96 protein-coding genes, 1 tRNA gene and 1 pseudogene (1 of these 98 only partly in view) are annotated in these 92,203 nt (G+C 65.1%); 60 read left to right on the forward strand and 38 right to left on the reverse strand.

All coding sequences use genetic code 11. The annotated features are described in order from the left end of the window. The 5 genes from aspS to ACUCV3_RS07545 form a co-directional block, all read left to right on the forward strand. Window positions 1–1,629 carry the 3' portion of an aspartate--tRNA ligase gene (gene aspS / locus ACUCV3_RS07525; protein ID WP_010337306.1) on the forward strand. It extends 156 nt beyond the left edge of the window, so the window shows 1,629 of its 1,785 coding nt (coding positions 157–1,785); its start codon lies off the left edge, out of view; the stop codon is at window positions 1,627–1,629. Window positions 1,630–1,747: 118 nt separating this feature from the next. Continuing rightward, a complete protein-coding gene (locus ACUCV3_RS07530) occupies window positions 1,748–2,824 on the forward strand; it encodes a DUF5694 domain-containing protein (protein WP_010337307.1) in 1,077 nt (358 codons plus the stop codon). A 65-nt stretch (window positions 2,825–2,889) separates the two neighbouring features. Then, window positions 2,890–3,675: a polyphosphate kinase 2 family protein gene (locus tag ACUCV3_RS07535; RefSeq protein WP_010337308.1), complete on the forward strand. Its 786-nt coding sequence runs from the start codon at window positions 2,890–2,892 to the stop codon at window positions 3,673–3,675. An 81-nt stretch (window positions 3,676–3,756) separates the two neighbouring features. After that, a complete protein-coding gene (locus ACUCV3_RS07540) occupies window positions 3,757–5,085 on the forward strand; it encodes a methyl-accepting chemotaxis protein (protein WP_010337309.1) in 1,329 nt (442 codons plus the stop codon). An 88-nt stretch (window positions 5,086–5,173) separates the two neighbouring features. Next, complete coding sequence (locus ACUCV3_RS07545) at window positions 5,174–5,359, forward strand: hypothetical protein (RefSeq protein WP_004208680.1); 186 nt, start codon at window positions 5,174–5,176, stop codon at window positions 5,357–5,359. Window positions 5,360–5,536: 177 nt separating this feature from the next. On the opposite strand, the gene recA is transcribed toward ACUCV3_RS07545, so the two are convergent. From recA to dapA, 6 genes are all read right to left on the reverse strand, one after another. Further along, a complete protein-coding gene (recA, locus tag ACUCV3_RS07550) occupies window positions 5,537–6,607 on the reverse strand; it encodes a recombinase RecA (RefSeq protein WP_004208679.1) in 1,071 nt (356 codons plus the stop codon). A gap of 112 nt (window positions 6,608–6,719) precedes the next feature. Continuing rightward, complete coding sequence (locus ACUCV3_RS07555) at window positions 6,720–7,076, reverse strand: response regulator (protein WP_004208678.1); 357 nt, start codon at window positions 7,074–7,076, stop codon at window positions 6,720–6,722. A gap of 84 nt (window positions 7,077–7,160) precedes the next feature. Then, entirely contained in the window at window positions 7,161–9,545 is a 2,385-nt protein-coding gene (locus ACUCV3_RS07560) for a hybrid sensor histidine kinase/response regulator (protein ID WP_048938081.1), read from the reverse strand. A gap of 83 nt (window positions 9,546–9,628) precedes the next feature. Further along, complete coding sequence (locus ACUCV3_RS07565; protein WP_010337313.1) at window positions 9,629–10,222, reverse strand: DUF2062 domain-containing protein; 594 nt, start codon at window positions 10,220–10,222, stop codon at window positions 9,629–9,631. Between the two features lie 3 nt (window positions 10,223–10,225). Further along, on the reverse strand, window positions 10,226–10,708 hold the full coding sequence (smpB, locus tag ACUCV3_RS07570; protein WP_010337314.1) for an SsrA-binding protein SmpB: 483 nt from the start codon (window positions 10,706–10,708) through the stop codon (window positions 10,226–10,228). Between the two features lie 44 nt (window positions 10,709–10,752). After that, on the reverse strand, window positions 10,753–11,631 hold the full coding sequence (gene dapA, locus ACUCV3_RS07575) for a 4-hydroxy-tetrahydrodipicolinate synthase (RefSeq protein WP_010337316.1): 879 nt from the start codon (window positions 11,629–11,631) through the stop codon (window positions 10,753–10,755). Between the two features lie 99 nt (window positions 11,632–11,730). Between dapA and ACUCV3_RS07580 the strand changes: the two genes are divergently transcribed. Then, window positions 11,731–13,803 (forward strand): lytic transglycosylase domain-containing protein, encoded by a 2,073-nt coding sequence (locus ACUCV3_RS07580; protein ID WP_010337317.1) that lies wholly within the window; start codon window positions 11,731–11,733, stop codon window positions 13,801–13,803. A 45-nt stretch (window positions 13,804–13,848) separates the two neighbouring features. Continuing rightward, window positions 13,849–14,334, forward strand: coding sequence for a transcription elongation factor GreB (gene greB / locus ACUCV3_RS07585; RefSeq protein ID WP_010337318.1), 486 nt, complete (start codon window positions 13,849–13,851; stop codon window positions 14,332–14,334). A 100-nt stretch (window positions 14,335–14,434) separates the two neighbouring features. Here greB and ACUCV3_RS07590 read toward each other — a convergent pair whose 3' ends face one another. After that, on the reverse strand, window positions 14,435–15,307 hold the full coding sequence (locus ACUCV3_RS07590; protein WP_010337319.1) for a LysR family transcriptional regulator: 873 nt from the start codon (window positions 15,305–15,307) through the stop codon (window positions 14,435–14,437). A 107-nt stretch (window positions 15,308–15,414) separates the two neighbouring features. Between ACUCV3_RS07590 and bla the strand changes: the two genes are divergently transcribed. Both bla and ACUCV3_RS07600 read left to right on the forward strand, forming a co-directional pair. Next, window positions 15,415–16,341 (forward strand): subclass B3 metallo-beta-lactamase, encoded by a 927-nt coding sequence (bla, locus tag ACUCV3_RS07595; protein ID WP_010337320.1) that lies wholly within the window; start codon window positions 15,415–15,417, stop codon window positions 16,339–16,341. Between the two features lie 60 nt (window positions 16,342–16,401). Then, window positions 16,402–17,223: an SDR family oxidoreductase gene (locus ACUCV3_RS07600; RefSeq protein ID WP_048938079.1), complete on the forward strand. Its 822-nt coding sequence runs from the start codon at window positions 16,402–16,404 to the stop codon at window positions 17,221–17,223. Between the two features lie 43 nt (window positions 17,224–17,266). Here the strand turns inward: ACUCV3_RS07600 and ACUCV3_RS07605 are convergent, their stop codons facing one another. Next, on the reverse strand, window positions 17,267–18,877 hold the full coding sequence (locus ACUCV3_RS07605; RefSeq protein WP_482240472.1) for a GMC family oxidoreductase: 1,611 nt from the start codon (window positions 18,875–18,877) through the stop codon (window positions 17,267–17,269). A gap of 165 nt (window positions 18,878–19,042) precedes the next feature. On the opposite strand from ACUCV3_RS07605, the gene ACUCV3_RS07610 reads away from it, so the two are divergent. After that, window positions 19,043–19,654, forward strand: coding sequence for a DJ-1/PfpI family protein (locus ACUCV3_RS07610; protein WP_010337323.1), 612 nt, complete (start codon window positions 19,043–19,045; stop codon window positions 19,652–19,654). Between the two features lie 7 nt (window positions 19,655–19,661). Here ACUCV3_RS07610 and metW read toward each other — a convergent pair whose 3' ends face one another. Both metW and metX read right to left on the reverse strand, forming a co-directional pair. Further along, the gene (gene metW / locus ACUCV3_RS07615) at window positions 19,662–20,255 is read right to left on the reverse strand and encodes a methionine biosynthesis protein MetW (RefSeq protein ID WP_010337324.1); all 594 of its coding nucleotides are present in this window, start codon (window positions 20,253–20,255) and stop codon (window positions 19,662–19,664) included. Beyond that, window positions 20,252–21,382, reverse strand: coding sequence for a homoserine O-acetyltransferase MetX (gene metX, locus ACUCV3_RS07620; RefSeq protein WP_010337325.1), 1,131 nt, complete (start codon window positions 21,380–21,382; stop codon window positions 20,252–20,254). Before metX ends, metW begins: the two co-directional genes overlap by 4 nt. A gap of 75 nt (window positions 21,383–21,457) precedes the next feature. Between metX and ACUCV3_RS07625 the strand changes: the two genes are divergently transcribed. After that, a complete protein-coding gene (locus ACUCV3_RS07625) occupies window positions 21,458–22,417 on the forward strand; it encodes a 2-hydroxyacid dehydrogenase (RefSeq protein WP_010337326.1) in 960 nt (319 codons plus the stop codon). Between the two features lie 196 nt (window positions 22,418–22,613). On the opposite strand, the gene ACUCV3_RS07630 is transcribed toward ACUCV3_RS07625, so the two are convergent. From ACUCV3_RS07630 to ACUCV3_RS07640, 3 genes are read right to left on the reverse strand one after another with little or no spacing between them, the layout of a single operon-like run. Continuing rightward, window positions 22,614–26,186, reverse strand: coding sequence for an error-prone DNA polymerase (locus tag ACUCV3_RS07630; protein ID WP_048938077.1), 3,573 nt, complete (start codon window positions 26,184–26,186; stop codon window positions 22,614–22,616). Next, window positions 26,183–27,778, reverse strand: coding sequence for a Y-family DNA polymerase (locus ACUCV3_RS07635; protein ID WP_170319006.1), 1,596 nt, complete (start codon window positions 27,776–27,778; stop codon window positions 26,183–26,185). Before ACUCV3_RS07635 ends, ACUCV3_RS07630 begins: the two co-directional genes overlap by 4 nt. Continuing rightward, window positions 27,672–28,490: an ImuA family protein gene (locus ACUCV3_RS07640; protein WP_010335713.1), complete on the reverse strand. Its 819-nt coding sequence runs from the start codon at window positions 28,488–28,490 to the stop codon at window positions 27,672–27,674. Before ACUCV3_RS07640 ends, ACUCV3_RS07635 begins: the two co-directional genes overlap by 107 nt. 90 nt (window positions 28,491–28,580) lie before the next feature. Here ACUCV3_RS07640 and ACUCV3_RS07645 point away from each other — a divergent pair, with 90 nt between their 5' ends. Further along, window positions 28,581–29,333 (forward strand): isocitrate lyase/PEP mutase family protein, encoded by a 753-nt coding sequence (locus tag ACUCV3_RS07645; protein ID WP_010335714.1) that lies wholly within the window; start codon window positions 28,581–28,583, stop codon window positions 29,331–29,333. A 101-nt stretch (window positions 29,334–29,434) separates the two neighbouring features. Here ACUCV3_RS07645 and ACUCV3_RS07650 read toward each other — a convergent pair whose 3' ends face one another. From ACUCV3_RS07650 to ACUCV3_RS07670, 5 genes are all read right to left on the reverse strand, one after another. Then, window positions 29,435–31,072: an alpha-N-arabinofuranosidase gene (locus tag ACUCV3_RS07650; protein ID WP_048938076.1), complete on the reverse strand. Its 1,638-nt coding sequence runs from the start codon at window positions 31,070–31,072 to the stop codon at window positions 29,435–29,437. A 56-nt stretch (window positions 31,073–31,128) separates the two neighbouring features. Continuing rightward, a complete protein-coding gene (locus tag ACUCV3_RS07655) occupies window positions 31,129–31,935 on the reverse strand; it encodes a transglutaminase-like domain-containing protein (RefSeq protein ID WP_010335716.1) in 807 nt (268 codons plus the stop codon). A 63-nt stretch (window positions 31,936–31,998) separates the two neighbouring features. Beyond that, window positions 31,999–32,694 (reverse strand): hypothetical protein, encoded by a 696-nt coding sequence (locus ACUCV3_RS07660; protein ID WP_010335717.1) that lies wholly within the window; start codon window positions 32,692–32,694, stop codon window positions 31,999–32,001. A gap of 38 nt (window positions 32,695–32,732) precedes the next feature. After that, window positions 32,733–36,953 carry a translocation/assembly module TamB domain-containing protein gene (locus ACUCV3_RS07665; protein WP_048938075.1) on the reverse strand — a complete coding sequence of 1,407 codons (4,221 nt, stop codon included), beginning with the start codon at window positions 36,951–36,953 and terminating at the stop codon, window positions 32,733–32,735. Beyond that, the gene (locus tag ACUCV3_RS07670) at window positions 36,953–39,136 is read right to left on the reverse strand and encodes an autotransporter assembly complex protein TamA (protein WP_048938074.1); all 2,184 of its coding nucleotides are present in this window, start codon (window positions 39,134–39,136) and stop codon (window positions 36,953–36,955) included. Before ACUCV3_RS07670 ends, ACUCV3_RS07665 begins: the two co-directional genes overlap by 1 nt. A 150-nt stretch (window positions 39,137–39,286) precedes the next feature. Here ACUCV3_RS07670 and recJ point away from each other — a divergent pair, with 150 nt between their 5' ends. Next, a complete protein-coding gene (gene recJ, locus ACUCV3_RS07675) occupies window positions 39,287–41,053 on the forward strand; it encodes a single-stranded-DNA-specific exonuclease RecJ (RefSeq protein ID WP_048938073.1) in 1,767 nt (588 codons plus the stop codon). Between the two features lie 101 nt (window positions 41,054–41,154). Continuing rightward, a tRNA-Glu gene (locus ACUCV3_RS07680) sits at window positions 41,155–41,229 on the forward strand. 79 nt (window positions 41,230–41,308) lie between these two features. Here ACUCV3_RS07680 and ACUCV3_RS07685 read toward each other — a convergent pair. From ACUCV3_RS07685 to ACUCV3_RS07730, 10 genes are all read right to left on the reverse strand, one after another. Continuing rightward, entirely contained in the window at window positions 41,309–42,445 is a 1,137-nt protein-coding gene (locus tag ACUCV3_RS07685; protein WP_482240473.1) for a tyrosine-type recombinase/integrase, read from the reverse strand. A 224-nt stretch (window positions 42,446–42,669) separates the two neighbouring features. Next, complete coding sequence (locus ACUCV3_RS07690) at window positions 42,670–43,077, reverse strand: hypothetical protein (protein ID WP_482240474.1); 408 nt, start codon at window positions 43,075–43,077, stop codon at window positions 42,670–42,672. Continuing rightward, window positions 43,074–43,358: a hypothetical protein gene (locus ACUCV3_RS07695; RefSeq protein ID WP_482240475.1), complete on the reverse strand. Its 285-nt coding sequence runs from the start codon at window positions 43,356–43,358 to the stop codon at window positions 43,074–43,076. Before ACUCV3_RS07695 ends, ACUCV3_RS07690 begins: the two co-directional genes overlap by 4 nt. Further along, window positions 43,355–43,828, reverse strand: a complete 474-nt coding sequence (locus ACUCV3_RS07700; RefSeq protein WP_482240476.1) for a hypothetical protein — start codon at window positions 43,826–43,828, stop codon at window positions 43,355–43,357. Before ACUCV3_RS07700 ends, ACUCV3_RS07695 begins: the two co-directional genes overlap by 4 nt. Further along, complete coding sequence (locus ACUCV3_RS07705) at window positions 43,825–44,742, reverse strand: phage Gp37/Gp68 family protein (protein WP_482240477.1); 918 nt, start codon at window positions 44,740–44,742, stop codon at window positions 43,825–43,827. Before ACUCV3_RS07705 ends, ACUCV3_RS07700 begins: the two co-directional genes overlap by 4 nt. Then, window positions 44,735–45,460: a hypothetical protein gene (locus ACUCV3_RS07710; protein ID WP_482240478.1), complete on the reverse strand. Its 726-nt coding sequence runs from the start codon at window positions 45,458–45,460 to the stop codon at window positions 44,735–44,737. Before ACUCV3_RS07710 ends, ACUCV3_RS07705 begins: the two co-directional genes overlap by 8 nt. Then, window positions 45,457–47,223, reverse strand: coding sequence for a DNA cytosine methyltransferase (locus ACUCV3_RS07715; protein ID WP_482240479.1), 1,767 nt, complete (start codon window positions 47,221–47,223; stop codon window positions 45,457–45,459). Before ACUCV3_RS07715 ends, ACUCV3_RS07710 begins: the two co-directional genes overlap by 4 nt. Before the next feature lie 19 nt (window positions 47,224–47,242). Beyond that, window positions 47,243–47,383 carry a hypothetical protein gene (locus ACUCV3_RS07720; protein ID WP_482240480.1) on the reverse strand — a complete coding sequence of 47 codons (141 nt, stop codon included), beginning with the start codon at window positions 47,381–47,383 and terminating at the stop codon, window positions 47,243–47,245. 3 nt (window positions 47,384–47,386) lie between these two features. Beyond that, window positions 47,387–47,845 (reverse strand): hypothetical protein, encoded by a 459-nt coding sequence (locus tag ACUCV3_RS07725; RefSeq protein WP_482240481.1) that lies wholly within the window; start codon window positions 47,843–47,845, stop codon window positions 47,387–47,389. An 84-nt stretch (window positions 47,846–47,929) separates the two neighbouring features. Then, window positions 47,930–48,766, reverse strand: a complete 837-nt coding sequence (locus tag ACUCV3_RS07730) for a S24 family peptidase (protein ID WP_482240482.1) — start codon at window positions 48,764–48,766, stop codon at window positions 47,930–47,932. On the opposite strand from ACUCV3_RS07730, the gene ACUCV3_RS07735 reads away from it, so the two are divergent. Then, window positions 48,765–49,010, forward strand: a complete 246-nt coding sequence (locus ACUCV3_RS07735; RefSeq protein WP_482240483.1) for a hypothetical protein — start codon at window positions 48,765–48,767, stop codon at window positions 49,008–49,010. The two genes, ACUCV3_RS07730 and ACUCV3_RS07735, sit on opposite strands and share 2 nt — an antisense overlap. Before the next feature lie 41 nt (window positions 49,011–49,051). Here ACUCV3_RS07735 and ACUCV3_RS07740 read toward each other — a convergent pair whose 3' ends face one another. After that, on the reverse strand, window positions 49,052–49,276 hold the full coding sequence (locus ACUCV3_RS07740) for a hypothetical protein (protein WP_482240484.1): 225 nt from the start codon (window positions 49,274–49,276) through the stop codon (window positions 49,052–49,054). A gap of 107 nt (window positions 49,277–49,383) precedes the next feature. Here ACUCV3_RS07740 and ACUCV3_RS07745 point away from each other — a divergent pair, with 107 nt between their 5' ends. The 35 genes from ACUCV3_RS07745 (at window position 49,384) to ACUCV3_RS07915 (ending at window position 77,852) form a co-directional block, all read left to right on the forward strand. Further along, window positions 49,384–49,875, forward strand: coding sequence for a hypothetical protein (locus tag ACUCV3_RS07745; RefSeq protein ID WP_482240485.1), 492 nt, complete (start codon window positions 49,384–49,386; stop codon window positions 49,873–49,875). Then, window positions 49,875–50,378, forward strand: a complete 504-nt coding sequence (locus tag ACUCV3_RS07750) for a hypothetical protein (protein ID WP_482240486.1) — start codon at window positions 49,875–49,877, stop codon at window positions 50,376–50,378. Before ACUCV3_RS07745 ends, ACUCV3_RS07750 begins: the two co-directional genes overlap by 1 nt. Continuing rightward, window positions 50,375–50,776 carry a hypothetical protein gene (locus tag ACUCV3_RS07755; protein ID WP_482240487.1) on the forward strand — a complete coding sequence of 134 codons (402 nt, stop codon included), beginning with the start codon at window positions 50,375–50,377 and terminating at the stop codon, window positions 50,774–50,776. Before ACUCV3_RS07750 ends, ACUCV3_RS07755 begins: the two co-directional genes overlap by 4 nt. Further along, window positions 50,776–50,898, forward strand: coding sequence for a hypothetical protein (locus ACUCV3_RS07760; protein WP_482240488.1), 123 nt, complete (start codon window positions 50,776–50,778; stop codon window positions 50,896–50,898). Before ACUCV3_RS07755 ends, ACUCV3_RS07760 begins: the two co-directional genes overlap by 1 nt. Further along, a complete protein-coding gene (locus tag ACUCV3_RS07765; protein ID WP_482240489.1) occupies window positions 50,895–51,158 on the forward strand; it encodes a hypothetical protein in 264 nt (87 codons plus the stop codon). Before ACUCV3_RS07760 ends, ACUCV3_RS07765 begins: the two co-directional genes overlap by 4 nt. A gap of 5 nt (window positions 51,159–51,163) precedes the next feature. After that, the gene (gene dnaN / locus ACUCV3_RS07770) at window positions 51,164–52,285 is read left to right on the forward strand and encodes a DNA polymerase III subunit beta (RefSeq protein ID WP_482240531.1); all 1,122 of its coding nucleotides are present in this window, start codon (window positions 51,164–51,166) and stop codon (window positions 52,283–52,285) included. 2 nt (window positions 52,286–52,287) lie between these two features. After that, window positions 52,288–52,554, forward strand: a complete 267-nt coding sequence (locus ACUCV3_RS07775; protein WP_482240490.1) for a hypothetical protein — start codon at window positions 52,288–52,290, stop codon at window positions 52,552–52,554. Beyond that, entirely contained in the window at window positions 52,551–53,201 is a 651-nt protein-coding gene (locus tag ACUCV3_RS07780) for a hypothetical protein (protein WP_482240491.1), read from the forward strand. The genes ACUCV3_RS07775 and ACUCV3_RS07780 overlap by 4 nt, the downstream gene beginning before the upstream one ends. Beyond that, window positions 53,201–53,641: a hypothetical protein gene (locus ACUCV3_RS07785; protein ID WP_482240492.1), complete on the forward strand. Its 441-nt coding sequence runs from the start codon at window positions 53,201–53,203 to the stop codon at window positions 53,639–53,641. The genes ACUCV3_RS07780 and ACUCV3_RS07785 overlap by 1 nt, the downstream gene beginning before the upstream one ends. Window positions 53,642–53,644: 3 nt before the next feature. After that, window positions 53,645–54,118 carry a single-stranded DNA-binding protein gene (gene ssb, locus ACUCV3_RS07790; protein ID WP_482240493.1) on the forward strand — a complete coding sequence of 158 codons (474 nt, stop codon included), beginning with the start codon at window positions 53,645–53,647 and terminating at the stop codon, window positions 54,116–54,118. 59 nt (window positions 54,119–54,177) lie between these two features. Beyond that, entirely contained in the window at window positions 54,178–56,940 is a 2,763-nt protein-coding gene (locus ACUCV3_RS07795) for a phage/plasmid primase, P4 family (RefSeq protein WP_482240494.1), read from the forward strand. Window positions 56,941–57,186: 246 nt separating this feature from the next. Beyond that, window positions 57,187–57,675 carry a hypothetical protein gene (locus tag ACUCV3_RS07800; RefSeq protein WP_482240495.1) on the forward strand — a complete coding sequence of 163 codons (489 nt, stop codon included), beginning with the start codon at window positions 57,187–57,189 and terminating at the stop codon, window positions 57,673–57,675. A gap of 187 nt (window positions 57,676–57,862) precedes the next feature. Next, window positions 57,863–58,201 (forward strand): HNH endonuclease signature motif containing protein, encoded by a 339-nt coding sequence (locus tag ACUCV3_RS07805; protein ID WP_482240496.1) that lies wholly within the window; start codon window positions 57,863–57,865, stop codon window positions 58,199–58,201. A 74-nt stretch (window positions 58,202–58,275) separates the two neighbouring features. Then, the gene (locus ACUCV3_RS07810) at window positions 58,276–58,731 is read left to right on the forward strand and encodes a hypothetical protein (RefSeq protein WP_062793068.1); all 456 of its coding nucleotides are present in this window, start codon (window positions 58,276–58,278) and stop codon (window positions 58,729–58,731) included. 7 nt (window positions 58,732–58,738) lie between these two features. Continuing rightward, window positions 58,739–60,511, forward strand: coding sequence for a terminase large subunit (locus ACUCV3_RS07815; protein WP_482240497.1), 1,773 nt, complete (start codon window positions 58,739–58,741; stop codon window positions 60,509–60,511). Beyond that, window positions 60,511–61,875, forward strand: coding sequence for a phage portal protein (locus ACUCV3_RS07820; protein WP_482240498.1), 1,365 nt, complete (start codon window positions 60,511–60,513; stop codon window positions 61,873–61,875). The genes ACUCV3_RS07815 and ACUCV3_RS07820 overlap by 1 nt, the downstream gene beginning before the upstream one ends. Before the next feature lie 2 nt (window positions 61,876–61,877). Continuing rightward, a complete protein-coding gene (locus ACUCV3_RS07825) occupies window positions 61,878–62,591 on the forward strand; it encodes an HK97 family phage prohead protease (RefSeq protein WP_482240499.1) in 714 nt (237 codons plus the stop codon). Between the two features lie 13 nt (window positions 62,592–62,604). After that, a complete protein-coding gene (locus ACUCV3_RS07830; protein WP_482240500.1) occupies window positions 62,605–63,972 on the forward strand; it encodes a phage major capsid protein in 1,368 nt (455 codons plus the stop codon). A gap of 83 nt (window positions 63,973–64,055) precedes the next feature. Then, window positions 64,056–64,460 carry a hypothetical protein gene (locus ACUCV3_RS07835; protein ID WP_482240501.1) on the forward strand — a complete coding sequence of 135 codons (405 nt, stop codon included), beginning with the start codon at window positions 64,056–64,058 and terminating at the stop codon, window positions 64,458–64,460. A gap of 3 nt (window positions 64,461–64,463) precedes the next feature. Beyond that, on the forward strand, window positions 64,464–64,778 hold the full coding sequence (locus ACUCV3_RS07840; protein WP_482240502.1) for a hypothetical protein: 315 nt from the start codon (window positions 64,464–64,466) through the stop codon (window positions 64,776–64,778). After that, window positions 64,778–65,350, forward strand: coding sequence for a head-tail connector protein (locus ACUCV3_RS07845; protein ID WP_482240503.1), 573 nt, complete (start codon window positions 64,778–64,780; stop codon window positions 65,348–65,350). Before ACUCV3_RS07840 ends, ACUCV3_RS07845 begins: the two co-directional genes overlap by 1 nt. Then, a complete protein-coding gene (locus tag ACUCV3_RS07850; protein WP_482240504.1) occupies window positions 65,350–65,685 on the forward strand; it encodes a phage head closure protein in 336 nt (111 codons plus the stop codon). The genes ACUCV3_RS07845 and ACUCV3_RS07850 overlap by 1 nt, the downstream gene beginning before the upstream one ends. Continuing rightward, window positions 65,685–66,101 carry an HK97-gp10 family putative phage morphogenesis protein gene (locus ACUCV3_RS07855; protein WP_482240505.1) on the forward strand — a complete coding sequence of 139 codons (417 nt, stop codon included), beginning with the start codon at window positions 65,685–65,687 and terminating at the stop codon, window positions 66,099–66,101. The genes ACUCV3_RS07850 and ACUCV3_RS07855 overlap by 1 nt, the downstream gene beginning before the upstream one ends. Window positions 66,102–66,103: 2 nt before the next feature. Further along, on the forward strand, window positions 66,104–66,502 hold the full coding sequence (gene gp17, locus ACUCV3_RS07860) for a tail completion protein gp17 (RefSeq protein ID WP_482240506.1): 399 nt from the start codon (window positions 66,104–66,106) through the stop codon (window positions 66,500–66,502). Between the two features lies 1 nt (window position 66,503). Then, entirely contained in the window at window positions 66,504–66,959 is a 456-nt protein-coding gene (locus tag ACUCV3_RS07865; RefSeq protein ID WP_482240507.1) for a phage tail protein, read from the forward strand. Then, on the forward strand, window positions 66,959–67,369 hold the full coding sequence (locus ACUCV3_RS07870; RefSeq protein WP_482240508.1) for a hypothetical protein: 411 nt from the start codon (window positions 66,959–66,961) through the stop codon (window positions 67,367–67,369). The genes ACUCV3_RS07865 and ACUCV3_RS07870 overlap by 1 nt, the downstream gene beginning before the upstream one ends. A gap of 47 nt (window positions 67,370–67,416) precedes the next feature. Further along, window positions 67,417–67,614: a hypothetical protein gene (locus tag ACUCV3_RS07875; protein ID WP_482240509.1), complete on the forward strand. Its 198-nt coding sequence runs from the start codon at window positions 67,417–67,419 to the stop codon at window positions 67,612–67,614. A 39-nt stretch (window positions 67,615–67,653) separates the two neighbouring features. Continuing rightward, entirely contained in the window at window positions 67,654–69,786 is a 2,133-nt protein-coding gene (locus tag ACUCV3_RS07880) for a phage tail length tape measure family protein (RefSeq protein WP_482240510.1), read from the forward strand. Further along, window positions 69,783–70,376 (forward strand): hypothetical protein, encoded by a 594-nt coding sequence (locus tag ACUCV3_RS07885; protein ID WP_482240511.1) that lies wholly within the window; start codon window positions 69,783–69,785, stop codon window positions 70,374–70,376. Before ACUCV3_RS07880 ends, ACUCV3_RS07885 begins: the two co-directional genes overlap by 4 nt. Beyond that, complete coding sequence (locus ACUCV3_RS07890) at window positions 70,376–70,930, forward strand: hypothetical protein (RefSeq protein WP_482240512.1); 555 nt, start codon at window positions 70,376–70,378, stop codon at window positions 70,928–70,930. Before ACUCV3_RS07885 ends, ACUCV3_RS07890 begins: the two co-directional genes overlap by 1 nt. Next, window positions 70,927–71,325: a DUF6950 family protein gene (locus tag ACUCV3_RS07895; RefSeq protein WP_482240513.1), complete on the forward strand. Its 399-nt coding sequence runs from the start codon at window positions 70,927–70,929 to the stop codon at window positions 71,323–71,325. Before ACUCV3_RS07890 ends, ACUCV3_RS07895 begins: the two co-directional genes overlap by 4 nt. After that, window positions 71,325–73,682, forward strand: coding sequence for a phage head spike fiber domain-containing protein (locus ACUCV3_RS07900; protein ID WP_482240514.1), 2,358 nt, complete (start codon window positions 71,325–71,327; stop codon window positions 73,680–73,682). Before ACUCV3_RS07895 ends, ACUCV3_RS07900 begins: the two co-directional genes overlap by 1 nt. A 58-nt stretch (window positions 73,683–73,740) precedes the next feature. Beyond that, entirely contained in the window at window positions 73,741–74,139 is a 399-nt protein-coding gene (locus tag ACUCV3_RS07905) for a hypothetical protein (protein WP_482240515.1), read from the forward strand. Next, on the forward strand, window positions 74,129–75,817 hold the full coding sequence (locus ACUCV3_RS07910; RefSeq protein ID WP_482240516.1) for a hypothetical protein: 1,689 nt from the start codon (window positions 74,129–74,131) through the stop codon (window positions 75,815–75,817). The genes ACUCV3_RS07905 and ACUCV3_RS07910 overlap by 11 nt, the downstream gene beginning before the upstream one ends. 52 nt (window positions 75,818–75,869) lie before the next feature. Beyond that, the gene (locus ACUCV3_RS07915; RefSeq protein ID WP_482240517.1) at window positions 75,870–77,852 is read left to right on the forward strand and encodes a GSCFA domain-containing protein; all 1,983 of its coding nucleotides are present in this window, start codon (window positions 75,870–75,872) and stop codon (window positions 77,850–77,852) included. A gap of 113 nt (window positions 77,853–77,965) precedes the next feature. On the opposite strand, the gene ACUCV3_RS07920 is transcribed toward ACUCV3_RS07915, so the two are convergent. Further along, window positions 77,966–78,157, reverse strand: a complete 192-nt coding sequence (locus ACUCV3_RS07920) for a hypothetical protein (RefSeq protein ID WP_482240518.1) — start codon at window positions 78,155–78,157, stop codon at window positions 77,966–77,968. A 227-nt stretch (window positions 78,158–78,384) separates the two neighbouring features. On the opposite strand from ACUCV3_RS07920, the gene ACUCV3_RS07925 reads away from it, so the two are divergent. The 3 genes from ACUCV3_RS07925 (at window position 78,385) to ACUCV3_RS07935 (ending at window position 80,109) form a co-directional block, all read left to right on the forward strand. After that, window positions 78,385–78,801 (forward strand): hypothetical protein, encoded by a 417-nt coding sequence (locus tag ACUCV3_RS07925; protein ID WP_482240519.1) that lies wholly within the window; start codon window positions 78,385–78,387, stop codon window positions 78,799–78,801. A gap of 73 nt (window positions 78,802–78,874) precedes the next feature. Further along, window positions 78,875–79,564, forward strand: coding sequence for an N-acetylmuramidase domain-containing protein (locus ACUCV3_RS07930; RefSeq protein WP_482240520.1), 690 nt, complete (start codon window positions 78,875–78,877; stop codon window positions 79,562–79,564). Further along, window positions 79,561–80,109 carry a hypothetical protein gene (locus tag ACUCV3_RS07935; RefSeq protein ID WP_482240521.1) on the forward strand — a complete coding sequence of 183 codons (549 nt, stop codon included), beginning with the start codon at window positions 79,561–79,563 and terminating at the stop codon, window positions 80,107–80,109. Before ACUCV3_RS07930 ends, ACUCV3_RS07935 begins: the two co-directional genes overlap by 4 nt. Here the strand turns inward: ACUCV3_RS07935 and ACUCV3_RS07940 are convergent. Continuing rightward, on the reverse strand, window positions 80,090–80,413 hold the full coding sequence (locus tag ACUCV3_RS07940; RefSeq protein WP_482240522.1) for a hypothetical protein: 324 nt from the start codon (window positions 80,411–80,413) through the stop codon (window positions 80,090–80,092). The genes ACUCV3_RS07935 and ACUCV3_RS07940 overlap by 20 nt on opposite strands. Beyond that, window positions 80,400–80,594 carry a hypothetical protein gene (locus ACUCV3_RS07945; protein ID WP_482240523.1) on the reverse strand — a complete coding sequence of 65 codons (195 nt, stop codon included), beginning with the start codon at window positions 80,592–80,594 and terminating at the stop codon, window positions 80,400–80,402. The genes ACUCV3_RS07940 and ACUCV3_RS07945 overlap by 14 nt, the downstream gene beginning before the upstream one ends. Window positions 80,595–80,759: 165 nt before the next feature. Here ACUCV3_RS07945 and ACUCV3_RS07950 point away from each other — a divergent pair, with 165 nt between their 5' ends. The 3 genes and pseudogenes from ACUCV3_RS07950 to ACUCV3_RS07960 all read left to right on the forward strand — a co-directional run bounded on the left by ACUCV3_RS07950 (window position 80,760) and on the right by ACUCV3_RS07960 (window position 82,766). Further along, complete coding sequence (locus tag ACUCV3_RS07950) at window positions 80,760–81,602, forward strand: DNA adenine methylase (RefSeq protein ID WP_482240524.1); 843 nt, start codon at window positions 80,760–80,762, stop codon at window positions 81,600–81,602. Window positions 81,603–81,650: 48 nt separating this feature from the next. Continuing rightward, window positions 81,651–81,739: pseudogene (locus ACUCV3_RS07955) on the forward strand. A gap of 373 nt (window positions 81,740–82,112) precedes the next feature. Beyond that, on the forward strand, window positions 82,113–82,766 hold the full coding sequence (locus ACUCV3_RS07960; RefSeq protein WP_004208652.1) for a Crp/Fnr family transcriptional regulator: 654 nt from the start codon (window positions 82,113–82,115) through the stop codon (window positions 82,764–82,766). 12 nt (window positions 82,767–82,778) lie between these two features. Here the strand turns inward: ACUCV3_RS07960 and ACUCV3_RS07965 are convergent, their stop codons facing one another. The 4 genes from ACUCV3_RS07965 to ACUCV3_RS07980 form a co-directional block, all read right to left on the reverse strand. After that, the gene (locus tag ACUCV3_RS07965; protein WP_482240525.1) at window positions 82,779–84,230 is read right to left on the reverse strand and encodes a TRAFs-binding domain-containing protein; all 1,452 of its coding nucleotides are present in this window, start codon (window positions 84,228–84,230) and stop codon (window positions 82,779–82,781) included. Window positions 84,231–84,254: 24 nt separating this feature from the next. Continuing rightward, entirely contained in the window at window positions 84,255–84,737 is a 483-nt protein-coding gene (locus ACUCV3_RS07970) for a nucleotide synthetase (protein WP_037510897.1), read from the reverse strand. Window position 84,738: 1 nt separating this feature from the next. Next, entirely contained in the window at window positions 84,739–86,334 is a 1,596-nt protein-coding gene (locus ACUCV3_RS07975; RefSeq protein ID WP_048938071.1) for a toll/interleukin-1 receptor domain-containing protein, read from the reverse strand. Window positions 86,335–86,513: 179 nt separating this feature from the next. Next, a complete protein-coding gene (locus tag ACUCV3_RS07980) occupies window positions 86,514–87,443 on the reverse strand; it encodes a LysR family transcriptional regulator (RefSeq protein ID WP_004208648.1) in 930 nt (309 codons plus the stop codon). Between the two features lie 122 nt (window positions 87,444–87,565). On the opposite strand from ACUCV3_RS07980, the gene ACUCV3_RS07985 reads away from it, so the two are divergent. The 4 genes from ACUCV3_RS07985 (at window position 87,566) to ACUCV3_RS08000 (ending at window position 90,049) form a co-directional block, all read left to right on the forward strand. Then, window positions 87,566–88,264 (forward strand): pirin family protein, encoded by a 699-nt coding sequence (locus ACUCV3_RS07985; protein ID WP_004208647.1) that lies wholly within the window; start codon window positions 87,566–87,568, stop codon window positions 88,262–88,264. A gap of 146 nt (window positions 88,265–88,410) precedes the next feature. Next, entirely contained in the window at window positions 88,411–88,731 is a 321-nt protein-coding gene (locus ACUCV3_RS07990; protein ID WP_048938070.1) for a hypothetical protein, read from the forward strand. 29 nt (window positions 88,732–88,760) lie between these two features. Further along, the gene (locus ACUCV3_RS07995; RefSeq protein ID WP_048938069.1) at window positions 88,761–89,657 is read left to right on the forward strand and encodes a pirin family protein; all 897 of its coding nucleotides are present in this window, start codon (window positions 88,761–88,763) and stop codon (window positions 89,655–89,657) included. An 11-nt stretch (window positions 89,658–89,668) separates the two neighbouring features. Continuing rightward, the gene (locus ACUCV3_RS08000; RefSeq protein WP_048938068.1) at window positions 89,669–90,049 is read left to right on the forward strand and encodes an OsmC family protein; all 381 of its coding nucleotides are present in this window, start codon (window positions 89,669–89,671) and stop codon (window positions 90,047–90,049) included. A 79-nt stretch (window positions 90,050–90,128) separates the two neighbouring features. Here ACUCV3_RS08000 and ACUCV3_RS08005 read toward each other — a convergent pair whose 3' ends face one another. Next, on the reverse strand, window positions 90,129–90,599 hold the full coding sequence (locus ACUCV3_RS08005) for a low molecular weight protein-tyrosine-phosphatase (protein ID WP_048938067.1): 471 nt from the start codon (window positions 90,597–90,599) through the stop codon (window positions 90,129–90,131). Then, window positions 90,596–92,044 carry a helicase HerA domain-containing protein gene (locus ACUCV3_RS08010; RefSeq protein WP_004208642.1) on the reverse strand — a complete coding sequence of 483 codons (1,449 nt, stop codon included), beginning with the start codon at window positions 92,042–92,044 and terminating at the stop codon, window positions 90,596–90,598. Before ACUCV3_RS08010 ends, ACUCV3_RS08005 begins: the two co-directional genes overlap by 4 nt. Between the last annotated feature and the right edge of the window lie 159 nt (window positions 92,045–92,203).

Here is a 92,203-nt window from a genome sequence, read left to right on the forward strand (position 1 = left end):
AAGGCGGACAGCGAGCCGCTGCGCATCCTGGACGGCCTGCGTGCGGAATCGGTCGTGACGATCGACGGCACCGTCGTCGCGCGCGGCCCGGAAGCGACCAACCCGAAGATGGCGACCGGCACGATCGAAGTCGTGGCCGACAAGGTCACCGTGCTGTCGACCGCGGCTGAACTGCCGCTGCCGGTGGCGGGCGAGCAGGAATATCCCGAGGATATCCGCCTGCGCTATCGCTTCCTGGACCTGCGCCGCGAAACGCTGCACGCCAATATAGTCACCCGCACCAAGATCATCCGCGACATGCGTCGCCGCATGGAAGATGCCGGCTTCACCGAATATTCGACGCCGATCCTGACCGCGTCCTCGCCCGAAGGTGCGCGCGACTTCCTGGTGCCCAGCCGCATCCATGCGGGCAAGTTCTACGCTCTGCCGCAGGCGCCCCAGCAATATAAGCAGCTGCTGATGGTCGCCGGTTTCGACCGCTATTTCCAGATCGCCCCCTGTTTCCGCGACGAAGATCCGCGCGCCGATCGCCTGCCGGGCGAATTCTACCAGCTCGACCTGGAAATGAGCTTCGTCACCCAGGAAGATGTCTGGAACACGATGGAGCCGGTCATCGCATCGGTGTTCGAGGAATTTGCCCAGGGCAAGCCGGTCACCCCGGCCGGCAGCTTCCCGCGCATCCCGCATGCCGAAGCCATGCTCAAGTATGGCAGCGACAAGCCGGACCTGCGCAACCCGATCATCATCCAGGACGTGACCGAGCATTTCCACGGCTCGGGCTTCGGCATCTTCGCCAGCCTGGTCGAAAGCGGCAATGTCATCCGCGCGATCCCGGCGCCGGGCGCGGGCGCGGGCAGCCGCAAATTCTTCGACGACATGAACAACTGGGCGCGCGGCGAAGGCTATTCGGGCCTTGGCTATATCAACATCAAGGATGGCGTCCCCGGCGGCCCGATCGCCAAGAATCATGGCGAGGAAGCGACCGCCAAGCTGATCGCGGCGCTGGGCCTTGGCCCGAACGACGGCGTGTTCTTCGCCGCCGGCAAGGAAGGCCAGGCGGCGAAGCTGGCGGGCCTGGCGCGCATCCGCGTCGGCGAGACGCTCGACCTGATCGACAAGGACCGGTTCGACCTGTGCTGGATCGTCGACTTCCCCTTCTATGAATATGACGAGGACGAGAAGAAGGTCGACTTCGCCCACAATCCCTTCTCGATGCCGCAGGGCGGGCTGGACGCGCTCAACAATCAGGATCCGCTGAGCCTCAAGGCCTATCAGTATGACATGGTCTGCAACGGCTATGAGATCGCGTCGGGTTCGATCCGTAACCAGTCGCCCGAGGCGATGGTCAAGGCGTTCGAACTGGTGGGCCTCAGCCAGGCGGACGTGGAAGAGCGGTTCGGTGGTCTCTATCGCGCGTTCCAGTACGGTGCGCCGCCCCATGGTGGCATGGCCGCCGGTGTCGACCGCATCGTGATGCTGCTGTGCGGCGCGCAGAATCTGCGCGAGATCACGCTGTTCCCGATGAACCAGCGCGCCGAAGACCTGCTGATGGGGGCGCCCAGCGCCGCCGAGTTCAAGCAGCTGCGCGAACTGCATGTTCGTGTCGTGGAGCCGCAGGCGAAGGCATAAGCCTTTCCATCGGCTGGGAAGAACAGGGCTCCCGCCATCTGGCGGGGGCCTTTTTCTTTGCCGTCTTGCCTTGCTGTATTGTTATGATAACACACGTGGCGGCAAGGGAGCGTGGCGGATGATGCGGACGATCATGGCGATAGTGGCGGCGGGGCTTGCGGCGGTGTCTGTGCAGGCGACTGGTCCCGGTTTCGATCCGCGCGCTTTGAAGGCGGTTGCCGGGCCGCCCAATGAGGTGATGGTGCTGGGCACGCCCCATCTGTCGGGCTGGCCAAAGGATTTCGATGCGCAGGCGCTGGGGCCGTTGATCGACCGACTGGCGGCGTGGAAGCCGCAATCGATCGCGGTCGAAACCCTATCTGGTCTGCAGTGCGATGCGTTGCGCCGCGCGCCGTTCCGCTATGCCGAGACGGTGGAAACCTATTGCTGGGACGCGACGCCGGCGCGCCAGGCGACCGGGCTGGACGTTCCGGCTGCCACGGCCGAGGTCGAGCGGCGTCTGACCGCCTGGCCGGAGCGACCGACGGCATCGGACCGGCGCCATCTGGCGGCCTTGTTCCTGGCGGCGGCGGATCAGGGATCGGCGCTGGTGCAATGGCTGCGGCTGGACGGCGCGGACCGTCATGTGGGGGATGGGCTGGACGCCATATTGGTGGCGCGGCTGGAAACGCTGCGCCAGCGTCGCAACGAGGAGTTCCTGATTGCCGCGCCGCTGGCTGCCAGGCTGGGGCTGGAGCGGCTGGAACCGATGGACGACCACAGCGCCGACCGGCCCTATCGCAATGCCGAGGAGGAGAAGGCAGCGGGCGCGGCGATCATGAAGGCGTGGGACAATGAAGCGACGGCGCGGCGCAAGGCGGCCGATGCGGCGCTGCAGCCCGGCATCCGGACGGGGGCCGGCGTGCTGGCGCTCTATCGCGCCTATAATGCGCCGGATCAGGCGCAGACCATCTATGACAGCGATTTCGGCGCGGCGCTCAAGGAGCCTTCGCCCGAGCGTTTCGGGCGCGGCTATGCCGGCTATTGGGAGGTGCGCAACCTGCGCATGGCGGCCAATATTCGCGACGTGTTCGCCGCCGCGCCGGGCCAGCGCATGCTGGTGATCGTCGGCGCCTCGCACAAATTCTATCTCCAGGCCTATCTCGACATGATGCACGATGTGCGGCTGGTCGATACCGACGCCATACTGCACTGAGGCCGCGCTTGCTCTTGGCGGCGCGGTTCGATCTAATCAGCCGTCCCCTTGCAGGAGAGCGGCGCATGACGATCAATCTGTCGGACTATGAAACCGGGGCGAAGTATAAAGGCGATTATGATGCGGCGCTGCTGGCGCTGCAGCGTCGCCTGTCGAAGATTCAGGTCGCCCATATCCTGCATCGCCGCCGGACCGTCATCATGCTGGAAGGCTGGGATGGCGCGGGCAAGGGCGGCATCATCAAGCGGATGACCGCGGACTGGGACCCGCGTTACTATCAGGTCCACCCGATTGCCGCGCCGACGCGCGAGGAACTGGACCATCATTTCCTCTGGCGCTTCTGGACCCGGCTGCCCGCCAGCCAGAATATCGGCCTGTTCGACCGCAGCTGGTATGGCCGGGTGCTGGTCGAGCGGGTGGAGAAATATGCCACCAAGGCGGAATGGAAGCGCGGCTACAAGGATATCAATGCGTTCGAGGCGCAGCAGGTCGATACCGGCACCAACATCATCAAGCTGTTCGTCCACATCACCCAGGAGACGCAGGATGAGCAACTGGCGCAGCGGCTGGATACGCCGTGGAAACGGTGGAAGACCGGCGCCGACGATTATCGCAACCGGGCCAGGCGGGCCGAATATTGGGATGCGATGCACGACATGTTCGAGAAGACCGACACCAAGCAGGCGCCCTGGAAGGTGATCGACAATAATAACCGCAAGGCCGGACGAATCGCGGCGCTGACCTATGTCGCGGAGCGGCTGGAGAAACTGGTGCCGATGGATTTCCCGGCGGCCGATCCCGAGGTGGTCAAGCTGGCACGCGAGGCATTTGGCTATAAGCCGGCCAAATAATTCCGTAAAAACAACGATCTGTAACAAAAGCGTCATCAAATACTAAGCGGTCATTTACCCTTTTCTTCTAGGCCGGGCGCCATGTACGCGCCCCAGATGCTCGATCGGCCCGACCCGGAGCCGCATGTTGCCGCCGGCACCGCCTTGCCCTTTGCGCAGGGCTGCACTGCGGTCCGGCTGGGCCAGCCGCTCAGCCAGGCCGTCGACCGCTTCCAGGACGATGCGGCGCTGCGGCTGCTGCCGGTAGTGGACGCCGCCGATCGGCCGGTGGGGGCCATTTATGAGCGCGACATGCGGCGCATCCTGTTCAACCCCTTCGGCCATGCGCTGCTGCGCAATCCCAGTTTCGGCGGGCGGCTGGACGAACATGTGCGGCCGTGCGCGACGGTCGAACAGAGCGCCAGCGTCGAACGGCTGATCGACCTTTATGCGGCGCAGGGGAGTGATTGCGAGGGGCTGATCGTGACGCAGGGCGGCCATTATGCCGGCGTGGTCGGCGGCCTGCTGCTGCTGCGGCTGGCGGCGGAGCGGGATACGCGCGATGCGCTGGCCCGCACCCGGCGGCTGGAACATGTGACGCGCGAGAGCGGCGCATTTCGCGCGGATGTCGAGGCGCTGATCGCGGATCTGGTCGGCATGGCCGACATGCTGTCGGCGCGCGCTGAACAGGCGGTGGAGCGGGCGTCGGGCAATGGCGAGGCGGCGGCCGGCATGGCGGTCGCGGCGGAGCAGACTGCCGACAGCCTGCACGGCATCGCCAGCGGCGGGCAGGAACTGGGCGGGCTGTTCCAGGCGATGGAAAGCCAGGTGCGCGCGGCGGGCGAGGCGATCCGCGCGGCGGTGGCGCAGACGCAGGTCGGGGCCGAGCAGACGGCGGCGCTGCGCGTCGAGGCGGACGGGATCGGCGCGGTCATCACCCTGATCGACGATATTGCGCGGGCGACCAGCATGCTGGCGCTCAATGCCAGCATCGAGGCGGCACGGGCCGGCGAGGCGGGGCAGGGCTTTGCCGTGGTGGCGCGCGAGGTGAAGACGCTGGCGAGCCAGACGCGCGAGGCGGCGGCCGAGATCGGCCAGCGCATCGGCCATGTCCGGCTGGCGGTGGAGACGGTGGCGCAGGGCCATCTGCACATGGACGCGGCGATGGCGACCGCGAATGAGGTGTCGGCATCGGTCTTTTCGGCGGTGGCGCGCCATGGCGCCTTCAGCCGGTCGATCGCCGCCAGCCTGTCGGAAGCCGGATCGTCGAGCGACCATATCCGCCAGAGTGCGCGCCAGATCAGCGACAATGCAAGCGCGGCGGCGGCGGGCGCCCATGATATCGGCGTTGCGGCGGGGCAACTGGCGACGGTCGCGCACCGGCTGGATGATCGGGCGAGCCGGTTCCTACAGGCGATCCAGGCAGGCTGAACCGCACAAAGCCTCTGGTAACGGCGCAAAAAGCAGCTAGTCTTGCACCCAATGGGTCCGGCACGGGCCGAAAATGGGAGAGAAGATCATGCTTGTCATGTTCGTCGGCGTCGATCGCACCGAAACCGCGGTCAACCCTACCCAGGTGACCTTCGTCTCATCCGTGACCGACGGCACCCGCATCCGCTTTGGCGAAGGCCGCAGCGTCACCGTGACCGAACCGATCGCCGAGGTGCTGGATTCGCTCAACCGCGCCCTGCGGCCGCACGAATAGCGGTCTTTTCCCTCTTCCCCTCCGTTGCGCCTGCATGGCGACAGCCCTGTCGCGCGCCCGGCAGGTAAAAGGCCCGCCGCGCCATCGCGCGACGGGCCTTTTCAGAGCGTGAAGCCAGAGGTGGACGAAAGGCAGGATCAAGCGCCCGGTTGATCCGGTCGGGCGCGGTCGTCCTGCTTAGTCGTCATCCCCCGCTTCGGGTCCGGCCATCATCCCTTCGGCGACTTCCTCGGTCTTGCCGCGGATCGCCTTTTCCAGGCGGTCTGCCATTTCGGGATTTTCCTTGAGGAAGGTCTTGGCGTTTTCGCGACCTTGGCCGATGCGGACCGAGTCATAGGAGAACCAGGAGCCCGACTTCTCGACCAGCCCGGCCTTGACGCCGATGTCGAGCATCTCGCCGATCTTGGAAATGCCCTCGCCATACATGATGTCGAACTCGACCTGCTTGAAGGGCGGGGCGACCTTGTTCTTCACCACCTTCACGCGGGTCGCGTTGCCGACGATATCGTCGCGATCCTTGATCTGGCCGGTGCGACGGATGTCGAGACGGACCGAGGCGTAGAATTTGAGCGCGTTGCCGCCGGTGGTGGTTTCCGGATTGCCGTACATCACGCCGATCTTCATGCGCACCTGGTTGATGAAGATCACCATGCACTTGGAGCGGGCGATCGACCCGGTCAGCTTGCGCAGCGCCTGGCTCATGAGACGCGCCTGCAGGCCGACATGGCTGTCGCCCATCTCGCCCTCGATCTCGGCACGCGGCACCAGCGCGGCGACCGAGTCGACGACGAGGATGTCGATGGCGTTGGAGCGGACCAGCGTGTCGACGATTTCCAGCGCCTGTTCGCCGGTGTCGGGCTGCGACACGATCAGTTCGTCAATGTCGACGCCCAGCTTCTTGGCATAGATGGGGTCGAGCGCATGTTCCGCGTCGACGAAGGCAGCGGTGCCGCCGGCCTTCTGGGCTTCGGCGATCGCATGCAGCGTCAGTGTGGTCTTGCCCGAGCTTTCCGGGCCATAAATCTCGATGATGCGGCCCTTGGGCAGGCCGCCGATGCCGAGCGCGATGTCGAGGCCGAGCGAGCCGGTCGAGATCGATTCAATCTCGATCTTCTCGCGGCTGCCGAGCTTCATCGCGCTGCCCTTGCCGAAGGCGCGATCAATCTGGGCGAGCGCCGCCTCCAATGCTTTCTGTCTGTCCATTGTGCCTGTCTTCTTGGAATCGATGAGTGAGAGCATAGCGGTCATCGGCCTATCCCCTGTCAAGCGGATCGCGTCGAGTCACTCGGCGCCTGCCAATGATGTATCCTGTTTGTTCCTGTGGAACAAGAGGGGAACGGAAATTTCCTATCCTGCCTATTCAGTCGGCGAGAATCTTCTCCAGCGCGCGTTCCACGGCACCGATGGTGAAGGGCTTGGCGAGCGTCGGGCGATCGGCATGGCCCTGCGGCAGATCATCCGCCATGCCGCCGGTGGCGAACAGGAAGGGGATCGACTGCTGCGCCAATATGTCGGCGACCGGCCAGCTTTTTTCACCCTGGAGATTGCAGTCGAGCAGGGCGGCGTCGAACCCGCCCTCGCGCGCCAGGGCGCACGCCTCGTCCACCGACGCGGCGGTCGCGTGGAGGCGATAACCGAGCGCGTCGAGATAATCTTCCAGCATCATGCCGATCATCGCTTCATCCTCGACGATGAGGATGGACTTGCCGTCAGCCATGCGCCCTTGTCCCTTGTGCTTGCTTCCCATCGCTAGCCAAAGGGGCAGGCGATGCCCAGCATAATCGTTTGCCGGCGGCCAAGTTCATTCCGCCGCCGGTCGCATCGCCAGCGCGTCGCGCGCCGCTTCGGCCAACTGATTGACGGAAAAGGGCTTGGGCAGGAAGGCGACATTGGCGATGTCGATCGACTTGCGCAGTTGCTCCTCGGCATAGCCGGACATGAACAGCACGGGGAGGTCGGGGAAACTGCGTCGCGCCTGCGCCACCATGGCCGGGCCATCCATATTGGGCATCACCACGTCGGAGATCAGCAGGTCGATCTTCTCGCCGCCGCCCAGCACTTCCAACCCCTGTTCGCCGTCGCTGGCGGTCAGCACCTTGTAGCCCTGGCGGGTGAGGGCGCGTTCGGCCACGGCGCGGACCATATCCTCATCCTCGACCAGCAGAACCGTGCCGGTGCCCCAGGTTTCGCTGCGCTTGATCGGCGTCTTGGGCTTGGCCTGCTCGATGTCGCCGCCGGCATAGACCGGCAGATAGATGACGAAGCTGGCGCCCCGGCCCAGCTCGGATTCGGCGAAGATATAGCCGCCCGACTGCTTGACGATGCCATAGACGGTGGAAAGGCCAAGGCCCGTGCCCTTGCCCAGTTCCTTGGTGGTGAAGAAGGGCTCGAAGATCTTGGACAAGATGTCGGGCGGGATGCCCAGCCCCGTGTCGGACACGCGCAACGCGGTATAGTCGCTGATCGGCAGAATTTGCTGCCGCATCTCGCGCACGCGGTTCGCCGGCACGCCATAGGTCTGGATATTGAGCGTGCCGCCTTCGGGCATGGCATCGCGGGCATTGACCGCCAGGTTGATGATGACCTGTTCCAGCTGGCCGGGGTCGGCACGCACTGCGCCGAGGTTGCGGCCATGGCTGACGTCGAGCTTCACATTCTCGCCGAGCAGCCGCTTCAGCAGGTTGGAGACGTCGGCGACGATGTCGGGCAGCTGCAATATCTGGGGGCGCAGCGTCTGCTGGCGCGAGAAGGCGAGGAGCTGGCGGGTGAGGCCCGCCGCGCGATTGCTGTTCGACTTGATCTGGGTGATGTCGTCATAGTCGCTGTCGCCCGGCGTATGGCGCATCAGCATCAGGTCGCAATGGCCGATGATGGCGGTCAGGATATTGTTGAAGTCATGGGCGACGCCGCCGGCCAGCTGGCCGATCGCCTGCATCTTGGTCGCCTGCGCGACCTGACGCTTGAGCTTCGATTCCTCGCTATTATCCTTGAGGCTGAGCAGCACGGCGGCCTCGCCCAGGCCGCGCACGCCGGCAAGGCTGAGCGCGATCGGTTCCTCGGGCTGTTCGCGCATGCGCACGGCGATGTCGCCCGACATTTGCGGGCCGACGGCAAAGCGGCGTACTGCATCGGCCACCGCCGCCTGATCCTCGCGCACGACAAGGTCGCCGGGATAGCTGGGCGTTTCGGCATCCTTGATGCCGGCGGCGCGGGCGAACGCCTTGTTGACGAACAGCACCCGGCCGTCGCGGTCGGCCATGGCGAGGCCGAAGGGCAGCAGCGAGAGCAGGGTTTCGATATAGGAAAGGGCGGAGGTGCCGCCGCCGCCGGCCGGCTCGTCGATCAGCAGCAGCAGCATCGGGCCGTCCTGCGCGCCATTCTGGACGCCGCCCGGCTGCGACGCACGGCGCAGCGGCACCTGGAGCAGGCGCAGCGGCAGGCCGCCGCTTTCCTCGCGCGCCAGGAACAGCCGGCCCTTGTCATCGACCCGCATATGGGCGGCGAAATCGCGGCCGGTGATGTTGGCGTCGATCCGTCCGGCGGCGCGCAGCAGGAAGGCACCGTTGGCGGCGCGGATGCGGCCCTCGCCGCCGATCATCACCGCCATGATGCCGGCTTCGCCCAGTTGCCGTCCGGCTTCGCCCGTCAGCACGCGATGGACATCGTCGAGCGCGCTGGGCTGGCGCATCGGGGTGAAGCGCCAGAGCAGATAATCTTCGGAGCGACCGGTGCGGGTGATGTCGACGTCGAGGCGCAGGGTCGCATGGGCGATCGCCTCCACCTTGGCCTCGCCATCGCGCCAAGCGGCGCGGGCGGCGGCGGTCAAGCTCTCGATCAGCGAGGCATCGGCATTGACGGCCGGGGGCGAGGGGTAGCCGGGGAACCATTCGCCGAACAGGTCGCTCGCGCAGACCAGCCGGCCGGCGCGGTCGGTGACGGCGATCGCCATGCTGGAGGCGTCGGCGGCGGCGCGCGCCACGGTCCAGTCGGGCACGGCATCACTGGCGGACAGCGGCGGGGGGTAGAGGCGGCGATACCAGGCGAGCAGCGCGGCGATGGTGATGACCGTGGCGGCAAAGCCGGCGGCCAGCGCCCAGTCGCCAATGGCATAGAGGACGATCGCGGCGGAGGCGGCCGCGGCGAGCGCGAGCAGGGGCACGAAGCTGCGCGACGGGGCCTGCCCCATCCACGCCTCATCATCCCTATTTACCCGCGCGACCATCGGCGCCGTCCCCTTAAGCCCTTACAATGGAACCATGACGCCACGGATCAGATCCGGGCGATCTCTTCCAATGCGCTGCTTTCGGTGCGCTTGCCAATCCTCAATTTGCGCGCCTGCCACTTGCGCCCCATGCGTCGGCGCCAGAACCAGTCGGCGCCGACATAGCCGAGCACCGCGCTGGCGAGCGAGATGAGGAACAGGCCGAGCAGCATGGCCGGGGCGGCTTCGGAAAAGAGCCAGGCGCACCATTGGCCGATCGAGGCATGGCCATCGACCAGCGCCATGAAGCCCGAGGTGTCGGCGCTGCGGCCGAGCATCCAGTTGCCGAGCCACACCGACGCCATCAGGATCAGCGGCGTGGTGGCCGGGTTGGACAGGAAGGTCATTGCCGCCGCCACCGGAATATTGGCGCGGAAGGGCAGGGCGAAGATCGCGGCGCCGGCGATCTGGACGCCGGGGATCAGCAGGAAGATGCCGACGAACAGGCCGAGCGCGACGCCGCGCGGCACCGACCGACGGGTGAAGCGCCACAGCGAAGGTTCCAGCACGCGATGGGCGACGGGGGCAAGGACGCGGCTCTTCTCCAGCGATTCACGGGTCGGCGCGTTGGCGTGCCACCAGCGGGAGAAGCGATTGTCCATGGATCAGCTATGCGCCTTCATGATGCGCTGCTGATCGCGCTTCCAGTCGCGTTCCTTGATCGTGTCGCGCTTGTCGTGATTCTGCTTGCCTTTGGCCAGCGCCAGTTCGACCTTGGCCCGGCCCTGGCTGTTGAAATAGACCATCAGCGGCACCAGCGTCATGCCCTTGCGCGACACCGCGCTGTGCATCTTCTCGATCTCGCGCTCGTGCAGCAGCAGCTTGCGCACCCGCTTGGGCTCGTGATTTTCGCGGTTGCCATGGCTATATTCGGGGATGTTGCTGTTCACCAGGAAGACCTGGTTGCCCTTCACCTCGGCATAGCTTTCGGCGATATTGCCCTCGCCGCCGCGCAAGGCCTTCACCTCGGTGCCCTGCAGCGCGATGCCGGCCTCGAACACGTCCTCGATGAAATAATCGAAACGGGCGCGCCGGTTCTCGGCGACGATCTTCTTCTTGTCGAAGGTTGCGGGGCGGGGGCGGGCCATAGTCTGCTGCTTAACTCAATTCATCATATAGGGACGCCGGCGCGTCAAACCAGACCGGCGATCTCTAGCGCGCGATCGACCGCGGCGCGGCTCGATTCCGACGGCCAGGTAATCGGCAGCCGAAGCTCGCCGGGCATGTCGGGCCGCACGCGGGTAAGCGCATATTTGACAGGGCCGGGTGAAGAATCGCTGAACAGGGCATCATGCAGGGGATAGAGACGATCCTGCAGCGCCAGGGCACCATCCCAATCCTGCGCGGCGCAGGCCGCCTGGAAATCGGCGACCAGGCGCGGGGCGACATTGGCGGTGACCGAAATACAGCCCCGGCCGCCCATCGCGTTGAAGCCGAGTGCGGTTTCGTCATTCCCCGAAAGCTGGCAGAAGTCCGGGCCGCAGGCGAGGCGCTGCGCGGTGACCCGCCCCAGATTCCCGGTGGCGTCCTTCACCCCGACGATCGACTGATATTCCTGGCTCAGCCGGTGCATCACCGGCACGCCGATGTCGGTGATGGTGCGGGTGGGGACGTTGTAGAGGACGATCGGCAGGTCGCAGCGCTGCGCAAGATAGGCGAAATGCTGGTAGACGCCTTCCTGATTCGGCTTGTTGTAATAGGGCGCGACGACCAGCGCCGCGTCGGCGCCGGCGGCCTGCGCCGCATACATATGCTCCAGCGCGATGCGGGTGTCGTTCGATCCGCAGCCGGCGATCACCGGCACGCGGCCGGCCGCCTGGTCGACGCAGATGGCGATGACGCGATTATGCTCTTCGACCGTCATGGTCGCGCTTTCGCCGGTGGTGCCGCAGGGGACCAGCGCGCTCGACCCTTCCTCGATCTGCCAGTCGACCAGGGCGCGGAAGGCGGCCTCGTCCACCGCTCCGTCGCGGAAAGTGGTCACCAGGGCTGGAATCGACCCGGAAAACATCATTAAACTCCTTCAATTCTCCGGGCGACCGGGGCATGATCGGGCAAGCGGCGCGCTATAGCGCGTCATTCAGGGCCTGATAAGGATGCAATAGCGATTATGTCCAGCATGCCGAAGCCCGGAACTGTCGAAAGTTACCTGATCCGCATGCCTGTCATTGCTTTATTGCTCGCAACCGCCGGTGCCGGCGCCCAGACCGAAACCCCCACCGTCTATGCCCAGGCGATGGTGCAGCCTTTGCCGGGCCAGCCGGGCTCGACTCAGCCCAGCGCCTGGAACCAGGCGGCGAGCCGCGTCGGCATGCCGTCCGATCCCTCGATCGCCGGCACGATCAGCCAGTGGCGCGCCTTGCAGCAGAGCGATGGCCTCGGCTTTTCCACCTATGCCAGCTTCATCATGGCCAATCCCGGCTGGCCGGGCGAGGACCGGATGCGGCGGCTGGCCGAGACCGGGATCAATCCCGACAGCTTTGATCCGCGCCAGGTGATCGCCTTCTTCGCCCGCTTCCCGGCGCGCACCGCGACCGGCCATGCCCGCAATGCCGTGGCGCTGATGCAGGCCGGGCGGATGGATGAGGCGCGGGTGGCCGCGCGCACCGCCTGGATCACCGGCACGCTGAGCCCGACCGACGAGGCGAGGCTTTTGTCGCTGTTCGGATCGGGCTTTACCGTGGCCGACCATGACCAGCGCGCCGATGTGCTGTTGTGGAGCAATGATACGATCGGCGCGATGCGAATGCTGGCCTATGTCAGCCCGGCGCGGCGGGCGATCTATGATGCGCGTATCGCCTTTCGCCAGAAGTCGCCGGACGCCGCGATCAAGATGCAGACGGCCGAGCCGGCCGGCGGCGCGAGCGATGCGGGCTTCATTGCCGACAAGGCGACCTGGCTGCTCAACAGCGGCAACTGGATCGCCGGGCGCCAATATCTGGCCAATCGCCAGCCGCTGACCTTCCGCCCCGGCAATGCCGAAAAATGGTATGAGACGCTGCTGACCCAGGCGCGGTCGTCGGCGAACGACAGCCAGTGGAGCTTTGCCTATGGCATCGCAAGCCAGCTGGACGACGCCTATGCGCCGGGCACGGATGTGTCGACCCGGCCGATCGGCGAGCGCGACGATTATACCAGCCTTGCCTGGCTGGCGGGCACGACCGCCTTCTACAATCTCAACCGGCCGACCGATGCGGTGGCGATGTTCCGCCGCTATGCGACCGGCGGCAAGTCGCCCCAGGTCCAGGCCAAGGGCTATTATTGGGCCGGGCGCGCGGCGCTGCAGGCGGGCGATGCCGCCAGCGCCAACAGCTATTTCAACCAGTCGGCACAATTCCCCGATCAATATTATGGCCAGCTGGCGCTGGAACGGCTGGGCCGGCCGGTGCCGCCGCCGCCCGAACGGGCGGTGGCGATCTCGGCCGCCGAGCGCAGCGAGTTCAACAACCGTTCGGTGGTGCGCGCCGCCAGGGCGCTGGGCCAGATGGGCTATTGGGAAGACCAGAGCAAGTTCGTGCGCGCCATTGCCAATGGTGCGGACAGCGATGGCGATCATTTCTTGGCCGCAGAGCTGGCGCAGAATCTGGGCCGCCCCGACATGGGCGTGATGGTCGGACGTCGCGCCGTGTCCAACGGCCTGACCGGCTATGGCGCCAGCGCTTTCCCGCGCGTGCCGGTGCCGCCGACGGCGCAATATAACTGGACCATGGTCCATGCGATCGCGCGGCAGGAAAGCCAGTTCGACAAGCAGATCGTCAGCCATGCCGGCGCGCGCGGCCTGATGCAGCTGATGCCGGGCACGGCGCGCGAGCAGGCGGGCAAGCTGGGCCTGAGCTATGATGCCGGTTCGCTCAATGATCCCAGCTACAACATCATGCTGGGGTCGGGCTATTTCCAGCGCATGCTGGACTATTATGGCGGCAGCTATCCGCTGGCGGTCGCTGCCTATAATGCCGGGCCGGGCAATGTGAATCGCTGGGTCAAGGCCAATGGCGACCCGCGCCTGCCGGGCGCCGACATGCTGCGCTGGATCGAGCAGATTCCGATCTTCGAGACGCGCAACTATGTGCAGCGGGTGCTGGAAAATGCCGTCGTCTATGAAGCGATGAATCCGGAGCGGGCCAAGTTCAAGGGCAGCAATGCGGTGCTGAGCCGCTATCTGGGCAAGCAGACGCCGGGCTGATCTTTCCGGTTTGCGCGTCGGCCAAGGCTGTGGATAAGGGGCGGCATGAGCGGTCCCTATCCCAATTATATCAGCCCCGAGGGCTTTGCGAAGCTGCGCGCCGAATATGACCATCTGCTGGGTGTCGAGCGGCCGCGCATCGTCGAGGTGGTGAGCTGGGCCGCGGGCAATGGCGACCGCAGCGAAAATGGCGACTATCTTTATGGCCGCAAGCGGATGCGCGAGATCGACGGGCAATTGAAGCGCCTGTCGAAGAAGATGAAGGACGCCAAGGTCGTCGACCCGCGCCAGCAGCCCGATAAGGGGCGGGTCTATTTCGGCGCGACCGTCACCATCGCCGACGAGGATGACAATCATCGCACCGTGACGATCGTCGGCAATGACGAGACCGATGTGGATGCCGGCCGGATCGGCTGGGGATCACCGATCGCCCGTGCGCTGCGCGGGGCGGCCATCGGCGACCTGCGCCGGGTGCATCTGCCCGCCGGGGAAAAGGAATATGAGGTGATGGCGATCAGCTATCCGCAATAGGATTTCGATCGCTTAACTTCCCATATTTCCCGCACATTTCGATATAGAATTTCCAACCCCTATAATATCCTTGCGCGGGCCACCCCCATTATAGGGGCGATCAGCCCTGTAGGACAGCATCCGCCAGCCAGGCGCGGAAGGCGGCCATGGCGGGGCTGTCGGGGCGGGACAGCAGGCGGGTGAGCCAATAGCCGCCGACATCGACGCTCTCAGGAAAAGGCTGGACCAGCCGCCCGGCCTGCAGATCGGCGGCGAACATCGCGACCGGGGCGAGGGCGACGCCAAGGCCGGCGCGCGCCGCCTCCACCATCAGCAGCGAGGTGTCGAACATCGGCCCGCGCAGCGGCGGGCAGGGCGCACCGGCGGCGGCGAACCAGCGCGGCCATTCGTCGGCACGATAGGAGCGCAGTAGCGGCTCGCGCGCGAGCGCGGTGGAATCGATCAAGCGAGCGGCGAGGGCGGGCGTGCAGAGCGGGGCGAGCGGCGCGCGCAGGATCGGCTGGGCATGGGTGCCGTGCCAGGCACCCTCGCCAAAGCGGATCGCCAGGTCCAGCCCTTCGCCGGCCAGGTCGACCCGGTTATTGTTGGTCATCAGCCGCAGATCGACATGGGGGCAGGCGCGGGCGAAATCGGCAAGGCGCGGCAGCAGCCAGCCGCCGGCAAAGGTGCCAACCACGCCCAGCGTCAGCACTTCATGCAGCCGCCCGCCCTCGATCCGCTCCAGCGTGCCGCCGACCCGGTCGAACGCATCGGCCAGCACCGGGAGCAGCGCCAGCCCCTCATCGGTCAGAGCGAGGCCGCGCGGCAGGCGGCGGAACAGCGGCGCGCCGATCCGCGCCTCAAGCTGCGCGACCTGCTGGCTGACCGCGCCCTGGCTGACGCAGAGTTCGAGGCCGGCGCGGGTGAAGCTGAGATGCCGGGCGGCCGCCTCGAAGGCGCGCAGGGCATTGAGCGGCAATTGGGCGCGATCCATGGTCCAGGCATAAGATCAGCTAATGACTGTGTCGAGAATTGATGCTTTGTCGCTAGCCGGTATCTCCCGCAATCTCTGCCCATCACCAAGCATATAGGGGTAGGACGATGCGCAACTGGATGGGCGTAGGTATCAGCATGGCTGCGATGTTTCTGGGTGGCCCGGCCTGGACGAAGGCGGCGGATGATCCGTTGCTGCGGCCGATCGCGCTTGCCTCGTCCAAGCGCTGGCTGGCGCCGCAGGCGCCGATCCGGCTGCATGGCCAGACCTATCTGGTCGGGTTCGGCGGCCTCAATGTCGCGCTCATCAGGACGAGTGCCGGGCTGATCCTGATCGACGGCGCGGTGCCGCAGGCGGTGCGCGACGTGGAGGCGAACATCAGGGCGCTGGGCTTTTCGATCCGCGACGTGAAGCTGATCCTGAGCACCGAACCGCATTTCGACCATGCCGGCGGGCTGGCCGCGCTGGCCCGCGACAGCGGCGCGACGGTGGTGGCGAGCGCGCCGGCAGCGGCCGTGCTGCGCACCGGCGGCATCGATCCTGCCGATCCGCAGGCGGCCTGGCTGGAGCGTTTCCCCGCCGTCCGCCGGCTGCGCACGGTCAAGGATGGCGAGGAGATCCGGCTGGGCGACACGGTCATCACCGCCGTCGCGACGCCGGGCCATACGATGGGCAGCATGAGCTGGCGCTGGAAAAGCTGCGAGGGGCGGCAATGCGCGACCATGGTCTTCGGCTCCAGCCTCAATCCGATCGCGGCCGATGGCTATGCATTTTCCGATCCGGCGCACCGGCCGGTGGTCGACGCCTTCCGCGCGACCTTTGCCAAGGTGGGGGCAATGGATTGCGACCTGTTGATCACCGCCCATCCCGATCCGGCCGACCCGGCCAAGCTGGCGCGCCTGCGGGCGAAGCGCGTGCCCAATGCCTTCATCGATCCGACCGCCTGCCACCGCTATGCCGACCGCGCCGCCGGGATGCTGGACAAGAAGCTGGCGGCGGAAGGGGAAACGCGCAGTTACAGCCGGGGCCAATAGCCCCTTTCCCTGCCGGCCTTAATTTGCGACACTATTGTTGTAAATATAAAGGAGAGCAGGATGCAGATCGCGGGCAGGACGATATTCATCACCGGGGGCGGCGGCGGTATCGGCGGGGGGATGGCGCAGGCCTTTGCCGAGCAGGGCGGGCGCATCATCCTGGCCGATATCGATGCGGATTTTGCCGAGGCGGAGGCGGCGAAGCTGCCGGCGGGGACGGACGCGATGGCGCTGCCGATCGACGTCACGAGTCGCGACAGCTGGGCGCAGGCCAGGGCAGCGGCGGAAGCGCGCTTCGGGCCTGTGGATATCCTCTGCAACAATGCCGGGATCGCGTCGGGCTTTGCGCCGCTGATCGACATGGACCCGGCCGATTTCGACCGGCTGGTCGCGGTCAACCTGACCGGCGTCTATAATGGCATCGCCTGTTTCGCGCGAGCGATGGTCGATCGGGGCGCGGGGCATATCGTCAACACATCGTCGATGAACGGGCTCAACCCCTTCGGCCTGTTCGCCGCCTATTGGGCGAGCAAGTTCGGCGTGCTGGGCCTGTCGGATTCGCTGCGGCAGGAACTGGCGCCCCATGGCGTCGGCGTCTCCACCCTGTTTCCCGGCCTGACCCGCAGCCGCATGTCGGAATCCGATACGGTCGGGCCGGGCGCGATGGACCCGGCGCGGCTGGCGCAGATTCGCGCCAACATGATGGAGCCGATCTGGCTGGGCCGGGCGGTGGTGCGTGCGGTCGAGCAGGACCAGCCCTATATCATCACCCATCCCGAATATCGCGACGACTTGGCCCGCCGGTTCGATACGATCCTGGCGGCGTTCGGCGAACCGGCCCAGCCGGGCTATCGCACGGGGGCGTCGGCGACCGGGCGCTGACTGAGGCGCGAAAGCTCAGGCCCGAAAGCTCAGGCCCGATAGTTCAGGAACGGGCGGCGGCGAGGATCATCTCCGCCCCCTTTTCCGCGATCATCATGGTCGGCGCATTGGTGTTGCCCGACGTGATCGTCGGCATCACCGATGCGTCGATGACGCGCAGCCCGGCAATGCCATGGACGCGCAATTGCGGGTCGACCACCGCGCGCGGTCCGCTGCCCATGGCGGCGGTGCCGACCGGATGGAAGATGCTGCTGGCGATCGCGCCGATTCCTTCGAGCAGGGCGGCGTCATCCTGCCGCTCCGGGCCGGGCCGGAACTCCTGCGGCGCATAGGGGGCGAGGGCCGGCTGGCCGACGATCGCGCGGGTGACGCGCACCGCCTCGACCGCGACCTGGCGGTCTTCGGCCGCCGACAGATAATTGGGGCGGATGGCAGGCGGGGCGAGCGGATCGGCGGAATGGATCCACACATTGCCGCGGCTGTGCGGGCGCAGGTTGCAGACGCTGGCGGTGAAGGCGGGAAAGGCGTCGAGCGCGCCACCGAACGCGGCCAGGCTCAAGGGCTGGACATGATATTCGAGATTGGCGATGGCATGGCGCGGGTCGGATTTGACGAACATGCCAAGCTGGCTGGGCGCCATCGACAGTGGCCCGGAGCGGCTGGCCAGATAGTGCAGGCCCATCCACGCCTTGCCCAGCCATGATCCGGCGCGGCCGTTGAGGGTGGCGATGCCGGTCACCCGATAGGCGCAGCGTATCTGGAGATGATCCTGCAGATTTTCGCCGACGCCCGGCCGGTCGGCCAGCACGTCGATGCCGAGTGCCGCCAGCCGGGCGCCGTCACCGATGCCCGATCGCTGGAGGATGGCGGGGCTGCCGATCGAGCCGGCCGACAGGATGACTTCGCCATCGGCCTGCGCGGTGCAGGCGTCGCCATCCAGCAGGAAGCGGACGCCGGTGGCGCGGCCCTGCGCAATCGTCACCCGGTCGATCGTCGCGCCGGTGACGATGCGCAGATTGGGGCGGTTCATGGCCGGACGCAGGAAGGCGTCGGCCGCGCTCCAGCGCCGGCCGCGCCGCTGCGTCACCTGAAAATAGCCCGAGCCCAGATTGTCGCCGCCGTTGAAGTCGGCGGTTTCGGGCACGCCATATTGGCTGGCGGCCTGGCGGAAGCGGTCGAGCAGATCCCAGCGCAGCCTTTGCCGCTCGACCCGTATCTCGCCGCCCGCGCCATGGGTGGCGCTGGCTCCGTCCTGATGATCCTCCGCCCGCACGAAATAGGGCAGGATATCGTCCCAGCCCCAGCCGATATTGCCGGCCTGGCGCCAGCCATCATAATCGGCGGCCTGACCACGCATGTAGATCATGCCGTTGATCGAACTGCTGCCGCCGATCACCCGGCCGCGCGGATAGGCGATGGCGCGGGCGCCAAGGCCGGCCTCCGCCTCGGTCTTCAGGCACCAGTCGGTGCGCGGATTGCCCATGCAATAGAGATAGCCGACCGGGATTTTTATCCACAGCCAGTCGTCCTTGCCGCCGGCCTCCAGCAGCAGCACGCTATTGCGCGGATCGGCGCTCAGCCGGTTGGCCAGCACGCATCCCGCGCTGCCCGCGCCCAGGATGATATAATCCCAGCGGCCATTATCCCGGTCCATTGCCTCTCCTCTTGTGCGCGAAGCATGGCCCGGCGGGGGCGGCGGCGTAAAGGGGAAGGGCGGGCGCGGTGGCGATATCTGGCCGGGCCATGGCCTGCAAACTGGCCATGGGCGTGGCCGGGCAAGGGGCTATGGCAGGCGGGTGACGGCGCAGGAGGATGACCAATGCAGATTGCGATACTGACGTTCGAGGGTTTCAACGAACTGGACAGTTTCATCGCCGCCGCCATCCTCAACCGGATGAAGCCGCAGGGCTGGGCCGCCTATATCACCGCGCCCGACGAGACGGTGACGTCGATGAACGGGGTGAGGGTGCAGCGACAGCGGCCGCTGGACTTTGCGGCGCAAGCGGACGCGGTGCTGATCGGCAGCGGCATCCGCACGCGCGAGATTGCGACCGATGCGGCGATGCTGGGGCGGATCACGCTCGACCCGGCGCGCCAGCTGATCGGGGCGCAATGTTCGGGCACGCTGCTGCTGGCGAAGCTAGGCCTGGTCGGCGATCTGCCGGCCTGCACCGACCTGACCACCAAGCCCTGGGTGGTGGAGGCGGGGGTGCGGGTGATCGATGCGCCCTTCATTGCCCATGGCAATGTCGCGACGGCCGGCGGATGCCTGTCGGCGCCCTATCTCGCCGCGTGGATGATCGCGCGGGGCGGATCGATGGTGGATGCGGAAGCGGCGCTCCATTATGTCGCGCCGGTGGGCGAGAAGGCCGACTATGTCGCGCGGGCACGGGCGGTGATCGCGCCTTTCGTGGAAGCGGTGCCGGCCTGACGATCGGCTATCTGCGCAGCAGGAACACCGCATGTTCGGCGAACAGATTGGCGTTCGCATGGGTGGTTTCCTTGTCCCCTTTCAGGAACCACTGGCCATCGATGGTCCAGCCGCGATCCTTTACCAGCGCGCGGAAATCATCCACCGTCACATGATGGATGTTGAGCGTGTCATACCAAGTGTCGGGCAATAGCCGCGTCACCGGCATGCGACCGCCCCACAGCAGCGACAGGCGGCCGCGCCAATGGGCGAAATTGGGGAAGGAGACGAAGGCCTGCCGGCCGATGCGCAGCAATTCCTCCACCACCAGGTCGGGGCGCCGGGTCGTCTGCAACGTCTGGCTGAGGATCGCATAGTCGAAGCTGGCGTCGGGATAATAGGCAAGGTCGGTGTCGGCGTCGCCCTGCACCACCGACAGGCCGCGGCCGACCGCGGCGGCGACATTGGAGCCGTCAATCTCCAGCCCGCGGGCATCGACCTGGCTGGTGTCGCGCAGCGCCGCCATCAGCGCGCCGTCGCCGCAGCCGACATCCAGCACCCGCGTGCCCGGCCGCACGGTGCGGGCGATCAGCGCGAGATCGGGGCGGAGGAGATCGCTCATGCCCGGCCACCGCGCAGGAAGCCGTCGACCACGCGGTTCAGTTCCGGGCTTTCGAGCAGGAAGGCGTCATGGCCGAAGGGGCTGGACAGTTCGACGAAGCTGGCCTGCGCGCCCGAGGCGTTGAGCGCATGGACGATCGCGCGGGATTCGGCGGTGGGATAGAGCCAGTCGGTGTCGAAGCTGACGAGGCAGAAGCGCGCCCGCGTCGCCGTGAACGCCCGCGCCAGCGACCCGCCATGATCCTCGGCAATGTCATAATAGTCCATGGCGCGGGTGATGTAGAGATAGCTATTGGCGTCGAACCGTTCGACGAAGCTCAAGCCCTGATGGCGCAGATAGCTCTCCACCTGGAAGTCCGCGTCGAAGCCGAAGGTCTTGGCGTCACGCCCCTGCAACCGGCGGCCGAATTTCTCGGTCAGGCCTGCTTCGGAAAGATAGGTGATATGCGCCGCCATGCGCGCCACGGCGAGGCCCGCGCTCGGCACCTTGCCATCGGCATAATAGTCGCCGCCGCGCCAGAGCGGATCGGCCATGATCGCCTGGCGCCCGACCTCGTGAAAGGCGATATTCTGGGCGCTGTGCCGCGCGGTCGAGGCGATGACGACGCAGCGTTCGACCCGGTCGGGGAAGAGGGTGGGCCAGGTCAGCGCCTGCATGCCGCCCATCGATCCGCCGATGACCGCCGCCAGCCGGTCGACGCCCAGATGGTCGAGCAGCATCGCCTGCGCCCGCACCATGTCGGCGATGGTCAGCACCGGGAAGCGCATGGCGTAAGGATCGCCCAGCGCCGGATCGATGCTGGCGGGGCCGGACGATCCCATGCAGCTGCCGATGACGTTGGAGCAGATGATGAAATGGCGCGCCGGGTCGACCGGCCGGCCTTCGCCCACCATGCGCCACCACCAGCCGGGCTTGCCGGTGACGGGATGGTCCGATGCGACATATTGGTCGCCGGTCAGCGCGTGGCAGATCAGGATGACGTTGGATTTGTCCGCGTTCATCTGCCCATAGGTCTCATAGGCGATGTCGACCGGGGACAGGCTGGCGCCGCTCGACAGCGGCAGCGGGCCGGGAAGGCGGGCCTGGCGGCGCAGGCCGAAACGTGTGTCAGGGGAAACGCTGGCCATGACATCGGGCTAAGACGAGGGAAAGAGGCTGTCAATTGGCGGGGCGGGGTGGCGATCGGCCTGCGCCGTGCCTAGATGGAGGGCATGACCGATCAGACCCGCCCGACCATCGTCGCCTATGGCCCGCTCTATCCCTATTTGACCGACCAGCTGGAGCAGCGCTTCACCGTCCATAATGTGGCGGCGGACGCGGATATGTCCGCGCTGCCGGCCGAGGTGCTGGAGGCGCGCGCGCTGGTCAGCTTCGGATCGGTCGGGGCGCCCGCCGCCATCATGGACGCGCTGCCGAAGCTGGAGATGATCGGGCTATTCTCGGTCGGCTATGACAAGGTCGATGTCGACCATGCTCGCGCAAAGGGCATCCGCGTCACCAACACGCCCGATGTGCTGACCGACGATGTCGCGGACCTGGCCGTCGGCCTTCTCTATGCGACGGTGCGCAACATCGCCGCCAATGACCGGCTGGTGCGGTCGGGCGGCTGGGCGCGGGGCGAGAAGCCGGCGCTGGCGGGCCGGGTGACCGGCGCGACCATCGGTATATTGGGGCTGGGCCGGATCGGCCGGGCCATTGCCAGACGGCTGGAGCCGGTGGCGGGCGAGATCCTCTATCACAACCGCAAGCCGGCGGCCGACACCGCCTATCGCTATGTCGCCGACGCGATCGACTTTGCGCGCCAGAGCGACGTGATCATCGTCGCTACGTCGGGCGGGCCGGAAGCGGCCAAGCTGGTCGACGGCACGATGCTGGACGCGCTCGGGCCGGATGGCGTGATCGTCAATATCAGCCGGGGCGGCGTGATCGACGAGGTTGCGATGGTCGAGCGGCTGGCCGACCGGCGCATCGCCGGCGCAGGGCTGGACGTGTTCGCGCACGAACCGCATGTGCCCGAAGCGCTGTTCGCGATGGACCATGTCGTGCTGCAACCCCATCAGGGCAGCGCCACCGTCCACACCCGCAAGGCGATGGCCGACCTGGTGGTCGCCAATCTGGACGCCTGGTTCGCCGGGGAAGCGCTGCTGACGCCGGTGGTGTAGTATGGGTGGGTCGCGGACTGTCCGAAAATCCTCTCCAAGCTTGCTTGGGGAGGGGGACCGCCGAAGGCGGTGGAGGGGCAAGTAGATGAGGTTGCGCCATTTCCCCTCCGTCAGCGCTTCGCGCTGCCACCTCCCCAAGCAAGCTTGGGGAGGAATGAGAAACGTTAGCTTCTGGCCGCTAGCCGTCCTTGCAATCTCAATGGAAGTCGCGCGATTTGGGTAGAATGCGCACGTCGCGGGGGTGACGGGCGGCGGGGGCGGCCTGTATCGGCGGTTCGGATTGCGACAATCGGTTGAGGTCAGCGGTGCGGTCATGGATGCGGCTGGCCATCAGATGGACGACGCCCTCCTTGCTGCGCTGCACCTCGCCCTCGACCAGCATCAGACGGCTGGCCATGACCGGGCGGCGCTGCAGCTCGAACAGGCGCGCCCAGAGCAGGATATTGGTGATGCCGGTCTCATCCTCGATGGTGATGAAGACGGCATTGCCCTTGCCCGGCCGCTGGCGCACCAGCACCACGCCGGCGGTGCGGACGCGCGCGCCATTCTTCGCCGCGCTGGTCTGGGCGCAGCTCAGCACGCCTTCGGCGGCGAACACCGGACGCAGGAACTGCATCGGATGGCCCTTGAGCGAGAGGCGGGTCACCGCATAATCGTCCATCACCTGTTCGGCGAGCGGCATGGCGGGCAGCATCGCATCGGCCTCCTCCCCCAGTTCGCGCGCGGCGCGGTCGTGCCGGCGGGCGGCGGCGAACAGCGGCAGTTCGTCCGACGGGGTGCGCCGCGCCTCCCATAAAGCGGTGCGCCGGTCCTGTCCCAGCGAGCGGCAGGCATCGGCATCGGCCAGCAGCCGCAGCGCCCGCGCGGGCAGGCCGGCGCGCCGGGCCATATCCTCGATGCTGGTGAAGAGGCCGCCCTGTGCCCGCGCGTCCATCATCTGCGCCGCCCATTGTTCGCGAAAGCCGTCGACCTGGCGCAGGCCAAGGCGCAGCGCCAGCGCCCGACCGGTGCCTTCGCCCTTGTCCGCGCGGCGGCTGCGCAACAGCGGTTCCAGGCCATTGTCCCAGCCGCTCATATTGACGTCGACATCATGGATGGCGACGCCATGCTCGCGCGCGTCGCGGACCAGCTGGGCCGGGGCATAGAAGCCCATCGGCTGGGAATTGAGCAGGGCGCAGGCGAAGATGGCGGGCTGGTGGCATTTGATCCAGGCCGAGACATAGACCAGCCGGGCGAAGGACAGCGCATGGCTTTCGGGAAAGCCATAGCTGCCGAACCCTTCGATCTGCTTGAAGCAGCGCGCAGCAAACTCCGCCTCATAACCGCGCGCGGTCATGCCGTTGATCATCTTCTCGCGGAAATGATGGATGGTGCCGACATTGCGGAAGGTCGCCATCGCGCGGCGGAGCTGATTGGCTTCGGAAGGTTTAAATTTGGCGGCCGTAATGGCGAGCTTCATCGCCTGTTCCTGGAACAGGGGGACGCCATAGGTCTTGCCGAGCAGGATCTTGAGTTCATCCGCCGGGCCATGTTGCGGGCTGGGTGAAGGATAGGTCACCTTTTCCTCGCCGCAGCGGCGTCGCAGATAGGGATGGACCATGTCGCCCTCGATCGGGCCGGGCCGCACGATCGCCACCTGGACGGTCAGGTCATAGAGGGTGCGCGGCCTGAGGCGCGGCAGCATGTTGATCTGCGCCCGGCTTTCGACCTGGAACACGCCGATGCTCTCGCCCTTGCAGAGCATGTCATAGACGGCCGGATCGCTGGAATGGAGGTCGACCGTCAGGCGATGGTCGCCCAACCCCTGGTCGCGCATCAGGTCGAACGCCTTGCGGATGCAGGTCAGCATGCCGAGCGCCAATATGTCGACCTTCATCAGGCCGAGCGCGTCGATGTCATCCTTGTCCCATTCGATGAAGCTGCGGTCGGCCATCGCCGCATGATGGAGCGGCACCGTCTCGTCGAGCCGGTTCTGGGTCAGCACGAAGCCGCCGACATGCTGCGACAGGTGACGGGGAAAGGGGGCGTCCAGCAACTGGCCGATCAGCGCACGCAACTGCATGATCTGGGGATTGTCGAGCGCGAAGCCGGCCTCGACGATGCGCTGGTCGCCGACATCGCCCGAATAGCTGCCCCAGACGGTGCTGGAGAGGCGGGTCGCGACATCTTCGCTGAGGCCCAGCACCTTGGCGACCTCGCGCACGGCGCTGCGCGAACGATAATGGATCACGGTCGCGGCGATGCCCGCGCGATGGCGGCCATAGCGCTCATAGATATATTGCATCACCTCCTCGCGCCGCTCATGTTCGAAATCGACGTCGATGTCGGGTGGCTCGTCCCGCTCCTCCGACACGAAGCGGGAAAAGAGCAGGTCATGCTGTTGCGGGTCGACCGAGGTCACGCCCAGCAGGAAGCAGACCATCGAATTGGCCGCCGATCCGCGCCCCTGGCACAATATGCCCTTGCTGCGCGCGAAGGCGACGATGTCGTGTACGGTCAGGAAATAATAGGCATAGTTGCGCTCGCCGATCAGCTTGAACTCCTCGTCCATCAGCGTGCGCACCTTGTGGGGGATGACCGGGCCATAGCGGGCATGGGCGGCGCTGACGGTCAGTTCCTCCAGCCATTGCTGCGCGCTCCAGCCCTCCGGCACCGGCTCGTGCGGATATTCGTAGCGCAGCTGGTCCAGGGTGAAGCGGATGGTGGAGAGGAAGCGGATCGTTTCGGCTACCGCCTGCGGACAGGTGCGGAACAGATGGGCGATCTCGGCCGGGGCATGGATATGGCGCTCGGCATTGGCCTCCAGTTTCCTGCCCGCCCTGGCGATGGTCGTGCCCTCGCGAATGCAGCTCAGCACATCCTGCAGCGGCCGCTGTTCGGGGCTGGCATAAAGGGCGTCCATCGTCGCCAGCAGCGGCACGCCGGTCCGCGCCGCCAGATCGGTGAAGCCGGCCAGCCGTCGCGCATCGCGCCCGTCGCGGCGCAGCGCGGCGCCCAGCCAGATGCGACCAGGGGCTAGGCGATGGAGGCGCAGCAACAGGGCTTCCAGTTCGGTCGGGCGCGGCGGCGGCACCAGGCTCAGATGCTTCTGGCGGATCGCTTCGCCGGGCGGACGATCGGCAAAATCATAATCGACCGGGTGGCGGTGCGCCTGCTGCTCGGTCGCGCTGGCATAGGGCAGGACGATCAGTTGCAATTCGTCGAGATGACCGGTCAGATCCTCATAGCGCAGGATGCAGTCGCCCTTGATCGAGCGGAGATTGCCGACCGTCAGCAATTTGGTGAGTTCGCCCCAGCCGCGCCGGGTACGCGGATAGGCGATGATGTCGGGCGTGCCGTCGACGAACACCAGCCGGGCGCCGACCACCAGGCGCAGGTCGCTCTCGCAGCCCTGTTCCTCTTCCGGGCTAAGCATGAGCGGCAGACCGGCCTCTTCCCTGGCCGTCATCAGGGCGGCGCGCGCCTTTTCCGGGGCCTTTTTGAGGGCGACATGGGCGCGGACCACGCCGGCGACGCTGTTGCGGTCGGCAATGCCGATGCCGGTGAGGCCCAATGCCATGGCGCGTTCCACCATGTCGCTGGCGTGGGAGGCGCCGCGCAGGAAGGAGAAATTGGTGGCGGCGACCAGTTCGGCGAAGGGGGGCTCGGCCGGTGCCGGGCGCGGCGGGGCGGGTTTCGTTTTTTCTCGGGCTGCCTCGATCGCGTTCAATTCGCGCCGGTCGATCGATCGGGGTTTGGCGGGATCGGGCGGCGGGCGCCGGCCGCTCATGCGAACAGGCCGTGAATATACCAGCCGGGATGGACCGTCTCCGCGCCATAAAGGCCGTGACGGAAGATCCAGTAGCGGCGGCCGCGCGCATCCTCGACCCGATAATAGTCGCGGGTGCGGCCGGTGCTTTCGCCCTCGATCGCGCCGTCTTTGGCCTGCCACCATTGCGGCGCGATCCGTTCCGGCCCCTCGAACCGGGTGACTTCATGCAGGGTGCGGCGCCAGCGGAAGCGGTGAGGCGGGCCGTCGGGGACTTCCGCGATCACATCGATCGGTTGCGGCGGATCGAACAGATGGAGCGGGCGCATCGGCGGGTCGCCGGGCTCGCCGACCGGCGCCCAGCCTTCGGGTGCGCGATGCTCGACCGCCGGCAGCGCCAGCTGTGCCTGTTCGGGAATATGGCTGTCGCGTGGTTCCAGCCGCTGGATACGCGCACGCCCGGCGCGGATCGACAGGCGATCGACCAGCGCCTCCACGCCCTCGCTCTTGCGCGCCTCGCCCCCTTCGAGCGCGAGCTGGGTCGGCGCCATCGGGTCGGCGCGCGGCACGGTGAGGCGCAGCATGTCGAAGCCGAAGCCGGGATCGAGCGGGTCGGACAGGCTGTCGATCCGTTCCTGGAACAGGCGCATGATCGCCGGCGCATCGCGGATCGGCAGGCTGGTTTCGACCCGGATCGGGAAGGCGAGGCCGTCGCTGCGGAAGAAGACCGCCTCGAACCGGCGGCCGCCCTGGCCGCGCTCGGCCAGTTGTTCGCCGGCTTCCGCCGCCATCTCCGCCACGATCTTGATCGCATGGGCGCTGCTGCCCATCGGTTCGGCAAAGCGCCGTTCGACCCGGATCGCGGGGCGCGGGCGGCGCGGGGCAAGCGGGCGGTGGCCCAGGCCCAGCAGCGCGTGGAGCGCGTCCACAGCCTCCTCGCCGAATCGGGCGGCGAGCGCGGCGGCCGGGCGCGCGGCGAGGTCGCCGACGGTGCGCAGTCCGGCGCGGCGGAGCGCCACCGCGCTCTCCGCCTCCAGCTCCAGCGCCTCGACCGGCAGGCGGCGCACCGCCGCATCCTCGTCCGGCGCGGGGGCGGCGGGGAAACGGGCGAGCGCATGGGCGGCCTCGGGCGATGCGGCGATGGCGTGGCGCACGCGCATGCCATGCCGTTCCAGCCGGTCGGTCGCAGCCTGCGCCAGTTCCGCCTCGCCATCCCACAGATGGGCGCAGCCGCTGATGTCGAGCATCAGGCCATGGCCGGAATCGAGCGCGGCATTGGGGGTGTAACGGGCGCAACCGTCGCACAGCCGCTCCAGCCAGTCCTGGTCGCCATGGGGATCGGCCTCGAACACGCGCAGTTCCTGCTCGCGGGCGCGCGCATCGGCCAGCGTCATGCCGGCGGTAAGGCCCGCCGCCAGCGCATCGGCATCCAGCGTCGCGAGCCGCATCGCGCCGCGAACATTTTCCACCACCACCGCGGGCGCATCGCCCTGCGCGGCCCAGAGGTCAGGCCGCGCGATCCGCAGCCGATCGATCGGCAGGAAGGGGAACCAGAGCGCCAGATAGCGGCGCGCCGTCCTGCTGTCCGTCCTGTCCATGCTCATGGCGTTCATGCCGTCCGTCTCCAAAAGCCCCTTTCTCGCCATCCCATATCAGCCGCCAGGCCAGCCCGTCCGGCCCCGCCCGTCGCCGCAACAGGCTGAGGGCGAAGGCACTGTGCCCCGGCGCATTGCCGGGCAGCGGATCGGATGGGGCGGCCGCCACCTGCCAGCGGGTTTCCGCCGCGCTGGGCACCGGATCGCCGCCAACCCGCAGCAGGAAGGCGGTGACGCCCGATTGTTCGGCCGCCAGCGCCAATCGCCGGCTGGCAGTGAGGTCGAGCAGCGGGGCGCGCCCGCGCAATTCGATCAGCAGCGCGCCGAGTGCGGGGCAACGCAGCCCCTCCACCGCCGCGCGCAGCAGCATCGCGTCATCGGCCATCAGCCCGATCAGCAGCCGGGCCGGGTTCAGCCCCAGCGCCGCGAGGCCGGGGCCATAGGGCGATCCGCCCGCCCTGGCCGATGTGGTGGTGCGCAGCCAGAGCAGGGGGGCGTCATCCGCCGCCAGCCGGGCGAGGATCAGCGCCAGGCCGGCCGCCGCTCCTTCCTCCTCGGCCGCGCCGAACAGTTCATGCACCCGCCCGCGCAGGAGGCCGCCGTCGAGCGCCGCGTCCAGCCCGGCATGACCGGTCGCAAGCCGGGCACAGCCGACCGTCAGCGCTGGCGTCCGGTCCAGCGCCGCGATATGCCGCTTCAGCGCGGCGAGACTTTTGATCGACTCGCTCATTGCATTTGTTCCTGATATGTTCTTATTTCACGCCATTGGCTTCCCGAGTCAATCCGCTTGCCAATCCAGAGGACAAAGAAGGATTTCCTGATGACCGACACCGCCCGCAAACGCGCCGATTTCCGTGCCCTGCACCAGGATGGCTTCTTCCTGCTGCCCAATGCCTGGGACGCGGGCAGCGCGGTGCGGCTGGCGAAGAAGGGCTTTCGCGCGATCGCGTCGACCAGTGCCGGCGCGGCCTGGGCGGCGGGCAAGGATGATGGCGAACTGGGCCGCGACGCGGTGCTGGCGCATCTGGAGATGCTGGTTGCGGCGACCGACCTGCCGGTCAATGCCGATTTCGAGAATGGCTTTGCCGATGCGCCCGAGGATGTCGCCGCCAATGTGACGCTGGCGGCGCAGACCGGCATTGCGGCCCTGTCGATCGAGGACTGGTCGGGCGGCGCGCTCTATGACCTGCCGCTGGCGGTGGAGCGGATCGCGGCCGCGCGCGAGGCGATTGACCGGGTCGATCCGGCGCTGATGCTGGTCGGGCGCAGCGAGAATTTCCGCGTGCCCGGCATGGCGCCGAGCGAGAGCATCGCCCGCGCCGTAGCCTATGCGGAGGCGGGAGCCGACTGCCTGTTCGTGCCTTTCCTGCTGGACCATGGCGCCGTCGCCGAACTGGTCGCGGCGGTCGCGCCCAGGCCGGTCAATGTCGTCATCCATGACTATGACGCGGCCGGCATCGCCGCGCTGGCGGCGCTGGGCGTGCGCCGTTGCAGCATCGGCGCCAGCCTGGCCCAGATAAGCTGGGCGGCGTTCGACGATGCGGCCGGGCGGTTGAAGGTGGCCGAGGGGTAAACTTCCCCGTCTCCGTTCGTTTCGAGCCAAGTCGAGAAAACGTAGCGCTTCCCGCTTCTCGACACGCTCGAAGCGAACGGATGTTGGGAGAAGGCTTCGTTCTACTCCACCGTCACCAATGTCACCGACTTGGACGGCAGGGTCAGCGCCACCTGGCCCTGCGCCAGCCGCGCCGGCAGCGGGCCGGGCACGAAGGGATCGGCGCCCTCGAAGCGGATGCGGGTGTCGATGGTCGCGGCGGTCAGCGTCCGGGCGCTGGCCTTGCGCCAGGCGCCCCCTTTCAGGTCGATGCGCACCGGCCGGGCGGCGGCGGGGTCGAGATTGACGATGCTAAGATGCAGCGCGCCCGCCGCATCTTTCGACGCCGACACGCTGAGCCCCGGCAGCCGCACCGCGCCCGCGACATAGTCGGGCGCCTGCACATCGACCGGGATCATCGTCGCATTCTGATGGACCTTGTAGAGGTCGAACACATGCCAGGTCGGCGTCACCACCATCTTGGCGCCCTGCGTCAGCACCAGCGACTGGATGACATTCACCATCTGCGCGACATTGGCCATGCGCACCCGGTCGGCATGATTATTGAAGATGTTGAGGCTCATCCCGGCGATCACCGCGTCGCGCAGCGTGCTTTCGAGGTAGAGCTGCGAGGGCGCGTCCTTCTCGCTGTCGAACCAGGCGCCCCATTCGTCGACCGCGATCGCCACCTGCTTCTTGGGATCATAGCGGTCCATGATCGCGGCATGGCGGCGGATCAGTTCGTCGGTCAGATGGGCGCGGGCCAGTGCGGAGGCCCATTGGTCGGTGCCGAACCCGATATTGCGCCCCTTGTTGCGCCAGTCATTGCCGGCGAAGCTGTAGAAATGGAGCGAGAGGCCCCACATCAGCGGACGTTCGGTGTTGTAGGCGAGCGGCGTGGGGTTGGGGCGCCATTTCATCGCCTGCGCCATGACCTTTTCGGTCCATTCATAATCGTCGGTATCCGCACCCACCGCGATCAGCTTCGGCCGCTCGCCCGAATAGGCGCGCAGGAAGGCGGCATAATGACGGAAGGCGGTGGCATAGGTGTCGGCGGTCATGTTGCCGCCACAGCCCCAGCTTTCATTGCCCACACCGATGAAGGGCACGGCCCAGGGCGCGGCATGGCCATTGGCGGCGCGCTCTTTGCCCGGCTGGCTGTCGGCCGGCGCGGTCATGTACCGCATCCAGTCGTCCGCCTCGCGCACGCTGCCCGATCCGACATTGACCGACACGAAGGCCTTGGCGCCGATCTGGTCCAGGAAATCCATATATTCATGGGTGCCGAACGCATTGGTTTCGGCCGACTTGTCCCAGGCGGCGTTGATGCCGGCAGGGCGCTGCGCGGCCGGGCCGATGCCGTCGCGCCAATGATAGCCATCGGCAAAGCAGCCGCCCGGCCAGCGGATCACCGGCACCTTCACCTGGCGCAGCGCGGCGACCACATCGCTGCGGATGCCGCGCACATTGGGGATGGGGCTGCCTGGCCCGACCCATATGCCTTCATAGACGCCGCGGCCCAGATGCTCGACGAACTGGCCATAGATATTGGGATCGATGGTGGCGCCGGGCTTGCCGGTGTCGACGGTCAGGACGGCGCTGCCGCCGGGCGCAGCCGCCGGGGCCGATGCGCCGGCAAGACCGGCGAGCAAGCCCGCCGTCGCCGCCAGCAGCGCCCGCCGCGTTCGCACCCAAGCCCGTCCCGAAAGCTGCACGCTCATGCCATCCCCTTCCTCAATTTGTCTGAGTATAGGCTAGGCGGGCGGCAGGGCCGGGGTCAAGGGGCCGTAACGTCCTTGGGTTCTTCCATCCGCGTCACATGGATCGCCTGTTCGTTCATCTGGGCGCTGCCGAAGATGGTCATGAAGGCGATGTCGGTGGCGTCGCGGCCGACGGCGATGCGGACCATCCCCTCGATCGGGGCCAACCCCGTCGCGTCGACCATATGCCAGGCGCCGTCCAGCCACACCTCCACCACCGCGTGGAAATCGGGCGGATCGAGATCGGCGGCATAGACCGACACCAGCCGGGCTGGAATGTCGCGCGCGCGGATCAGCGCGGCGGTGAGGTGCGCGAAGTCGCGGCACACGCCACGCTGGGCGACGAACGTGTCGGCGGCAGTGGTGGTGATATCCGAACTGCCCGGCACATATTGCAGATTGTCATGCACCCAGCCGACCAGCGCCTGCACCAGCGGGCCGCCGTCCAGCCCTTCGAAATGGCCGCAGACGAAGCTGACGAACCTGTCCGCCTCGCAATAGCGGCTGGGCCAGATGAAGGGCAGCACATCCTGCGGCAGGCTGGGCAAGGGCGAGCGGGCGAGCGAGAAGAGATCGGGCGCGGGCCGATCGACATCGACCAGCGCCTTGTAGCGGCTCAGCATCCGCCCGGTGCCGCTGCGCGTCCAGGTGCGCCGGCCGATCGCGCTGCCGCCCATGAGGTTGGTCAAAGGCCCGGCATTGTCGATGATGTGCGATTGTTCGACGATGCGCTGATCGGCCATGGCGGCGGCCTCGACGGCCATCAATACGTCGGTCGGCCCGGAAAATTCATAGTCGAGGGTCGCTTCGATCGCGAGACGCATGGCCATCCTTCAGGAGAGATTCGGCAAGATGTCATCCTGCCGATGCTGCAGGCCGCTGTCGCGCTATTCCGGCAGCTTGCCGAACGGCAGCAGCTTGCGCGCCTGGGCGGCGGCGGCCTTGCCATTGCCGGCGCGCAGCGCGGGCAGGATGGCGGCGGCATTGCGCTTCATCAACTGGTCGAGCGGGGCGGGGGCAGGGGCATTGGCCGCCCGTTCGGCCAGCGCCAGTGCGCCGGCGACATCATTATGATCGGCGCGGATGCGCATCAATGCGGCCAGGCCCGAGTAGAAGGCGCGGTTGCCGCCCAGCGCGACCGCTTTGCCCAGGGCGGCCTCACCCACCTGCTCCTTCGCGCCCAGCACGGTGCGGGCGATGAAGCTGCCAAGCTGGTCGATCGCGTCGAGATGCCAGCCGGCGATCACCATCTGTGCCTCGGCATCACGTGGGTTGCGGGCGGCCAAAGCCTCGAACGCGGAAAGCGAGCTGCGCGCATCGGCTCGGCTGCGGGTCAGCTTGGCGCGATAGCCGATCGCGACCGCGCGTTGCAGCACCGCCTCATGATCATTGGGGGCGGTCATCAATATGCGGTCGGCGGCGCTGATGGCCTGACCGATGAGGCTGAGCGCCCGCGCCTTGTCGCTGGTCTGGAAGGCCGCCGCAGTCAGCAGCTCGCGCGGGGTTTCCGCCAGCGCGGCTGGCGCTGCGGAGAGGGCAACGGCACAGATGATCGGACGGCAGAGCGACGGGGCGAAGGGCACATATTCTCCTGTTGTGGCGGCGCCACCCTGGCGCCGGATCAATAGTCCCTGGAATAACGAAGTGCGGCGGAAGATCCCGCATTGGTGCCGGTCTTCGACAGGATGCTCAGCGTCTTCGACAGGGCGACTTCCAACTGGGTGGCGGTGAAGCCCTTCGAGTCTGTCACGACCTCCACATAGATATTGTTGGAGATATGCTGGCCGACGGCGAGCGACGTGCCGCGCCCGGTATCCTCATCACCGCCGACGATGCCGATCCGGTCGAGGCCCGATGCGCCCTGCAGCTTGCCCATCGGGTTGAGCCCGCCACTGCCGCCGCGCAGGCCGTTGAGCGCGGCCGCCAACTGGATCGCCTGGGTGGCGGACAGATTGGCGACATTGTCACCGAACAGGATGCGCGAGAGAATCTCGTCCTGCGGCAGGGTTGGCGTCGACACAAATGTGATGTCGGGCTGCTGCGCGGTGCCGGCGACGGCGATGCCGGCGCTGACATCGTCAATCTCGGTCAGCGCCTTGATTGCCAGCGTCGGGTTCATCATGTCGCCATTGAAGGTGATGACGCCCTGATCCAGGTCGAACTGATGGCCCGAGAAGCTGTAGCGGCCGCGGATCACCTCGATCTTGCCGCTGACGCGCGGCTTGGTCGCGGTGCCGGTGACGCGCATGTCGGTCTTCCATTCGGAATCGAGGCCCATGCCGGTCACATAGATCTGGTTGTCGGCGCGCAGGCGGATGTCGAGTTTCCAGTTGGTCGGCGATGCCGCGGCGGCCTTGCGGTCAGCGATGCGCTGCGCCAGCACATCCTGGCCCTCGCCCTTGCGGCGGACGCCCTGCAATTCGCGAATCTCGGTGCCACCCTGCCAGGCGACGCGATAGCGGGTCTCGGGCAGCGACAGGTCGCCCTTGATCAGGCCGCCATTTTCCGCGCTGTTGGTGATGTTGAGGGTGCCGCTGACCACGCTGGTGATCGCTTCGCTGCGGGCGAGGCGGGCATGGTCCATCTTGACCGCGATGTTCATCGGGAAGCCGCTGTCGGCGGCCAGGCCGACGGTGCCGCTGGCCTGGACCGTGCCGTTGCCGGCGCGGCCGGAAAAGTCGCGAATGTCGAGCCGGTCGTTGGTGAAGCGGCCGTCGAGCTTCATCTGGGTGACGCGGGTGCCGAAGCTCGTATTGTCATAGGTCAGCGCATTGGCGCGGACCAGGCCGTTAAGCTGCGGCGCGGTCAGTCGGCCGCCGAAATCGGCCGCGACCGCGATGCCGCCGCTCAGCCGCTGATCGGCAAGGCCGGCGAAGGAGAAGAGCACGTCGGCCGGGCCGGCATAGCGAATGCCGCCGCCCAGCGGCGCAGCCATCAGCTGTTCCGACCAGTTGGCGCCCGGTCCCGGCGGGGCCATGGTGGCGACGAAGCGGCCGATCGTGCTGTTGCCCTTGCGGATGAGGCCGCGCATGTCGCCGCCGGCGGAGGACAGCTTGCCCTCGACATTCATCGACACTGCGTCGGACACGGCGGCCAGGCTCGACCGGCGGAAATCGCTGATCGCCAGGTGCGTGGTCGCGGTCGGGAAGGCGGTTCCGCTCTGGCTGTAATCGACCATGCCGGTCGCCTTGCCGCCGATGCCCAGGCCCGGATTTGCGACATTGGCGATGGCGAGGTCGAAATCCTTGAAGCGGGCCTGCAGCGCCGTGTCCGTGCCGAAATGGCCAGCCAGATCGACCTTGCCCTGCGGCAGCACCAGGCTGACCGGTTCCAGCCGATAGCCGGTCTTTTCAGCGCGGATGATCGCCGGCTGGTTCAGGCGGAAATCGACATTGCTGGCCTTGCCCTGCAGCGCGACGGCATAGAGGTCGGGGCGCAGCGCGGCGTTGACCGCGACCGAGAAGGGCACGCCGCTGGAGCCGTCGGCGACCAGCTGGGCCTTGCCGCGCCCACCCTGATAATCGAGCTTTGCCCGCGCCTTGCGCACGACATAGTCGCCATAGGCGGCGTTCGCCATCTGCACGTCGGCGATCACCTTGGGCTGGTCGCTCAGCAGCATGGAGGCGGTGACGACGGCGCGGCCGATGACGATGTCGGCCTCGCCCGGCAGCTTGGCATTGCTGGCGGTCGCGTTGACGTCGACGCCCTGTAGCTTGCCGACGGCATTGAGTTTCACCGCACCGGTGATGCCAGACCCGTTCATCGCCAGCTGGCCGGTGAAGGGGCCGGCATTGGACTGCTGGATGCGGCCGTTCATGTCGACCCCGGCGAAGCGCGCCTTGGTCACGTCGATCGTCAGCGGGCCTTGCGCGGTGCGGATCAGCACATTGGCGAAGAAGGGGCCATAGGGCGATCCGCCGGTGGCATCGAGGCGATAGCCGGCCGGTTCGCCATTCAGCTTGGCAACGACATCGGTCAGCTGCACGCCGACATTGGGGCGCGGCGCGCGCAGCACCGCCTGCGGCCGGTCCGCTGTGCCGCGCACGGTCAGGAACAGCGGGCCATATTGTTTCGAATAGGCTTCGGTGTCGAAAGCGAGCTGGCCGTTGGTGTCATAGCTGCCCGAACCGGACTTGATCTGGAAATTGGGCGCGGCACCCTTGAGCACCGCCAGGGTGAACCTGCCCTCCGGCGTCATGCCGATCCGGCCGGACATCACAGCATTGCCGCCCAGGAAGTCGCGGACCGAGGCATTTTCCCAGCGCGCGGTGCGCACGCCGAACATCCCCGACAGGCCGAAGCCGCCCTTGGGTCCGGGGATCAGCTTGACGTCGGTGTTGAGGTTGACGATGCCGACGCCGTCGATCCGATAGTCGTTGACCCGGCCTTTCAGCGCGCCACGATAGATGGCGTTGTCGAGATCGGCGAGGATGATGGCGGTGGCGTCGATCTTGTCGCTGTCGAGCTTGAGATTGTCGCTGATCAGCTTGCCGCCGGCATAGGCAAAATCGCCCTTCACCCGCAAATTGGTCATCAGGCCGCCGGCGGCGGCATTGAGGCCGGTGACGCGCTTCGCGGTCGCATTGACCGGGATGCGGATGCGGTCGGCGTCGATCACGGCGCGGCCGCTGGCCTTCAGATTCTCGATGCCGGTGGCGTCGAAGGCGAGGGACGTGGCGCTGATGTCATAATCGATGAAGGGCGTCGCCATCGGCCCGTCGAGGATGATCGAGGCACGGACATCCTTGCCCTTCACCTTGTCCATGAAGGCGCCCGGCTGCAGCAGCGAGGCATTGATCTTGAGCGCGCTGAATGTGCTCTTGCCCAGGTCCGCCAGACCCTGCGCATCGGCCGACATGGCGGGTGAGCGCAGCGACCCCTTGAGGTTGACGCGCCGTTCGTTGAGGCCGGCGAACAGGTCGACATCGAGCTGCGGCCGGGTCAGCCGGTCGGCAATGTCGCCATAGACGAGGCCGGGGCGCAGCGGCCCCTTGGCGGTGAAGCTGCCGTCGCGGGCGGCGAGCGCGATATTGGCCAGTTCGCCCCTGGGCGTGGTGGCGATCAGCTTGCCGTTCCAAGCCTGCCAGGTGCCCTTGCCGTCGAGCGAGGCGGTCATGCCGTCGGGCAGGCCGCTCATCGCCGCGATCACGCCGCCCTTGGGCGCGGTCAGCGTGCCGCTCATCGCCAGGCGATTCTGTGCCGGCACCGCGTCCAGCTTCGCCTGCAGCCGATCGCCGCTGTCGACCACCGCATTGGCGGACAGCTGGGCACGGCCGTCGGCGATATGGACGACGCTGTCGATCGCGATCTCACGCTTCTGGCCGATCACGGGCTTGGCGAGCAGGAAACGGTCGAGCCGCATCCGGTCGACGTCGATGTCGAGGTCGGGCAGGATCGGCGCATTGGGATCGGTCGGGGTCTGGTTGAATTGCGGGCTGCGCGCCAGCACCACCAGCGGGCTTTCCAGATTCTGCACCGAAATATGGTTCTGGAGGTAGCGGAACGGGCGCCAGACGACATGCACCCTGGGGCTGACCGCGAACACGCCCTTGGGATCGCGCAGGATCAGGTCGTGGATGGTCATGTCGCTATAGATCGATCCCTCGATCCGGCCGACCTCGATCCCCATGCCCGATTCCATCTTGAGCGCGGCGATCTGCTTGATGAGGAAGCTTTTGCCCGGCTGGGTATCGAGGAACAGCAGCAGCCCCGCGACCAGCACCACGAGCCCGACGATCAGGCCGGCCAGGCCGATGGCGATCTTCTGCCACAGCGGGCGGCCCTGGCGGATCACCACGGTCTCGGTCGCTTCGGGCGCGGGGGGAGGGGTATTTTCCGCCATCAGAAGGCCTGTCCGATACCGATGTAGAGGGCGAATTTGGATTCGCCGGGCTGGCGGTTGATCGGCATGGCTATATCTGCGCGGAAGGGTCCGAAATTGGTGTAGAAACGTCCGCCCAGGCCCACGCCATAGCGGATGTCGGAAAATTGCGGGATCTGGCTTTCATAGACCTGGCCCGCATCGACGAAGGCGACGACGCCATAATTGCCGAAGCGATAGCGGCCCTCGACCGCGAATTCATTGACTGATCGGCCGCCGATCGGATCATTGTTCGCGTCCTTTGGCCCCAGTTCCTGATAGCCATAGCCGCGCACCGACCCGCCACCGCCGGCATAGATGCGCCGCGAAGGGGCGACATCGTCGCGGGCGACGCCGTTGATCGTGCCGATCTTGGTCCGCGCCGCCAGCACGAAACTGTCGGAAATCGGATAATAGCCGGCCAGGTCGAAGCTGGCGCGGACATAGGGCGAGACATTGCCCTGCAAGGACGCCTCGGGCGACACGCGCAGATTGGCGCGAAAGCCGCTGGTGGGGTTGAGCAGGTCGTTGGAGCGGTCATAGCCGACCTGCACCGGCAGGGCGCCGATGAAATAGGTCAGCCGCTTGTTTTCGCCGCTTTCGTCGATCGTGGTATTTTCGTTCGAAAGCAGGATTTCGCCGCCATAGGTATAGGTCCAGCGCTTCTGGAAGATCGGTGTCGATTGGCGCGACCAGCTGGCATTGAGGCCCAGGGTGAAGGCTTCATAGGCGTCATATTTCTGATGGTTGACGCCGGCGCCCGCCTGGAAGGTCTTGTCGCGCTTGCCCGCATTGGACCGGCGGAAGGTGCCCGATACGCCCTGTTCCTGGGTGCCGGCGATGACGCTGGCGATCAGCGCGCCTTCGGGCGGGAACAGGTTGCGATGGGTCCAGCTGCCTTCGGCGCGGAAGCCCTGTCCGGTGCCATAGCCCAGTTCGCCCGCCAGCCGCCGGGCCGGGCCGGCTTCCTGATCGACATGCAGGTCGACATATTCGGTGCCATCCGGGCCGGGCTCGCCGGTCTGGACCGGATCGACGGCGACGCTGGCGAACAGGCCGGTCGCGACCAGCGCCTTGCGCAGATCATCGACCTTGCGGCTGTCATAAAGGTCGCCTTTGTCGAAGCGGGCGATCACCGCCATATGGTCGGCGCCGAACGCCTGCTTCTCGCCGCTGGTGGTGATGGTGCGGAATGTGCCGCGCGGGCCTGGCTCGACCGGCAGCGTATAGTCGCCGGTCACGGTCGCGGGATCGAGCAAGATGTCGCGGTCGCCGATCCTGGCGAAGGCATAGCCCTGTTCCGGCAGCTTGAGCGCGACATTGGCCTCCGCCGCCTCGACCGCGGTGGCGACGATATAGTCGCCGGTCTTCAAGGTCAGGCTGTCGCGGATCAGGCCGGGCGGGATGGTCTCGGGCGCATGGATGACGATCTCGTTGATCTTGTAGCGCTTGCCCGGCGTCACCGACAGGATCGCCTTCAGCGTGCCATCCTGCTGCTGGTCGAGCGAGGCGAGGGCGGTGGCATCATAATAGCCCTCCGAATGGAACAGCCGCACCGCCAGTTGCTCGTCGGCCTGGGCGCGCTGCTGCACCATCGATGCGGTCTCGGCCTTGCCCTTGCCGTCGACCAGGGCGGATGCGGCACGGAACTCATCCTCCAGACCGGTCTTGCCGAAACCGTCGAGCTGGGTCGCGTAGCGGACCTCGGGCGTCTTTTCGTCGCTGTCATCATCGGCGACATTTTCGGGCACGGTCACGCTGTCGAGCGCGGGCAGCGGCTGGGCCAGTTCGGTTTCGACCGGCGGCTCGGTGGCGGGGGGCAGTTCGGCGCCGGTCGCGGGTGCGGTCGCGGGCGCCGTGCCGCTGGCCGGCGCGCTGCCCTGGGCACTGCCCTGGGCCGGCATCTGCTGGTCGAGCCAGTCGTCGATCGAGGGCAAGGGGGCCTTGCTGTCGGTCCCGCTATTGCTGGCCTTGTCGTCGACGCTGCCGGCGCCGGGCAGGCGCGCGTTGAACTCGTCGTCGGGCAGGATCGGTTCTTCGTCGGCGGGCGCTGTGGTGCTGGGGGCGCTGGCCGGAACCGTCTGCGCCATCAGGGGCAGGGGAGAGGCGGCTGCCATGATCATGCCCAGCGCATGCCGAACATATCTCGCCTGCCGCTTCTTCATCTGTCTGCGATGCCCCTTTCGCACCGGGCATCCCATATGTCCGGCAAACAGGCAATACGCCCAATGACTTGCAACGGTTCCGCCTGCGTGACGATTTCGCCCGGCGGCGCGGCGCTTCCATCGGTGCCCCCGCCGGTCTAGAGCCGCTTCATGACATTTGCGCTCAACATCACCCGATCGATCACTGGCCAGCCCTGGCGCTGGCGCGGCCTGGGGGCGGACGCGCGTTCGCCCGGCTATCAGCCCGACGATCTGGTGGCGCAGCTGCTGCTGGCGCGCGGCTGTCCGCCCGACGGGGTGGAGGCGCATCGCAATCCCACCATCCGCCATTTCATGCCCGACCCCAGCCTGTTCCGCGACATGGACGCGGCGGCCGAGCGGCTGGCCGATGCGGTCCAGCGCGGCGAGGATGTGCGCATCTTCGGTGATTATGACGTCGATGGCGCGACCAGCGCGGCGCTGCTGATCCGGTTGCTGCGTGACATTGGCCTGGATGCCCGGCCTTATATCCCTGACCGGCTGATGGAAGGCTATGGCCCGTCGGGCGAGGCGCTGGTGCGGCTTGCGGGGGATGGCGCGCAACTGATCGTCACCGTCGATTGCGGCGCGCAGGCGTTCGAGGCGCTCGACATGGCGAAGGCGGCCGGGGTCGACGTCGTCGTCGTCGACCATCATAAATGCGCAGCGGCGCTGCCGGTGGCGCTGGCGCTGGTCAATCCCAACCGGCTGGACGAAAATGCGGGCGCGGCCGTCCATGGCCATCTCGCCGCCGTCGGCATGGCCTTCCTGCTGGGTGCGGCCCTGCTGCGGACGTTGCGCGCGCGCGGCTGGTTTGCGACCCGGCCGGAACCGGCGATCATGGAGTTGCTCGACATCGTCGCGCTCGGCACCGTCGCCGACGTCGCGCAGCTCAAGGGGCTCAACCGCGCCTTCGTGGCGCAGGGGCTCAAGGTCATGGCCAAGCGGCGCAATATCGGCCTTGCCGCGCTGATGGACGCCAGTCGCCTCAATCGTGCGCCGCTCTGCCATGATCTGGGCTTTGCCCTCGGCCCGCGCATCAATGCCGGCGGGCGCGTCGGCAAGGCGGATCTGGGGGTGCGGCTGCTGACCACCGAAGATCCGGCCGAGGCCGCGCGAATCGCCGCCGAACTGGATCGACTGAACGAGGAACGGCGCGCGATCGAATCGATCGTGCAGGAACAGGCGGAGGCCTTGCTGGCGGCGCAGGACAATCGCGCCGTGGTGCTGGTCGCCGGGCCGGGCTGGCATCCCGGCGTTATCGGCATCGTTGCCGGGCGGCTCAAGGAACGGGCCGGCCGTCCCGCCATCGTCGTCGCGCTGGACGAGGATGGCGTGGGCAAGGGGTCGGGCCGCTCCATTTCCGGCGTCGATCTGGGCGCGGCGGTGCTGGCGGCCAAGGATAGCGGCCTGCTGGTCGCGGGCGGCGGCCATGCGATGGCGGCGGGGCTCACCGTGATGGCGGACAAGGTCGATGCGCTGGCCGACTTCCTGGATGATCGCCTGTCAGCTGCCGTTGCCCGTGCGCGGGATGGGCGCGCGCTGCTGATCGACGCGGTGCTGGCGCCGGCCGGGGTCAATCCCGACTTCGTCGCCGCGATCGAGGCGGGCGGCCCCTATGGCGCAGGCTGGCCCGCGCCGTTGATCGCCGCCGGGCCGATGCGGGTGATTCGCGCCGATGTGGTCGGCAATGGTCATTTGCGGGCGATCATGGCGGGCGATGATGGCCGGTCGATCAAGACGATCGCCTTCCGCCAGGCCGAGTCGGAACTGGGTCAGGCGATTCTGGGTGCGCCGCGCGACCGCCGCCTGTGGGTGGCGGGCCGTGCGAAGATCGACGACTGGGGCAGCCGACCCGCCGCAGAGCTGCATCTGGAGGATGCCGCCTGGGCCGATTGAGAAAGATTGCAATTTTCTTGCGCAAAGGGGGTTGACCCTTTCGCCGGTCCCGCCTAATTGCGCCCTCGCTTCGCAGCGCTGCCACGGCGGCGACAACGAACGGCCCCTTCGTCTAGCGGTTAGGACGCGGCCCTTTCACGGCTGAAACACGGGTTCGATTCCCGTAGGGGTCACCACCCAGCATTTGCTGGGTTTTTTCATCTCTGCCCAGAGCAGTTCCCCCACCCCTTGGGGGAAAAGTTCCCCCACCTTCATTTAGCGGCCCATCTTTAGCGGCGTCACGCTGCTCATTTTTGCGGATGCGCCGACTGCAATCATGTAGGCGCGAGCGCGCTTGCCGTAGTGGCGAACGGTCTCCGGCGTCATGCCCAGAATGGCGCCAACGTCCGTGTCGCTGAGGCCGGTTTCCAGCAGGTAGCAGCATGCGTTCTTGCGCAGCCCGTGGAAGGTGTAGAGCAGCTGGTTCTCGTCATCGACATGGCCGAGGTCGTGCATCAGGCGGCGGATGCGCTCTTGAATCCGATCTTCGCCGGAGAAGGGGCGGCCGGACCGGTCATAGAGCAGCGTTACGGCCTTCTTCTCGACCTTGCCGATTTCCTCGCGCCACCACGGATGGACGGGCACTGCCACGTCCACATCGGTCTTCACCTGCGACAGTTCCATGATGCCGCCGGAGATCCAGTTATGGCGGATGCGGATCACGTCGCTGACGCGCTGGCCGGTGCAAAGGCCGGTGACGATCGCCAGGCGCAGCATCGGGCTGGCACGCTCCAGTGCTTCAGCCAGCACTTCGCGCGGCCACGGCTCATGTTCTCCGATCGGCAAGGGTGCAATGCTGTCGGCCGGATTGTCGCCGCGCCAGTCGCGCTCGCAGGCGTAGATGAACATCAGCTTCAGGACGTTCAGCCAGTTGTTCGCCTTGCCCGGTTTGTCGGCCATAGCGTCGCGCAGCTGATAGACATGCGTCGGCCGCATGCCAGCGACGGACATATCCCGGACCTGCTTGTCCTCGCCCGACTTCAACCTGAAGGTGAAGTCTTCGGCCTCGAACATGGCAATGTAGCGAAGATAGTTCGCCATCGTGTTTTCGGAGAGGGCCTTGGTGCCCTTCTTGCGCTTCTTGCGCGTCCACCCTGCCGCGAGAGCGGCACGAAATTCCTTGGCGAGCGCTCCGAACGAACCGGGCATCGGCGTCCATCGCTTAGCAGCGCGATCCTCGGCCTGCCGGGCTTCGAGATTGACCCGCTCCAGCTCCTGCGCGAATCGCGGGTCGGATGGATCGGGCAGCCGCACGTAGCGGTCTTTCCGTTTCCCATCGGCGTCATAATAGCGGAAACGCCTGTAGGTCAGGCCCTTCTTCTGGCACACGCCTTCGATCGTCACTAATCCCATTCCCCAAGTGATGACCTGACTCCGGAGCGCTGGTCAACATATCGGTCTAGCGCTCGCACATCCCACAGGTCGACATTGCCGTTCCGGTCGGCTGGACCCGGCAGCTGGTGAGCTTTCACCTGCTCACGGAAGCGCGTGCGCCCTCGGCCCAGATATGCGGCTGCGGTCTCCTCATCGATCAGGCGCGGCGCGATCGGCGCAATGTTGACGTGCTTGCCCATGGCTCAGGCCGCACGATCCTGCGCCCGCGTGGTGCGCAGATATTCGGGGCCGAGGGTAGCAAAGGCCGGGTTGCGCTCGCGCACCCAATTATAGAGCTGCCAAAGGCCTTTCACCTTGGCCCAGTTCTCTTCCTTCGCCAGATCCAACGAGGTCTCCGCCTTAATCGCGGTCGAGCGGGTAACACGCTCCATCGCGTCGACTTCGGGAGCCGTCCAATACCAGGGCTGGCGCTTCATGGCGGCCGGATCTTGCGCAGCGCGACCGGCCATCTGTTCGATGTTCGACCAGATGATGTCGTCCTGCTGGGCGCGATCTGAGAGGCCAAGGCCAGCGGCCTGCCAGCCTGCCTTGCGGCGGGCGCGTTCATCACGGGCTATCTGGAGCAGCTCGGCGGGGGTGGGGTGGATCATTGGGCGGCGCGCCCCGCGATGCGGCCATAGCGGTCTACCGCAGGCGGCTGGTCTGCCCGCGTGTTGATCCCGGTGTGGTTGAACGGGTCGAGGCAACGCCAGATCCGGTCATGTGCATCGAACCGGAACCACTTTCCGCCGCGTCGATGATCCCGATAGTCGTCTGCGAGCCATTGGAGGTCGCCCTCTTGCGCCGGCAGCGATGCTTTGTGCGCAAGCGCTATCCCGCCGCGCCAGGTTGGCTTGGGCGCGGGCACCATCAGGTCTAAGAGGTCAGTCATGCGACCACCTGCAACGCCGGCCTCTCATGGCGCTTAGCCCAGCGGACCATCCACCAACGGCGGCGCTTCCAAACAACCTGTCCGTTCATGATCCAAAATGTTGTGCCATCGAAGCGCACTATGTCGTCGATCCGTAACCGCGTCTTGACTTGGTCCCACTCCACGAAGCCCCTGTTCCAGTCGCGATGGAAAATGCCATTCATGTCCCGACCGCCGCGCGCCGGACCGATAATGTAGGGCGAATGGTAGAAGATGACGGTGTTGACGTAGCAGCAAAGGGGCGCAGCCTTCGGTGGTGACGGTGCCTTGGTCAGCAGCGGCTCCCAAATGGTGAGCGACCAGGGCCGCTCGTTGTCGCGCTCCACCAGGCAATCCGATAGGTCCGGCACACTCTTGCCTTGGCCGTAGAAGCTGGAGAGATAGACCGCCTCCAGACCCTGCTCAGCTTCGCTGTAAGGGCCGCGTCTCATGCCGCCATCTCCGGCATTCCGTCATGCTGGACGCCATCAAGATAGCGGCCTGCGAAGCCTTTGGTCGTAAGAAGGCTGCTGTTGCTCCCGTTCGTCCAGACAGAGCCATCAGCGAGCCTCTGCCCGCAGGGAACATAGGCGCCCCATTGCTTGAAGAAGAAGGGCACACCTGTCGCAGAGCACTGGTCGCGGATGTCACGCGCCCACGCGAGCTGCATCGGGCGAGCGCCCCGGCCACTTTCACCACCGACCACTACCCAATCGAGGGCATCCAGCCACGTCAGCCAAGCGTTGTTGGGCAGCCCGTTTTGCAACTGGCCTAGATCGAGCGGACCCAGCAGGGGTTCGCAAGATAGCCAGCGCGTCGCTGCCGGCGTGTCGATCAGGGCGGGAATGCGCTCCAGCGCGCGCTCCTGATCTTCGACAGAAACGCCCAGCCAGATATGCGGCTTGTGCTCATAGCACTGCACGGTATCGTCGAGCCCATAGAAGGTGTTGATCGATTTCGGTAGTGCCCACCGAGCCTTGATGTAGGCCGCCATGCGATCGGCGCGCTTGGTCAGAACTTGATGAATATGGTGCCGTGTCGACTCCATCACATCGAAGCATCGGTCGATCCACTCATCAGGCACCGACGGGTGGAATATGTCGCCATGCGCGTTCCAAAAAATCTGGCGCGCCTTCTTCCAGCGCAGCGGCTGAAGCATCGCCTGCTCGTTGAGTCGGACCTCGCCATTCCAGACCGGCCCGGCCTTGCTGTCGACCGTCAGGCCTGCACGAGAGGCATGGTTCCGCAGCCGCGTTCCGGCAAGTCGCATGGCGTAGCAGTTCGTGCAGCCGGGCGAGGTGACTGAGCAGCCGTTGATGGCGTTGACGGTGGCGTCCGTCCATTCGATCTTTGTGCCGTCAGCCATGGGGCTTCCCCTTGCGGCTGACGGAGCAGTCGCACGGTCCCGGCGACGCGATGAAGAAGGACAGGCAATCGGCGTCGTGCACGATGCCGCTGGCTGGCCTCAGGTGGTGCCACAGGCGCAGGAAGGCGTCAGCGGCCATGTCCGGGTGAGCGTATGGCACGATGCGCGTTGTTTCGATCGGCTCGAAGCCTGCCAATATTTCCCACTTGTCGCCGGGGATGGCGCCCGTCATCAGGTCGCGCTTCTCCGTCGCGAGCATGCGCAGATCATAGGACTTGATGAGCGCCTTCTCCTCATCGGTGAAGGATGCGATACCGAACTGCTCGAACAAGGCGGCCTCCAGACGCTTCTCCAGCGCCTTGAATTCGGGCAGCATCCATTTCGCCGGGCTGGGCATGTCGCCCAGTGGCACCTCGCCCAACTCATGCATCAGGCCAAAGCAGGCGAGCCGATGGCCATGGCCGTCCGCGATGAGTTGCTGAGCCATGCGAACGCAATGTTCCGCGACTGAGTAGAAGCAACGCCTGCCGCCGGGGATGCGCAGCGCGCGGGTCTGTCCGCGGAACCGTGCGGTATAGGCGAGGCCATAGGCCACGTCCTCGATGGTGATGCGGCTGGTCTCAGGAGCCTCGTAATCGAAATAGGCACCGTCCCCCATGAGGATCGTCGGGCCAAGTACCCGACGGACGCCGACGGGCGGAGTGGATTGCTGCGTCATGCTGCCTGCCTTTCGGTCTGCGTCGCTTCTTTGGGGAACTGCGCCCGGACCAGCGCTTCCGCGATCGGCGGGCAGACGCTGTTGCCGCACTTGGCGACTTGGGCGGTTTTGGTGATGGGGAGGCCGTGGGCGTCCTGCTCAATGATGTAATCGGGCGGGAAGCCTTGCGCGTTAAACAGCTCGCGTGGGGTCAGCATCCTCATGCCGATGTCGACGATCACATACTCCTCACCCTCGACCATGACGGTGACTAGGCCGAAGCGATCGTTCACGGTGACCGTGCCGAGCGGACTGGTCAGCCCGGACCCGTCCGGCTCATTGCCATAATATTTGATGAGGAAGGCGCGGACCTCGGCCATGTGGGTGCCGCCGGCGCTCACGGTGTGCAGCGGTTCGTCGGTGGGCTGGCCGTGCTGGCAGGTGCCGCGCAGCTTCAGCAGGTTGGATGTGACGACGCGCTGTTGCGAGCCGCTGGTGGCAACCGTGGAGAGCGGGTGGTCGGCGGCGCGTCCGGCTAGATTCTCATTGTTGGGGCCGCCGTTGGCTTGCTCGATATGCGCGCAGATGACCGCGTGTCGCGGTGCGCCTGCCATGACGGTGTGCAGCGGTTCGGCCGGGTCCGAGCCTTTGCCGTTCTGCGCGAACTTCTGCATGAAGGCCGCGACGACGCATGCGTCCGCCTTGGTGGTGACGGTGGGGAATGGCTGCTCCGGTCCGACCGGGCCGCTCTGTCCGCGTCGGCCGCCGCATCCGACGATAGCGGGTGATATGACCGCTTCGACCACGCCCAGCGGCGCGGAGCCGCCGGGGCGCTTTACGAAGCTGTTGGCGGTGACGGTATGCATCGGTTCATTAACGCCATGGCCGACTGCGCCAGAGCGAAACTTGGTGATGTGAGGGGACACCAGCGCCATTTCGCCGCCCTTCGCTGTCGTGATGGTGCGCAGCGGCTCGTTACCGGGATAGAAGCGATCGCCAGCCCAGTTCGTGTTGCAGACCGGCACAATGAAAGGCGTCGGATTGTTGACGACGAACTTCATGATGCCGTGGGCGATGCGCCGCAGGGTCTTTTCGGCCAGCGGCTTCTTGCGGTCGAAGATTGACGGGCAGGGTATCGACCAATCGATGATTTCGGCGGCGGTGCACCATGGCAGCAGCTTGCCGCTCTCGACTTCTGGAGAGCCGGGCTTGCCGTGGGTTGGTGCGGGCCAAGCGATGGGCTTGCCGTCGGCGCGAGCGATCATGAAGAAGCGCTTGCGGATGGTCGGTGCGCCATAGTCGCAGGCGCGCAGCTCCTTCCACTGGATCTTGTAACCGGCCTTGCGCAGTTCACGCTGCCATTTGTCGAACGTCTCGCCCGCCCGTTCCTTGATCGGCTTGCCCTCATCGCAGAGCGGCCCCCAAGTGCGGAACTCCTCGACATTCTCCAGCAGGATCACGTCGGGCTTCACTCGCTGCGCCCACAGCACCACGACCCATGCGAGGTCGCGGATCGACTTCTCCCGCGGCTTGCCGCCCTTCGCCTTGCTGAAATGCTTGCAGTCGGGGCTGAACCACGCCAGCTCGACATGCTGCCCGGCTGTCACCTCGCGGGGGTCGATCTGCCAGATATTGTTGCGGATGTGGCGGGTGCCGGGGTGGTTGACCTCGTGCATCCGAATGGCCTGCTCATCATGATTGATGGCGAGGTCGACGGCGCGGCCCAGCGCGGCCTCGATGCCGGTGGATGCGCCACCGCCGCCTGCGAAGTTGTCGACGATCATGTTCCGGGTGCCTCCGCAATCAGCGGCGCCACAGCCGCCACCAGCGGCGGCGCGGGCTTTCAAGGGGAAGAAGCGGGCCAGCTGTGCGCTGGCGCTGCCATTGGGTTCGGACCGGCGTCAGCAGCGGGTCGGAACCGCGGCTGGTGAAGCGGGCCGTCATCGGTCAGGCCTGCGCGTCGGCAACGCGGCGATAGAGCGGGCTGCGCTCATAGCCCTCGCCGGTGTAGCCGTCCTTCTTCCAGCCCAGCTTGCGCATGATGCGCACCAGATGGCTGTTGTCGCGGAACAGCGGCACATGGCCGTGATGAGCTGCGGCGCGAAGGTTCAGGCCGAGATCGCGCAGGGCGACCTGGTTGACCGACCGCAGGATGCGTGCCGTGTGGAGCGCGATCCGTGCGGTGGCAGCCTCCTCATCCTTGAACGCGAGGTTCGCGTTTTCCTCGGCGATCTTGGGGTCGAGCAGATCAGCAATCGGAACGGTGCGCTGGCCGCTGGCTCGGGTGGTGCCCTGCTCGCTCAGCAGCGCAGTGCCATCGGCATGATGGCGAAGGACGCGGAAGTTCTGCCCGGCATACATCGCCATGCAGCCCGGAAAAGGAAACTGAGGTTCGACCTGAAGCATGATAGCCCTCCGTTGTCAGACGGAGGGCATATAAAGTCAGAAATATCTTACCGTCAATGACAAAGTAAGATTTGCCTTACTGCGTCAGATTCCGAACAGCTCGGAGGGCGGGATTATCCGGTGCATCGCTCCCACGGCCGCCTTTGCGATTCGGAAGGTGCAGTTGGGGTTGTATTGCTGAAGCTCCACGAAGTCGGCGGTTCGCCGGACCAGCCTCTTGACCAGCACTCGAACAATTCGCTCACCATTTTCCTCGTCCGGTGCGCGCAGCTGGATCACGACGTGGTCGTCGATCATGGGGTTTCGGTTGGGGTCAACAAACACCGGTTCACCATCCATGTAGCGCGGTTCCATCGAATGGCCCACCAGGAAGAGCGCGTAGACTTGGCGTTTCTCTGTGATGCCGATCGGCCGGCGGATATAGTCGATTACGTCGTCGGGCATCATATAGGCAGATTCTACAGCTACTTCCGTTCCCTCATTGTCAAATGCGACCTCGCCGCCTTCGCCGGTGCCAAACACCGGCACATCTCGATCCACTGAGCGCTGCCGGTAAAGATGGCTCGGCGCCTCAACGACATTGGATGGCGCAACAGCCTCAGCGCTCTGGCCCGTCATCGCGTAGAACTGGACGGGCGTGAGGCCGATGACGCCTAGAATTTTTTCGAGGTTGTCGCTGCGGGGGCGAGCGCCCTTCTTCAGATCTTGGAAGAAACTGCGACTTACCCCCGCGTCTCGCGCCCATCTGGCTTCAGAAAGGTTATCGGGCTTCAGCCGCAGTAGCGGTTGGTAAAAGTCCTGAGAATGCTCGTTTTTCATGGCGTAAGATTTATCGCACGATCCGAGTAAGATCGCACCGTAAGAGAAATCTGACGTTTGCTCTTGAGCAGTCAGAAAAATCTGACTATCAGGTTGCGTCATGAGCATTCCCACTGATGAAGAGCTGCTTAAGCAGATCGAAGCCTTCCTTGGAGCCACCGGCATGTCGCCGACGCGCCTCGGGCAGGATGCGACCGGCGAGCGTGGATTGGTCAAGTCGATCCGCGAGGGTCGGTCGATCACGCTCAGGACCGGGCGACGCCTCGTGGACTTCATGGATAGATATTGCGCTGTCGAAACAGCGTCACCCGAAACTCTGGCTCAAAATATCGGGGAGGCCGCGTGATGGTGCCGGCATCCAGCCTCATCGCTTGGGGCGGCGTTTCCTCACTTCGGAACGTTGCGCCAGTAATCCTCTCCGGACATCTGGGCGGCCGCTTGTGCAAGGTGTTGAGCATAAGCGTTGAACAAGGGCACGGTGAAGGTGACGACAGTGTTATCGCCATTCGGCGTTTTGAAGTTCAGGCCGATGAAACGGTTACCAGCGTCATCATGGAAGCCGCCGACCTCGATTGCGTCGGTGCCCTGAGGGGTGATGACAGTTTCGGCCATTCCAGTTCCTTTCGTGCGAATCAAATCAGCCGCACGATAGCCGAAGGGGGCGCGGTTCAGGACCAGGTTCTGAATATTTGTGACCGCGTCCCCGGAGGGCCTGCCTGATGAGCGACGGGGGGCTTCAGCTTACCGCTACGGACATCGCCTTGAAGGATGCGACTGCCGCAGCGGTCGCAGTCGACAAGCAGGTCTATGTCGCGCGCATCATGGAGCGGGCGCAATCGGTCGTGAACGACTGGGGCAACTCGGAGAAGGCTGGCTTCATCCCACTCCGGCTGGTGCCGCATCTGGAGCGCCTCGGCCAAGGCAAGCATGGCTGGCCCCATATCACTCGTGCGCTGGCGCATATGCAGGGTTTCGAGCTGTTCCCCTTGCCAGAGGTCGAAACGAACGCGCGCGACTGGATGACGCAGGTGGGCGCGGTGTCAACCGAAGCCGCCGAGATCGTGTCGAAGATCTGCGCATCGCTGGCGGACGATCAGCGCGTCGATGCCAACGACATCAAGAAACATGGGCTGATCGATGATGCCGAGCAGCTGGTGGCGATCGCCGTCCAGCTGCTGACGCAGCTCCGCGCCGTTTCGGGGGAACAGTGATGCAGATGATGAAGCCGGAGCAGGTGCAGGATTGGGTCGAGCGCGCATCGCCCGGTGAAGATGCGGTCTACTGCACGGGGCCGCGCCCCGGCGAAGCGGTAGGCGCCGCGGTTCGCGCCCTTCATGAGCGCGGGCTGGTCACCATGACCTCGAAGCGCAGCGGTGACGGATTCCGGTTCATCATGCAGCGCCTGCCCACCCCGCAGCAGCGGGCGCGGGCCATGAAGAATCGTGGGCATTTCAAAACCCGCTCCGACGATGCGAAGCGCACGACGCAGGCGGTCTTCCGCCAGCTCGCGCGCGCCGCCAATCGGGGTGAGCCATGCCCGACCAATGCGGAGCTGGCGCGCATCGTCGGCCTGCGGGACAGCGCCGCAGCATCCTATCGCGTCCGCTGCCTCGTGCGGGACGGCAGGATCTCGGTCTGGGAGCCGTCCCCGCTGGAGCGCCGTGTCGTCACCATCGCCGCCACCGGCGCGCAGACGAAGAGGGCGCTTCTGTGAAGGTTGGGCACCACGAGATCCTCTCGCACGATAGCGACATGGTCCAGTGCAGCGGCTGCACGGAAATGGCTCACGGCGTTCCGCTGCATGCGCTGCCCGGCGGCTGGGATGCTCTCAGGGTGCCAGGCTATCTGCCGATGCTGTTCTGCGATCTGTGTGTCGGCAGCGGCCGCATGGAGGAAGTGCGCGCGCGCCAAGGTCTGCCGCGCCGCGAGCATTGGGCTTATCCCAAGGGCATCCACGCCTTCTATCGCCCCGCCGCGCGGGAGGTGCTTCTGGCGACGCCGGAAGGCTTCGCCCAGATGTCCGAAGCTGAGGCTGAACGGCTCCACAGCGCGCTGGGCGAGGCTCTGGCGGTGCGGGCCTTGGCCGGCGGGCTGGTCGCGGAGGCGCGCTGATGAGCAACCGGATCAATCAAGTCGCCTTCGGGTCGCCGGGCGACACGGGAGCGGCGGGCCTGCACGTCCCGACCGCTCCCGGCAAATTCATGAGCGTAAAACTTCAGGGGGCGCTGCTGTGAGCTTCGTCGACATGCAGATCACGCGCCGGCATTTCGAGGCGCGCTACAACCAGATGGGGCGCTGCATGCTTGCCGCCCTGGCTGAAACTTACGGGGTCGATCCCGACACGGCCGAACATTGGGCCGATGAGATCGACCGCGAAACCGAACAGCAGATTGCCGCGGTCCAGACCCCCCTCCTGGGCAACGGCATAGCGGGGAGCGGCGCCGCAGGCTTTGGCGTCGCCCCCGCGCCCCGTTTCCAAGGAGAGCCGCGTTGATCCAAGTGAATGTCAAAGCCCTGCGCGGCGGTCTGAAGGCCATCAAGGCCGTGGTGGAATCTCGCTCCACCGTTCCCATTCTTTCGCATGTGAGGGTCCGGTCGACGCCGGGGCAGATGCACCTGACCGGCACCGACCTCGAACTGATGATCGAAAAGACCATCGATCTGGAGGATGCGGGCAAGAACAAGGCGATGGCCTTCTGCGCCGATGCTGGAACGCTGGAGAAGATCGCGGGCAAGCTGCCGGCGGACGGCGTCGCCACCATCAAGGCCGACGGGAACACCGGCATCACCATCACCTGCGGCCGCGCGCGGTTCAAGCTGCCGACCTTGCCGGTGGAGGAATATCCCACGCTGGAGATGAGCGACTGGGATGCTCAGTGGGAGCAGGATGCGGGCCAGCTTACGGCGATGATCGACAGCGTCGGCTTCGCCATGTCGACCGAAGAGGTACGCTATTATCTAAAGGGGATCTTCGTCCATGTCCCGGACGGCTCCGGCAAGATGTTCGCCGCGGCGACCGACGGGCATCGCCTTGCGCGCTATCGTGCCGAAGCCGCCGAGGGCGCGACCGAAATGCCCGACATCATCATGCCGAGGAAGGCGATCAATGCGCTTTCGCACCTGCTGGATGAGGTCACCACCACTGTCGAAGTCTCGGTCAGCACCACTCGCTTCCGCTTCGAGGTCGGCACGACGACCCTGACCGGTAAGCCAATCGACGGCCAATTTCCCGATTATAGCCGCGTCATCCCGTCGGCGAACGACAAGGCGGCCTGGTTTGAGCCGGGGCCGCTTGCCTCGGCCGTCGAGCGCATGCTGACCATCAGCAGCGAAAAGACGCGGGTCATCGCCGTCCAGTTCGACGCCAAGGCAATCACGCTGGAGGTCGTCAGCGTCGAAAACGGCACTGCGACCGAAGAGGTCGAGTGCGAATATGAGGGCGAGCCGCTCCGGGTCGGCTTCAATGGTCGCTATCTGCTGGACATTCTGGGGCACCTGAAGGGCACCGGAGCCGAGGGCACTCGCGCCTGTGTCCGTCTGGCGGATGCCGCCGCGGGCACGAAGTGGCAGCAGAGCGACGATGCCGACCGCGTCTATGTCCTTATGCCGATGAGGGTCTGACGATGGCGGACGATGTTGCCCCTCCCTTTTGGCTTGTCTGGAACCGCCGTGGTCGAAAGCCAGTGTTCGAGCACGAGAGCTACCATTCGGCGCGGGCCGAAGCTGAGCGGCTGGCTCGCCATAATCCGGGTGAAGCCTTCTATGTGTTGGCGCCGGTTGCGCGCGGGGGGTCTGATCGCTCCAACATTTGCTGGTCCCACTTTGAGCGGACAGGCGTGGGCTGCATCGACGATTTCAACGATGAGCATGCGCCGGAGATCGATGAGTGACCGACATGTTCTCTGAACCGACTATCGCCCACCCCGCGCCGCAAGGCCTTGGCCGGATGATGACGGGCGGTGCTGGCAAGGTCGAGCGGCGCGGGAATGACTATTATCCGACCCCGCCGACTGTCACGCGGGCGCTGATCGCCGCAGAGCGCGAAGCCATGCTCGCGATGTGCGACGCCGTCCATCCGGTTTGGGAGCCGTGCGGGCGCGGTGGCGCAATCTCGCGCGAGTTGGAGGCAGCCGGGTTCACCACCATTGCCACTGATCTGATCCCGGACCCTGACAACCGGGTGACGCAACAGGATCTGCTGCTCTGTCGGCAGGCGCTCGCGCCCGTCGTGGTGACCAATCCTCCCTTCGCGCTGGCAGAAGAAATGATCCGGCATCTGCTGGTCGATCTTCGCTGCAACTATGTCGCCATGCTGCTGAAGGCGAGCTTCTGGCATGCCCAGGCGCGCACCGGGCTGTGGCGCCAGCGTCAACCGCAGCGCATCTGGGCGCTCAACTGGCGGCCCGATTTTCTCGGCAAGGGTGCGCCGACCATGGAAGTGATCTGGTGCGTCTGGGACGATGAGGCGATCGACCGCCACTGTGTCTATGACGTGCTGACGCCGTTCCGTGCCCCCGATCTGCTGGGGGAGGCGTGATGACCGTCGAACGCTCGCCGTGGGTGACGCGCTGGGGCGCAGATCCGGACAGCTGGAACATCGAAGAGGCGGATGAGGACGGCGGCAGCGACGGCAGCGGCTTTCCGGGCCGGGATATGGTTGGTGAGGCTGTTGCGCGCTGGGGATTGACCCAGCCTGTCGAGCCGACCGCGGCAATCGTGGCGGCTGTCTTCAATCTGCCGGTTGATCTCGCGGTCGACGCGATGGGCTTCGAACCGGGACGCCTTTCGGATGCGCTTCAGGTCTGGTCGGGCCTGCAAGGTCATGGCGCGACCGATGTTTCCGTCGGCCAAGCGGCCGTCGCCTTTCACCTGGCGCCTGCGCTGATCGCGGAAGCGGTCGAGGCCCATGCCTGGATGTTTCTCAGCGGCGACCGGGCGAACCCGGCCGCAATGATTATCGAACATGAGGGGGAGTGACCCATGCTGAATGAAGTTCGCCTGATCGGGCATGTTGGTGCCGACCCGGAAATCCGCTCGACGCAGGGGGGTGACAAGGTCGCCAGCATCCGCCTCGCCACGAGCGAGCGCTGGAAAGATCGTGTCTCCGGCGAGAAGAAGGAGCGCACCGAATGGCACAGCATCGTGGTCTTCGGGCCGCTGGTGCAGGTTGTGGAACGCTTCGTCCACAAGGGCAGCAAGCTCTTCATCGGCGGCCAGCTGCGCACCCGCAAATGGCAGGATCAGTCCGGCAACGATCGCTGGTCTACCGAAATCGTGCTGAGCGGCTTCGATGCCAAGTTGACGCTGCTCGACAGCAGCGGCGCGGGCGAGGGCAAGCGCGACTATTCCTCCTACCAGGACGGACCGGGCTTTGGCGGCGGCTCTGGTGGCGGTGGGGGGGCAACCGGCGGCCCCAATTTCGATAATGATCTGGATGACGAAGTCCCGTTCTGACGGCCGCCATTCACTGAACATCGCTGAATTGCATTGCCTGATTTTCGGGGTGGGTCTTCGTGTCCTCTGTAAACGCCTATCTGACTGCCGCGCTTGAATATGCCGCCCGCGGCTGGCCTGTCTTCCCATGCAGCCCGCGCACCAAGCGGCCTCTGCTGCCGAAGGACACTGACGCCGAGGGCAACCCGATCAAGGGTAGCGGCGGCGTCAGCAAGGCCAGCTTCGAACCCGACCAGATCCGCGAATGGTGGACGCGCTGGCCCAAGGCCATGGTCGGCCTCGCCACCGGCCATGAGCGTCTGTTCGTCCTCGACTTCGATCCGCGCTATGATGCCGACACTGGCGAGGAATGGACGCTCGAGCGACTGAAGGATGAGCTGGTCGCCCAGATGGGCGCTCCGTTGCCTTCGTCGCTGGCATCACGGACCCCGTCGGGCGGTGTTCATGTGTGGCTGACATGGCCAGACGATGGCGGCGCAGAGATTCGGAACAGCGACAGCTTACCCGACCATGTCGATGTGCGCGGCAAGGGTGGTTACGTCATCGCCCCGCCCAGCATCAACGCCGACGGCATTCCGTATCGCTGGCTGCATGGCGACGCCGACGCGCCGATCGTGGAAGCGCCGGCAGAGCTTGTCGAGATCTTGCGGTCGAAGAAGGCGAAGGCGGAGCGGCCAGCGCCGGAGCGCCGCGCGCAAGGGTATGAAGGGCCGGTGTCGAGCGACGATCACGTCCGCCGCTATGCCCTGTCGGCTCTGGAGGCGGAGTGCCGCCTGGTCGAGACGGCCGCGTCCGGCAGCCGCAATCCCCAGCTGAACAAGAGCGCCTTCGCCATTGCGACGCTGGTGGCGGCCGGCGCGATCCGCGAGGCGGTCGCCCGCGCCGCGATCGAAGATTCGGCGCGCCGCAATCCCGGCCGCGATGATGATGCGCAGCTGATCGCCACGATCGACAGCGGCTGGACAGCAGGCCTCCAAAAACCTCGCGACCTCAGCGAGGTCGCGGCCGCTGCACAGGAGCGGGCCGACCGGCGCGCCCGTCGTTCCGGTGCCTCCGGCGCCCCTCCGCCCGCCGCGGCGGGGGAGGGGCCTTCCGCTCCTTCCGCACCCGGACCCTCCCTAGAGGATTATGGTCTGTCATCCTTCCAGATGGAGGATGAAGCGCCCGACGATAGCGAGGGGTTCGGGGGCGAAGCCTATCGCATCAGCATGGCGAAAGATCCGGAGCGGGATAAAGCCTGTGCGCTGCTCCCCCTAACTGACCTCGGCAATGCGGAGCGGTTCAAGGTGCGCTTCGGTCATCTTTTCCGCTTCTGCCGTGAGCTGGGCTGGTTTCGCTGGGACGGGCGGCGCTGGGCGCTGCTGACCGAAGAAAAGGACAAGACGCCCGGCGAAGTCATGGTGGCGGTATTCCAGACCATCCGGGGCATCCGCAATGAGGCCGATCTGGTGGAGGTCAGCGGCATCAAGGAGGATCTGCCGGAGGACGCCACCGATGCTGAGCGGCGCGCTGCCATGGACTTCGTGGTCAAGGCAACGAAGCAGGGCGTTACCCTGTTTTCCGACACGATCCGCGCCCATGCGAAATCGAGCGAGGGCGCATCGCGCATCGGCGCGGTCGCCAACCTCGCAAAGTCCTTCGGCAGCATCGCCATCGATGCGAAGCAGCTGGATGCTGACCGGATGGCGCTCAACGTCAGGAACGGCACGCTGCGGATCGTAAACTCCGGCAACATGCTGGAGATCAAACTATTCCCGCATAGTCGCAATGACCTCATCACCAAGATGGCAGAGGTGGACTATGATCCCGATGCCAAGGCGCCGAGCTATGACGCATTCTTCGAGCGTGTCATGCCTGATGCCGATGACAGGCGCTTCCTGCATCAATGGGCTGGTCTCAGCTCCACCGGCGATATCGGCTATCACAAGATGGCATTTTTCTACGGCATGGGGCGAAACGGCAAGTCGACCTGGACGGATCTGGTAGCGCATATTCTGGGCGACTATTCGCAGGTCATCAAGTTCGACACGTTCCTTGAGCAATCCAACAAGCGCAAGGGATCGGATGCCACGCCGGACCTTGCCCAGCTGCCCGGCGTCCGCTTCCTCCGCACCTCCGAACCTGAGAAGGGGGCGAAACTGGCGGAAGCGCTGATCAAGGAAGTAACAGGCGGCGAAGCCATTCAGGCGCGGCACCTGAACAAGGGTTTCTTCTCTTTCCTCCCTTCGTTCAAGCTGACCGCGCAGGGCAACTACAAGCCCAAAATCACCGGTCATGACGATGGCATCTGGGGGCGGGTGCGCCTGGTGCCGTGGACGGTGCGCATTCCCGACAGCGAGATTGATATTCGCTTGCCAGACAAGCTGAAGTCGGAAGCCTCCGGCGTGCTCAACCGCATGATGGCTGGCCTGCTCGACCTCAAAATGAACGGATTGGCGGAATCGGACAACGTGAAGGCCGCCACGGCAAAGTATCGCGAGGCAAGCGACCAGCTGGGCAAGTTCCTGCGGGATTGCACGATGGATAAGGAGGGCGCCCGAACGCGATCGTCGGAGCTGTTCGAGATCTTTGCCGAGTGGGTGAAGCAGAGCGGCGGTGCCGAGTGGACGACGCAGGGCTTTGCCAAGGCGATGGAGGACCGCGGCTATGAGCGGAAGACCTCCAACGGCGTCTGGTGGCTGGATCTGGAGGCGACCGTGGACGCGAACGACGTTCGCGCGGGCAATTTCGGCACTGAACCGCAGGCCGATGCGCCTCCTGATCCCGCACCCGCACCCGAAACTGGGGACGCTGTTGGCGACGATTGGACCCCTCCGTTCTGAAATTTGGAAGGGCAAGTCCTTCCATGGAGGGACTTCAACCGGCGCGGCGGAAGGAGCGGGAGGCAAGGATTTGTGCGGGTTTGGAAGGAGTGGAAGCAGGTTTCAGGGTGCCAACCACATATGCGCGCATGTGCGCGCAGGCATGCGCGATACGACCCTGTATTATCCTTCCATGTCCTTCCGTCCTTCCATTTTCTCTTCTTCCATCAACTCTAATATATTGTGAAACAAAGGGAATTTCGGAATATGCATGATCGGCGCAGCAGCATGGATCATCCTTCCACCCGCTCCGGGCAGGAAGGGACAGTCCTTCCACGCCCTTTCTGGGCCTTCGCCGACGTGGAAGCGCGGCTTGTCGAGGCCATGCAGTTCCAGTGGCGCACCGAGAGCGGCAGCTGGGGCTTCGCCTCTGATGGGCCGTGGCACCTGATCGTTCGCGATTGGTGGGATTGGGCCGCGCATGAGGACAAGCCGGTGCCGCGCATCCCGCTGTCACGTGAGCAGCTGGCGCGGATGGAGGAAGCATCGGCTTGGCTGGTGCATGCGCCGGAGCGTGATCGGAAGCTGGTGGTGCTGGCCGTCACTGCCCTGGCTGCGGGGCGCAAGGCCATCCCTTGGCGGGCGCTGCTCCGTCCGATGGGGCTGAGCCTCGGCGCGCACGGTCTGCGCAAGCGCTACTCGCGCGCGGTAACTTGCATTTGTGAGGCGCTGAACGCCGCAGAAACCCGCGCATAGACACGGCGCAAGGGGTAGAATGTTGCGTCCTGCAAATAATGTTTGTCCACCTTTCGGCCGAAATCCGGTAGCAAATGGATACGCTGGTGGCGGACCTATGTTCGGCGCTAGCGCGACCCTCTCCAAACTCGACAGCGCCCCGCTTGGCCCCTTGCCCGGCGGGGCGCTGTCATTTGCAGGCGCACCGATGGGAAAGCTGAAGGCTCTTGGCTCCCGCCTTGGCGGGATGCCCGCGAAAGTGCAGGCCGCGCCGAAGGTGGCTGAGGGGTTCTACTCTTCGCCGGAGTGGCGCGGGCTGATGGCGGACATCAGGCGCGAACGCGGCAACCGCTGCGAGCGCGCTGGCTGTCCGACGCCAACGCATCGCGTCATCGGCGATCATATCGTTGAGCGGAAGGACGGCGGCGCGGATCTCGATCCCCGCAACGTCGAGCTGCTCTGCTTCACCCACCACCAGCAGAAGACGGCGGCGGCGCGGGCGGCGAGGGCGCAGGGTCGGACATGGGGGGGTGGGTCGAAAGTCTAGGGGTCTGGCGGCCCTATTACCGCCGCCCCTCTCATTCAGGGATTTTTTTCTTGGGCGACGTATTTTTGAGCGGTGTGGTCGACCTGTTCGGTGACCCGATCCCCGCGTCGCGCGGGAAGAAGGGGCGGCCGCCTCATGTGCCAACCGCAGAAAACCGCCGTTTTGTCCAGCTTTCGCTTGCCTGCGGTCATGATGAAGAGGCCATCGCCGCCGCGTTGCAGATCACCGTGCGGACGCTGAACCGCCATTATTTTCATGAGCTTGGCGGCAAGGCATCGGCCCGCCTCAAGCTCGAAATGAAGAACATGGCCGCCATGGTCGCCCAGGTGGAGGCGGGCAGCGTGGCTGCCATGTCGCTGCTCGACAAAAAGATGGAGCGCCTGCGCCTTCAGAGCCTGTCGGACAAGTTTACCGACCGTCCTGCCAAGGCTGCCTCGCAAAAGCCGATCGGGATCAAGGCTGCCGCGAAGGAAGCCGCTGGCAAGGTCACCGGCAAATTTGCTCCGCCGGCGGCGCCGCGCCTGAATTGAGGCTGCCGTGCAGCCGGTTTGGTCAACCGCGTGCCCGGACTGGCGCGAGAGGATTGTTGAGCGGCGCTCGCTGGTGCCGTTCGGTCCGCTCTTTCCTGAAGAGGCGGAAGCGGCGCTTACCGTCTTCAAGTCGTTGCAGATCACCGATCTGCCATATGATGCCGAGCTGGGGCGCTATCCGACCTTCGGGGAGGTAAGCGAGCCATTCGTTTTCGAGTTCGTGGGCGCGATCTTCGGCGCCTATAATCCGGATACGGCGCGGCGTCTCATCAACGAGTTCCTGCTGCTGATCAGCAAGAAGAACTCGAAGTCGACCATCGCGGCGGGGATCGCGGTGACCGCGATCGTGCGCAACTGGCGTCACTCGGCCGAGCTGCTGGTGCTGGCACCGACCAAGGAGGTAGCGAACAACGTCTTCACCCCGGCAATGGGGATGGTCCGCGAAGATCCTGAGCTGAACCTGCTTCTCCACATTGTGGAGAACCAGCGGACTATCAAACATCGGGTTACCCGCGCCGAGCTGAAGGTAGTCGCCGCTGACACGGACATCGTGTCGGGCAAGAAGGCGGCGTTCATCATCGTCGAAGAGCTATGGCTGTTCGGCAAGATGCCTCGCGCCGATGCCATGCTGATGGAAGCCACGGGCGGCCTGGTGTCGAGGCCAGAAGGCTTTGTGGTTTACCTGTCGACACATAGCGATGAGGCCCCGGCGGGCGTCTTCGCCTCCAAGCTGTCGCTGTTCCGCGAGATCCGCGACGGGACAGTGACGGACCTGCGGAAATTCGGGATGCTCTACGAGTATCCTGAGGCGATGATCGAGGCCGAGGCTTATCTCGACCCCGAAAATTTCTACGTGACGAACCCGAATATTGGCCGCTCGGTCGACGCCGAATGGCTGATGGGCAAGCTCATAGAAGCCCAGCGCGAAGGCTCTGGCGCGCTTCAGATCTTCCTGGCGAAGCATTTGAACGTCGAAATCGGCCTTCGGCTGAGCCGACACCGCTGGCGCGGCGCGGATTCGTGGGAGGCAGCGGGCGACAAGACGCTGACGCTGGAAGAGCTGCTGCGCCGGTGTGAGGTCGTGGTGGTCGGCATCGACGGTGGCGGCCTGGACGATCTCTTCGGCCTGTGCGTGGCAGGGCGAGAGCGCGGCACCCGCAGGTGGCTTTTCTGGTTCCGCGCCTGGGCATGGCCGGAGGTGTTCACGCGCCGCCAGTCGGAAGAGAGCGTCCTACAGAATTTCGTGGATGACGGATCGCTGATCAAAGTCGGCCACAACGGCGGTCCGGCGCTCGAAGAATGGGGCGACCTCGATTTTGAGGATGGTTCATCCTCCGAAGAGGACGTGTCGGAAATCGTCGCGGTCATCGAGCAGGTCAAGGTGAGCGGTCTGTTGCCGGACAAGGGGGCCATCGGCCTCGATCCGCAGGGCGTCGGCGCGTTGGTCGACGCGCTCGCGGAGATAGGTTTGGTCCACCCGCAGGTTGTCGCGGTGAGCCAGGGCTTCCGCCTGTCATCGGCCGTCTGGTCGATGGAGCGGAAGCTCAAGCTGAAAATGGTCGTGCATGACGGCTCGCGCATGATGGCGTGGTGCGTCGGCAATGCGAAGGCAGAGCAGAAAGGGAATGCCGTGCTGATTACCAAGGAATCGGCCGGCAAGGCCAAGATCGACCCGCTGATCGCCGGCTTCAACGCTGCGAAGCTGCTGGAGGCCAACCCGGCGGCGCAGGGCGGCAACCTGGATGACTTCATCGCCCAGATGAAGCCGAAGGCCGCCTGATGGCCAATTGGCAGTGGGTCGGAAGCGCGCTGCGCTGGTTCGGCACCGGGGACAGCGGCAAGCTCAGCGGCGCGGCCGAAGATGAACCGAGCCGTCGCGCCATTCGTCGCGGCTACGCCTCCGACTCTGCCGGGCAGGTTGTGAACCAGCGCACCACACTCGGCCTGCCGACAGCATGGGCCTGCGTCCGCCTCAAATCCGACGTTGTCGGTTCGATGGGTATGGGCGTTCACGAAAAGGCCAATGATGGCGGCCGCGTCGATCGCACCGACCATTGGCTCTACGACCTGGTGCATGAGGAGCCGAACCGGGATCAGACCGCGTCGGAATTCTGGTCCAGTATGGTCGCCTGCGTCGATCTCTGGGGCAACGGCTATGCCGAAAAGGAGATGCTGGGGCAGCGGGTGACCGCACTGACGCCCATGGCGCCCCATCTGGTGACGGTCCGCCGGAACAACAATAACGAGCGGGTCTATGACTTCCTCGACCGGGGCAAGGTCGAAGAGCTGCCCGCCGATAAGGTTTTCCACCTGCGCGGCGTGACACTGGGCGGGGATCAGGGCCTCTCCGCGATCGAGCTGGGGCGGCGGACCTTCGGTAGTGCGATCGCCGCGAACAAGACGGCAGCGGACACGTTCCACGGTGGCCTCCAGCTGTCCGGCTTCATGGAAACCGGCGCGCAGTCGCTCAAGCCTGAGCAGCGCGCCGACCTGATCGAGATTTTCGACGCCTTCCGGGGTGATGCGATGCGCGGCCGCATCGTGCCGCTGGAGAAGGATTTCAAATTTTCGCCCCTGCGCATGAACCCGTCGGAGGTTCAGCTGCTGGAGTCGCGGTCATGGGACGTGGAGGAAATCTGCCGCTGGTTCGGCATGTTCCCCATCCTCATCGGCCACGCGGCCAAGGGCCAGACCATGTGGGGGTCGGGCGTCGAGCAGATCTTGCTGGGGTGGCAGACGCTGCTGCTCAATCCGCTTCTGCGCCGCATCGAGCAGGCTGTGAAGCAGCAGCTCCTGCCGCGCGGCGAGCGCAAGCGGGTCTATGCCGAGATCAACCGCGAGGCGCTGATGGCCGCCGACAGCGCTGCCCGCGCCGCGCTCTACTCGGCCTTCGGCCAGAACGGTGTGATGACGCGGGGCGAAATGCGTCGGCGCGAAAATCTGCCCGCGATGCCGGGCGACGATTTCTTGACCGTGCAGTCGAACCTGGTGCCGCTCGATCAGCTCGGATCGCTTACGCCAGAACAGGGCGCGCGGTCCGCGCTGCTGAACCTGCTGTTCGGCGGCGACGTAGATGGAATGATCGACGCGCGCGTGAAGGCGGCGATGCTTGGCCACAATGGTGGCCCCCAACTGGAGGACTGACGATGCGGTTGCATCCCCAATTCGGTCGCAAGCACAGCGGCGCCCTCAAGGTCCGCGACTTCGACTTTGACATCAAAGCCGTCGAGGAGGACGGCAGTTTCAACGGCTACGGCTCCGTCTTCGGGGTGGTGGACAGCTATCAGGAAGTGGTCGCCAAGGGCGCGTTCGTCGACAGCCTTGCCGAGCTGGCGCGCAAAGGCCGCCCGGTCCCGGTGCTGTGGCAGCATCGGTCGAGCGAGCCGATCGGCGCGTGGAGCGACCTCCGCGAGGATGATCATGGCCTGTTCGGCAAGGGCAGCATCCTGCTCGATGCTGGCGACATGGAGCGGCGCGCCTATGCGCACATGAAGGCGCGCACGGTGACTGGCCTGTCGATCGGTTATTGGGTCCGCGAGTCGAGCTATGACGAAAAGACCGGCATCCGCACACTGACCAAACTGGACCTTGTGGAGATCAGCCTCGTCACCTTCCCCGCCAATGACGACGCGCGGGTGGAGGCGGTGAAATTCAAGCTCGCCCATGGCGAGCTGCCCACAGACCGAGAATACGAGAAGTTCCTGCGGGAGGCAGGCTTCTCGAAGACGCGCGCCGCCGGCCTCGTCGGCCACGGCCTCGCGGAAATGCGTCGGAGGGAGTCCGACCGCGAAGAGACGATGACCCCGGCCCTCAAGGGCCTTTCGGACACCCTGGCCGGCTTCTCGCTGAAGTCCGCCTGAGAAGGAAACCCAAATGCGACACTATATTTTCGCGGTGCTTGCCGTGACGCTGGCGCTTGTCGGCATTTCTGACGTGGCCATGGCCGCGACCACCATCACCCATGCAGCGTCCGGCGGCGGTAACGGCCTGTTCGGCGCGGTCGCCATGGCGATGACCGCGCTCCCGATGGCCCGCGAGTTCGGGCGCAAGGAAGCGGGCGGCGACGACAAAACCCTCGAAACCCTTCAGAAGCAGCTCGGTGACACGCTGGGCGAGGTGAAGGAGTTCGCCAAGGAATTCAAAGCCAAGAGCGAGGCGGGCGAAAAGGTCTCAACCGAGACCAAGGAAAAGGCCGACAAGGCCCTGTCCGAACTGGAGGGTCTGCGCGGCGAAATCACCGAGCTCTCGCAGAAGCTCGCGCAGTCGCGTCGCGGCGGTGGCGACGAAGATCAGCAGCTGAAGAGCCTCGGCCGCGAGGTCGCTAACCACGCCGATGTGAAGTCCTACGTGGAGGGCGGCTGCAAGGGCACGATCGGCTTCAGCGTGAAGGCGGTCACCACGGCGTCCGGTTCCGCGGGCGGCCTGATCCGTCCCGATCGCCAGACCGACATTGTTGGCCTGCCCCGCATGGGCTTGCGCGTCCGCGACCTGCTCACGCCGGGCCGCACCGACGGCAACTCGATCGAGTTTGCCAAGCAGGTGACCCGGACCAACAATGCGGCGGCCGTGGCGGAAGGCGCGGAGAAGCCGGAGTCCGTCTATGAGTGGGATGTCGATGACGCGCCGGTGCGCACGATCGCCCACTGGATCCCGGTGTCGCGTCAGGCGATGGACGATGTGCCGCAGCTGGAAAGCCTGATCGACGGCGAACTGCGCTGGGGCCTGGATGATGTCGAAGACGCCGAGCTGCTGCTGGGCGACGGCACCGGCCAGCATCTGAACGGTCTCTACACGCAGGCAACCGCCTATTCGCAACCGGCGGGCGTCACCATCACCGGCGAAACGAAGATCGACCGCCTCCGCCTCGCCATCTTGCAGGTCGAACTGGCCGATTTCGCTCCGGACGGCATCGTCATTCATCCGACCCAGTGGGCGAACATCGAACTGACGAAGGACGCCGCCGGCGGCTATATCTTCGCCAACCCGCAGGGCATCGCAGGTCCGGTCCTCTGGGGTCGCCCGGTCGTGCCGAGCAAGCGCATCGGCACCAGCAACTTTCTGACCGGCAATTTCAAGCTGGCCGGGCAAATCTTTGACCGGATGGACACCGAGGTCCGCATTTCCGACCAGGACCGCGACAACTTCATCAAGAACATGCTGACGGTCCGTGCGGAAAAGCGCCTCGCGCTTGTCGTGCGCCGCCCTGCTGCGCTGGTGAAGGGTTCGCTGACCATCGCCTGACCTATGAGGGCGCCGGCTACGGTCGGCGCCCCTTTTCCGATCATCGGCGCACCCGGCGCTGATGATCCGAGAAGGAGGACGACATGAGCAAAAACGCATTGGTCCTGGACGATCATTACGGTGACAACGGTTCCGTCACCGCCGGCATGATCCTCCGGAACATCACCTCGACCCGCTTCAACGAGCTGGTCAAGAAAGGCCTGGTCCGTGAGGCCAAGCCGGAAGAAGTGAAGGCAGGCGACCAGCACGCCTTCGAGAAGGACGAGTCCAAGCAGCTGCGCGAGGATGGGCCGACAGTCGAGGAGTACGTGTCGGCGGGTTACCAGGCGGCCAATTATCCCCCGCAAGGCTATGCATCGCGCAGCACCGAGGCGGAGATCACCGCCGCGATCGCTGCGCAGGCTAAGGCTGGGGCCAAGCCCGAGGACAAGCAGGCGCCGAAGCCGGAAGACAAGAAGGCTCCCGAAGCCAAGAACAAGGAGGCCTGACCGATGGCCCGTTCCGCTCGCCGCTCGCGCGGCTTCATGTGCGCGCCCGCATTCACGGTCGCGCCGTCGATCACCGGCACCGCCCAAGTAGGGCAGACGTTGACGGGGGCGAGCGGGACGGTCCGCAATGGCAGCGTCTCCGCGCGGCGCTGGCTGCGCGGCGGAGTGGCGATCGCCGGAGCGACCGCAGCGACCTATGTCGTGCAGGCTGGCGATGTCGGCGCGAAGATCACCTATGAGGTGACCGCAGCCAATTCGCTGAACAGCGCGAACACCGTGAAGGCGGTGTCGGCTGAGACGGCAACGGTCATCGCCTGATGCGCGTCGTCGTCGTCGTACCGCCGGAACCCGTGGTCACATGGGAGGAAGCGGATGCTCATCTGCGTCTGGATGGGGACGAAGACGAGAAGGTCTTTGTCGATGGCCTGATTGCGGCGGCGACGGCGCATATCGATGGCCCTCAAGGGTGGCTGGGGCGCGCGATCGGGGTTCAGACGCTTGAAGTTCGCATGTGTGGCTTTGGCGTCGGTCCCATCCGCCTGCCCTTCGAACCGATCATTGCTGTCGAATCGGTCCATTATCTCGATGGCACCGGCGCACCTGTTCTAGTCGAGCCCGACACCTACGAATTGTTCAGTTCAGAATTAGGAACAGCCTGGGGAAAATCGTGGCCATCGCCGGGCACATATCGGGGGCAGACCGACACCGTCCGCATCCAGTATCGCGCCGGTTATGAGGAAGTTCCGGCACCGATCAAAGCGGCCATCCTGCTGATGGTCGGCGATCTGTTCCACAGTCGCGCTACGGTTGCCACCGGCGCGGCTATGCAGGCGGTGCCCATGTCCACCACAGTGGAAGCGCTGTTGCAGCCCTTCAGGGTCTATCGCTGATGTCTCTGGACGCTGGCCGCCGCAACAAGCGGATAATGATCGAGGCGCGTACCGTCGCCGAGGACGGTTATGGCGGTGAGGCCGAAACGTGGACGGCCTATGCCCGCCCTTGGGTCAGCGTTTATTATGGGTCCGGCGCCGAGCAGCGTGACGCAGCGCAGCAGGGCGGCTCTCAGGCGGCGTCATTCGAGATGCTGAGCAACAGCAAGACGCGCGCTATCAGCACCGTCGACCATCGCATTCAGTTTGATGGCGGTATCTGGAACATCACCGCAAAGCAGGAACTGGGCGCCAATGAAGGTGTCCGCATCACTGCAATCCGGGCAGCAGCCTGATGGCGCGTTCGGGCAAATTCGAGGGGTTCCGCGAGGCGTCCCGGCAGATGAACGACATGAGCAAGGCCATGGCTCGCGGTGTTGGGCGGAAGGCTTTGACCGTGCCGGCGGAAACGCTCGCCCGTGAGGTCCGGGCCAACGTGCCTGTGTTGACCGGCGAAACCTACGAGAGCATCGATGTAGAGGCCGCCAAGCAGAAGGGCGGCGTCGCGCTTCAGGTAGTCGCCGCGCATATCGCCGCCGTCCAGCTGGAGTTCGGCAACAGCGATCAGGCCGCCACGCCATTCTTCCGCCCCGCAGTCGATGCCGGGTTTGATCGGCGCAACCAGGCGTTCGCGGACGCGCTCATGATCGAGGTGGACACGGCCGTCATCAAGAAGGCCGCCAGCGACGCGCGCAAGGCGACGAAGGGGTAGCCATGGATTTTCAGACCGCCGTCAGGGCGCGGCTGATCGCGGACGCCGCGGTCGCCGCGATCATCGCCACGCGCGTCTATTGGGTGGAGCGGGCGAAAGGCTCCGATCTGCCCGCCATCACGCTTCAGGTCATCAGCGACCCGCGACCCGCGCACCTGAAGGGGTTGGACGGCGCGCGCGGGACGCGGGTCCAGCTCGACTGCTGGGCGCTGTCCTATGGCGCAGCGCTCGCGCTCGCCCGCGCTGCCATCGCCGCGCTGCTCGGTCCCGCCACCGTGTCGGGCAAGCGGTTCGGTAATGCGCGTGTCGATGGGCAGCGCGACCTTTCGGAAACCGTCGCTGACGGCACCCTTGTCCACCGGCAGTCGGTGGACCTCATCCTCTGGCATGTAGGAGATTGAAATGGCGGAAACGCAAGAGGCCAGTGTTGGCTACATGGGGGAGGTGTGGCTGGACAACGGCACCGCCCTTTACGAACTGAACCAGGTCAAGGGCTTCCAGATTCCCGGCGGCGGCGAGCGCGACCAGACCGAAACCACGCACCTGAAGTCGCCCAACTGGCGGCGCGAATATACCAGCACCTTCTATGCCGACAGCGACTTCGAGGTGACGCTGAACAGCCGCCCGCTGTCCACGACCGACACCTTGCTGGAGGCCGCCCGCGCCGCCGGCGACGAACGCGAAATGCTGGTCGTCCTGCCGGAGAATGGTGTGCCCGTGGCGCAGATCAGCCTGACCGCCAAATGCGTGAACTATGATCGCGGCGAAGTCTCGATTGATGGCGTGATGGAAGCGACCGCGACCTTCCGCGTGGTCACCATCGAAGACATCGAAGCCTATGCGGCGCCGGCGCCCTGATGCCCAACATCCAGAAGGGTGAGGCGTCCTTCACGACCTCCTCGGGCACCTTCCACCTGGTGCTGGATTTCAACGCCTTCGCCGAAGCAGAAGAGGCGGCGGGCATGTCGGTCGATGACCTGATGCGGGCGCTCTCGCCCGAATTCGACCCGAAAACCGGCGCGGTGACGAAGAAGCCCCGGATCAAGCATCTGGGCGCCGTCCTCTACGGTGGCCTTCAGGCCCGCCATCCCGGCATCAGCTTCAAGGAAGCCGTCAACATGATGGGCGACAGCGAAGATGTCGGAGAGGCCATCGCCAGGGCGCTGGAGGGCGTGATGGCAAAGGCTGAGCCGAGTGCGGAGGGAAAGGCTCGGGGCGCGGCTGGGACTGGGACGAAGCCCAGAAAGACTGGGCAGCAGAAGGCCTAGATCCGGACAGCTTCTGGCGGCAGACGTTTCGATCCTATCGCAACGTCATGCAGGGCCGCGCCACCGGCAATCAGGAACGCATCATCATCCTCGCGCACCAGATGGAGAGTATGGCCCGGCAGGAGCGGCTCCGGCCTCTCCGGCACTATTTGCAGAAGGGCCAGACCGCCAAGGCGGAGGGGGCCATGAGCGTCCTCGCCATGCTGCGGGCGATGAAGGAAAAACAGGACAGGGCGGCGAAGTAGCGCCGCCCTGCTCCCATTCGGACCTATTGGAGAACGGGAATGGCAGACAGTCAGGGCAAGGGCGTCGTCCTTGGCTATCTCCGCTATGTGCTGGGCTTCGACAGCCTCGCCTTTCAGGAGGGGCTTGGTGACGCCGACAAGCGGCTGAAGGCGGCGCAGAAATCGTTGAGCAAGACGGCCGACAAGTTCAAGACCATCGGCGCGGCGCTCACCGTCGGCGTTTCCGGCCCGCTGATCGCCACGGCCGCGAAGGCCGTGCAGGGCGCCAAGGATCAGGCGGCGGCCGTCGCGCAGGTGGATGCGGCGATCAAGTCCATGGGCAACGCAGCGGGGCTGTCGTCTGACCAGCTCTCGAAATTCGCCGACAAGCTGGAGATGAACAGCCTTGTCGATGCCGACGAGATCCTGCGCAAGTCGACGGCGAATCTCCTGACCTTCGGCAACATCGCCGGTGATACCTTCCTGAAGGCGCAGCAGGCGGCGGTCGACATGGCGGCCCGCATGGGGACCGATGTCCAGTCCGCGACTATCATGGTCGGCAAGGCGCTTAATGACCCGGCGAAGGGACTTGCTGCGTTGTCGAAGGCTGGCATCCAGTTCACCGACCAGCAGAAAGAGCAGATCAAGGCCATGCAGGCTGCCGGCAACATCGCCGGCGCGCAGGCCATCATGCTGGGTGAGTTGAACCGGCAGTTCGGCGGCGCGGCGGAAGCGGCAGCCAAGGCCGAGCCGATGCGGCAGGTGATGGTCAAGCTAGGGCAGGCCGGCGACGCGATCGGCGAAAAGCTGTTGCCGCTCATCCCGGTCCTCGCGGATACGGTTTCCAGCCTGCTCGATGTCTTCACAGGGCTCTCGCCCGAGACACAGAAATGGGTGCTCATCATCGGCGCTGCCGCGACCGCGCTGGGCCCGGTGGCGCTTGGTGTCAGCGGCCTTGTTACAGGCTTCGGCGCGGTGCTGCCGCTGCTGCTGAAGATCGGCCCCGCCTTCAGCGCCCTGGCGGGCGTCCTGTCCGGCACCGTGGTGCCCGTCCTCGCCACCATCGCGCGAGCACTGATCGGCCTTGCAATCGCGGGTGGGCCGCTCACGCTGATCGCCGCCGCCGTGGCTGCCATCGTCGTCGTCTGGCGGAACTGGGACACGATCGGCCCCATCGTCCAGAAGCTCTATAATGGCGTGAAAACATGGCTCGTTGACCGCCTTGACAAGGTCTGGGACTGGCTGAAGGGCAAGATCGAGGCTGTCGGCCAGTGGTTCTTCAACCTCTATGATGCTGTTGTCGGCCATTCCTATGTGCCCGACATGGTCGATGAGATCGGCGAGAACATGGCCCGGCTTCAGAAGCTGATGGTCGATCCCGCACAGAAGACGACCCAGTCCACTGGCGACAAGTTCCGCGAAATGGCCCAGCGTGTGGGCGGCATCATTGACGAACTGTTCCCCAAGGCGGCGGCGCTACGCGAGGAGCTGGCGAAGCTCGCCGCCCTGGAGGCCGACAAGACGCTGTCGCCTGATGTGCGGACGGTCGCCATTGCGCGCCAGTCCGCTCGCGTTGGGGATGCCCGGCAGGCGGCGAATGATGAAATGCTGCCGGCGGTGGAGCAGGTTCCCGGCGCGCTCGACGATGCATGGGAGGCGGTGAAGAGCACTGCCGCCCAGGCAGCGACCAGCCTACAGGCCAGCACCGCCGCCACCGGGCAGGCGTTCGTCGACATGGCGAACAAATCGCTCAACGCCCTGTCCAATCTCGCCCAGTCCATCAAGGGCGGCGGCGTGCTCGACATTCTGTCGAGCGCCTTCAATGCCTTTGGTGCGATCGCCGGTACGGGCCTACTGGGCAGCAGCCTGAAGACCGGCTTCTCGAATTTTACGCCGATTTCCGGATTCCGCGCGAATGGCGGCCCGGTATCGGCAGGCAAATCCTATGTTGTCGGCGAGCGCGGGCCGGAACTCTTCACCGCCTCACGCTCGGGCTATGTCCATGCGAACGGGTCAGAGCCGGGGCGCAGGGGCAACAAGCTCTATTTTGACCTCAGCGGCGCGGTGATGACGCATGATCTGCTTGCCCAGATGAACGCCATCGGCACCGTCGCCATGGTTCAGGGTGGGAACATGGGGTCGTCTGGTGCGCAGATCGCCCTTGCCCGTAAACAGAGCCGGACCATTCCATGATCGACCTTCCCGAATGGCCCGGTCCTCGATCGGTGTCGGCGCGCGTGCTGGATTTCGGCGGCTTTCTGGAGCCGTCGAGCGGGGCGCAGGTCCAGCGCATCAACCGTCCCGGCTCACGTTATGCCGTGACCGTGAACATGCCGCCGCTGGAGAACAGGAAGGATGGGCGCGTCTGGGTCAATCGGCTGATCAAAGGGCAGCAGGAGGGTGCGCGGCTGGAATACCCGCTGCTGGACTTCTATCCGGGCACGCCAGGCAACTTCGTGGTCGACGGAGCTGGACAGTCGGGAAAATCGTTGAACATCAAGGGCGGCACTCCGAACTATGCCTTCCATGAGGGACAGCCGTTCAGCCTCGAGATCGAGGGTCAGCACTATCTCGATTTTGTCGCTGCGACTGCTTTTGCGGATGCTTCCGGTGAGGCCACCATCACCCTGACGCAGATGCTTAGGGCGGAACCTGCGGACGGCAACGCGCTGCATATCTCCAAGCCTATGATCGAGGGGTTCATCATGGGCGATCAAATTTCATGGGACATAGCGCTTGAACGGATGATTGGCCTCTCTTTCGAGATCCATGAGGCGCGCTGATGGCCTTTACAAATCGCGTGCTGACGCTGGTTGCGCTGATGAAGATCGAACTTCCAGATCATGATGTCCGCCTCTGTGATGGCGGTTTCGTCTATTGGGATGGTGAAAAATATGACTGCATCGACGATCTGTTCGGAACGGTCAGCGCCGCCGAAACCTTCGAGGAAAAAACTGGGGACGAGGCGCCCGGTGGAAAGCTGACATTCCTGCCGCCATCTTCGTCAGCCGCAACCGCCCTGACAGACCCGTCTTTTCAAGGTGCGCGGATGAGGTTTTGGCTTGGCGAACTGGACGCAGCGACGGGGACCATCATCGGGACGCCAGAGCTGACGGCCGACTTGGCCATCGACACGGCAACACTGAAGGTCGGCAAGGGCAGCCGCTCGGTCGACATCGAATTCGAGAGCGCGGCCAAGCGCCTCTTCATGGTTATGCGCGGTAACGCGCTGAACGACCGTTTCCACCAAGCCTGCTATCCGGGAGAGAAGGGCATGGCGAACGCCACTGGAATGCCGCGCTCGACCGCGTGGGGCGCAGCGACTCCGAACTCATGAACGACATGCTCCGGCGGCAGGCAGCCTTGGAAAGGACGCTGGCGAAGTATCGCGGGCGCAAGCTCGATTTTTGCGGCGCGGATTGCGTGCGGATGGCGCGCTTCCATCTGCTCCAGATGGGGCACAAGCCGCCGCCGCTTCCCTGTTATAGGTCGCTAGCTGGCGCCATTCGCGCTTTGAACGCCGCCGGCGGCATGGAGCAGATCTTCGACAGCTTACTTCCGCGCATACCCCACGCCCGGATGCTGCCCGGCGACATCGCCATCTTGGAGGGCGACAATGGAATGGACGCGGCGGTGATCTGCGTCGGGCACAAGGTCATCGGCTGGCACGAAAACAGCGAGACGATGGTCAATCTCATCCCCCTCGAAATCAAGGCGGCTTGGAGGGTCTGATGGCTAAGACACTGGCAAAGGTCGCTATGATCGCGGGGGCCGTCGCGCTGGTGGCCACGGGCGTTGGCGCGGCGGCTGGGGCCGGCTTGTTTGGCGCGGCCGGGGTAGGTGCGGCGGGCACGGTGGCAGGGGTGTCGGTGGCGACAATCTCGACAGTGGCGCAAGTGGCGACCGTCGTCGCGGCTGCCGCGTCGTTGGGCGCTCAGTTGATGGCGAAGAAGCCGGGACTCCAGGGGGCTGTGAACAGCGTCACCATCAGCGCGAACGCGGCGGTACCCTATGGCGTCGGGCGCAGTTTCTATGGTGGCAGTCAGCTTGCCGACGTAGGCTGGGGCGCGAAGGTCAACAAGACGAAAAACCCGATCCTGTCGAAGGTCTTTGTGTGGAGCGCGGGCGGGCCGGTGGAAGAGATCGAATCCTTCCTTGTCGACTGGCAGCCGGTGCCATTCTTCGGGACAGCGGCTTCCGGATATTACGGCGGCTGGCTGTGGAGCGATAATCAGCTCGGCCAGCGCCCCGAACCGGACGCCCTCGCGCCGCCGGTCGGTCTGTGGGGTTCGATGATGCCGGACTGGGGGAGCGACTATAAGCTCTCCGGCTATGCCGCCAGCCTCATCAGCTTCAAATTCGACCGCGACAACAAGGTCTGGGCGAACGGCATTCCTGCTTTCGGTGTCGTGGGGAAGTGGGCGCGGGTCTATGACCCCCGGAAGGACAGCACATATCCAGGCGGCGAAGGGGCGCATCGTTTCGGCGACGAGGACACGTTTGAATTCGACCGCAATGCTGCGCTGAACGCGATCACCTATGCTCGCGGGCGCTATGCCATTGACACGACGACCGGAGAGCAGACGGTCAAGGTGGTGGGTTGCGGCTTCCCGCAGGAGGCCTTCGATTGGCCGCAATGGGTCGCCTTCGCCAATATCTGCGAGGCGAACGGCTGGAACAGCGATGGAACCGTTTATGATGGCCCCGGTATCAGCTTGTGGGACAATCTGAAGCGCATCTGTGCGGCAGGCGGCGCGGTGCCCGTCATTTCGGGCGGCCTGCTGTCGGTGCGGTTCCAGTCACCCAAGGTGGCGCTCGATACGATCACGCCTGACGACTTCGCGGACGGTGAGCGCATTGTTCCGGGGATGCGGACCTATCGGGATCGCATCAACACGATGGTCCCGAAATATCGGTCGGAGGCCAACAAGTGGGAATATGTCCAGTCCGAGGCTGTCAGCTTCGAGAGCTATATCGCGCTCGACGGCGAGCGGAAGGAGGAGGAATATACCTGCGAACTGGTGACGGACAAAGACCAGGCCGCGCAGTTGACCGCCTACGAACTGTTCAACCGGCGCGAGCTGTCTGGCATCACGATCCCTTGCAAGCCGCGACTCTGGGAAGTGCGCCTTGGCGAGGCTTATCAGGTGATCGATCCCGAGACCGGCCTTAATCACCTCTGCGTCATAGCGGCGATCAGCAAGGACTTATCCACCGGCATAGTGACCCTGACGTTCGAGACGGAGGATACGGCCAAGCACGCTCTGGCGCTGGCTATGACGGGCACCGCTCCGCCACCGCCGACGCTTGTTCCGCCTGGCGATGCCGATGATGCGAGCTGGGACAATGGTGGCAGCGCCGTTGATGCTGTCACCGAAATGAACGTCATCCCGTCTGAGGGCGCGGCGACCGTGACCTGGCGCAATCCGACGAACGCGCGCTTCGCCTACAGCCGGGTGTATCGTGGGACGAGCAACGTGTTCAGCGCCGCGTCCGAAATCGCCGGCCCGGTCGTCGGCGGCCTGGGCCAAGTGCAGGCAGTCGATGATGAACTGGCGGCTGGAACCTACTTCTGGTGGGTCAGGGCGTTCGACAACAATGATGCGGGTGCTGAGCCGACCGGCCCTTTCCTTGCAAACGTCGCACTCGACGCCGGCGGCAATCTTCTGACCGCACCCAACGACTTTACTGCCTGGTATCTGGAAAATGGCGGCGGCGGAGCGTCCAACCCTGTAGTCACGCCCGATTTCGACGACGGCCCCATTGGTCTCGGGAACGCCGACCGCATCCAGTTCGCTCGTGGGTCCAGCTTCAGTCGGGCCAAGCTGGCCTTCCCGACTGTTGCCGGTCACAACTACCGCTTCAGCATCTGGCTGAAGGCTCCTGTTGCAGGGCCGTCGATCGCGCTCATGATGGTCGGCAACAATAGCGGTACGTTGAGCCTTGCCACCGGCTGGCAGCGCTTCTCCGTGACGGTGACGGCAACCGGCTCCACCACGGATGCTGAGCTGATCCTGTGGGGCGCGATTTCGGGTGCCCCAGCGGCGGCTGACCTCTGCGCAGCCTACGCGCAAGTGCAGGAAATCTGATCGCCGCCACATCGGCGCGGATCACCAACACCATCACCCTCTGTCCATCGGAGATAATATGACCGTTCGCCTGGATCTCAGTGCGGCGCGCAACGAGACGTGGCGCCCGACGATCGACCTGCCATATCTCGGCGGTCCTCTGCCGCTCGAAGACGCGTCGATCCACATGCAGATACGCCTTTACGAAGGGGCGCCGGGCGCGGCACTGATCGACGTTCCGGACATAGCTTTCACTGACTTTGCTGAAGGCTCTGACGATGAGGTGCGAATCCTGCGCCTCGAGCCAGCAATCATCCAGTCTGCGCTCGAGGGGCTGCCCACCGGCCTCAATCAGGCTGAGCCGGGCGAATATGACACCTTCGTCTGGGACGCCATCATCACCTACTCGAATGGGACCACCGACCGCCCCGTCGCAGGCTATTTCAACATTGAAAAGGGGACTACCCGTGATGCGTAATTTTCGCGCACCTCTCCAGCGTGGCCTGCGCGGGCCGGGCCTCACTCCGGAGCAGCAGGTACAGGTTGCGACGGCGATTGCCGGACTTGCTGGCAAAGCGGACCTCACCGGCCCTATCTTTCAGCCCAACCCCGGCGCACCCGACGAGTTCGGCGGTTACATACGTCTTTTGCCTCCTCTCTCTGGCGAAACCCTCTCTGGCGAATTGCTGCTTGGCGTCGTGGGCACCGAGTTCCGAGTTTATGAGAATGAAGGGCTGGGCCGGGGATTCAGGATTGACCTTTCCGACATGCTCAGCGGCGCAGGTACGCGCCTGCTGAGCGATTTGGAGGTGCCGTTCTATCGGCCCGAATGGTACGGCGTCACGGGCGGCAACACGTTCGGCACCGCTCCAGACGAGACGGCTGACCTGAGCACCCTGTGCGATCAGACCCTGCCGCTCGGGGCCGTGGTCTATCTGAAGAAAATCTATCGCGTTAGCTCCTATGGAGCGTTCCGCAACGCGCGCGGCTGCCGCTTCATCGGTCCCGGCGACATCGTGTTTCCTGTCGGTGCCGACCCGTCCGGCCCGTCGCAATATTCCGGCTATGCCAGCGCGATCTTTGACGACGACGACAAGCTGGAAAGCAGCGGCGAGGAGTATCTGGTCGCGGCGCGCAATCGCCTGCGAGCCGGGTCATCGATCCGCACGATCGCGTTTGGCGACAGCCGCTATGCCGGGACCGGTGCCTACAATGGTGTGCTGTTCGACCCTAACAATTTCCTGCCCGTCATTCTGCCGAAGATTGGCCTTGATCTGGGCCTGCCCGGCGCGATCCCGGTCAACAATCTGTCGGTCCCCGGCACGACCTTCGAAAATGCCTGGAACGGCAACACCGCTGACGGAACGCCTTATGGCAGCGCGACTGACGGCACCACACCGCTCGCGGCCGCAACGAGCGGCGATTATGACTGGATGCTGCTCGCCTTCGGGATCAACGAGTTCAAGGATCTGGCGAACGACACGAACCGGCCCGCGACGGTGGAGGCGCGGATCGACAGCGTGCTGTCGAACTGGAACGCCTATTTCTACTTCCTGCGGCAGGAACGCCCGGTCGAGGAAATGGCGATCACCTTCCTGGGTCCAACATCTGCCAACCATATCCGCTATCAGACGACTGACGCGATCAAGCGGTTGATTGTCGGGCTGCGGCGTCTCTGCCGCCTGTATCAGGTCCATTACGTCGACCTTTACAGCCGGTGGTCGGACAGTATCCACATGGCGCATATCACCTTGGACGGCGCATACTACCCCGCCGACTGGCCCGTCGTGGATGACAGGGGCGACCCTTCGTCGGGACCGCTGCACAATCTCGATGTGCAGCAGGCGGCGCTGTTCGGAATGGTGCGCGATCACATGCGCCGGTGGTTCGTGACCGGCGATGCAACCAACCGCGTCATCAATCCGCCTCTCGCAGCCCAGACGAAGGCGCTGACCGATCTCCCATCGACCTACGCGCTCGGCCAGTCGACGCATGAGGTACTGGCAGCCGATGGCTGGGATGCGAATGGCTGGGTGACGACGACGCGGAGCGGCGGCGGCCTCTATGCGGAGCAGATCTACCGACGCGGGGATACGGGGGCTAGAAAGACCAGACTCAAAGCAACGGGTTCGGACTCGTGGGGTGCCTGGTCGTAGAGGTCGGACCACACGCCTCGGGTCCGCGCGATTGTCCCACGCATTGCCGTGCTTGAACATCACGTATATGCCTTGCCTACATTTGGGCGACAAAGGTGAGGCGATGCGGGTTGCAGTAGTGGCGAATTGTCAGGGTGAGGGCGTTGCGGCTGCTTTGCGGGCGTTGAACCCGGGGTTTGACGCAAGCTTCACGATCACCACTGCCGTCCAGAACGGAACAGCCGACATACAGGAAATATTCGCCAATTCCGACTTCGTGTTTGCTCATAAAAATGCTGTCCCGGCAGTTCCAGCAGGGCAGGAACATAAGCTGAAGCTGTTTCCAACGATAGCTTTCGACGGATTTCATCCCGATATCAGTTTTATTCGTGGGAAGAAGAAAGGCAGCGATAAGATAGAGACGGTCAACACAGACATGGTCATCTATCATTCCAGCATCGCATTTTTCGGTTATTTCTACGGCCTGTCTGTCGATGAAACCCTGCAACACTATAATCACTATGTGATGTCGCGCCTCGGGTATGCTGATCGATGGGTCGCGGCACGTGACGCTCTGCTTGCCGAGGGTGACGCTGTGGGAATGCCCCTCAGCGCAGAGTTTCAAGCTTGGACGGCGAACGGCTGCTTCATGTACTCGAACAATCACCCGCACCTTCGGGTGCTGGTTGATATCGCGAGGCGTCTCATGGCTTCGCTCGGCATTCCTGTAGTTAATCAGAACGTGACCGATTATCTGCACGACGCGCTAAGGGCGATGCCCATCTGGCCAATTTATCCGCCGATCGCCGAGAAGCTCGGACTGCGCGGGGATTACAGTTTCAAACGCCACGACCCGCATGGTCTGATGACGCTGCGGGAATTCGTTGAACGCAGTTACGCCACCTATGATGAGTACGAGAAGGATAGTCTCGAATCGCTGATGTCATCTCCCGGCGAGATGGCCGAGTTGCTCTATGCTTCGCCAAATGAGCAAATTGCAGGCAATCCATACAAGAACGCTGACAAGCGTCAGTTCTGGAAAAATTCCGTCGCATCGGTGGAGATGAGCGATCTAGATCCCGTATTTGCGACGAAATTCAACATCGGCACCGCAGATAAGGTGGCGACGGCTGGGAGTTGCTTCGCGCAGCATATCGCTCGCACCCTCGCCAAGAGCGGGTTTGACTACTATGTTCCAGAATCTGCGCCGTCCGAGATCGACAAGTCTGAGGCGTTCGCTCGAAACTTTGGCGTATTTTCAGCTCGGTACGGCAATATCTACACAGTTCGCCAGCTGGTTCAGCTGATCGATCGAGCCTATGGTCGTTTCACACCTGATGAGCAATACTGGACGCGCAAAGATGGCGCGCTGGTTGATCCATTCCGCCCGCAGATCGAGCCTGACGGCTTTACGGACCTGGATGCGTTGACGGCATCCCGCGACACGCACTTCGCTGCGGTGCGGGCAATGCTGGAGAACATGAACGTCTTCGTGTTTACCCTCGGACTGACCGAAGGCTGGCGCTCGAAAGTGGACGGCGCTGTCTTTCCTCTGGCACCCGGAGTCGCCGGCGGCGAACTCGATTTCGACCGCTACGAATTTGTCAACTTCACAGCGGAAGAGGTTACCAGTGACCTGCTGAAGGCGATCGATATGGTTCGCGCCATCAACCCGACCTGCCGAGTGATCCTTACTGTTTCACCAGTGCCGCTGATCGCCACTTATGAGCCGCAGCATGCACTAGTTTCAACGACCTATAGTAAATCAGTGCTGCGCATAGCGGCGCAGCGAGCCTCTGCCATGCTGAGGAATGTTGATTATTTCGGTTCTTATGAAATTATTACGGGATCTTACAATAGAGGTGCTTACTTCCATGATGACCTTCGTAGTGTGACAGACGAGGGTGTGGCTCACGTGATGGGCGTCTTCATGAAAAATTACACCGGGGCTGAAAACCAGGCGCGCCCGCAAACGGAAGAGACGGGAGCGGCCGCTCCCCGCTCTAGCAAACTTTTCGACATTGTTTGCGATGAAGAGGCGATCGCAAACTTTTGACAAAACTCCTAATTCTGAACCATTAGAGGTGCGAACGCATGCATGACAGCCCCCCACAATTCGATGCCCAGCAGTTGCTCACTCGCTTGATCCCGGCTCTAGTCAAGGCGGGGTCAATAGAGCCAGAAACACTGCTTACGCTCGCGAAAAGCATCGACGTCGAAGCGCGGGAGGCGGGCTTCGCAAAGGGGGACGAGTTGAACGATCTCGCAGAGCTGCTGCGCGGCTTCGCAGGCGCTGCTTATCCCGTAGCTGGATAGCCGCTGCTCGCGTAAGGAACGAATAATACTTGGAAAGGCGGCCATGGGCCGCCTTTTTTATGTTCAGTGGCCAGCGCTCGGCTTTGAGGGTGAGCGCTTGATCGGCACTATAGCTATTGGAAAAATCACAATGTCGATGAGATCGAACGTAGAAACCGGTGAAGTCGGCGGGAGGTTTGCTGGAGCAATAGGGCTGGTCTCATGCGCAGCTGCATATGTGGCGAGCTGATGCCATGCACGACGCCATCATCACACATCAGGGGGCAAAGGCGATGACGCCATGGGCTGAGGCAGCCATCGCAAAATATGGCTGGATTATACTGGGCCTTACGTTCGGCCTGGCGGCGAAATATGCGCTGCTCATTAAGAAGGGCGTGAAGATCAAGCCGGTGCTGGTGCTGGCAGATCTGCTGCTGCTGCCAATGGTGGCGCTCATTGCCTATTGGCTCGTGAATCAGGCGGGCGTTCGCGGCGAAGCTGCCGCGCTCCTTACCGCTGGAGCGACTGTTGGCGCCGATCGCGTGGTCAAGCTCTACACTGACCGCTTCCTGCGACAGGTCGATGCTGTGCTGATGGACACGGTGGCGCAGCGGAAAGCGGCGATCCGCGAAGAGGTGCAGGCGGAACTGAGCGCCAATCGCACGATGCAGGACATAGCGAAGGGCAAGCGCGCGATCGGCGGCGAGTAGCGGCCACCTTCCCATTTCCGGGAATTGACGAACGACAGGGCGCCTCTGGCGCCTTTTTTCATGGGAGAATGAGATGGACCATGCCACGCTCCAGCGGCGGCTGGCTTCGCTCGGCTATTATTCGGGGGCGATTGACGGGCGGTTCGGCCCGGTCAGCCAGGAAGCGACGCTGAGATGCCTGACGGATGGGCCTGACCATCCTATCACTGAGGGCGACGTCGCGGCCGCCGCCAAGGATCTGGCTGTCGACCCGGCGACTATCTGGGCCGTCTATGATGTGGAGGCCGCCGGTGATGCCTTCGTTAATGGGCGGCCGACGATCCTGTTTGAACCGCATCGCTTCAGCAGATCCACCGGCCATCGCTATGATGCAACCTATCCGGCGCTCTCCTCCCGCCAGTGGAACCGCAAGCTCTATCCGGCATCGCAGCAGCGCCGCTGGGAGCAGCTGCTGGCCGCCGTGGCGCTCGATGTCGACGCGGGCTTCATGTCGGCCAGCTACGGCGCATTTCAGATCCTCGGCGAGAATTATGCCGTCTGCGATGCGCCGGACCCTTGGTCGTTCGCCTGGCGCCAGTCACGCACCGAAGGCGACCAGCTCGACGCCTTCATTCGCTTTGTCTCCGGTAGAGGGCTGAAAGCGGCGCTCCAGCGGCGGGACTGGGCCGCCTTCGCCAAGGGCTACAACGGCACGGCCTATCGCGAGAACCGCTATGACGAGCGGCTGGCGGCGGCCTTCGATAGGCGGAGCAAGGCAGCATGAGCGCGGCGCTCGCATTCGCGGGCCGCTGGTGGCGCGAGGGGTTGATTGCTGCCCTGGTCGTCGGCGTCGCCCTGCTCGCCATGAAGGTCGAGGTCCGCACGGCGGAACGGGACACGGCGCGCACTGGCCTCGCGGCCGAGCAACAGGCGCATAAGCAGACCGAAACAAACTATCGTGCCGCCAGCGCTGAAGCCCGGCGACAGGCAGCCGAGAATGTGAATCGCGTGAAGGCCGAGCAGGCCCAGATTACCGAAAGGACCAGGAATGAATATCAGGCTCGCCTTGCCGATGTTGATGCTCGCTATGACCGCGTGCGCAGGCAGCTCGCCGCCCGCACCGATCTCGGCAGTTCCGGCCCGGCTCCAGTGTCCCTCACCCGCGACGCCACCTGCCGAGCTTATGGCGGGGGAAGTTGTGACAACCTTCTTGCCAAGCTCGCAATAGCCGAGCGGCAGGCGTGGAATCTGGTCGCGCTCCGCCAGTGGGTGGCCGATCAAGCGGCGGTGAAGGCGGAGCCGATGCCGCTCATCCCCGGAAGCGATTGACGATCCGCTTCCACTCCCGCTCATCGGGCAGCGGCAGCGTGATGTGCGGCGGCTCCGTCACCAACTCGATAACCTTTGGCCGGATGCGCTTGCCCAGTCGGCGGGCGCATTCCCGGCACCACATTTTCTGACGGGCTGGGCCTAGATTGTCGTCCAGCCCCTTGCGGTGAAAGTGCCACCATAGACCATGGGGATGGAACAGGCCGATATGGCCGCACTGGCAGATGACCTTGACCGTCTTGTGCCATGCGGCCGCCTCGAACAGGCAGGTGCCGATCTTCAGGCCATCTTTATACCGGGCCACATTCCGCCAGTGCCTCGTCAGCAAGCTCCTGCAAGGTCGCGTAGCGGACCGCGACCAGATCCGCGATCATGTCCCAGACCGCTTTGACATCGCGCCCGGTTAGGCCGCCCTGGTCAACGACATCGTCATCCCCAAGCCGCTCCGCGAATCGCCGGAAGCGAGCCTTCAATTCATCGTCCATTTGGTTCTCCGTCCGGTGAGCCAGTGAGTTCCCCGCCTCGGCGGGGGTTGAGGCGCGCCAACGCCTCAAGCCGGCGGTCTCGACCCGCCATGTCCCCGGCTGGCCTGCCGGTTTCATCCCGCCTCCCGGCGCTCGGGAGGGGTGAACAGATATGGAACAAACAGAATGGAGTCGAGTCCGCTTTTTGATGATTTCGTTGCGCCTGTGTCGCCGGTTGCAGCCTACATTGGGGGCAAGCGTCGGTTATGGAAACGCGTCACCCGCGCGATCGACATGGTGCCGCACCAGTCGTATGGCGAGGTGTTCATGGGGATGGGTGGCGTCTTCCTGCGTCGCGGCCGTCGTCCGCGCGCCGAGTATGTGAATGACTGGTCCGAGGACGTGGCGACCTTCTTCCGCATCCTCCAGCGCCACTACATCGCATTTCTGGACATGCTTCGATACCAGCTCACCACGCGGAGTAATTTCGAGCGGCTGATGCGAGTCGATCCATCGACCCAGACCGATCTGGAGCGAGCCGCCCGGTTCCTCTATCTCCAGCGCCTCGCGTTCGGCGGGAAGGTCGCTGGGCGTAGCTTCGGGGTCGATGCAGCCAATTCCGGCGGCTTCGACGTGACGAAGCTCCAACCTATGCTGGAGCAGCTGCATGAGAGGCTCGCCGGCGTCACGATCGAGCGGCTGCCCTGGTCGGATTTCGTTCGCCGCTATGACCGACCCGACATGCTATTCTACCTCGATCCGCCCTACCACGGCAGCGAGGGGGATTATGGCGCCGGCATGTTCGATCGAGCCGAGTTCGCCCTCATGGCGGAGCAGCTGCGCGGGATCGAGGGGCAGTTCCTGATGAGCATCAATGATGTGTCCGAGATCCGCGAGGCATTCGCTGGCTTCGCCATGGCGTCCGTGGACCTGCAATACACCGTCGGCAATGGATCGCCGGTAGAGGCGCGCGAACTTATCATCACGAACTGCCGAGAGGTGTCGATCGAGCGCCTAGTGCCCTGCTGATGCGTTCCCCCACGCCTCTGAAAGCCGCGAAAAACCGTGGGTCATTGTGGCGGCAAATTGGGGGAAGCGGCATTGAAAACAAACATGAAAATGCTTCCACGGCTGAAACACGGGTTCGATTCCCGTAGGGGTCACCACCTTCATGACAAGGTGGTGCATCGCTTTGATAGCGAACCTGTCCCTGTCAGGGACCATCCAGCAGCATATATTGCCGATCGTTTCACGCACCGGCATTTGGTTTCCACGCGCGGCGCCCCCTCTTGTGGTTGATGGCCGAACCGCATGGAGATTGCGAAAAAAAAGGCCCGAAGCCATATGAAGCTCCGGGCCAAGAAAAGGTTGCCCCACCGGGGCCTCCTTCGGGTCGCGCTGATTCCCTAGGGAAATCTCCTCGGCATGGCCGTGATGCAGATCACATATTTTCCGAGAATCATCCTGCCCTCCTGTTCATCCGGAGCGCATAGGCTATGCCGGTAACGGAACGATCGATCGTCACCGAGGAGTGGAGGATTGCAGGTCGAGGAACAGGTCGAGGTGCTGGCAGCGGTTTTCCGATGTGATCGGAAGGCGGCAGAGCTGCTGCGCCGCGTGCTGGTTCCGCAGCAGGTCGGCGCCAAGCAGATATTGGCCCGGCAAGGGGAGGCGTCGCACCATTGCTGGCTGATCGTCGACGGCTGCGTGGCGGTGCAGACCTTTGGCATCGACGGCCAGCGCCAGCAATTGGCGCGTCATGGGCCGGGGGAGTTTTTCGGCGCCTACCCAGCGCCCACGACGCACCGGGCGGAGATAGAGGTGCTGGTCGAAAGCCGCCTGTTGCGCGCGGAGGCACAATCGCTGGCCGCGCTGGTGGCGGGCGATGCGCAGATCGGCGCGGGCATGGCCTGGCTGCTGGCGCGCCAGCTCGACCGGGCGCTGGATCGAATGGCGACCCGGTCCACCTATAGCGCGGCCGGGCGGGTCTATAGCGAATTGCTCGCGCTGGCCGATGGTCGCGACCATATCGTGCCCGCGCCGCAGGTCACCACCCTGGCGCTGAGCGCGAACACGACCCGCGAGACCGCGTCGCGCGCGATCGCCGTGCTGATCCGGCGCGGTATCGTCAGTCGGGAAGATGGTCAGATGCAGATCCATGCGCCGCGCATGCTGGCGGACATGGTCGTCTGAAGGCGCGCGCCGTCAGCTGGACGGCGGATAATAATGGCCGACCGGGCAATCGCCCTGGCGGGTCATCACTTCGCCGGCAATTTCAAACCGATATCCGGGGCCTTGCAGCGCCATGGCGGCGGCCTGTGGCCAGGGCATGCAGATGCTGCCGGCCGGTGCGGCTGGCGCCAGGAGCAGCGCCAGGCATTCCTCGCCATCGATCGGATCATTCGGCATGACCGTTTGATATTCCAGCGCCAGCCCATGGTCCGGCCAGTCCCTCAGGATCAGGCGGGCCTGGAGCATGGCGGTGGCCATATCGTCGAATGCCTGGAAATGCAGGCCATTGGCGCTTTCGCGCATGGCTGGCGCGAGGCGTGTCGTCGATGCCAGCACAGCCTTGTTGATGGCCATGGGCAGCGCATCGCCAGAGGGAGGCATTGATTGTTCGAGGATGATCTTGCGCACGGGCAATGTGCGTGACTGCCACAGCCGATAGGCAGGGGCAGGCTGATCCGAGGCACGCCCGATATGTAGCGCGATGGCCTGTGTCGCAAAGGCGTCGGCACGGCGCAGCGCCAGTCCCATGGCGATCTCGCACCCCTTGTCGATCGCCGCGTTGGACAGGCTGGTGATGGCGTCGGGCGCGTCCAGGCTGTCGGCCATGTCGATCAGGCGATCGAAGCGGGCGAGCCAATGGTCACCGAACCGGCCGACCGAACTTTGCCGAAAGACGTCGAGACTTGTCGGCAGGACGATGTGCAACTGGATGCCCCGGAAAAGGGCGCATTCGGCGATCAGGATATCGGCGCCCGCGGCGAGCGCCCCGAAGGCGGCACCCGGCGCAATCTGATCGAGCGCCGCCTCGATCTTGGTGCGGGCTTCCTCCTCATTGTCCGGCAGGCCGATGATGCCGCTGAAATAGAGGCTGGGTGGCGGGCGCAGCGGATCGAGGGGCGCGGTAGAGCGCCCCTGCCTGGTCAATATCTCGTGGAATTGCCGCAGGGTCGCGGCATGATCTTCCCAGGCGTCCGGCGCGGCCGTCATGGCCTGTGCCAGGGCGGCCTGCGCTGCGGCCTCGTCACCCAGCAGCAGATGGGCTTCGGCCGCTGTCGCCGCCAGCCAGTAGCGCGTTTCCTGCACATGATCGCCGCTGTCGAGCAGCGCCAGCACCTGGCGGGCGAGGTCGGCCGCGTCGGCGGGGCGATCGTTCAGAAAGGCGAGGGTGGCGGCATTGATGAGCGGATAGGTGGCGCGGCAGTCGCTGGCCGCCTGGAGATAGGCCTGTCGCGCCTCGTCCAGCAGCGCGGCGCGTTCGGCGCCCTCGCTGCGCAGCGCCCGATCCTTGAGCAGCCGGCCCTTGAGGGTCAGCGCATCGCTGTCGCGTGACGGCAGCAGGCCCGCCGCGCCGAACATCGTCCAGGCGCGAACGGTGTCGCCGCTGCGTGCAACCCTGCGGATTTGCGCAAGGATCGGAAGGATCATGTCGCCACCACCCCGTCGCCGCGCTCAGTCTTCCTTGGGCGGTGGATTCTTGATGTCGGGATCGATCGACAGCGGGATCCATTTGGGTTCGGTGGCACTGGGATTTTGCAGCAGGTCGATATTGATGTTGAAGCCGTGCCGCGTGCCATATTTGCCGCCCTGATTGTAGCGTGCCTGGAACCGGACGGTCTTGTAGCGGTCCTGATCGGCGCGATAATCATCATAGATCAAGCCGCCGTAAAAGGAAGAGAGCGGCTCCTCGGTCGTTATGGCGTCGTAATTTTTCGAGAAGAACAGCTGATCGCCGATCAGGTTGATTTCCACGATCGAATTTTCGGTGATGGCGATATAGTCATGATCGGTGACGCCGGGCTGTTCATAGCGCAGCGAAACCCAGCCCTCCTCGCCCTTCAGTGCGACATTGAACTGCAGCGGCGCGACGCCATCTTCCAGTTCGACCTCGATCAATGGCGCCAGGCCATATTGGGTATAATTCAGCGTCGACATCTTATTTGCTCCCCTTCGTCAATGGTTTGGCCAGCTTGCCCTGCCAGACCTGCCAGTCCTTGTTCGCCGGATCGCGCGCCACCAGGTCGGCGACGTCGGCGCGGGCCTCGGCGCGCAGCGCCTTGGCGCGATCGGTTTCACCCAGATCATAGAGCAGGTTCGACATGGAATAGCGCGCCAGCATCCAGTCCTGCAGATAGCCGGCATTTTTCGGATCACGCCGGAGCAGCGACCGCAGGATCGTATCCTGCTTTTCGCGCTGCACCAGTGCCGCCCGGTCATCCCCCTGCAAGCGCAGCGCGTCCGCCATCCAGGCATGGCGATTGGCGAGATCCGCAGCGATCGCCGGATCGCCGGGCGCCAGGCGCTGGACCCGCATCATGGTGTCGAGCGCGCCCTTGCAGCTTTGCAATGTTCTGTCGGGATTCTTCCTGGCGAGGGCGATGGTGCAGATATTGCCCTGCGCATAGCCCAGTTCTCGCCAATAGGCGTCGTTCGCCGGTCGTAACTGCACCAGCCTTTCGGCCAGCGCCTGATAGGATTGGAAGTGTGTCAGGGCGGCGTCGTTCCGATCGCGGATAAAATCGACATAGCCGAGCCAGAATTCGCTCTGGGCATGGGCGAACAGGCGTTGCGGATCGTTCGGTGCGGCGGCCAGCAGGGTTGAAGTGACGCGATAGGCCTCGCGGAACTGGGCGATGGCCTCTGGCGTGTCGCCGCGCTTGAAATCATCCTCGCCCATGGCCTGCAGGATGCGGGCGCGCCGTTCGAGCGAATCGCCCGGCAATGTTTCCAGGTCGGGCTGGTCGGCATAATAAGCGAGCGCACGCTTGTTCACCGTCTGCAGCACGTCGAGCCGGCCAACGCCCTCCAGCTTTTCCCGCAGATCGGTCAGCATGAATTCGATCAGTCCCTCTGCCTGCTGGCGCTGGCTTTCTGCCTCGCTCCTTGCCCGCGCGACAAAGACCAGCATCGCCGCCATCAATAGGACAAGAAAAAGCGCAACAAATGTGACGGCTATCACACGGCGCAACTGGCGCTGGGCGTCGCGCTGGATGATCTGGTCGAGCGGTACGCCGGTCAGGCCGGCGACGATCTTCAACCGGGCCAGTTTGGGGCCGTCGCTGTCGGCGCGGAAATCGGCGGCGATCGGTTCACGCTCTATGCCAGCGGCATCGCGCGCGATCAGCGCGGCGGGAAAGCTGTCGGCCGGCTCACCCGCGACCAGCGCGGCGATGATCGGCCGGTCGGGATGAAGTTCGCGGAACAGCGCGATTTCCGCATTGACCCAGCGCGAGGCCTTCGCCGCTGGCGAGCATAGCACCAGCAGGGCGTCCGACTGGGACAGGGCCAGGCGCACCTGTTCGTCGAGGCTGGAAGCAGCCGGCAATTCGGCGCGATCGCGAAAGATCGGGGTCAGCCGGCGCGGGACCGCCGCCCGGCCGGCCTGTATGCCGACCAGGCGCCTGGGCATCCGATAGGTTTCCAGCCAATGATGCAGCTTTCCCGCCGCGCGCTCGTCGGCATGGCTGTAGCTCAGAAAAGCACGATATTGGCGCGCCCCGACCGTGGCAGGCGCCTCCTTGACCTTGTTCATGCGCGACCCGCACTCACTCCATTGTCCCCCACCTGTCATTGTCGGCGTGAGCCCGGTCGGCGATACATGGTCGCCATCTTGTCGGATCCCGCCGCAATCTCCTTGGGGTGTGCCAGAAAAACATGATTCATCAAGGGGAAGCGTCGCATCGTCGGGATGGCGCGGTCTTCGGCGGACGCCTAGACGTCGCTCATCCCGGCCGCCTCGCGATCGTCGGCGCCCAGCGCGACGAACTGCTCGATCAGCCAGGATGCGGCCGGGCCGGGCGGGGTGTCGCGGCGCCAGATGCCCGAGAAGCGATAGGTGCCGCCGGGATGATCGGGCATGGCGAGCCGCACCAAAGTGCCGGCGACCAGATCCGCCTCGATCATCGGCAGCGGCATATTGCCCCAGCCAATCCCTTCGCGCAGCAGCGCATGCTTCGCGCCCAGATCGGCCAGGCGCCAGGTCTTGGGGCTGGCAACCGAGAAATCGCGGCCTTCGGTAAAGCGCGACCGGTCGGTCAGCACCAACTGGGTATAGTCGCGCCCGGCGCCCGGCGCGATCGCCTCCATCCGGCCAAGTGGATGATCGGGCGCCGCCACCGGCACCATCGGCACCAGTCCGGCGGACATGCTCTCAATCCCCTCGACCCCGGCCGACAGCGGCCCGGAAATGCCGATTACCGCGCCCCGGTCCAGCACCATCGCCACGATCGCGCCCAGCGCCTCGGCATGGAGCCGCAACTGTACCGTCGGAAATTCCTTCGCGAAGGCGCGCAGCACCTTGCCCAGCCGTTCGGCCGGCAACATCACGTCGACCGCCAGATTGACCTCCGCCTCCAGCCCGTCGAGCAGCCCCTTCACCTTGGCGCGCAGCCCGTCCATGCCATGGGCGATGCTGCGGGCCTCCGCCAGTAGGGCGCGGCCGGCGACGGTGAGCTGCGGCTTGCGCGTGCCTTCGCGCTCGAACAGCAGCACGCCCAGCTGCGCCTCCAGATTGGCGATGCCATAGCTGATGACCGACACGGCACGATTGAGCTTGCGCCCGGCGGCAGCGAAGCTGCCGGTGTCGACGATGGTGAGGAAGATGCGCAGCTGGTCGAAGGTCGGGGTGCCGGGATTGTTCACTGTTCGATTTCCTGGAACGTTTCGATGCATTTTATCCATCTGAACGGAAATGCGTTCAAGCGCTAATTGGGTCTTCGACAGGGCGGCCCCATCATGGATGTGCCGCCCGCAGGAGACACAAGATGATCGAACTTCGTCCTTTCGACAGCCTGGGTGGTGCCAATCATGGCTGGCTGGATGCCAAGCATCATTTTTCGTTCGCCGGCTATCATGATCCCGCTCGCGTCCATTGGGGCAATCTGCGCGTCTGGAATGACGACACGATCGCGCCGGGCACCGGCTTCCCGCCGCACCCGCACCGCGACATGGAAATCATCACCTATGTCCGCGAAGGGGCGATCACCCATCAGGACAATCTGGGCAACAAGGGCCGGACCGAGGCTGGCGATGTGCAGGTCATGTCGGCCGGCACCGGCATCACCCATTCGGAATATAATCGCGAGGATGTGACGACGCAGATCTTCCAGATCTGGATCATCCCGACCCGCGACGGCGAAGCGCCGAGCTGGGGCTCGCGTCCCTTCCCCAAGGGCGAGCGGAGCGGCCAGTTCGTGACGCTGGCGTCGGGTTACGGGAATGACAATGACGCGCTGCCGATCCGCACCGATGCGCGGGTTGTCGCCGCGACGCTGAAGGCTGGCGAGAGTGCCGAATATCCGATCGGCAAGGATCGCAAGGCCTATCTGGTCCCGGCCACCGGCGCGATCCAGATCGACGATGTGCGGGCCAATGCCCGCGACGGCGTGGCGATCCAGGATCTGGATGTCATCCGCGTGACGGCGATCGAGGATAGCGAGATCGTGCTGGTCGATGCGGCCTGACGACAAAAGGGGAGGGGCGCGGGTCATGCGCCCCTTCTTTTCCAGAATATAGAACAGAGTGACCGATTTTATCCGGCTGATCCTGAAAGTGCGATCGCGCTAGAAGGAAACCAACGAAACGGTCCAGACGAACAGGGAGCCTTCTCATGCTGAACATCGCCACCCCGCGCCTCAGCTCCGCCGAATGGCAGGACGTGAAGGCTACCTTGAGCGCCGTTGCCGATTGCGGCTGTGGCGAACCGGCGGCTGCCGGCCCGGTCCGCTCGCGGATTGGCCATGCGCTCGACGCGATCCTGGGACCGAAAAAGGCCCAGCCGGTGATGCTGGCCCCGCATCTGCACGATGTGCGCGAATTTCTCTGCGAATCCGGTCGCACCCGCGCGATTGCCGAACGCCATGTCCCCGCACTCGCCGCGCAGGGCTATAGCCGCGCCCAGATCGAGGCGCTGGCGCTGCTCGGCGCCTGACCCCATTTTCCGAAAAGAGGATAAGTCCCATGTCCATCCGCACTTCAGAGGTCGACGGCGTCGATCTGGTCATCCTGCCCCCGGTCCGCGATCTGGGCGATGGCTTCTCGGTCCGCCGCGCGCTGCCGTCCGCGCATCGCCGCATGGTCGGCCCCTTCATCTTCTTCGACCAGATGGGCGAGGCAACCTTCAACAGCGGCGAGGGGCTGGATGTGCGCCCGCATCCGCATATTGGCCTGGCTACCGTCACCTATCTGCTGGAGGGCGAAATCCTGCACCGCGACAGCGTCGGATCGGTCCAGTCGATCCGCCCCGGCGAGGTCAACTGGATGACTGCGGGCAGCGGCATCGTCCATAGCGAGCGCACCAGCGAGGAAAATCGCGCCAAGGGCAGCAAGCTGTTTGGCCTGCAGACCTGGGTTGCGCTGCCGACGCAGGCGGAGGAAGTCGATCCGGGTTTCGCCCATCACAAGGCCGACGAAATCCCGACGATCGAGGATGCGGGCACGCGCCTGACCCTGATCGCCGGCAGCTCCGATGGTCTGGTATCGCCGGTGAAGACCTTCTCCGACATGGTCTATGCCGATATCGCGTTGCAGGACGGCGCCCGCTATCAGCTCAAGGCCGAGCATGTCGAACGCGCCATCTATGTGGTGCAGGGTGAAGTCGAGGTGATCGGCCAGACCGGCGGCTTTGCGACCGGCGAACTGGTGGTGTTCAAGCCCGGCGCGGAGATCATCCTGCGTGCCAAAGGCGCGACCCGGCTGATGCTGATGGGCGGCGAACCGCTGCCCGAAAAGCGTCATATCTTCTGGAATTTCGTCTCTTCCTCGCCCGATCGGATCGAGCAGGCCAAGGCCGACTGGCAGGCCCAGCGCTTCGCCCCGGTGCCCGACGAGCATGAATTCATCCCCCTCCCGGCATAAGGAGCAGCATCATGGCCCAGGGTAGCGCCCATATCGGCAAGGACCGGTATCGCACGGAGATCGTCGTTGGCGGTCATGCCATCACTGCCGACGAGCCGAAGGCGCTGGGCGGCGCCAATCTTGGCCCGGCCCCCTATGATCTGCTGCTGGCGGCGCTGGGTGCCTGCACCGCGATCACGCTGCGCATGTATGCGGAAAAGAAGGGCTGGCCGCTGGAATCGCTCGACGTCGCGTTGCGCCTGTCGGGCAAGGAGGAAAAGCGGATCGACCGCACACTGACGATCGTCGGGCTGGACACGGAGCAGCGGGCGCGGCTGGCCGATGTTGCCGAGCGGACCCCGGTCACCCTGACCTTGAAACAGGGCCTGCCGATCGCGACGATGCTCGGCTAATGCCCAACATCCGTTCGTTTCGAGCGAAGTCGAGAAATGGCGGCGCTAACGGTTCTCGACAGGTTCGAACCGAACGGGATTAGGGATTCGTGCGCAACCGAGCCACGATTGCCCTGGCGGCGCGGGTGACATCGTCCCAGCTGATGTCGAAGCCGGCGTCATTGCCATAATAGGGGTCGGTGACCCCGCTGCCTTCCCGTCCCGGCACCAGGTCCATCAGCAGCGACAGGCTGGCGGTCCCGTCGCCGGGGCGGATGCGGCGCAGATTGGCGAGATTGTCGCTGTCGAGCGCGAAGATATGGGTGAAGCGGTGGAAATCCGCCGGCTTCGCCTGCCGCCCGCGATAGCCGCTAATGTCGATGCCATGGCGCCGCGCCACCGCCTGCGCGCGCGGATCGGGCGCGTCGCCGACATGCCAGTCGCCGGTGCCGGCCGAATCCACGACAATATCAAGACCCGCCTGTTCGGCCTCCGCCCGCAGCGCGGCTTCCGCCAGCGGGGAGCGACAGATATTGCCGAGGCAGACGAACAGGACCGACGCCTGCGTCATTCGGCAGCGGCCGTGCTGAGGCCGAGCGCCGGGATGCCGATCGAACGGCGGCCGCCGAAATCGGTCCGCGCGACGATCACGCCCAGCTTCTCCATATATTCGATCAGCCGGCGGACGCGGCCGGGCGAACTGGTGCCATAGGCGCGGGCCAGCACCGTGTCCTCGGGGCAGGGCTCGCCCTCCATCGCCGCGCGGGCGATCAGCAGGAAGGGAGCCAGCATATCTTCCGGCACCGGATCGGCGGCGCGGATCGGCTCTTCCCAGCGCGGGTCGGCCGAATCGCTCATGCCGGCGAGCGCCATGGCGAAGCGCTTGCGGAAGGCGGGCAGGTCGAGTGGCGGCTTGCGCAGCCCCTTCATCCGGCAGCGGACGCCGAAATCCTGGAACAGGGCAGCGACGCTGGGGACGGCTTCGCCCAGGTCCGCGACGATCTCGTCCAGCACGGCGATCACGATCGGCTCATTCTCGCCGAAATCCAGTTCCGGCGCGGCGGGCTTGGCCGACGGCACATCGGCGAGCTGGCGCATGATTTCCTCGGCCGGGCGGGCAGGCGGTTCGGCGCGGGGCGGGGGCGGCGGCATCGATTCTTCCTCGACCCGAGCGAACAGCAATTCCTGAAAATCCTCGCCGGTGGTGATCGGCGGCGGCATCAGCTTGTGGGTGCCACCGCGCGTGCCGGTCTTCACCGCCCCGATCTTCACCGCGACCGGGCGGCGCGCGATCGCGGGCCCAAGCCCCAGGAAACGGCCACGCTCCAGATCGCGGATCTGCTCCGCCTGACGGCGCTCCATGCCCAGCAGGTCGGCGGCGCGGGCCATGTCGATGTCCAGGAAGGTACGACCCATCAGGAAGTTGGAGGCTTCGGCGGCGACATTCTTGGCCAGCTTGGCCAGGCGCTGGGTGGCGATGACGCCGGCCAGGCCACGCTTGCGGCCACGGCACATCAGGTTGGTCATGGCCGCGAGCGACAGGCGCCGGGCTTCGTCCGACACGTCGCCGGCGGCGACCGGGGCGAACATCTGCGCCTCGTCCACCACCACCAACGCGGGATACCAATGGTCGCGCGGCGCGTCGAACAGGGTCGACAGGAAGGTCGCGGCGCAGCGCATCTGCGCTTCCAGTTCCAGCGACTCGAGGCTCAGCACCACCGACGCGCGATGTTCGCGGATGCGGGCCGCCATCTTGACGATCTCGCGCTCATTATAGTCGCCGGCATCGATCACGACATGGCCATATTCGTCGGCCAGGGTGACGAAATCGCCTTCCGGGTCGATCACCACCTGCTGCACCATCGGCGCGCTTTCCTCCAGCAGGCGGCGCAGAAGATGTGACTTGCCGGACCCGGAATTGCCCTGGACGAGCAGACGGGTGGCAAGCAGTTCCTCGACATCGACCAGCACGGGATTGCCCGTACCGTCATTTCCTATGCTGATGCTGGCGGTCACGAACGTCCTTTGGCCCAGCCTGTGGCCTGCGCGCAACCCGTATTGGGCAGTTTGCCAGCGTTGGCCGCGTAATATCTTGACCATCGCATTGTTGCGATGCAGCATCGATCCATCATGGAGAGCATAAACCCCGCCCAATCCGCGCCTGCGATCACGCAG

The organism is Sphingobium sp. VMM (genome assembly GCF_056790315.1).

Excerpts from the sequence above, each read along its gene's own strand:
- ACUCV3_RS07530 (WP_010337307.1), top strand. The coding sequence starts at position 1,748 with ATGATGCGGACGATCATGGCGATAGTGGCGGCGGGGCTTGCGGCGGTG.
- ACUCV3_RS07535 (WP_010337308.1), top strand. The coding sequence starts at position 2,890 with ATGACGATCAATCTGTCGGACTATGAAACCGGGGCGAAGTATAAAGGC.
- ACUCV3_RS07540 (WP_010337309.1), top strand. The coding sequence starts at position 3,757 with ATGTACGCGCCCCAGATGCTCGATCGGCCCGACCCGGAGCCGCATGTT.
- ACUCV3_RS07545 (WP_004208680.1), top strand. The coding sequence starts at position 5,174 with ATGCTTGTCATGTTCGTCGGCGTCGATCGCACCGAAACCGCGGTCAAC.
- recA (WP_004208679.1), bottom strand. The coding sequence starts at position 6,607 with ATGACCGCTATGCTCTCACTCATCGATTCCAAGAAGACAGGCACAATG.
- ACUCV3_RS07555 (WP_004208678.1), bottom strand. The coding sequence starts at position 7,076 with ATGGCTGACGGCAAGTCCATCCTCATCGTCGAGGATGAAGCGATGATC.
- ACUCV3_RS07560 (WP_048938081.1), bottom strand. The coding sequence starts at position 9,545 with ATGGGGCAGGCCCCGTCGCGCAGCTTCGTGCCCCTGCTCGCGCTCGCC.
- ACUCV3_RS07565 (WP_010337313.1), bottom strand. The coding sequence starts at position 10,222 with ATGGACAATCGCTTCTCCCGCTGGTGGCACGCCAACGCGCCGACCCGT.
- smpB (WP_010337314.1), bottom strand. The coding sequence starts at position 10,708 with ATGGCCCGCCCCCGCCCCGCAACCTTCGACAAGAAGAAGATCGTCGCC.
- dapA (WP_010337316.1), bottom strand. The coding sequence starts at position 11,631 with ATGTTTTCCGGGTCGATTCCAGCCCTGGTGACCACTTTCCGCGACGGA.
- ACUCV3_RS07580 (WP_010337317.1), top strand. The coding sequence starts at position 11,731 with ATGTCCAGCATGCCGAAGCCCGGAACTGTCGAAAGTTACCTGATCCGC.
- greB (WP_010337318.1), top strand. The coding sequence starts at position 13,849 with ATGAGCGGTCCCTATCCCAATTATATCAGCCCCGAGGGCTTTGCGAAG.
- ACUCV3_RS07590 (WP_010337319.1), bottom strand. The coding sequence starts at position 15,307 with ATGGATCGCGCCCAATTGCCGCTCAATGCCCTGCGCGCCTTCGAGGCG.
- bla (WP_010337320.1), top strand. The coding sequence starts at position 15,415 with ATGCGCAACTGGATGGGCGTAGGTATCAGCATGGCTGCGATGTTTCTG.
- ACUCV3_RS07600 (WP_048938079.1), top strand. The coding sequence starts at position 16,402 with ATGCAGATCGCGGGCAGGACGATATTCATCACCGGGGGCGGCGGCGGT.
- ACUCV3_RS07605 (WP_482240472.1), bottom strand. The coding sequence starts at position 18,877 with ATGGACCGGGATAATGGCCGCTGGGATTATATCATCCTGGGCGCGGGC.
- ACUCV3_RS07610 (WP_010337323.1), top strand. The coding sequence starts at position 19,043 with ATGCAGATTGCGATACTGACGTTCGAGGGTTTCAACGAACTGGACAGT.
- metW (WP_010337324.1), bottom strand. The coding sequence starts at position 20,255 with ATGAGCGATCTCCTCCGCCCCGATCTCGCGCTGATCGCCCGCACCGTG.
- metX (WP_010337325.1), bottom strand. The coding sequence starts at position 21,382 with ATGGCCAGCGTTTCCCCTGACACACGTTTCGGCCTGCGCCGCCAGGCC.
- ACUCV3_RS07625 (WP_010337326.1), top strand. The coding sequence starts at position 21,458 with ATGGAGGGCATGACCGATCAGACCCGCCCGACCATCGTCGCCTATGGC.
- ACUCV3_RS07630 (WP_048938077.1), bottom strand. The coding sequence starts at position 26,186 with ATGAGCGGCCGGCGCCCGCCGCCCGATCCCGCCAAACCCCGATCGATC.
- ACUCV3_RS07635 (WP_170319006.1), bottom strand. The coding sequence starts at position 27,778 with ATGAACGCCATGAGCATGGACAGGACGGACAGCAGGACGGCGCGCCGC.
- ACUCV3_RS07640 (WP_010335713.1), bottom strand. The coding sequence starts at position 28,490 with ATGAGCGAGTCGATCAAAAGTCTCGCCGCGCTGAAGCGGCATATCGCG.
- ACUCV3_RS07645 (WP_010335714.1), top strand. The coding sequence starts at position 28,581 with ATGACCGACACCGCCCGCAAACGCGCCGATTTCCGTGCCCTGCACCAG.
- ACUCV3_RS07650 (WP_048938076.1), bottom strand. The coding sequence starts at position 31,072 with ATGAGCGTGCAGCTTTCGGGACGGGCTTGGGTGCGAACGCGGCGGGCG.
- ACUCV3_RS07655 (WP_010335716.1), bottom strand. The coding sequence starts at position 31,935 with ATGCGTCTCGCGATCGAAGCGACCCTCGACTATGAATTTTCCGGGCCG.
- ACUCV3_RS07665 (WP_048938075.1), bottom strand. The coding sequence starts at position 36,953 with ATGGCGGAAAATACCCCTCCCCCCGCGCCCGAAGCGACCGAGACCGTG.
- ACUCV3_RS07670 (WP_048938074.1), bottom strand. The coding sequence starts at position 39,136 with ATGAAGAAGCGGCAGGCGAGATATGTTCGGCATGCGCTGGGCATGATC.
- recJ (WP_048938073.1), top strand. The coding sequence starts at position 39,287 with ATGACATTTGCGCTCAACATCACCCGATCGATCACTGGCCAGCCCTGG.
- ACUCV3_RS07685 (WP_482240473.1), bottom strand. The coding sequence starts at position 42,445 with ATGGGATTAGTGACGATCGAAGGCGTGTGCCAGAAGAAGGGCCTGACC.
- ACUCV3_RS07690 (WP_482240474.1), bottom strand. The coding sequence starts at position 43,077 with ATGATCCACCCCACCCCCGCCGAGCTGCTCCAGATAGCCCGTGATGAA.
- ACUCV3_RS07695 (WP_482240475.1), bottom strand. The coding sequence starts at position 43,358 with ATGACTGACCTCTTAGACCTGATGGTGCCCGCGCCCAAGCCAACCTGG.
- ACUCV3_RS07700 (WP_482240476.1), bottom strand. The coding sequence starts at position 43,828 with ATGAGACGCGGCCCTTACAGCGAAGCTGAGCAGGGTCTGGAGGCGGTC.
- ACUCV3_RS07705 (WP_482240477.1), bottom strand. The coding sequence starts at position 44,742 with ATGGCTGACGGCACAAAGATCGAATGGACGGACGCCACCGTCAACGCC.
- ACUCV3_RS07710 (WP_482240478.1), bottom strand. The coding sequence starts at position 45,460 with ATGACGCAGCAATCCACTCCGCCCGTCGGCGTCCGTCGGGTACTTGGC.
- ACUCV3_RS07715 (WP_482240479.1), bottom strand. The coding sequence starts at position 47,223 with ATGATCGTCGACAACTTCGCAGGCGGCGGTGGCGCATCCACCGGCATC.
- ACUCV3_RS07720 (WP_482240480.1), bottom strand. The coding sequence starts at position 47,383 with ATGACGGCCCGCTTCACCAGCCGCGGTTCCGACCCGCTGCTGACGCCG.
- ACUCV3_RS07725 (WP_482240481.1), bottom strand. The coding sequence starts at position 47,845 with ATGCTTCAGGTCGAACCTCAGTTTCCTTTTCCGGGCTGCATGGCGATG.
- ACUCV3_RS07735 (WP_482240483.1), top strand. The coding sequence starts at position 48,765 with ATGAGCATTCCCACTGATGAAGAGCTGCTTAAGCAGATCGAAGCCTTC.
- ACUCV3_RS07730 (WP_482240482.1), bottom strand. The coding sequence starts at position 48,766 with ATGACGCAACCTGATAGTCAGATTTTTCTGACTGCTCAAGAGCAAACG.
- ACUCV3_RS07740 (WP_482240484.1), bottom strand. The coding sequence starts at position 49,276 with ATGGCCGAAACTGTCATCACCCCTCAGGGCACCGACGCAATCGAGGTC.
- ACUCV3_RS07745 (WP_482240485.1), top strand. The coding sequence starts at position 49,384 with ATGAGCGACGGGGGGCTTCAGCTTACCGCTACGGACATCGCCTTGAAG.
- ACUCV3_RS07750 (WP_482240486.1), top strand. The coding sequence starts at position 49,875 with ATGCAGATGATGAAGCCGGAGCAGGTGCAGGATTGGGTCGAGCGCGCA.
- ACUCV3_RS07760 (WP_482240488.1), top strand. The coding sequence starts at position 50,776 with ATGAGCAACCGGATCAATCAAGTCGCCTTCGGGTCGCCGGGCGACACG.
- ACUCV3_RS07775 (WP_482240490.1), top strand. The coding sequence starts at position 52,288 with ATGGCGGACGATGTTGCCCCTCCCTTTTGGCTTGTCTGGAACCGCCGT.
- ACUCV3_RS07785 (WP_482240492.1), top strand. The coding sequence starts at position 53,201 with ATGACCGTCGAACGCTCGCCGTGGGTGACGCGCTGGGGCGCAGATCCG.
- ssb (WP_482240493.1), top strand. The coding sequence starts at position 53,645 with ATGCTGAATGAAGTTCGCCTGATCGGGCATGTTGGTGCCGACCCGGAA.
- ACUCV3_RS07800 (WP_482240495.1), top strand. The coding sequence starts at position 57,187 with ATGCATGATCGGCGCAGCAGCATGGATCATCCTTCCACCCGCTCCGGG.
- ACUCV3_RS07805 (WP_482240496.1), top strand. The coding sequence starts at position 57,863 with ATGGGAAAGCTGAAGGCTCTTGGCTCCCGCCTTGGCGGGATGCCCGCG.
- ACUCV3_RS07820 (WP_482240498.1), top strand. The coding sequence starts at position 60,511 with ATGGCCAATTGGCAGTGGGTCGGAAGCGCGCTGCGCTGGTTCGGCACC.
- ACUCV3_RS07825 (WP_482240499.1), top strand. The coding sequence starts at position 61,878 with ATGCGGTTGCATCCCCAATTCGGTCGCAAGCACAGCGGCGCCCTCAAG.
- ACUCV3_RS07830 (WP_482240500.1), top strand. The coding sequence starts at position 62,605 with ATGCGACACTATATTTTCGCGGTGCTTGCCGTGACGCTGGCGCTTGTC.
- ACUCV3_RS07835 (WP_482240501.1), top strand. The coding sequence starts at position 64,056 with ATGAGCAAAAACGCATTGGTCCTGGACGATCATTACGGTGACAACGGT.
- ACUCV3_RS07840 (WP_482240502.1), top strand. The coding sequence starts at position 64,464 with ATGGCCCGTTCCGCTCGCCGCTCGCGCGGCTTCATGTGCGCGCCCGCA.
- ACUCV3_RS07845 (WP_482240503.1), top strand. The coding sequence starts at position 64,778 with ATGCGCGTCGTCGTCGTCGTACCGCCGGAACCCGTGGTCACATGGGAG.
- ACUCV3_RS07850 (WP_482240504.1), top strand. The coding sequence starts at position 65,350 with ATGTCTCTGGACGCTGGCCGCCGCAACAAGCGGATAATGATCGAGGCG.
- ACUCV3_RS07855 (WP_482240505.1), top strand. The coding sequence starts at position 65,685 with ATGGCGCGTTCGGGCAAATTCGAGGGGTTCCGCGAGGCGTCCCGGCAG.
- gp17 (WP_482240506.1), top strand. The coding sequence starts at position 66,104 with ATGGATTTTCAGACCGCCGTCAGGGCGCGGCTGATCGCGGACGCCGCG.
- ACUCV3_RS07865 (WP_482240507.1), top strand. The coding sequence starts at position 66,504 with ATGGCGGAAACGCAAGAGGCCAGTGTTGGCTACATGGGGGAGGTGTGG.
- ACUCV3_RS07870 (WP_482240508.1), top strand. The coding sequence starts at position 66,959 with ATGCCCAACATCCAGAAGGGTGAGGCGTCCTTCACGACCTCCTCGGGC.
- ACUCV3_RS07875 (WP_482240509.1), top strand. The coding sequence starts at position 67,417 with ATGCAGGGCCGCGCCACCGGCAATCAGGAACGCATCATCATCCTCGCG.
- ACUCV3_RS07880 (WP_482240510.1), top strand. The coding sequence starts at position 67,654 with ATGGCAGACAGTCAGGGCAAGGGCGTCGTCCTTGGCTATCTCCGCTAT.
- ACUCV3_RS07885 (WP_482240511.1), top strand. The coding sequence starts at position 69,783 with ATGATCGACCTTCCCGAATGGCCCGGTCCTCGATCGGTGTCGGCGCGC.
- ACUCV3_RS07890 (WP_482240512.1), top strand. The coding sequence starts at position 70,376 with ATGGCCTTTACAAATCGCGTGCTGACGCTGGTTGCGCTGATGAAGATC.
- ACUCV3_RS07895 (WP_482240513.1), top strand. The coding sequence starts at position 70,927 with ATGAACGACATGCTCCGGCGGCAGGCAGCCTTGGAAAGGACGCTGGCG.
- ACUCV3_RS07900 (WP_482240514.1), top strand. The coding sequence starts at position 71,325 with ATGGCTAAGACACTGGCAAAGGTCGCTATGATCGCGGGGGCCGTCGCG.
- ACUCV3_RS07905 (WP_482240515.1), top strand. The coding sequence starts at position 73,741 with ATGACCGTTCGCCTGGATCTCAGTGCGGCGCGCAACGAGACGTGGCGC.
- ACUCV3_RS07920 (WP_482240518.1), bottom strand. The coding sequence starts at position 78,157 with ATGGCCGCCTTTCCAAGTATTATTCGTTCCTTACGCGAGCAGCGGCTA.
- ACUCV3_RS07925 (WP_482240519.1), top strand. The coding sequence starts at position 78,385 with ATGACGCCATGGGCTGAGGCAGCCATCGCAAAATATGGCTGGATTATA.
- ACUCV3_RS07930 (WP_482240520.1), top strand. The coding sequence starts at position 78,875 with ATGGACCATGCCACGCTCCAGCGGCGGCTGGCTTCGCTCGGCTATTAT.
- ACUCV3_RS07935 (WP_482240521.1), top strand. The coding sequence starts at position 79,561 with ATGAGCGCGGCGCTCGCATTCGCGGGCCGCTGGTGGCGCGAGGGGTTG.
- ACUCV3_RS07945 (WP_482240523.1), bottom strand. The coding sequence starts at position 80,594 with ATGGACGATGAATTGAAGGCTCGCTTCCGGCGATTCGCGGAGCGGCTT.
- ACUCV3_RS07950 (WP_482240524.1), top strand. The coding sequence starts at position 80,760 with ATGGAGTCGAGTCCGCTTTTTGATGATTTCGTTGCGCCTGTGTCGCCG.
- ACUCV3_RS07965 (WP_482240525.1), bottom strand. The coding sequence starts at position 84,230 with ATGATCCTTCCGATCCTTGCGCAAATCCGCAGGGTTGCACGCAGCGGC.
- ACUCV3_RS07970 (WP_037510897.1), bottom strand. The coding sequence starts at position 84,737 with ATGTCGACGCTGAATTATACCCAATATGGCCTGGCGCCATTGATCGAG.
- ACUCV3_RS07975 (WP_048938071.1), bottom strand. The coding sequence starts at position 86,334 with ATGAACAAGGTCAAGGAGGCGCCTGCCACGGTCGGGGCGCGCCAATAT.
- ACUCV3_RS07985 (WP_004208647.1), top strand. The coding sequence starts at position 87,566 with ATGATCGAACTTCGTCCTTTCGACAGCCTGGGTGGTGCCAATCATGGC.
- ACUCV3_RS07990 (WP_048938070.1), top strand. The coding sequence starts at position 88,411 with ATGCTGAACATCGCCACCCCGCGCCTCAGCTCCGCCGAATGGCAGGAC.
- ACUCV3_RS07995 (WP_048938069.1), top strand. The coding sequence starts at position 88,761 with ATGTCCATCCGCACTTCAGAGGTCGACGGCGTCGATCTGGTCATCCTG.
- ACUCV3_RS08000 (WP_048938068.1), top strand. The coding sequence starts at position 89,669 with ATGGCCCAGGGTAGCGCCCATATCGGCAAGGACCGGTATCGCACGGAG.
- ACUCV3_RS08005 (WP_048938067.1), bottom strand. The coding sequence starts at position 90,599 with ATGACGCAGGCGTCGGTCCTGTTCGTCTGCCTCGGCAATATCTGTCGC.